Origin of the sequence: Pseudomonas fluorescens (genome assembly GCF_002022275.1) — a bacterium.
GTDB lineage: Bacteria > Pseudomonadota > Gammaproteobacteria > Pseudomonadales > Pseudomonadaceae > Aquipseudomonas > Aquipseudomonas fluorescens_AJ.
This window is the reverse complement of record NZ_MSDF01000025.1, coordinates 10775-123607: the sequence shown is the minus strand read 5'-3', so window position 1 is coordinate 123607 and position 112833 is coordinate 10775. Positions and strand designations below refer to the sequence as shown.

The 112833-nt window shown below is 60.0% G+C and carries 104 protein-coding genes and 1 pseudogene (1 of these 105 running past the window's edge); 49 read left to right on the top strand and 56 right to left on the bottom strand.

What is annotated here, in order from left to right; genetic code table 11:
- Positions 1–631: the 3' portion of a YciK family oxidoreductase gene (locus BFW87_RS19940; RefSeq protein ID WP_078741442.1), read on the top strand. It extends 110 nt beyond the left edge of the window; only the last 631 of its 741 coding nucleotides appear in the window; its start codon lies beyond the left edge, outside the window; its stop codon occupies positions 629–631.
- A 67-nt stretch (positions 632–698) separates the two neighbouring features.
- On the opposite strand, the gene BFW87_RS19935 is transcribed toward BFW87_RS19940, so the two are convergent.
- The 6 genes from BFW87_RS19935 to BFW87_RS19910 are packed head-to-tail and all read right to left on the bottom strand — an operon-like array spanning position 699 to position 6862.
- On the bottom strand, positions 699–2213 hold the full coding sequence (locus tag BFW87_RS19935) for an ABC transporter substrate-binding protein (protein WP_078741441.1): 1515 nt from the start codon (positions 2211–2213) through the stop codon (positions 699–701).
- Positions 2214–2248: 35 nt separating this feature from the next.
- Complete coding sequence (locus tag BFW87_RS19930; RefSeq protein ID WP_078741440.1) at positions 2249–3220, bottom strand: ABC transporter ATP-binding protein; 972 nt, start codon at positions 3218–3220, stop codon at positions 2249–2251.
- Complete coding sequence (locus BFW87_RS19925; protein ID WP_078741439.1) at positions 3217–4173, bottom strand: ABC transporter ATP-binding protein; 957 nt, start codon at positions 4171–4173, stop codon at positions 3217–3219. The genes BFW87_RS19930 and BFW87_RS19925 overlap by 4 nt, the downstream gene beginning before the upstream one ends.
- A complete protein-coding gene (locus tag BFW87_RS19920) occupies positions 4170–5027 on the bottom strand; it encodes an ABC transporter permease (RefSeq protein WP_078741438.1) in 858 nt (285 codons plus the stop codon). The genes BFW87_RS19925 and BFW87_RS19920 overlap by 4 nt, the downstream gene beginning before the upstream one ends.
- Positions 5024–5971: an ABC transporter permease gene (locus BFW87_RS19915; RefSeq protein WP_078741437.1), complete on the bottom strand. Its 948-nt coding sequence runs from the start codon at positions 5969–5971 to the stop codon at positions 5024–5026. The genes BFW87_RS19920 and BFW87_RS19915 overlap by 4 nt, the downstream gene beginning before the upstream one ends.
- A gap of 3 nt (positions 5972–5974) precedes the next feature.
- On the bottom strand, positions 5975–6862 hold the full coding sequence (locus BFW87_RS19910; protein WP_078741436.1) for a proline iminopeptidase-family hydrolase: 888 nt from the start codon (positions 6860–6862) through the stop codon (positions 5975–5977).
- A gap of 183 nt (positions 6863–7045) precedes the next feature.
- Between BFW87_RS19910 and BFW87_RS19905 the strand changes: the two genes are divergently transcribed.
- Positions 7046–7810, top strand: a complete 765-nt coding sequence (locus tag BFW87_RS19905) for a LuxR family transcriptional regulator (RefSeq protein WP_078741435.1) — start codon at positions 7046–7048, stop codon at positions 7808–7810.
- 92 nt (positions 7811–7902) lie between these two features.
- Positions 7903–8835: a proline iminopeptidase-family hydrolase gene (locus BFW87_RS19900; protein WP_078741434.1), complete on the top strand. Its 933-nt coding sequence runs from the start codon at positions 7903–7905 to the stop codon at positions 8833–8835.
- 88 nt (positions 8836–8923) lie between these two features.
- On the opposite strand, the gene BFW87_RS19895 is transcribed toward BFW87_RS19900, so the two are convergent.
- Positions 8924–10426 (bottom strand): nucleobase:cation symporter-2 family protein, encoded by a 1503-nt coding sequence (locus BFW87_RS19895; protein ID WP_078741433.1) that lies wholly within the window; start codon positions 10424–10426, stop codon positions 8924–8926.
- 173 nt (positions 10427–10599) lie between these two features.
- On the opposite strand from BFW87_RS19895, the gene BFW87_RS19890 reads away from it, so the two are divergent.
- Together BFW87_RS19890 and BFW87_RS19885 are read left to right on the top strand one after the other, a co-directional pair.
- The gene (locus tag BFW87_RS19890) at positions 10600–11547 is read left to right on the top strand and encodes a LysR family transcriptional regulator (protein WP_078741432.1); all 948 of its coding nucleotides are present in this window, start codon (positions 10600–10602) and stop codon (positions 11545–11547) included.
- A gap of 142 nt (positions 11548–11689) precedes the next feature.
- A complete protein-coding gene (locus BFW87_RS19885) occupies positions 11690–12523 on the top strand; it encodes a nucleoside-binding protein (RefSeq protein ID WP_078741431.1) in 834 nt (277 codons plus the stop codon).
- A gap of 111 nt (positions 12524–12634) precedes the next feature.
- On the opposite strand, the gene punC is transcribed toward BFW87_RS19885, so the two are convergent.
- On the bottom strand, positions 12635–13825 hold the full coding sequence (gene punC / locus BFW87_RS19880) for a purine nucleoside transporter PunC (protein ID WP_078741430.1): 1191 nt from the start codon (positions 13823–13825) through the stop codon (positions 12635–12637).
- A 122-nt stretch (positions 13826–13947) separates the two neighbouring features.
- Between punC and punR the strand changes: the two genes are divergently transcribed.
- The gene (punR, locus tag BFW87_RS19875; protein ID WP_078741429.1) at positions 13948–14862 is read left to right on the top strand and encodes a DNA-binding transcriptional activator PunR; all 915 of its coding nucleotides are present in this window, start codon (positions 13948–13950) and stop codon (positions 14860–14862) included.
- A 120-nt stretch (positions 14863–14982) separates the two neighbouring features.
- On the opposite strand, the gene BFW87_RS19870 is transcribed toward punR, so the two are convergent.
- Complete coding sequence (locus BFW87_RS19870) at positions 14983–16152, bottom strand: aspartate aminotransferase family protein (RefSeq protein WP_078741428.1); 1170 nt, start codon at positions 16150–16152, stop codon at positions 14983–14985.
- Positions 16153–16255: 103 nt separating this feature from the next.
- On the opposite strand from BFW87_RS19870, the gene BFW87_RS19865 reads away from it, so the two are divergent.
- Positions 16256–17161: a LysR family transcriptional regulator gene (locus BFW87_RS19865; protein ID WP_078741427.1), complete on the top strand. Its 906-nt coding sequence runs from the start codon at positions 16256–16258 to the stop codon at positions 17159–17161.
- On the opposite strand, the gene BFW87_RS19860 is transcribed toward BFW87_RS19865, so the two are convergent.
- Positions 17158–17781: an HAD family hydrolase gene (locus BFW87_RS19860; RefSeq protein WP_078741426.1), complete on the bottom strand. Its 624-nt coding sequence runs from the start codon at positions 17779–17781 to the stop codon at positions 17158–17160. The two genes, BFW87_RS19865 and BFW87_RS19860, sit on opposite strands and share 4 nt — an antisense overlap.
- A gap of 225 nt (positions 17782–18006) precedes the next feature.
- Positions 18007–19200 carry an enoyl-ACP reductase FabV gene (fabV, locus tag BFW87_RS19855; protein ID WP_078741425.1) on the bottom strand — a complete coding sequence of 398 codons (1194 nt, stop codon included), beginning with the start codon at positions 19198–19200 and terminating at the stop codon, positions 18007–18009.
- 275 nt (positions 19201–19475) lie between these two features.
- On the opposite strand from fabV, the gene BFW87_RS19850 reads away from it, so the two are divergent.
- Positions 19476–20300: an aspartyl/asparaginyl beta-hydroxylase domain-containing protein gene (locus BFW87_RS19850; RefSeq protein ID WP_078741424.1), complete on the top strand. Its 825-nt coding sequence runs from the start codon at positions 19476–19478 to the stop codon at positions 20298–20300.
- 150 nt (positions 20301–20450) lie between these two features.
- The gene (gene ppnN / locus BFW87_RS19845) at positions 20451–21824 is read left to right on the top strand and encodes a nucleotide 5'-monophosphate nucleosidase PpnN (RefSeq protein ID WP_078741423.1); all 1374 of its coding nucleotides are present in this window, start codon (positions 20451–20453) and stop codon (positions 21822–21824) included.
- Here the strand turns inward: ppnN and BFW87_RS19840 are convergent, their stop codons facing one another.
- Positions 21825–22217 carry a RidA family protein gene (locus BFW87_RS19840; RefSeq protein WP_078741422.1) on the bottom strand — a complete coding sequence of 131 codons (393 nt, stop codon included), beginning with the start codon at positions 22215–22217 and terminating at the stop codon, positions 21825–21827.
- A gap of 378 nt (positions 22218–22595) precedes the next feature.
- On the opposite strand from BFW87_RS19840, the gene BFW87_RS19835 reads away from it, so the two are divergent.
- Positions 22596–22970 carry a hypothetical protein gene (locus BFW87_RS19835; protein WP_176159787.1) on the top strand — a complete coding sequence of 125 codons (375 nt, stop codon included), beginning with the start codon at positions 22596–22598 and terminating at the stop codon, positions 22968–22970.
- 3 nt (positions 22971–22973) lie between these two features.
- Here BFW87_RS19835 and BFW87_RS19830 read toward each other — a convergent pair whose 3' ends face one another.
- Together BFW87_RS19830 and BFW87_RS19825 are read right to left on the bottom strand one after the other, a co-directional pair.
- The gene (locus BFW87_RS19830) at positions 22974–23303 is read right to left on the bottom strand and encodes a YXWGXW repeat-containing protein (protein WP_031319816.1); all 330 of its coding nucleotides are present in this window, start codon (positions 23301–23303) and stop codon (positions 22974–22976) included.
- 132 nt (positions 23304–23435) lie between these two features.
- Positions 23436–24335, bottom strand: coding sequence for a DMT family transporter (locus BFW87_RS19825; RefSeq protein ID WP_078741421.1), 900 nt, complete (start codon positions 24333–24335; stop codon positions 23436–23438).
- Between the two features lie 98 nt (positions 24336–24433).
- Between BFW87_RS19825 and BFW87_RS19820 the strand changes: the two genes are divergently transcribed.
- Positions 24434–25282 carry a LysR family transcriptional regulator gene (locus BFW87_RS19820; protein ID WP_078741420.1) on the top strand — a complete coding sequence of 283 codons (849 nt, stop codon included), beginning with the start codon at positions 24434–24436 and terminating at the stop codon, positions 25280–25282.
- On the opposite strand, the gene BFW87_RS19815 is transcribed toward BFW87_RS19820, so the two are convergent.
- A complete protein-coding gene (locus tag BFW87_RS19815; RefSeq protein WP_078741419.1) occupies positions 25260–26183 on the bottom strand; it encodes a LysR family transcriptional regulator in 924 nt (307 codons plus the stop codon). The two genes, BFW87_RS19820 and BFW87_RS19815, sit on opposite strands and share 23 nt — an antisense overlap.
- Before the next feature lie 99 nt (positions 26184–26282).
- Between BFW87_RS19815 and BFW87_RS19810 the strand changes: the two genes are divergently transcribed.
- Positions 26283–26954 carry an NADPH-dependent F420 reductase gene (locus BFW87_RS19810; RefSeq protein ID WP_078741418.1) on the top strand — a complete coding sequence of 224 codons (672 nt, stop codon included), beginning with the start codon at positions 26283–26285 and terminating at the stop codon, positions 26952–26954.
- 67 nt (positions 26955–27021) lie between these two features.
- Here the strand turns inward: BFW87_RS19810 and mqo are convergent, their stop codons facing one another.
- Entirely contained in the window at positions 27022–28668 is a 1647-nt protein-coding gene (mqo, locus tag BFW87_RS19805) for a malate dehydrogenase (quinone) (RefSeq protein WP_078741417.1), read from the bottom strand.
- Positions 28669–29091: 423 nt separating this feature from the next.
- Here mqo and BFW87_RS19800 point away from each other — a divergent pair, with 423 nt between their 5' ends.
- Together BFW87_RS19800 and BFW87_RS19795 are read left to right on the top strand one after the other, a co-directional pair.
- Entirely contained in the window at positions 29092–30279 is a 1188-nt protein-coding gene (locus BFW87_RS19800) for an MFS transporter (RefSeq protein WP_078741416.1), read from the top strand.
- A 67-nt stretch (positions 30280–30346) separates the two neighbouring features.
- Positions 30347–30985 (top strand): LysE family translocator, encoded by a 639-nt coding sequence (locus BFW87_RS19795; RefSeq protein WP_078741415.1) that lies wholly within the window; start codon positions 30347–30349, stop codon positions 30983–30985.
- Positions 30986–31062: 77 nt separating this feature from the next.
- On the opposite strand, the gene BFW87_RS19790 is transcribed toward BFW87_RS19795, so the two are convergent.
- Positions 31063–31284 carry a hypothetical protein gene (locus BFW87_RS19790; RefSeq protein WP_078741414.1) on the bottom strand — a complete coding sequence of 74 codons (222 nt, stop codon included), beginning with the start codon at positions 31282–31284 and terminating at the stop codon, positions 31063–31065.
- Positions 31285–31430: 146 nt separating this feature from the next.
- Entirely contained in the window at positions 31431–31802 is a 372-nt protein-coding gene (locus tag BFW87_RS19785; RefSeq protein ID WP_078741413.1) for a DUF6124 family protein, read from the bottom strand.
- A gap of 316 nt (positions 31803–32118) precedes the next feature.
- Between BFW87_RS19785 and BFW87_RS19780 the strand changes: the two genes are divergently transcribed.
- The gene (locus tag BFW87_RS19780; RefSeq protein ID WP_078741412.1) at positions 32119–34011 is read left to right on the top strand and encodes a P-loop NTPase fold protein; all 1893 of its coding nucleotides are present in this window, start codon (positions 32119–32121) and stop codon (positions 34009–34011) included.
- A gap of 163 nt (positions 34012–34174) precedes the next feature.
- Here the strand turns inward: BFW87_RS19780 and BFW87_RS19775 are convergent, their stop codons facing one another.
- Both BFW87_RS19775 and BFW87_RS19770 read right to left on the bottom strand, forming a co-directional pair.
- The gene (locus BFW87_RS19775; RefSeq protein WP_078741411.1) at positions 34175–34840 is read right to left on the bottom strand and encodes a hypothetical protein; all 666 of its coding nucleotides are present in this window, start codon (positions 34838–34840) and stop codon (positions 34175–34177) included.
- A gap of 149 nt (positions 34841–34989) precedes the next feature.
- On the bottom strand, positions 34990–35844 hold the full coding sequence (locus tag BFW87_RS19770; protein ID WP_078741410.1) for a LysR family transcriptional regulator: 855 nt from the start codon (positions 35842–35844) through the stop codon (positions 34990–34992).
- Between the two features lie 96 nt (positions 35845–35940).
- On the opposite strand from BFW87_RS19770, the gene BFW87_RS19765 reads away from it, so the two are divergent.
- The 4 genes from BFW87_RS19765 to dusA all read left to right on the top strand — a co-directional run bounded on the left by BFW87_RS19765 (position 35941) and on the right by dusA (position 38742).
- The gene (locus BFW87_RS19765) at positions 35941–36534 is read left to right on the top strand and encodes a LysE family translocator (protein WP_078741409.1); all 594 of its coding nucleotides are present in this window, start codon (positions 35941–35943) and stop codon (positions 36532–36534) included.
- Between the two features lie 95 nt (positions 36535–36629).
- Positions 36630–37184 (top strand): M91 family zinc metallopeptidase, encoded by a 555-nt coding sequence (locus BFW87_RS19760; protein WP_078741408.1) that lies wholly within the window; start codon positions 36630–36632, stop codon positions 37182–37184.
- A gap of 152 nt (positions 37185–37336) precedes the next feature.
- A complete protein-coding gene (locus BFW87_RS19755; protein ID WP_078741581.1) occupies positions 37337–37579 on the top strand; it encodes a CopG family ribbon-helix-helix protein in 243 nt (80 codons plus the stop codon).
- A 176-nt stretch (positions 37580–37755) separates the two neighbouring features.
- Entirely contained in the window at positions 37756–38742 is a 987-nt protein-coding gene (gene dusA, locus BFW87_RS19750; RefSeq protein WP_078741407.1) for a tRNA dihydrouridine(20/20a) synthase DusA, read from the top strand.
- Between the two features lie 6 nt (positions 38743–38748).
- On the opposite strand, the gene BFW87_RS19745 is transcribed toward dusA, so the two are convergent.
- Positions 38749–39633, bottom strand: coding sequence for a LysR family transcriptional regulator (locus BFW87_RS19745; RefSeq protein ID WP_078741406.1), 885 nt, complete (start codon positions 39631–39633; stop codon positions 38749–38751).
- Between the two features lie 120 nt (positions 39634–39753).
- On the opposite strand from BFW87_RS19745, the gene BFW87_RS19740 reads away from it, so the two are divergent.
- From BFW87_RS19740 to tal, 3 genes are all read left to right on the top strand, one after another.
- Positions 39754–41139: a M20 family metallopeptidase gene (locus BFW87_RS19740; RefSeq protein ID WP_078741405.1), complete on the top strand. Its 1386-nt coding sequence runs from the start codon at positions 39754–39756 to the stop codon at positions 41137–41139.
- Between the two features lie 65 nt (positions 41140–41204).
- Positions 41205–42494, top strand: a complete 1290-nt coding sequence (locus BFW87_RS19735; protein WP_078741404.1) for an MFS transporter — start codon at positions 41205–41207, stop codon at positions 42492–42494.
- 256 nt (positions 42495–42750) lie between these two features.
- The gene (gene tal / locus BFW87_RS19730; protein WP_078741403.1) at positions 42751–43677 is read left to right on the top strand and encodes a transaldolase; all 927 of its coding nucleotides are present in this window, start codon (positions 42751–42753) and stop codon (positions 43675–43677) included.
- A 200-nt stretch (positions 43678–43877) separates the two neighbouring features.
- Here tal and rssC read toward each other — a convergent pair whose 3' ends face one another.
- Both rssC and rssB read right to left on the bottom strand, forming a co-directional pair.
- Positions 43878–44360, bottom strand: coding sequence for an anti-sigma factor antagonist RssC (rssC, locus tag BFW87_RS19725; protein ID WP_003172602.1), 483 nt, complete (start codon positions 44358–44360; stop codon positions 43878–43880).
- Positions 44360–45541, bottom strand: a complete 1182-nt coding sequence (gene rssB, locus BFW87_RS19720) for a two-component system response regulator RssB (protein ID WP_078741402.1) — start codon at positions 45539–45541, stop codon at positions 44360–44362. The genes rssC and rssB overlap by 1 nt, the downstream gene beginning before the upstream one ends.
- Positions 45542–45817: 276 nt before the next feature.
- Between rssB and BFW87_RS19710 the strand changes: the two genes are divergently transcribed.
- Positions 45818–46114, top strand: a complete 297-nt coding sequence (locus BFW87_RS19710) for a PilZ domain-containing protein (protein ID WP_078741401.1) — start codon at positions 45818–45820, stop codon at positions 46112–46114.
- 63 nt (positions 46115–46177) lie between these two features.
- On the opposite strand, the gene BFW87_RS19705 is transcribed toward BFW87_RS19710, so the two are convergent.
- On the bottom strand, positions 46178–46867 hold the full coding sequence (locus tag BFW87_RS19705) for an MlaA family lipoprotein (RefSeq protein WP_078741400.1): 690 nt from the start codon (positions 46865–46867) through the stop codon (positions 46178–46180).
- Between the two features lie 196 nt (positions 46868–47063).
- Here BFW87_RS19705 and BFW87_RS19700 point away from each other — a divergent pair, with 196 nt between their 5' ends.
- A complete protein-coding gene (locus BFW87_RS19700) occupies positions 47064–47672 on the top strand; it encodes a phosphatase (RefSeq protein ID WP_078741399.1) in 609 nt (202 codons plus the stop codon).
- A 110-nt stretch (positions 47673–47782) separates the two neighbouring features.
- Positions 47783–48049, top strand: a complete 267-nt coding sequence (locus tag BFW87_RS19695; RefSeq protein ID WP_078741398.1) for a DUF4404 family protein — start codon at positions 47783–47785, stop codon at positions 48047–48049.
- Between the two features lie 136 nt (positions 48050–48185).
- Here the strand turns inward: BFW87_RS19695 and queF are convergent, their stop codons facing one another.
- Both queF and copI read right to left on the bottom strand, forming a co-directional pair.
- Entirely contained in the window at positions 48186–49016 is an 831-nt protein-coding gene (gene queF / locus BFW87_RS19690; RefSeq protein ID WP_078741397.1) for an NADPH-dependent 7-cyano-7-deazaguanine reductase QueF, read from the bottom strand.
- 66 nt (positions 49017–49082) lie between these two features.
- A complete protein-coding gene (gene copI, locus BFW87_RS19685) occupies positions 49083–49595 on the bottom strand; it encodes a copper-resistant cuproprotein CopI (protein WP_078741396.1) in 513 nt (170 codons plus the stop codon).
- A 155-nt stretch (positions 49596–49750) separates the two neighbouring features.
- Between copI and BFW87_RS19680 the strand changes: the two genes are divergently transcribed.
- Both BFW87_RS19680 and BFW87_RS19675 read left to right on the top strand, forming a co-directional pair.
- A complete protein-coding gene (locus BFW87_RS19680; protein WP_078741395.1) occupies positions 49751–50431 on the top strand; it encodes a heavy metal response regulator transcription factor in 681 nt (226 codons plus the stop codon).
- A complete protein-coding gene (locus tag BFW87_RS19675) occupies positions 50428–51774 on the top strand; it encodes a heavy metal sensor histidine kinase (protein WP_078741394.1) in 1347 nt (448 codons plus the stop codon). The genes BFW87_RS19680 and BFW87_RS19675 overlap by 4 nt, the downstream gene beginning before the upstream one ends.
- Positions 51775–51879: 105 nt before the next feature.
- On the opposite strand, the gene BFW87_RS19670 is transcribed toward BFW87_RS19675, so the two are convergent.
- The 3 genes from BFW87_RS19670 to BFW87_RS19660 all read right to left on the bottom strand — a co-directional run bounded on the left by BFW87_RS19670 (position 51880) and on the right by BFW87_RS19660 (position 55127).
- Complete coding sequence (locus BFW87_RS19670; RefSeq protein WP_078741393.1) at positions 51880–53124, bottom strand: lipoprotein-releasing ABC transporter permease subunit; 1245 nt, start codon at positions 53122–53124, stop codon at positions 51880–51882.
- A gap of 61 nt (positions 53125–53185) precedes the next feature.
- Positions 53186–53869, bottom strand: a complete 684-nt coding sequence (gene lolD / locus BFW87_RS19665; RefSeq protein ID WP_017477213.1) for a lipoprotein-releasing ABC transporter ATP-binding protein LolD — start codon at positions 53867–53869, stop codon at positions 53186–53188.
- Positions 53870–53876: 7 nt separating this feature from the next.
- Positions 53877–55127: a lipoprotein-releasing ABC transporter permease subunit gene (locus BFW87_RS19660; protein ID WP_078741392.1), complete on the bottom strand. Its 1251-nt coding sequence runs from the start codon at positions 55125–55127 to the stop codon at positions 53877–53879.
- A gap of 94 nt (positions 55128–55221) precedes the next feature.
- On the opposite strand from BFW87_RS19660, the gene BFW87_RS19655 reads away from it, so the two are divergent.
- Both BFW87_RS19655 and BFW87_RS19650 read left to right on the top strand, forming a co-directional pair.
- Entirely contained in the window at positions 55222–55806 is a 585-nt protein-coding gene (locus tag BFW87_RS19655; protein WP_078741391.1) for a PilZ domain-containing protein, read from the top strand.
- A 43-nt stretch (positions 55807–55849) separates the two neighbouring features.
- On the top strand, positions 55850–56572 hold the full coding sequence (locus BFW87_RS19650; RefSeq protein ID WP_078741390.1) for a glycerophosphodiester phosphodiesterase: 723 nt from the start codon (positions 55850–55852) through the stop codon (positions 56570–56572).
- A 42-nt stretch (positions 56573–56614) separates the two neighbouring features.
- Here BFW87_RS19650 and sthA read toward each other — a convergent pair whose 3' ends face one another.
- On the bottom strand, positions 56615–58009 hold the full coding sequence (gene sthA / locus BFW87_RS19645) for a Si-specific NAD(P)(+) transhydrogenase (RefSeq protein ID WP_003189670.1): 1395 nt from the start codon (positions 58007–58009) through the stop codon (positions 56615–56617).
- Positions 58010–58244: 235 nt separating this feature from the next.
- Here sthA and BFW87_RS19640 point away from each other — a divergent pair, with 235 nt between their 5' ends.
- Complete coding sequence (locus BFW87_RS19640) at positions 58245–58787, top strand: chalcone isomerase family protein (RefSeq protein WP_078741389.1); 543 nt, start codon at positions 58245–58247, stop codon at positions 58785–58787.
- Between the two features lie 258 nt (positions 58788–59045).
- Positions 59046–60344, top strand: coding sequence for an MFS transporter (locus BFW87_RS19635; protein WP_078741388.1), 1299 nt, complete (start codon positions 59046–59048; stop codon positions 60342–60344).
- Positions 60345–60519: 175 nt separating this feature from the next.
- Here BFW87_RS19635 and BFW87_RS19630 read toward each other — a convergent pair whose 3' ends face one another.
- Positions 60520–61983 (bottom strand): glyceraldehyde-3-phosphate dehydrogenase, encoded by a 1464-nt coding sequence (locus BFW87_RS19630; RefSeq protein ID WP_078741387.1) that lies wholly within the window; start codon positions 61981–61983, stop codon positions 60520–60522.
- A gap of 340 nt (positions 61984–62323) precedes the next feature.
- Here BFW87_RS19630 and mfd point away from each other — a divergent pair, with 340 nt between their 5' ends.
- Genes mfd through BFW87_RS19615 form a run of 3 tightly spaced genes read left to right on the top strand, consistent with a single transcriptional unit; the run spans position 62324 to position 69054 of the window.
- Entirely contained in the window at positions 62324–65773 is a 3450-nt protein-coding gene (gene mfd / locus BFW87_RS19625) for a transcription-repair coupling factor (RefSeq protein WP_078741386.1), read from the top strand.
- A gap of 11 nt (positions 65774–65784) precedes the next feature.
- Complete coding sequence (locus BFW87_RS19620) at positions 65785–66354, top strand: CsiV family protein (protein WP_078741385.1); 570 nt, start codon at positions 65785–65787, stop codon at positions 66352–66354.
- 9 nt (positions 66355–66363) lie between these two features.
- Positions 66364–69054, top strand: a complete 2691-nt coding sequence (locus BFW87_RS19615) for a DEAD/DEAH box helicase (protein ID WP_078741384.1) — start codon at positions 66364–66366, stop codon at positions 69052–69054.
- A gap of 112 nt (positions 69055–69166) precedes the next feature.
- On the opposite strand, the gene nagZ is transcribed toward BFW87_RS19615, so the two are convergent.
- Together nagZ and BFW87_RS19605 are read right to left on the bottom strand one after the other, a co-directional pair.
- Positions 69167–70177 carry a beta-N-acetylhexosaminidase gene (gene nagZ, locus BFW87_RS19610; protein ID WP_078741383.1) on the bottom strand — a complete coding sequence of 337 codons (1011 nt, stop codon included), beginning with the start codon at positions 70175–70177 and terminating at the stop codon, positions 69167–69169.
- Between the two features lie 134 nt (positions 70178–70311).
- Positions 70312–71019, bottom strand: a complete 708-nt coding sequence (locus BFW87_RS19605) for a TetR/AcrR family transcriptional regulator (RefSeq protein ID WP_078741382.1) — start codon at positions 71017–71019, stop codon at positions 70312–70314.
- 263 nt (positions 71020–71282) lie between these two features.
- Between BFW87_RS19605 and lexA the strand changes: the two genes are divergently transcribed.
- Positions 71283–71891, top strand: coding sequence for a transcriptional repressor LexA (lexA, locus tag BFW87_RS19600; protein WP_003172575.1), 609 nt, complete (start codon positions 71283–71285; stop codon positions 71889–71891).
- Between the two features lie 10 nt (positions 71892–71901).
- Positions 71902–72375: an SOS-induced cell division inhibitor SulA gene (gene sulA / locus BFW87_RS19595; protein WP_078741381.1), complete on the top strand. Its 474-nt coding sequence runs from the start codon at positions 71902–71904 to the stop codon at positions 72373–72375.
- Positions 72376–72586: 211 nt separating this feature from the next.
- Here sulA and BFW87_RS19590 read toward each other — a convergent pair whose 3' ends face one another.
- The 7 genes from BFW87_RS19590 to BFW87_RS19560 form a co-directional block, all read right to left on the bottom strand.
- Positions 72587–72820 (bottom strand): hypothetical protein, encoded by a 234-nt coding sequence (locus tag BFW87_RS19590; RefSeq protein ID WP_017254451.1) that lies wholly within the window; start codon positions 72818–72820, stop codon positions 72587–72589.
- A gap of 240 nt (positions 72821–73060) precedes the next feature.
- The gene (locus BFW87_RS19585; protein WP_078741380.1) at positions 73061–73582 is read right to left on the bottom strand and encodes a DUF6586 family protein; all 522 of its coding nucleotides are present in this window, start codon (positions 73580–73582) and stop codon (positions 73061–73063) included.
- Between the two features lie 126 nt (positions 73583–73708).
- The gene (topA, locus tag BFW87_RS19580; RefSeq protein ID WP_078741379.1) at positions 73709–76330 is read right to left on the bottom strand and encodes a type I DNA topoisomerase; all 2622 of its coding nucleotides are present in this window, start codon (positions 76328–76330) and stop codon (positions 73709–73711) included.
- A 114-nt stretch (positions 76331–76444) separates the two neighbouring features.
- Positions 76445–76681 carry a DUF1653 domain-containing protein gene (locus BFW87_RS19575; protein ID WP_017137419.1) on the bottom strand — a complete coding sequence of 79 codons (237 nt, stop codon included), beginning with the start codon at positions 76679–76681 and terminating at the stop codon, positions 76445–76447.
- A gap of 97 nt (positions 76682–76778) precedes the next feature.
- On the bottom strand, positions 76779–77954 hold the full coding sequence (gene fadA / locus BFW87_RS19570) for an acetyl-CoA C-acyltransferase FadA (protein WP_024074080.1): 1176 nt from the start codon (positions 77952–77954) through the stop codon (positions 76779–76781).
- Between the two features lie 29 nt (positions 77955–77983).
- A complete protein-coding gene (fadB, locus tag BFW87_RS19565) occupies positions 77984–80131 on the bottom strand; it encodes a fatty acid oxidation complex subunit alpha FadB (RefSeq protein ID WP_078741378.1) in 2148 nt (715 codons plus the stop codon).
- A gap of 495 nt (positions 80132–80626) precedes the next feature.
- Positions 80627–81064: a hypothetical protein gene (locus BFW87_RS19560; protein ID WP_078741377.1), complete on the bottom strand. Its 438-nt coding sequence runs from the start codon at positions 81062–81064 to the stop codon at positions 80627–80629.
- Between the two features lie 105 nt (positions 81065–81169).
- Here BFW87_RS19560 and BFW87_RS19555 point away from each other — a divergent pair, with 105 nt between their 5' ends.
- Positions 81170–81616: a universal stress protein gene (locus tag BFW87_RS19555; RefSeq protein WP_078741376.1), complete on the top strand. Its 447-nt coding sequence runs from the start codon at positions 81170–81172 to the stop codon at positions 81614–81616.
- Between the two features lie 183 nt (positions 81617–81799).
- Here the strand turns inward: BFW87_RS19555 and BFW87_RS19550 are convergent, their stop codons facing one another.
- Positions 81800–83719 carry an ATP-binding cassette domain-containing protein gene (locus tag BFW87_RS19550; RefSeq protein WP_078741375.1) on the bottom strand — a complete coding sequence of 640 codons (1920 nt, stop codon included), beginning with the start codon at positions 83717–83719 and terminating at the stop codon, positions 81800–81802.
- Positions 83720–83932: 213 nt separating this feature from the next.
- Here BFW87_RS19550 and BFW87_RS19545 point away from each other — a divergent pair, with 213 nt between their 5' ends.
- Positions 83933–85861 carry a transglycosylase SLT domain-containing protein gene (locus BFW87_RS19545; RefSeq protein WP_078741374.1) on the top strand — a complete coding sequence of 643 codons (1929 nt, stop codon included), beginning with the start codon at positions 83933–83935 and terminating at the stop codon, positions 85859–85861.
- A gap of 63 nt (positions 85862–85924) precedes the next feature.
- Here BFW87_RS19545 and BFW87_RS19540 read toward each other — a convergent pair.
- Together BFW87_RS19540 and BFW87_RS19535 are read right to left on the bottom strand one after the other, a co-directional pair.
- Positions 85925–86692 (bottom strand): annotated as a pseudogene (locus BFW87_RS19540) (Fic family protein); the annotation flags it as partial.
- A gap of 63 nt (positions 86693–86755) precedes the next feature.
- Positions 86756–88522, bottom strand: coding sequence for an ABC transporter transmembrane domain-containing protein (locus tag BFW87_RS19535; protein WP_078741372.1), 1767 nt, complete (start codon positions 88520–88522; stop codon positions 86756–86758).
- Positions 88523–88777: 255 nt separating this feature from the next.
- Between BFW87_RS19535 and BFW87_RS32020 the strand changes: the two genes are divergently transcribed.
- Entirely contained in the window at positions 88778–88951 is a 174-nt protein-coding gene (locus tag BFW87_RS32020) for a PA1571 family protein (protein WP_176159785.1), read from the top strand.
- A gap of 52 nt (positions 88952–89003) precedes the next feature.
- Here BFW87_RS32020 and pdxB read toward each other — a convergent pair whose 3' ends face one another.
- Entirely contained in the window at positions 89004–90146 is a 1143-nt protein-coding gene (gene pdxB, locus BFW87_RS19530; protein ID WP_078741371.1) for a 4-phosphoerythronate dehydrogenase PdxB, read from the bottom strand.
- A gap of 254 nt (positions 90147–90400) precedes the next feature.
- On the opposite strand from pdxB, the gene BFW87_RS19525 reads away from it, so the two are divergent.
- Entirely contained in the window at positions 90401–91783 is a 1383-nt protein-coding gene (locus BFW87_RS19525) for an MATE family efflux transporter (protein WP_078741370.1), read from the top strand.
- On the opposite strand, the gene tusA is transcribed toward BFW87_RS19525, so the two are convergent.
- Positions 91780–92025: a sulfurtransferase TusA gene (tusA, locus tag BFW87_RS19520; RefSeq protein WP_078741369.1), complete on the bottom strand. Its 246-nt coding sequence runs from the start codon at positions 92023–92025 to the stop codon at positions 91780–91782. The genes BFW87_RS19525 and tusA overlap by 4 nt on opposite strands.
- A 126-nt stretch (positions 92026–92151) precedes the next feature.
- Positions 92152–93228: a 23S rRNA (cytidine(2498)-2'-O)-methyltransferase RlmM gene (rlmM, locus tag BFW87_RS19515; RefSeq protein WP_078741368.1), complete on the bottom strand. Its 1077-nt coding sequence runs from the start codon at positions 93226–93228 to the stop codon at positions 92152–92154.
- Between the two features lie 196 nt (positions 93229–93424).
- Here rlmM and acnA point away from each other — a divergent pair, with 196 nt between their 5' ends.
- Positions 93425–96166, top strand: coding sequence for an aconitate hydratase AcnA (gene acnA / locus BFW87_RS19510; protein WP_078741367.1), 2742 nt, complete (start codon positions 93425–93427; stop codon positions 96164–96166).
- Between the two features lie 126 nt (positions 96167–96292).
- On the opposite strand, the gene BFW87_RS19505 is transcribed toward acnA, so the two are convergent.
- Positions 96293–97231 carry an aspartyl/asparaginyl beta-hydroxylase domain-containing protein gene (locus BFW87_RS19505; RefSeq protein WP_078741366.1) on the bottom strand — a complete coding sequence of 313 codons (939 nt, stop codon included), beginning with the start codon at positions 97229–97231 and terminating at the stop codon, positions 96293–96295.
- Positions 97232–97568: 337 nt separating this feature from the next.
- Entirely contained in the window at positions 97569–98543 is a 975-nt protein-coding gene (gene cysK, locus BFW87_RS19500) for a cysteine synthase A (protein WP_078741365.1), read from the bottom strand.
- Between the two features lie 124 nt (positions 98544–98667).
- Here cysK and BFW87_RS19495 point away from each other — a divergent pair, with 124 nt between their 5' ends.
- From BFW87_RS19495 to BFW87_RS19485, 3 genes are all read left to right on the top strand, one after another.
- Positions 98668–99744 (top strand): DUF748 domain-containing protein, encoded by a 1077-nt coding sequence (locus BFW87_RS19495; protein WP_078741364.1) that lies wholly within the window; start codon positions 98668–98670, stop codon positions 99742–99744.
- A 235-nt stretch (positions 99745–99979) separates the two neighbouring features.
- A complete protein-coding gene (locus BFW87_RS19490; RefSeq protein ID WP_003210690.1) occupies positions 99980–100825 on the top strand; it encodes an AAA family ATPase in 846 nt (281 codons plus the stop codon).
- On the top strand, positions 100825–102003 hold the full coding sequence (locus BFW87_RS19485) for a vWA domain-containing protein (RefSeq protein WP_078741363.1): 1179 nt from the start codon (positions 100825–100827) through the stop codon (positions 102001–102003). Before BFW87_RS19490 ends, BFW87_RS19485 begins: the two co-directional genes overlap by 1 nt.
- 118 nt (positions 102004–102121) lie before the next feature.
- Here the strand turns inward: BFW87_RS19485 and BFW87_RS19480 are convergent, their stop codons facing one another.
- From BFW87_RS19480 to BFW87_RS19470, 3 genes are read right to left on the bottom strand one after another with little or no spacing between them, the layout of a single operon-like run.
- Positions 102122–103030 (bottom strand): biotin-dependent carboxyltransferase family protein, encoded by a 909-nt coding sequence (locus tag BFW87_RS19480; protein WP_078741362.1) that lies wholly within the window; start codon positions 103028–103030, stop codon positions 102122–102124.
- Positions 103027–103731, bottom strand: coding sequence for a 5-oxoprolinase subunit PxpB (gene pxpB / locus BFW87_RS19475; RefSeq protein WP_078741361.1), 705 nt, complete (start codon positions 103729–103731; stop codon positions 103027–103029). Before pxpB ends, BFW87_RS19480 begins: the two co-directional genes overlap by 4 nt.
- The gene (locus tag BFW87_RS19470; protein WP_078741360.1) at positions 103728–104468 is read right to left on the bottom strand and encodes a 5-oxoprolinase subunit PxpA; all 741 of its coding nucleotides are present in this window, start codon (positions 104466–104468) and stop codon (positions 103728–103730) included. Before BFW87_RS19470 ends, pxpB begins: the two co-directional genes overlap by 4 nt.
- A gap of 175 nt (positions 104469–104643) precedes the next feature.
- Here BFW87_RS19470 and BFW87_RS19465 point away from each other — a divergent pair, with 175 nt between their 5' ends.
- The gene (locus BFW87_RS19465; RefSeq protein WP_078741359.1) at positions 104644–105564 is read left to right on the top strand and encodes a LysR family transcriptional regulator; all 921 of its coding nucleotides are present in this window, start codon (positions 104644–104646) and stop codon (positions 105562–105564) included.
- Positions 105565–105688: 124 nt separating this feature from the next.
- On the opposite strand, the gene BFW87_RS19460 is transcribed toward BFW87_RS19465, so the two are convergent.
- From BFW87_RS19460 to BFW87_RS19450, 3 genes are read right to left on the bottom strand one after another with little or no spacing between them, the layout of a single operon-like run.
- Positions 105689–106231, bottom strand: a complete 543-nt coding sequence (locus BFW87_RS19460) for a DUF2937 family protein (RefSeq protein WP_078741358.1) — start codon at positions 106229–106231, stop codon at positions 105689–105691.
- Between the two features lie 11 nt (positions 106232–106242).
- Entirely contained in the window at positions 106243–107019 is a 777-nt protein-coding gene (locus BFW87_RS19455; protein WP_064451362.1) for a class II glutamine amidotransferase, read from the bottom strand.
- A 30-nt stretch (positions 107020–107049) separates the two neighbouring features.
- Entirely contained in the window at positions 107050–107514 is a 465-nt protein-coding gene (locus tag BFW87_RS19450) for an MFS transporter (protein WP_254865917.1), read from the bottom strand.
- A gap of 90 nt (positions 107515–107604) precedes the next feature.
- Here BFW87_RS19450 and BFW87_RS19445 point away from each other — a divergent pair, with 90 nt between their 5' ends.
- Together BFW87_RS19445 and BFW87_RS19440 are read left to right on the top strand one after the other, a co-directional pair.
- A complete protein-coding gene (locus BFW87_RS19445; protein ID WP_078741357.1) occupies positions 107605–109647 on the top strand; it encodes a S9 family peptidase in 2043 nt (680 codons plus the stop codon).
- 67 nt (positions 109648–109714) lie between these two features.
- Positions 109715–110188, top strand: a complete 474-nt coding sequence (locus tag BFW87_RS19440) for a cyclic nucleotide-binding domain-containing protein (protein ID WP_078741356.1) — start codon at positions 109715–109717, stop codon at positions 110186–110188.
- Here the strand turns inward: BFW87_RS19440 and BFW87_RS19435 are convergent.
- Positions 110185–110469, bottom strand: a complete 285-nt coding sequence (locus tag BFW87_RS19435; protein WP_078741355.1) for a hypothetical protein — start codon at positions 110467–110469, stop codon at positions 110185–110187. The two genes, BFW87_RS19440 and BFW87_RS19435, sit on opposite strands and share 4 nt — an antisense overlap.
- Before the next feature lie 78 nt (positions 110470–110547).
- Here BFW87_RS19435 and BFW87_RS19430 point away from each other — a divergent pair, with 78 nt between their 5' ends.
- Positions 110548–111234, top strand: coding sequence for a spermidine synthase (locus tag BFW87_RS19430; protein WP_078741354.1), 687 nt, complete (start codon positions 110548–110550; stop codon positions 111232–111234).
- Between the two features lie 134 nt (positions 111235–111368).
- On the opposite strand, the gene BFW87_RS19425 is transcribed toward BFW87_RS19430, so the two are convergent.
- Positions 111369–112289 carry a ParB/Srx family N-terminal domain-containing protein gene (locus tag BFW87_RS19425; RefSeq protein WP_078741353.1) on the bottom strand — a complete coding sequence of 307 codons (921 nt, stop codon included), beginning with the start codon at positions 112287–112289 and terminating at the stop codon, positions 111369–111371.
- 151 nt (positions 112290–112440) lie between these two features.
- Between BFW87_RS19425 and BFW87_RS19420 the strand changes: the two genes are divergently transcribed.
- A complete protein-coding gene (locus BFW87_RS19420) occupies positions 112441–112815 on the top strand; it encodes a YajD family HNH nuclease (protein WP_078741352.1) in 375 nt (124 codons plus the stop codon).
- The last annotated feature ends 18 nt before the right edge of the window (positions 112816–112833 follow it).

Below are 112833 nucleotides of genomic sequence, written 5' to 3'. Positions count from 1 at the left end.
CGCTACCGTGCTGTTGCTGGGCAAGACCGAAGCCAACCTGGCGCAGGTGTACGACGAGATCGAAGCCGCCGGCCAACCCCAGCCGGTGGTGATCCCGTTCAACCTGGAGACCGCCCTGCCCCATCAATACGATGAACTGGCGGCGATGATCGAAAAAGCGTTCGGCCACCTCGACGGCCTGCTGCACAACGCCTCGATCATCGGCCCGCGTACGCCGCTCGAACAGTTGTCCGGCGAGAACTTCATGCGGGTGATGCACGTGAACGTCAACGCGATGTTCATGCTCACGAGCACCCTGCTGCCACTGCTGAAGCTGTCACAGGATGCGTCGGTAGTGTTCACTTCCAGCAGCGTCGGGCGCAAAGGCCGGGCTTACTGGGGTGCGTATGGCGTGTCGAAGTTTGCGACGGAAGGCTTGATGCAAACCCTGGCCGATGAGCTGGAAGATGTGGCAGCGGTACGGTCAAACAGCATCAACCCGGGCGGCACGCGCACCAGCATGCGGGCGCAGGCGTATCCGGGAGAAAACCCGATGGAAAGGCCGTCGCCGGAAGAGATCATGCCGGTGTACCTGTACCTGATGGGGCCGGACAGTGCCGGTATCAACGGGCAGGCGTTTGACGCGCAGTAACCTCTGACACACAACAAACCCAATGTGTGAGCTCGCCACAGGTCTTATCCCACACAGGTTTACAGGTTTAGTTTTTCACCACTTCTTCCAGGGTGAACCGCCCCAGCGGGTTCTGCAGGAAGTTGCTCACATTCTTGCGTGAGATGTTGATGTACGGGCTGTAGTACAGGTCAATCCAGTTCACATCCTGTTTCGCCAGCTTCTGCAATTCCACATACATCTGCTCACGCTTCGCCGGGTCGGCCTCGATCCGGGCGGCCGCTACCAGTTCCTTGACCTTGTCGTTCTTGTAACGTGTCATGTAGTTCTGGTTGGTGTCATGGCCCAGCACAAAGGTGGTCTTCTGGTCCGGGTCGAGGATGTCGTTGGTCCAGTACATCACCGAAATATCGTACTCACCGTCCACCAGCATCTGCCAGCTTTGGGTCGGGTCGACCTTTTGCAGGTTGGCGGTCACGCCGACCTTGGCCAGTTGATCCTTGATGATCACCGCAATCTGCTCGTCGGCTTCGTTGCCGGCGTTGACTACGTAGTTGAGTTTCAAGTCCTGAGCACCAGCGTCGGCCAGCAGCTTCTTGGCGGCAGTCGGGTCGTACGGGCGTTGCAGGTTGTTGGCGTAGTGGTACAGCGAGCCCTTTGGAATGTAGGAATAGGCCACGGTGCCCTGACCGTAAGTGGCGGTCTTCACCAGCGATTGTTTGTCGATGGCCATGTCCAGCGCTTCGCGCACTTCCTTTTTTGCCAGCAGGCCGTGGGCGTGGTTGATCAGCAGGTGATCTTCGCGGGTCGACGGGTCGGAGTGGATCACCACGTTCTTGTCTTTCTTCAGCTCTTCAACCCGGGAGAACGGCACGAAAATCGCGGTGTCGAGTTCGTTGTTCTGCACCATGCGCATGCGGGTGTTGTCGTCAGTGACCGAGACCCACTCCACGCCATCCAGGCTCACTTTGCCGGCCTGCCAGAAGTTCGGGTTCTTCTTGAGGATCACGCGGTCGCCCTTGCGCCATTCCTCTACGGTAAACGCGCCGGAGGTCACCGGGTTTTCCGAATAGGCATCTTCCCCCATTTTGGTCATGGCTTTTTCCGACAGAATCGACACCGTCGGCGACGCCAATTGCGAGAGAAAGGCTACCGCCGGAGTTTTCAGGGTGACCACCAGGGTTTTCGGGTCCGACGCTTTGGCCGTGTTTATCAGGTTGAAGGGGTCGGCCCACAGCGAGGCCTTGTTGTCGCGGATACGCAACAGGCTGAATGCCGCATCGTCAGCAGTGATCGCAGAGCCATCGGAGAACTTCGCGTCACGCAGCTTGAAGGTGTAAGTCAGGCCATCCTTGGAAATGTCCCAGCTTTCGGCCAGGCCCGGCTCCATCTTGGTGCCCAGGTTATCCACGCGTACCAGGGTGTCGTAGACGTTGGCGAAAACCCAGGTGTCGCGGTTTTGTGCGCTTTTGATCGGATCAAACGTGGTGCTGTCTTCGCGGCAGCCGATGGTCAGCACACCGGCGGCTTGCGCCAACCCGGCAGTGAGGGACCAGGCGGTCAACGTAGCGGCGGCGAGCAACTTCAAGTGACGGGATTGCATGTCATAACTCCTTGTTCATGAATGGCAGGGAAGGTTCAAAGCAAAGGGTCTTCAAGCACGCAACTGTATCGATGCTCGTGCAGAAAATGGGTAGGCGGCAACACCACGGAACACATCGTCCGGGCATGCCGACAACGCGGGTGAAAGGCGCAGCCCGCAGGCAAATTCAGCGGGCTCGGAGGCTCACCGGGCAAAGGTTCTGCAGGCAAAGGCCGGTTCGGATCAATCTCGGGAATCGCCTCGATCAGCGCCGCCGTATACGGATGACGCGGCGAGGTAAACACCGCCTCCACCGGCCCTTCCTCGACGATCTTGCCCAGGTACATCACCGCCACGCGGTCACACAGGCGGCGCACGATGGCCAGGTCATGGGCGATAAACAGGATCGCCAGGTTCATGCGCTGTTGCAGTTCCAGCAGCAGGTTGATGATCTGGCCCTGAATCGACACATCCAGCGCCGCCACGCATTCATCGGCGATGATCAGCCGTGGCTCCACCGCCAGCGCCCGGGCGATGCCAACACGCTGGCATTGGCCGCCACTGAGGGAGCCGGGTTTGCGGGTGGCCAGCTCCGGGCGCAACCCCACCAGGTCGAGCAACTCGTTCACGCGCGCAGGGATCTGCGCAGGCGCGACCTTGCGCTGCACCCGCAGCACTTCGGCGAGGGTTTCGCCGATGGTATGGCGCGGGTTCAGCGCGGCGTACGGGTCCTGAAAGATCATCGCGGTTTCATGGCGCAGCCGGGCGATGTCGATGGCGCTGCCGTGGGCCATGTCGATGCCGTCGAACAGCACCTGCCCGGCGCTGATCGGGTTGAGGTGCAGAATCGCCCGGCCCAGGGTGCTTTTGCCGCTGCCGGACTCGCCCACCAATCCCAGCGTTTCGCCTGCCGCCAGGTTCAGCGAGACCCCGTTCACCGCCCTCACCCACTGTTTGTTCAGGCCAAACAACCCCGAGCCCGACGCGGCAAACTTCACCTCAAGGTCTTTGATCTGCAACAGGCTCATGAATCGACTCCCAGCGGGTAGTGACAGGCCACGCGCGCGCCTTCGGGCAGCAACTCGGTGCACAAGGCGCCGGCCTGCGGGCAGCGCGGGTTGAAGCGGCAACCGGCGGGCAACGCATCCAGCAACGGCGGCTGGCCGGGGATGGTGCGCAGCAAGGCGTGGCCACTGCTGTGGGCGGGCTGGCAATCGATCAGGCCGGCGGTGTACGGGTGTTGCGGATGAGCCAGCAGGTCGTATTTGCTGCCGTGTTCGCACAGGCGCCCGGCGTACATCACGGCGATGCTGTCACAGGTTTGTGCCACTACGCCGAGGTCATGGGTAATCATGATGATCGACAGGCCGCGTGCGTCGCGCAGGTCCAGCAACAGCCGCAAAATTTGCGCCTGCACCGTCACATCAAGGGCCGTGGTCGGCTCGTCGGCGATCAGCACCGTCGGGTTGCAACCCAAGGCCACGGCGATCATCGCGCGCTGGCGCATGCCACCGGAAAACTCGTGGGGGTAGTTGTCGACCCGCGCCTGCGGGTCGGGAATGCCCACTTGGCGCAGCACATCAATGGCGTGCAGGCGCGCGTCTTTTTTCGACACGCCTTGATGCAGACGAATGCCCTCGGCGATCTGATCACCAATGCGCATCAAGGGGTCGAGGTGGCTGCTGGGGTTCTGGAAAATCATGCCCAGTTGCCCACCCCGCACGGCGCGCATACCGGCCTCATCCAGTTGCAACAAGTCTTTACCCGCCAGGCACACCGAACCGCCCTGCACGCGCAGACTGGGCGATGGCAATAAACGCATCAGCCCGCGACAGGCCAGGGTCTTGCCCGAACCACTCTCGCCGACCAGCCCAAGAATTTCACCTTCGGCAAGGTCAAAGGACACGCGGTCAACCAGGGTGACATCACGCCCGGCGTTGTTGGCGATCACGCTGAGGTCGCGCACCTGCAGCAGGCTCATGAGCGATCCCCCAGCACTTGCGCCACGCCATCGGCGAGCAGGCTGAAGCCCATGGCCAGGGTCACGATGGCCAGCCCCGGAAACGTACAGATCCACCATGCGGTGGTGATGAACGCCTGCCCTTCGGCGACCATCGTGCCCCACTCGGCGGTCGGCGGTTGCACGCCCAAGCCCAGGTAACTCACGGCGGCGCCATTGAGCAGCACCAACACCGCGTCCGACATCGAAAACACAATCGAGCCGAACATCGCATTCGGCAACAAATGCCGAAACAGAATGCGCCCATGACCAAAGCCCAGGCTTCTGGCGGCCAGGGCAAACTCGCTTTCCTTGAGCACCAGGATTTGCGAGCGGATCAGCCGCGCATACGAGACCCAGCCCACCAGCGCCATGGCGATATAAAAACTCTTCAAGCCCGGCCCGAGGATGGCCATGATCGCCAGCATGAGCACCAGGAACGGAAAAGCCAGAATCACGTCGATCACGCGCATGCAGAAGCTGTCGAAACGCCCGCCGATGTAGCCGGAAACCGCGCCGACAAAGGTGCCGATCATGAACGGAAAGATCACGCCAATAACGGCCAGTTGCAGGTCGATTCGCGCGCCCCAGATGACCCTCGAAAGAATATCCCGGCCATAGTTATCCGTGCCGAATGGATGGGCGAAGCCTGGGACCAACAAGCTCAAATCGGTGTTCTGGGCAATCGGGTCATAGGGCGCGATCCACGGCGCAAACAGCGCGAGGGCAAACCACGTGAACAGGATCAACAAGCCCCACGCAGCGGTCAGCCGGCCGTTGCGAAAACCAAAACGCAGGCGCAAACGCCAGGGGGCAATCAGTGGGCGGCTGCTCATTGCATCTTCACCCGCGGATCGAGGGCGACCGTTGCCACGTCAGCCAGGAAGTTGACCACCACCGTCGCGCACGCCAGCACCATCGCCACGCCCTGCACCACCATGTAGTCGCGCGTGAAGATCCCGCGCACCAGCAACTGGCCGATGCCGGGAATCGCAAACAGGCTTTCGATCACCACCGTGCCGCTGATCAACCAACCGATATTCACCGCCAGCAGGTTGACCGCCGGCACCAAAGAGTTGGGCAGCACATGGCGGCGGAACACGGCGGCCTCCGACAACCCGCGCGCCCGCGCAGCGGTGACGTGGTCAGCCTGCAATTCCATCAACATGCTCGCGCGCAAATTGCGCACCAGCACCGCCGAGAGCGCCAGCGCGATCGTCAGGCACGGCAGCACCATGTGATGGGCCTTGTCGATAACGGTGCGCCCGTAACCGGACACCGGAAACAAGCCCCACTGCACACTCAGCAACAAAATCAGCATCAAACCCAGCCAGAACGCCGGCATGCCCAAGCCGACCGTGGTGAACACGCGGATCAGGTTATCCGCCCACCCGCCTTTATTGCGCGCCGCCACTGTCGCCAGCGGCACCGCGATCAACAGCGCCAGCACCACACTGCCAAGCACCAGCACCAGGGTTGGCTCGATACGCGTGACGATCAGCTTCAACGCGTCGACCTTATAGAGCAGCGACTGGCCGAGATCGCCCTTGAGCAGGTTCTTCAGAAAGTAGAAATATTGCAGCCACAGCGGTTGGTCGAGGCCGTACTGGGCGCGGATTTTCAGCAAGGCGTCCGGCGTGCTGCGTGAGCCCAGCAGCGCACGCGCCGGGTCGCCGGGAATCGAGCGCACCAGCACAAAGGTGATCAGGCTGATGCCAAACAGCACCGGCAGCAATTGCAGCGGCCGGGACAGCACAAAACGATAACGCGCCAGGTTCATCCGTCAGCCCCGGTGACGCGCGAGGAAGTCCAGCAACACCGGGAAGTACGCTTGGGGCTCCTCATAAAACGGCATATGGCTACTGTTGGGAAACACATGCAATTCGGCATGTTTGGCCGCCAGTTTCATCCGGTGGGCGCAGGCCGGGGTGAGTTCGTCGTGCTGGCCAGTGGTGATCAGCATCGGCATGCTGAACTCGGCCATCTCCTTGATGCGGTTCCAGTCCTTGAGGTTGCCGATGTAGAGGAATTCGTTGGGGCCCTGCATGGTCTCGTAAGGGCCCATGTTCCAGTCATCGAGAGAACGTTTGACCGGCGCCGGCCACTCGTCCAGACGGCAGACATGGCGGTAGTTGAGCAAGGTGATCGCGGCCTGGTACTGCGGGTGATCCAGCGTGCCCATGGCTTCATGGCGCTGCATCATCGCCACGGTTTCGCTGCCCAGTGCGCCGCGCAGGCGCTCGAGCTCTTGAGACAGGTGCGGAATGTCGCCGACGGTGTTTTCCAGGATCAGGCTTTTCAGCGCGTCGGGGTAATGGATGGCGTATTCAATGCCGAGCCAGCCGCCCCAGGAATGCCCCAGCAAATGCACGCGGCCCAAGCCCAAGGTCTGGCGCACGGTTTCGACTTCTTCGACATAACGGCCGATTTCCCACAGGGAAACGTCGGTGGGTCTGGCTGATGCGCCGGTGCCAAGCTGGTCGAATGCAACCACTCGCAGGTTATGGTCTTTGAGCCAGCCATGGGCGTCGCGCAAGTAGTCACAGGGCAGGCCCGGGCCGCCGTTGAGACACAAGAGCACCTCATCGCCTTCGCCAAAGCTGTAGACCACGAGGTTATGGCCGTCGACTCTCACGTTGTATTGCTGGTCGGGGGCAATTTCACGCCACATGCATACATTCCTTGTGTTGTATCGGCCTGGCAGGTAGCGGCCGTTTATCAGGCCAACACTACCGAGGATGCCGCGCGTCCATAACCTGGTATTTCTTATAGGTTTGGCCTGGCAGTCCTTCGCCGGGGCGTGGCATTCTACTTGCAGCATGTCGAGATTCAAATGAATTCGGGAGCGGAACGGATGCTGGCCAAGCTAGCTGCCTTCAATAATCGACTCATGCCGGGCAGGAGCCTGGATGAGCAGATGGACAACACGTTTATCCTCGCCCAGCAGTTGGGCTTCGATGCGCTGGTGTATGACTACACCCCGGTGCCGATCGACCATGACGGCGCCCTCATTACCCCCTCAGTCCTGGAATTGCGTAACACGCCTGCCGACTGGCATGCCTTGTGGTGCAGCGAAGGTTTCTACCAGATCGACCCGGTACAACATCTGGCGCTGAGCACGGTGTCGCCCTTCGTGTGGTCTTACGAGGCGAAGGCCGAGACCGCGCTGCAAAAGATCATCGACCCTTGCCACGCGCCGGTTTCCTCTTATCTGCATGAACGCCAGCTGACCTGCGGCGTCAGCGTGCCGATTCACCTGCCTCGGGGTGGCTTCGCTTCACTAACCGGGTTGCGCACCGGCAAGACGCACGCGGTGCTGAAGGACGCGCAACAAACGCTGGCCGATTTCAGCCTGATTACCCACGCATTGCAGGAAGCGGCCTACCCGTTATTCAGCAAAGAGCTGCGCACTTACCCTCATATTCATCTGACCAAACGTGAGCGCGAATGCCTGAAATGGGCCGCCGACGGCCTGACCGCCGCCGAAATCGCCACGCAATTGAGCCGTTCGCTGGCGGTCGTCACCCTGCATTTGGCCTCGGCGATGCACAAACTCGGCGCCAAGAACCGTGTACAGGCGGTGGTGCGTGCCACTCATTACCGCCTGTTGGAAGACTGACCGCTCGGCAAAACCTAGCTGTTTTGCTAGTTACTTAAATTTCCCGCGCCGATTATCGTGTCCCTGATCCTTTTTTCAGAGCAGGGCAGGAAATGGAATTCATCGAAACAATCCGCGAAGGCTACGCGGCCTTTGGCGCTTATCAGACCTGGTACCGCGTGACCGGCGACCTGACCACCGGTCGTACACCCTTGGTGATCATCCACGGCGGCCCTGGCTGCACCCATGACTACGTCGACGCCTTCAAGGACGTTGCCGCCAGCGGGCATGCGGTGATTCATTACGATCAACTGGGCAACGGCCGCTCCACGCATCTGCCGGATAAAGACCCGTCCTTCTGGACCGTCAGCCTGTTCCTCGAAGAGCTGAACAACCTGCTGGACCACCTGCAAATCAGCGATAACTACGCGATCCTCGGGCAATCCTGGGGCGGCATGCTCGGCAGCGAGCACGCGATTTTGCAACCCAAGGGCCTGCGCGCGTTTATCCCGGCCAACTCGCCCACCTGCATGCGCACTTGGGTCAGCGAAGCCAACCGCCTGCGCAAGTTGTTGCCCGAAGGCGTGCATGAAACGCTGCTCAAATATGAAGAAACCGGCGACTACCAGAACCCCGAATACCTTGCCGCCTCGCGGATCTTCTATGACCAGCACGTATGCCGGGTCAACCCCTGGCCGGAGGAAGTGGCGCGCACCTTCGCCCAAGTGGACTCGGACCCGACGGTGTACCACGCCATGAGCGGCCCGACCGAATTCCACGTGATCGGCAGCTTGAAAGACTGGAATGTGATTGGCCGCTTGTCGGCGATCAATGTGCCGACGCTGGTGATTTCCGGTCGGCATGATGAGGCCACCCCGTTGGTGGTCAAGCCGTTCCTGGATGAAATCGCGGATGTGCGCTGGGCGCTGTTTGAAGACTCCAGCCACATGCCCCACGTGGAAGAACGCCAGGCGTGCATGGGGACAGTGGTGAAGTTTTTGGATGAGGCGTGTTCAGTGCCGCGCAAAGCGTTGAAGGCGGGTTAACGCATGGTGGGTTGCCTGCGATTGCGGTGCTCAATTCACCGCCGCCATCGCAGGCAAGCCAGCTCCCACATTAGTCCTGAGCTCGGCGTTAGACCTCAGTGGTCTCAGGCTTTGGGGCTTTCCTGGGCACCTCTGCCACCAACGGAATCTCCTTGTCCTGGGCATCAAACAACTTGCCGGCACGGAAATAATCCCCATCGCGCAACGCGGCCACGTCCTGGAAGCACAAACTGCGCTCGGTCCCCGCCACAAACACCGACTGCTGGTCCGAGTTACCCGCGGTGAAGTGGTTGAACGCCAGGTTCAGCAGAATCGCCATGATCGCCGACGAACTGATACCCGAGTGGAAAATGGTCGCAAACCAGGTCGGGAAGTGGTCATAGAAGTTTGGCGCCGCAATGGGGATCATGCCAAAACCTATGGAAGTGGCGACGATAATCAGGTTCATGTTGTTGCGGTAATCCACCTTGGACAGCGTGCGAATACCACTCGCCGCCACGGTGCCGAACAGCACGATTCCCGCCCCGCCCAATACGGACGTCGGCACCGCCGCAATCACCCGGCCCATGAACGGCAGCAGGCCAAGCACCACCAGAAACACCCCGCCGGTGGCCACTACGAAGCGACTCTTCACACCCGTGACCGCCACCAGACCCACGTTCTGGGCAAAGGCGCTTTGGGTGAATGAACCGAAGATCGGCGCAAACATGCTCGACAGCATGTCGGCACGCAAGCCATTACCCAGGCGTTTTGAGTCGACTTTGGTGTCGATGATTTCGCCCACTGCCAGAATGTCCGCCGAGGTCTCCACCAGCGTCACCATCACCACGATGCACATGGAAATGATCGCTGCCAGGTGAAAGGTTGGCATGCCGAAATGGAATGGTGCAGGGAAACCGAACATCGGCCCCTGGGTAACGCTGGAGAAGTCAGCCATGCCCAGGAACACCGCGATCACGGTGCCGATTACCATCGCCAGCAGGATAGACAGGCGTGAAATGGTCGCGCTGCCAATCTTGCTCAGCAGCAACACCAGCACCAGGGTCAGCGCGGCCAGGCCGATATTCGACATGCTGCCGAAATCCGCCGCGCGGCTGTTACCGCCCATGGCCCAGCGCGCTGCCACAGGCATCAGTGTGAGGCCAATGGTCGTGATCACGATGCCGGTTACCAGCGGCGGGAAAAACTTGGTGATGCGGGAGAACACTGGCGTGATCAACAAGCCGATAAACGACGCGGCCATCACCGCCCCGAGAATCGCCGGCACGCCACCGGCGCCATCACTGCCGACAATCGCCACCATGGTGGCCACGCCGGCAAACGACACGCCCTGCACCAGCGGCAACTGGCAGCCAAAAAACGGCAGGCCGAGGGTTTGCAACAGGGTCGCCAGGCCACCGGCAAACAGCGACGCGGCGATCAGCAAGCCGATGTCCGCCGGCGACAAACCGGCCGCCTGACCAACGATCAAGGGTACCGCGACGATGCCGCCGTACATGGTAAGCACATGCTGCAGGCCGTAAGCCATGTTGGCGGCGACGCCGAGATTCTCATCTTCTGGCCGCTGCGGTGACGCCTTCGGGATAGTCATGGTGAGGGGGTTCTCTGTTTTTGTTGTGCACTCACTGTATGCAAAGGAAAGCCGGGATGTCCATAGAGTTGTATACAATCATTCTCACAATAACTACGACAGCGCGTTACAAAAAACCATTCAGCCGCCCTGCCCCGTGGCTTGAAGCCCTACGCAAAAGGACCTGAAAAAAAATGCTCAACCGCAAGCTGCGCATTCATGCCCCGGCTATCTACTACTTCGACATGGTGCGGCGCTGCCACTCGATCCGCGAAGCCGCGCGGCGCCTGAACGTGGCGTCGTCTGCGGTAAACCGGCAAATCCTCAAACTGGAAGACGAGATGGGCACCGCGCTGTTCGACCGGCTGCCCGGCGGCTTGCGGGTGACGGCCGCCGGCGAGATCCTCACCCGCCACATCACACTGTTGCTGCAGGATGTGGAACGGGTGCGCGGTGAACTGGATGGTTTGCACGGCGTGCAGACCGGCCACGTGGAAATCGCCACGGTGGAAGGCGCCGCCGTCGAACTGCTGCCCGCCGCCCTCAAGCGCATGCGCCAGCGCTATCCCAAGGTGACGATTGGCGTCACGGTGCAAGGTTCGCAGTCGATTCCCGGGGCGGTGATCCATGGGCAGGCGGATTTGGGGCTGGCGTTTGCCTTACCGCGCAGCAGCGAAATCAGCCAATTGTGTGTCGGCCATTTCCGCTTGGGCGCACTGATGTCGCCCGAGCATCCGTTGGCCGGTGAGGCCCGCGTCAGCTACTCGCAGTGTTGCGAACACGGGGTGATCCAGGCCAAGAGCGAGCTCTCGGTGCATCACCTGATCGCGCCGCTGCACAAACGCGCGGCGCCCCATAAGCCACTGTTGCAGAGCAATTCCATGGAGTTGGCACGTCAGCTGGCCCGCCAGCAATTGGGCATCGCTTTCCAGACGCGCATCGGCATTGAGGCCGACCTGGCCCGAGGCGAACTGCTGCATATCCCGTTGAGTGACCAGGGCGGAGTCTTCAGCGACCTCGGCGTGTACGCCCGCAAAGACCGCGACCTGCCCGTGGCAGTGCAAGCCCTGGCGCATTTATTGGGCGAAGAAATTGCCCTGCGTGAACGCGAAGAAATGCCCGCACCGCCGCGTATTTCCTGACTCAAAAGGCAAGCCCCGTGCTGCCGATTCGGCATCGGCCCAGGCGAGATTCTGTTCTTTGGCGGCCCTGCGGCTTGTGCTGATACTGCGCCCGGCGACCCTGCAAGGTCGCGATGAGCCAAACGCCAAAGGAATAAAAATAATGAAAAAGGCACTGCACGGCGCAACCGTATTCCTCTCACTGCTCGGCGGCGGGGAGGCCGTCGCCGTGGAATGGATGAACAACAGCGTAGGATTTCGCTACGGCCAGCACTTTACCAATCCGAATAACCCCGACGACTTCAGCAAGCGCATCTACAGCTTCACCCATGCCAGCGGTTACCGGTACGGCAGCAATTACCTGAACCTCGATGTATTCCTGTCCGACAGCAGTGACCCGCGCAAGGGCACCGACCACGGTGGCAGTGAGGTGTATGCCGTCTACCGGCACCAGTTGTACGCCTCCCGCCTGTTCGATGTGCCGCTCGGCACCGGCCTGATCAAGGATTACGCGCTGACCCTGGGCTTTGATGCCAACCGCAACAACAACTTCGCATCCGCCAAAAAGCGCGCCCTGGTGATCGGCCCGACCTTGAAGTTCAACACCGTCGGCGTACTGGACCTGAGCCTGATGTACTACAAGGAAAAGAACCACACCGGCATCCCCGGCGCGCAGGAGTCGAACCACACCTTCGACGATACCTACATGGTTAACCTGACCTGGATGCGCCCGTTTGAAATCGCCAACCATGCGGCGAAATTCCAGGGCTTTATCAATTACGTCGGCGAGAAAGGCGAGGATTACCATGGCCGCGACACCGCGCCGGAAGCCTTGATGCGTACCGCGCTGATGGTGGCGGTGCGGCCGGGCAAAAGCGTCAAGCCGAACCTGTATCTGGGGGTGGGTTATGAGTACTGGCACAACAAGTTCGGTGTGGACGGAGGCAGGGGCACCCGGACTTCCACGCCGACGGTGAACATGGAAGTCACCTTTTGACCCCTGAAGAAACCCAATTCAAAAAAGGTGGGAGCTGGCTTGCCTGCGATAGCGGCGGAGAATTCACCAATGCCATCGCAGGCAAGCCAGCTCCCACATTTGGACCGCCTTTCAACTTGAGGCGTTTGCAAGTTCCGAATTATCAGCTTTCGGCCGCGCCAGCCAATAACCCAACACCGCCAGCGGCGCGGTCGCCAGCATCACAATCACGGTGATCAGCAGCGGCTGCTCGATCATCGACGACACCAGCAAACTGGCGAGAAAGCACAAACCCAATTGCAGGGTGTTCTGCAACGCCGCCGCCTTGCCGGAATTTTCCGCAAAAGGCATCAGCGCATTCGCCACCACGATGGGGTAACTCGCACCGTTGACCAGCGCCATCAGGCAGAACGGAATCAGCAAGGTGGTCAGGGTCGGCACCGTCAAGGTGGCGACGACGTACAAGGCCACCATGCTGATGCAGTAGGCCACCAGCAACCACGGCAGCAGGGTTTTGCCCTGATAGTGCTGCAACGCGCTGCGGCAACTGTAACCACCGACCAAAAAAGCCAACGTCGGCAGCACGTAACTCAAGCCGATGTCATTCGGGCTGTAACCCATATCCCCCAGAATGAACGGCGAAGCGGTCAGCCAGGCAAAAAAGCTCGCGGAGCATGCCGCGAAGATCATGACGTTGCCGGTGAACACGCGAGACGTCAGCAGTTGGCCGTAACCGAGGCGTGCGGGTTCGCTTTCTGTCGTCAGGCGTTTCGGCACGGAGCGCAGGAACAATGTCGGCAACAGCAACAGCAGCGACACCCCCAGCAACACACCGAAGATCGCCTGCCAGCCGAAGTGATTCAACACCATCGCGCCCAACAGCGGCGCCAACGCGGGCGACAGCGACATGAGCGGCATGATGCTGGCGAACACGCGGTGCGCCTTGTCGGCCGGGTAACGGTCGATTACCAGCGCCTGCCAACTCACGGCGGCGGAACACACGCCAATCGCCTGTATAAAGCGCAACGCCAATAATTGCGGCGCAGTCTCGACCCAGAACATGCCCAGGCAGCCCAACACAAACAGGCTCAGGCCCGTGAGCAAAATCGGCTTGCGCCCCAGCCGGTCGGACAACGGGCCCCACAACAACTGCCCCACGGCGAAACCTGCGAGGAAAATACTCAAGCTGGCGCCCACCGCGCCCGCGCCAATGTGCAACTGCTCGCCCATGGCGCCGAACGCCGGCAAGTACATGTCCATGGCGAGATAACCGAGCATGCTCAGCCCCGCCAGGTACCAGGTGAAACCAAAAGAATTTTTCATTGAAGCCTTGTAGAAACTGCCATCAAACTATTTGCTGACTGCCGCCCATTATGAAGCTGACAGCACGGGTGTGAAGCGATAATAATTGGACACTCTTATCAAATTTTTTGAAGGCAACCACCATGTGGTCAGAATACTCCCTGGATGTGGTCGATGCGGTGGCACGCCACGGCAGCTTCAGCGCCGCCGCCCAGGAATTGCACCGCGTACCGTCGGCCATCAGCTACACCGTGCGTCAGATCGAGGAATGGCTAGCCGTGCCGCTGTTTGTGCGCCGGCATCGCGACGTCGAGCTGACACCGGCTGGTCGTCTATTTATAGACGAAGCCCGTGGGGTGATGAAAAAGATGCTCGGGACCCGGCGCTTATGCCAGCAGGTGGCGAATGGCTGGAGTGGCCAGCTCAAGGTCGCGGTGGACTCCATCGTCAAGCCCCAGCGCTGCCGCCAGTTGGTGCTGGATTTCTACCGACAGTTTCCCGAGGTGGAATTGTTGCTGGAGTACGAGGTGTACAACGGCGTGTGGGATGCGCTGGCTGACGAGCGCACCGACATCGTGATCGGCGCCACCAGCGCGGTGCCGGTGGCCAGCCATTTCACCTTTCGCGACATGGGCTTGCTGAACTGGATGTGTGTGGTCAGCGCGAAACATCCGCTGGCGGCGCTGGAGGGTTTGCTCAACGACGATCAACTGCGCCCGTTCGCGTCCCTGTGCATGACTGACACCTCGCGCAACCTGCCCAAGCGCGACACCTGGACGCTGGATAACCAGCGAAGGCTGGTGGTGCCCAACTGGGCCTCGGCGATCGATTGTTTGCGCGATGGTTTGTGTGTGGGCATGGCCCCGGCGCATCAGGTGTTGCCGTGGATTGAGCGTGGGGAGTTGGTGGCGCTGCAACTGAGCCGGCCGTTTCCGGCCAGCCCCTCATGTGTGGCGTGGGCGCAGAACAAGCTGTCGCCGGCCATGACGTGGTTGCTGGAGTACCTGGGGGATACGGAAACGATGAACCAGGAATGGCTGAATGGGCCTGGCCTTTGAGGGCGATGAAGATCCCCTGTGGGAGCGGGCTTGCTCGCGAAGGCGGTAGATCAGTCAATTCATCTGGTGACTGACACACCGCTTTCGCGAGCAAGCCCGCTCCCACATTTTGATCGGGTTTCAATCCAGTAAACGGGTGATGGCGCGCACGATCATTTCGACCTCCTTGCCATCCAGCGTCAGCGGCGGCAGCAGGCGGATGATCTTGCCCCGGGTCACATTGATCAGCAGCCCATGCTCCTGCGCAGCCCGCTGGGCCAGGTCGCGGTAAGGGCTGGCCAGTTCAATGCCGATCATCAGGCCCTGGCCGCGAATCGCAACGACCTGTGGGTGCTCATCCAACTCCATCCGCAACCGTGCCAGCAAGCGCGCACCTTGTTGCGCAGCGTTCTGCAGCAAACCCTGCTCCTCAATAATGTCCAGCACGGTGCAGCCTACGCGGCAGGCCAGCGGGTTGCCACCGAAGGTGCTGCCGTGGCTGCCCGGGGTGAACATTTGCGCGACGGCGGCGCGGGCCAGGCAAGCGCCGATTGGCACGCCGTTACCGAGGCCTTTGGCCAGGGTCATCACGTCCGGCACGATGCCTTCGTGCTGGAAGGCAAACCAGGTGCCGGTGCGGCCGATGCCGGTCTGGATTTCATCGAGCATCATCAGCCAGCCATGGCGCGTGCAGTGTTCGCGCAGCGCTTTCAGATAACCGGGCGGCGCCGGCAGCACGCCGCTTTCGCCTTGAATCGGCTCCAGCAACACAGCCGCAATGCGCGGGCCGAACTCTTGGGTGATGGCCTCCAGCGCGACCAGATCACCAAAGCGCACCTTGACGAAATCCCCCGGCAAACGTTGGAACCCCAAGCGCACCGAAGGCCCGTCACTGGCCGCCATGGTGCCAAGGGTGCGACCGTGAAAGGCGTTTTCCATCACCACCACCAAGGGCTCTTCGATGCCCTTTTTCCAGCCATGCAGCCGGGCGAGTTTCAGTGCGGTTTCGTTGGCTTCTGCACCGGAGTTATTGAAGAACGCACGGTCCAGGCCTGACAGCTGGGCCAAGCGCTGCGCCAGCTGTTGTTGCCAGCCGATGTTGTAAAGGTTGGAGGTGTGCAGCAGCAACCCTGCCTGCTCGCTGATGGCGGCCACCAGTTTCGGGTGGGAGTGGCCGACATTGGTCACCGCCACACCGGCCACCGCGTCGAGGTATTCGCGGCCCTGCTGGTCCCACAGGCGCGTGCCCAGGCCGCGGGTAAAACTCAGGGCCGAGGGTTGATAGGTGGACATCAGGCAGGCGGCGGTCATGGTGGCAGGCTCCAGTGCATCGTTGTGATGGGAGCAGTATCGTTAGCCACTTCAGCTGGATAAACTGCGCTTTCCTGCAATGACTTTAAATCAGGGCTTGATAATGGATCTGTTCCAGGCAATGTCGGTTTACGTGAAGGTGGTCGAGGCCGGCAGCATGACCGCCGCCGCGCAGGAATGCGGGATGTCGACCACCATGGTCGGCAACCACCTGCGCGCGCTGGAGCAACGGCTGGGCGTCAGCTTGCTCAAGCGCACCACGCGCAAACAAAGCCTTACCGAGTTTGGCGGGCAGTACTACCAGCGCTGCCTGGAAGTACTGGGGCTGGTGGCCGACTCCGAGCTGTTGGCGGAACAGATCCACAGCGAAACCCCCAAAGGCAGCCTGCGCATCACCGCGCCACCGGTGTTCGGCACCGAACGGCTGGTGCCGGCCCTCAGCGAATTTTCCCAGCGCTACCCGCAGATCGACCTGTACGTGGTGCTGAGCAATGAGCGGATGGACCTGGTGGACAGCGGCTTCGACGTGGCGATCCGTCTGGGTGAACTGGAAACCTTCAGCCTGATCGCCCGGCCCATGCAGGCCTACACCCTCACCCTCTGTGCTTCACCTGAATACCTGGCCCGGCGGGGCACACCGCAAACGCCAGATGACCTGCAGCAGCACGACTGCCTGGCATTCGCCTACCCGGCGGGCGACAACTGGCGCGACACCGACAAGCTGTGGCGCATGACCGGCGAGGAAGGCGAGGTAGAGGTGGCGGTCGCCGGCTCCCTGACCATCAACAGCTCGCAAGGCTTGCGTCAAGCGGCCGTCAACGGCATGGGCATCATCATGCTGGCCGATGCGCTGGTACAACCGGACCTGGAGAGCGGCAAGCTGGTGGCCTTGTTGACCACCTATCAACTGCCCAGCCGCCCCATGCACCTGCTGTACCGCCAGGACCGCTACCGCCTGCCCAAGCTGCGCGCCTTTGTGGATTTTGTGATGGAAAAGTGGGCGCTCTAGAAGGCCACACCCAACTCACGCAAGCGCGCGGCCGTACGCTCGGCAGACACATGGTGAATACCCTGCCAGCCAAGGGCCACGGCCGCGTCGATATTGCCGGCTACGTCATCGATGAACACCACTTGCTCCGGTTGGATATCCGGGAGATGCGCCCGCACTTGGGCGAGGCTGGCGTGATAGATCGCCGGATCCGGCTTGATCAGTTTCAGCTCGCCAGACACCACGATGTCGCGAAAATGCTGCAGGAAGGGATAGTGGGCACGGGCGTAAGGAAAGGTTTCGGCCGACCAGTTGGTGAGCCCGAACAGCGGCATATCGGCGTGATGCAACGCCTCAAGGATAGCCACGCCCTCCGGCAAGGAACCGCGCAGCATGTCGTGCCAACGATCGTAGTAGGCCTGGATCAAGCGTTCATGGTGTGGGTATTGCGCAATCAGGTGGCGAGTGCCGTCGGCCAGGCTGCGACCCGCGTCCTGCTCGGTGTTCCAGGCCTGGGTGCAGACGGTGTCGAGAAAGTGTAGCCGCTCCTGATCATCGGTAATCAGCTGGCGGTAGAGGTGCTGCGGGTTCCAGTCGAACAGGACACCGCCGAAATCAAAAACTACTGCACGAATCGTCATCAGATCCTCCGTTAGCGTGGCTTGAAAGCCGAAGGAGTCTGGCAGATTGTGAGGGAAGGTGGGAGCGCGCGGTTGTAACGCAAAACAACTGTGGGAGCCGGGCTTATGTGGGAGCCGGGCTTGCCCGCGATGGCATCGCCGCGGTGCAACTGATACACCGAGGTGACTGCATCGCAGGCAAGCCAGCTCCCACACAAGCTGGCTCCCACATTTTTTGACTGTGTTTTAAGCCTGGATCAGGCCATTGATTTTAACAGTCGGGTTCACGTCAGCGTCGTAATCCACGCCGTCGATTTCAAAGCCGAACAAGCGCAGGAACTCCGCCTTGTAGCCGGCAAAATCGCTGATCTCGTTGACGTTGTCGTCGGTCACCTGGTTCCACAATGCAGCCACGGCATCCTGGACCTTCGGTTCCAGTTCAGCCAGGTCGGCGCGCAGGCGGCCGTCGGTGTCGAGCTTCGGCGTTTGGCCATACAGGCTGTCTTTGAACAGGCCATAAACCTGCTCGATGCAACCTTCGTGGGTGCCCTGCTCTTTCATCACTTTAAACAGCAGCGACAGGTACAGCGGCATGATCGGGATCGCCGAGCTCGCCTGGGTCACTACCGCCTTGAGCACCGACACACGGGCATCGCCTTTCAGGGCAGCAAGATTGTCGCGCAGGGTCAGGACTTTCTTGTCCAGGTCCTTTTTGGCTTCGCCGATGGAGCCGTTCCAGTAGATGTCCTGGGTCAGCTTCTCGCCGAGGTAGGTGAACGCGGTGGTCTTGGCGCCTTCGGCCAATACGTCGGCATCACGCAGGGCGTCGATCCACAGCTGCCAGTCTTCGCCGCCCATCACTTTGACGGTGCCGTCGATTTCTTCCTGGGTGGCTGGCTCAAGGGTGGTGTCGACCACAACGCCTTTGTCGGTGTTGATACCGCGCAGGGTCACGGCCTTGCCGATCGGCTTGAGGGTGGAGGTGTGCACCACGCCTTGCGGGTCGGTACGGCGCGGCGCAGCCAGGCTGTAGACCACCAGGTCGATCTTGCCCAGGTCTTTCTTGATGGTTTCGATGGTCAGGCGCTTGATCTCATCGGAGAACGCGTCGCCGTTGATGCTCTTGGCGTACAGGCCTTTTTCAACGGCAAACTTCTCGAACGCCGCGCTGTTGTACCAGCCGGCGGAGCTCAGCTTGCCTTCTTCGCCTTCTTTCTCAAAAAACACGCCCAGGGTGTCGGCGCCGCAGCCAAACGCTGCACTGATGCGCGCGGCCAGGCCGTAACCGGTGGAAGCGCCGAGGACCAGCACCTTCTTGGGGCCGCCTTCGATGGCGCCGTGTTGAGTCACGTAGTCGATCTGTTGCTTGACGTTCGCTTCACAGCCAACAGGGTGAGCGGTCACACAGATAAAGCCACGAACCCGCGGTTTGATGATCATAAAATTTCTGCCTCTTCCAAGGGGTCGACGGCCAGTGGTGGCCATTCAACTTCATTCGTACCGGTCTATGACGCCTGAAAAACCGAAGCGTCACGATAGTCGCAAATCTTCTGTTTACAAAATCCAATCCACAAAATGCTCAGGAGGCCGCAGGCAAGGGTCAAGAAGTGTGTCTACCCTTCACAAATTCGCACTATTTAAAACGCCCGCCGCTGTCATAACCCACTATCATGGCAACTTTGTTTCACCATGTTTCCGTTCCGGAGCCACGTTTCATGAGTAAAAGTGCTGTTAGCAAAAAGCTGATCTCGGCCGCCTGGGTGCTCGGGGTGTTGCTGTTTATCTACTGCTTCCCGCGCACGACCCTGGTGTTTCTGCTGCTGGTGGTGGTGTGCGGTGTTTACGACTTCCTGCGCAATGGGCTGTATGACCGCGACACGATCAAGAAATACTTCATCGGCAACGGCCGCAATACCTGGATATTGGCGCCGTTCAACACCCTGTTCGACCTGTTCAGCAGCCGTAACCGCCATGTTTACACCATGCGCGACCTGCCGCCGGCCTGGCGTGAAGACCTGCAACAGGTAATCGATGACGCCATGGCGCAAAAGGACGAAATTATCAGCTACCTGGATGAGCGCATGGCCGAGAAGAAGCGCGGCATGCTGTTTTTCCAGTGGTACGGCCGCCCGATCGAAACCACCTTGGATATCCCGCAACTGCGCAAAAAGCTGCCATTCGTGAAGACCATCGGCGTGTCCGTGTTCAACGAAAACCGCTCGACGTCCTTCCACTTCGGCCCGCTGCGCATGATGTTCCGCGTGCTCTACAACATGGCGCCCGCGCCGCATCACGAGGGTGTTTACATCCAGGTGGGCAAGCACAAGCATTACTGGCACGACGACCCGCTGTTTATCTTCGATGACACGCTGATGCATGCGTCTTTCAACAAGAACGACGCAAAGCGTTACTGCCTGTTCATTGACATCGTGCGCCCGACCCCGCTGCCGCGCGTGCTCAACGCCGTAATCTCGGGTTTTGCCGGGCTGGTGTTTACCCTGCGTCGGGTTTTCTACAAAAACTGGAAGCTGATTCAGTAAGTTCTGCGGCATGATGGTGCTTGACGGTGTTTGCGCCCTGCCCGCGTGGCGGCCAAACTAACTGTCTCGTGCGACCGGATTCGGCGCTCACCATTTTCAAGCCACCGCCGCTCCTGGCGAGTGCGGTGGCTGTGCTTTCAAGGAATCAGAATGCCCCAACGTCAAGTCATCAACGCCTCCGTCAGCCCCAAGGGCAGCCTCGAAACCCTCTCCCAGCGTGAAGTCCAGCAACTGAGTGAAGCCGGTAGCGGCAGCATCTACACCCTGTTCCGCCAGTGCGCCCTGGCCATCCTCAACACCGGCGCGCACATCGACAACGCCAAGACCATCCTCGACGCCTATAAAGACTTTGAAGTGCGCATTCACCAGCAGGATCGCGGCGTGCGCCTCGAACTGCTGAATGCCCCCGCCGACGCGTTCGTCGATGGCGAAATGATCGCCAGCACCCGCGAAATGCTGTTCAGCGCCCTGCGCGACATCGTCTACACCGAGAACGAGCTGGACAGCCAGCGCATCGACCTGAGCAACTCCCAGGGCATTACCGACTACGTGTTCCACCTGCTGCGCAACGCCCGCACGCTGCGCCCGGGTGTCGAGCCAAAAATCGTGGTGTGCTGGGGCGGGCACTCGATCAATACCGAAGAATACAAATACACCAAGAAAGTCGGCCACGAACTGGGCCTGCGCAGCCTCGACGTGTGCACCGGTTGCGGCCCCGGAGTGATGAAAGGTCCGATGAAAGGCGCGACCATTTCCCACGCCAAGCAACGCATCACCGGCGGTCGCTACCTGGGCCTCACCGAGCCCGGCATTATCGCCGCCGAAGCGCCGAACCCGATCGTCAACGAACTGGTGATTTTGCCGGACATCGAAAAACGCCTGGAAGCCTTCGTGCGTGTGGGCCACGGCATCATCATCTTCCCGGGCGGCGCCGGCACGGCCGAAGAGTTCCTGTACCTGCTGGGCATCCTGATGCACCCGGACAACCGCGACGTGCCGTTCCCGGTCATCCTCACCGGGCCGAAACACGCCGCGCCGTACCTGCAACAGTTGCATGCGTTTGTAGGTGCCACGCTGGGTGAAGCCGCCCAGGCGCACTACCAGATCATCATCGACGACCCGGCTGAAGTGGCGCGCCAGATGACCGCCGGGCTCAAGGCCGTGAAGCAGTTCCGCCGCGAGCGCAACGACGCGTTCCACTTCAACTGGCTGCTGAAGATCGACGAAGGCTTCCAGCGCCCGTTCGATCCGACCCACGAAAACATGGCAGGCCTGCAACTGAGCCTCGCGCTGCCGCACCACGAACTGGCGGCCAACCTGCGTCGCGCGTTCTCGGGGATTGTGGCGGGCAACGTCAAGGACAAGGGCATTCGCCTGATCGAACAACACGGCCCGTACGAGATCCACGGCGACCCGGCGATCATGAAGCCACTGGACGAACTGTTGCAGGCGTTTGTCGCCCAGCACCGTATGAAGTTGCCAGGCGGCGCGGCGTATGTACCGTGCTATCGCGTGGTGCAATAACTAACGTTGCACCGCCACACATTTGATTTCCACGAGCAAACCGGGATGCGCCAGTTCTGACACGCCTATCGTCGTCCAGGCGCAATGCCCGCGTGGAAACAGGCGGTTTTTCACCTCACGAAAAACCGCCATGTGTTGGCTCATGTTCACGTGGTAGGTAGTCATGTCCACCACGTCATCGAAGCTGCAACCGCCCTCCTCCAGCACGTCCCGCAGGTTCTCCCAGGCGGCGATGAACTGCGCCTGCGGGTCTTCAATGACTGCCAGTTGTTGCGTGCGGCCGACCTGGCCGGCGCAGTAGAGGGTCTTGCCAACTTTGACGGCGGGCACGTAGCCGGCGCGTTCGACGATGGGTTGCATGGCGGGGGGGATGATGAGGTGGCGGTCGGTCATATGCGGTATCTCTTTGTCGTCGTTTTGAGGCGTGTCGATGGGAAGAGTCGGGCTATGGTTTTACCAACAGCCGCGACTCATTGCATCCACAAAAAACTTCAGGGAATCTTGATCTGTGAAAGACCACCACCTACCGAAAGAGAACAACCGGCCGATTAATATCGCGCACAGCAGAACCGCAGACCTGAGTGTTATGGCGCTCAAAGGCCTGATTAAAAGGCCTGAAGCCCCAGTCAGCACCCGACAGATGACGCAAGCCTGCGCCGACGCTGCATCGAAAGCAGATTAAGCGGGCTGGCACTCTATTTCCCGATTCGCGTAACCTTTAGGCCTCTCGCGTCATCTGCGTGAGCGCCGATCAACCTCCGGAAAATCAACGTGCGAACAGCCCTGACCCTTTGCCTGACATTGGCACCGACCTTGGCCCTGGCCGACGCCATCGTCTGGCCCGACCTGCCGAAAACCTGCTTCGTCAGCGGCCGCCCCGCCACCAGCCAGGATATCGACACCGGCTGCGCGGCGTTTCTGATCAATGTGCAAGGCAAACCGGCGGGAACGCCGATCAACGTGGATGTTCCGCAGTACGCGCTGCACGTCGATGAGGCCACCGGCAAGGAAACGCCGGTGATCATCATTCAGGCGGAAGGGAACGGCGCGACCCAAGTGGTGGGCTACCAGGAACTGGGCAGCGACCAGCTCGGCGCCGCGCTGCTGCGCGAGGTTCGGCTACTGGGCACCCGGAAGCCGATCTAGGTTTCAGCGAACCCAGCCACCGCCCTGCCAGTGGTAACCGTCATTGCGCTGCACCCAATGCGGGTGCACATAGCGGTAGCCTTCACGCACCGCTTCCCAATGGCCATGCACCGCCACGTAACGCCCGCCTTCCCAACGCCAGTAACCGCGCGACCACACATAGCCATAACGCGCAGCGGGTTCGACTTCGATCACCTGCACCGGCGGCGGTTGCGGCGCGACGACTTCAACATACTCACGCTGGACCGGCCCGCGTTCATGCACCACACGCTCTTGCACACACCCGGACGCCGCGACGACTACCGCCGCCATTGCCGCATAACGTAGCAACATACAAAACCCTCGGGCGTCAGCGCCCAACGAATACACCAGTAAAAAAATGCCCCCTTGTCGCAGCCTCGCTCCTGCTCGGCTCTGGGTACTTTTTAACAGGTGATGTCTGTCAGGTTGCTGAACCCACCGGCCTCAGGAGGTGCACACGACGGTCGGTCGTTTCAGGCGAACGAGGATCAGCCCTGCAACGACCACCGCAATACCGGCGTAGGTCGAGGGGTAAATCACGTCACCAAACATCCACGCCGCCCACACCAGCGTGACCGGCGGCTCCAGATAGACCAGCGCGGCGACGTGGGTTGCGGTCATGAGCCGCAGCAGCATCCACAGGCTCAAGTAGGCAACGAAGGTGGAAAACACCGTGAGCCAGACAATCGAGATCAGCATGTCCGACTCGCGGGGAATGCTCAGCGTGCCGGTGAAAAGCACGGCCGCAGTAAAGCCCAGCAAGGTCAACAGGGATTGGATAAACAGCGGCAACACCAAGCCAGCGTCCCGGGACTGTACCGAGCGCCGCTCATACAGCGTCGCCAGCGTCAGGCCCAGCGCCGCAGCCACTGGCAACAGGTACATAAACACACTGACGCCGCCCCCGCCGCTGCCATATTGCCCGGCGATGACGATCGACACCCCGGCAAAACTGACGGCCAACCCCGCCCACTGCCAGCCACCACTGCGTTCAGCCGAACTGCGCGTCGACAGCGCCGCCGTCATCAAGGGCTGCAAGGCCGCGATAATGGCGGCGATGCCCGGCGGCAACCCATTCTGAATCGCCGCGTACAGGCAACTCAGGTACAGAAACTGCGACAGAAAGCCGATGACCGCGTAATGGCGGATCTGCAGCCACGACACCGTCAACAGCCGCACATTCAAAAACAGCCCCAGGCACAGCGAAACCAGCAAGAAACGCCAAAACAGCAGGTTAAACGCGTCGCCGCCTTGCGTGCCCAGCTTGGCGCCGATGTAACCCGAGCTCCACGACAGCACAAATGCCACTTGCAGCAGCAAGAGCCCAAGTGTTGATCGCGTCATAAAACCTCCAGCCCGTGTGCATTGACTGAAAGGTTAAGGGCCACGCATGCTTGTGTATATTTGAATAACCTGCACCACTGATCCGTAAAAGTGGAATTATGACCAAACAACTGAATATCGATTTGTTACGTACCTTCCACGCCGTGGCACGTTTTCGCCGTTTCAATGAAGCAGCCGAACACGTGCACCGCAGTGCATCGACCGTGACCACGCAAATTCAGAAACTTGAAGACCAGATCGGCCAAAAACTCTTCAGCCGCAGCAATCAGGGCGTTGAGCTGACCGTCTACGGCAAGAAATTGCTGGGTGAAACCACCGAGTTCCTCAAGAGCCACGACCGCCTGCTGATCTCGCTGATGCCGCAGCGCATGCAGGGCAAAATCCGCCTGGGCATTCCCGATACTTATGCGCCCGGCTTCATTCAGGAATTCCTGCCGCAACTGATCGCCGACAACCCATTGCTTGAGCTGGAAATCGAGGCGCGCACCAGCGGCGAGTTGTTGAGTTTGTTTATGGCAAACAAACTGGATATGACCCTGACAGTGAGCGCCAAGCCGCTGGAACAGGGCGAACGCCTTGGGCCTGTTCAGCCACTGTGGGTGGCAACCGAGGGTTTCAGTTGCGCAACCAACGCGGCGCTCCCAATCACGGTGCCGGTGGCTGGCTGCCCGTATCGCGCGGCGGCGTTGCAGGTGCTGAAGGATCACGGCATCTACCATCGCGTGCTGATGGAAAGCCCCAATTCGTCCGCCGTTGAAGCCTGCATCCGCAGTGGCGTCGCCGTGGGTTTGATCGAGGAAAGCCGCTTGGGTGAAGGGCTGACGCAAGTGATTGACGGGTTCGAGCTACCGCCGTTGCCGGTGCACCATGTGTACCTGCTGTGCGATAGCAGCAATGCACTGGCCTTACACCTGCATGAGCAGGTTAAGCAGGGGTTTCACATTTGATCCTTAATGCCGGGCCGAAGCGGTCCAACACAGCCTCGACAAATCGCCGTAGCTTCGCCGTTCGCTGGCGGTTGGCGGTGTAGACCAAATGCATCGTGCGACTCGGCGCAGCATAGTCCGGCAGTACGCGCACCAATTCGCCTCGGGTCAGCGCCACGCGCAGAAAGTCTTCGGGGCCCAGAACAATGCCAAAACCGTCCAGCGCAGCCGACATCAAGGCCCTGCTTTCGTTGATCTGCAGACGGCTGGCAACCGACACTGTGTGCGCGACGGTACCGTGGTAGAACACCCATTCGCGGTCCGCCGGGCGTGACGAGAAGGCATAACCGAGGCATTCGTGATGCTCAAGGTCTGCGGGTACGCGTGGCGCGCCTCGCGCCGCCAGGTAAGCCGGTGCGGCGCAAACCACCAGGTTATAAGGCGCCAAGGGTCTGGCAGTGAGACTGGAAGTCGCCAGGGGGCCGATGCGAAATGCCACCTCATAACCCTCCTCCACCAAGTCGACGAAGCGGTCTGTCAGGTGCAGGTCGATCTCTACATCAGGGTGTTCGCGCAGAAATGCCGTGATCAGCGGCATCAGGCTGTAGGAGCCGAAAGTGACGGGCGCGGTGATCCTCAACTTGCCTCGCGGCGTGTCATTCATGACCTGCGCGAGCGAATCGGCGGCTTCGGCCTCCGTCAGGATATGTTTGCAACGCTCGTAGTACGCGCTCCCCAACTCCGTCAGGCTTTGCCTGCGCGTGGTGCGGTTGAGCAAACGGGCACCCAGACGCTGTTCAAGAGCGGTGACATGTTTGGCGACCATTTGCGGCGACAGGTTCAAACGCTCGGCGGCACGCGCGTAAGAGCCGAGCTCTGCGGCCGTCACAAAGGCATTCATGCTTAACAGACGGTCCATCATTCCCCACTCCCAGTAACAACAGCGGCGCCAAAACGATTATTTATCGTCATTCAGTTGCCAATCATCATAGCGACTCCCCCACTTCGCTGGAGAACAGACATGAAAATTGGTGTGATTGGAGCAGGCTTTATCGGACGCGCCGTGGCTGAATTGGGGCTTGCGGCCGGGCACGACGTGATGTTGAGCAATTCCCGCGGCCCACAGTCCATGAGCAGCGTGCTTAGCGGCCTGCCGGGTGTGCACGTTGGCAGCGCCGAGGAGGCGGCCAAATTTGGCGACGTGATGCTTGTGGCGATTCCCCTTGAACATTACCGCAGCGTGCCCGCGCAATGGCTGGAGGGTAAAACGGTGATGGACGCCAATAACTACTACCCCAACCGTGATGGCCACATTCCTGTGCTCGACCGCTTCGAGACCACCACCAGCCGTTTGCTCGCCGACCACTTGCCCCAGGCTCACGTAGTGAAAGTATTCAACGCGATCTTTGCGTCCGACCTGATCAAGGATGCCCGCCCGCACGGTGCAGCGAACCGGCGTGCGCTGCCGGTGGCCGCGGATGATTCTGCGGCGAAAGCACAGGTGATCACATTGCTCGATGAACTCGGTTTCGATGCCGTGGATGCCGGTGGTCTGGATGAGAGCTGGCGGTTTGAGCGCGCCAAACCGGCGTACTGCGTGCCATTGGACCAGGCCGGATTGAAGGCGGCGCTGGCGGCGGCGCAACGCACGGTTGAACTGCCGCCAGTGGTGCGCACTCGCGCGCCTGCGTAAACCCACGCCCACAAAAAAGCCCGCTGACCGTTACCGGTTCAGCGGGCTTTTTTACGTCGGGCTTGGCTTACAGCGCCAGGTCAGACGCCGGCTTGCTTGGCTCAGCCGCAGGCTTGGCAGCTTCGGCAGGCTTTGGAGCCGTCAGTTGCGGAATCGCAGGCGGTGGCGTCAGTTGCAGGACGCCAGCAGTGTAGGCCCACTCCTTGGCAACAGCTTCCGGGCTGTCGTTCAGCTTGGTGCCGTAGCTCGGTACGATCTGGTGCAGTTTGGCCTGCCACTCAGGGGTCGCGACCTTGTCTTTGAAGATCTTCTGCAGCACGGTCAGCATGATCGGAGCCGCGGTGGACGCGCCTGGCGATGCACCCAACAGGCCTGCAATGGAGTTGTCGGCGGAGCTGACCACTTCGGTACCGAGTTTCAGGACGCCGCCCAGTTCCTCGTCACGCTTGATGATCTGCACGCGCTGACCGGCTTGCCACAGGCGCCAGTCTTCTTTCTTGGCGTTCGGGAAGTACTCTTTCAGGGCGTTGTAGCGGTCGTCATCCGACAGCATCAGTTGGCCAGCAAGGTACTCGACCAGCGGGTACTCACGCACGCCAACACGGGTCATCGGCCAGATGTTGTGGGTGGTGGTGCTGGTCAGCAAGTCCAGGTACGAGCCTTCTTTGAGGAACTTGGTCGAGAAGGTCGCGAATGGGCCAAACAGGATCACGCGCTTGCCATCCAGCACGCGGGTGTCCAGGTGCGGAACCGACATCGGCGGTGCGCCCACCGAAGCTTTACCGTAGGCCTTGGCCAAGTGCTGCTCGGCGATTGCGGTGTTATCGGTGACCAGGAACGAACCACCGACCGGGAAGGCCGCGTAGTCCTTGGCTTCAGGAATACCCGATTTTTGCAGCAAGTGCAGAGCACCGCCGCCAGCGCCGATGAACACGAACTTGGCGTCGGTTTCAGTCTTGGTGCCGTCTTTCAGGTTTTTGTAGCTCACACGCCACGAACCGTCGGCGTTACGGGTGATGTCCTGCACTTCGCTCGACAATTTCAGGTCGAAATTCGGCGTGGTTTGCAGGTGAGCGACGAACTGGCGGGTGATCTCGCCGAAGTTCACGTCGGTGCCGATCGGGGTCCAGGTGGCCGCGATTTTCTGGTTCGGGTCACGCCCTTCCATCATCAGCGGAACCCACTTGGCGATTTGCGCCGGGTCTTCGGAGTACTGCATGCCGGCGAAAAGCGGGCTCGCTTGCAGGGCTTCGTAGCGTTTTTTCAGGAACTTGATGTTGTCATCGCCCCACACAAAGCTCATGTGCGGTGTGGAGTTGATGAACGAACGCGGGTTCTTCAGCACGCCCTGCTGGACCTGCCAAGACCAGAACTGACGAGAGATCTGGAACGCTTCGTTGATCTCGACCGCTTTCGGGATCTCAACGTTGCCGTTCTTGTCTTCCGGGGTGTAATTCAGCTCAGCCAGGGCCGAGTGACCGGTACCGGCGTTGTTCCAGCCGTTGGAGCTTTCTTCGGCCACGCCATCAAGGCGCTCGACCATCTCCATCGACCAGTCCGGCTGCAGCTCGTTAAGCCAAACACCCAGGGTCGCACTCATGATGCCGCCGCCGATCAGCAGCACATCGACTTTCTTTGCCTCTTCCGCGTGAACGGACGTGATCCCCATCGACAAAGCCAGCCCCAGCAGGGCAGTGTTTACTTTTTTAAACATCAGTAGCACCTATGATAAAACGCCATCCGCCCCACTGCCCGATTTCTCAGGGCCGCAGGGTGGGCACACAAGGCCGACGGATCGACCTCACTGTTTATGTCCCTTCTGCGCTGACTTCTTATCATTATTGGCTTCAGCTACCTGGGCGACAGCCATCCGCCGGGACGTATACGGATGTACGCACCGGAGAAAGACTAGACCAAGACGGCGCGCAGAATATCACGCCACACAGCGTTTATGCGCCGTTTGGCCAATTGACAGCTCTAAATCGCGGCTTTTAACGCGCCAGTGTCAAGCCGCACAGCCGCGACGTGAAGTCACAGGGCTGGAACTCTCAAGTAAAAGGCGGTTCTAGACAGCTTCGCCGCCGCTTGCGTAGCATCGGCGGCTGTCCTTCGTGCAACCCTCCACACAGAGTTACCCATGACTATCCAGCAAACACCCGGGCACGTACTGCCCGCGCGCAGCGCCGCCAAAATGGAAGCTGCCATGGCCGTGGGCGCCTTCGCGATCGGTACTGGCGAATTTGCCATCATGGGCCTGATGCCCGAGATCGCGCACAATCTGAATTTGAGTGAGCCGCAAGTCGGCCACGCCATCAGCGCCTACGCCTTGGGCGTGATGGTCGGCGCCCCGCTGCTGGCCATCCTCGGCGCCAAGCTGCTGCGCAAACACATGCTGCTGTTGCTGATGGGCCTGTATGCCCTGGGCAACTTCGCCACCGCCTTCACCCCAAGCTTCGGCTCACTCGTGGCCTTCCGCTTTATCAGCGGCCTGCCCCACGGCGCCTACTTCGGCATCGCCGCCGTCGTGGCCTCGAGCATGGTGCCCAGCGATAAACGCGCCGGTGCCGTGGCCCGCGTGATGATGGGCCTGACCCTGGCCATGCTGCTCGGCAACCCCATCGCCACCTTTCTCGGCCAGTACTTCGGCTGGCGCTCGGCGTTTGCGCTGGTCAGCGTGATCGCCCTGTGCACCATCGCCCTCGTCTGGCAATTCGTGCCGCACCGCCACGACGAACAACGCAGCGACCCGCGCAAAGAACTGCGCGCCTTCACCAAACCTCAGGTGTGGATGGCCCTGTCCATCGGCGCCATCGGTTTTGCCGGGATGTTCTGCGTATTCAGCTACCTCGCCCCGACCATGCTTGAAGTGACCAAAGTCTCGCCACAATGGATCCCCTTCGGCCTCGCCGCGTTCGGCGCGGGCGCCATCATCGGCAACATCGCCGGCGGCAAACTGTTCGACCGCCTGCAATTTCGTGCAGTCGGCTGGATTCTGGTGTGGTCGATGGCCGTACTGATTTTCTTCACCTTCGCCGCCAGCTCGCTGTGGGGCGTACTGCTCGGCATTGCCCTGGTCGGCACCATGATATCCATGGCCGCGCCGCTGCAAATCCGCCTCATGGACATCGCCCACGAAGCCCCGAGTTTGGCGGCGGCGTCCAACCACGCCGCGTTTAACCTGGCCAATGCGCTCGGCCCGTGGTTAGGTGGCATGGCGATCACCGCCGGGTTGGGCTGGACCAGCACCGGCTACATCGGCGCGGCCACCGCACTGGCGGGCCTGGGCATTTACCTGATCGCACGGCGCATGAAGGGCGGCCACTAAACGGAATAAACCCCGGCCCTGAATTGTTATGTTGATTCCAACCCCCCAACATAAAACGAAGGGCCCCATGGACATCACCCTCCCCCTGCTCAGCATCCTCGGCGCCATCGCCATCGGCGCCGCCAGCCCCGGCCCCAGCTTCGTCTTCGTCACCCGCACCGCCATCGCCCTGTCGCGCCGCGACGCACTCGCCGCAGCCATGGGCATGGGCGTCGGCGGCGTGGTGTACGGCGGCCTCGGCCTGTTCGGCTTGCAAACCCTGCTGGCCAAAGTGGAATGGCTGTACGTGATATTGAAAATACTCGGCGGCGCCTACCTGGTCTGGCTTGCCGTGCAACTCTGGCGCTCGGCGAAAAGCCCCATCATCGTACCCACCACGGCCGATGGCCGCCCACAAAGCGCGCGCAAATCATTCACCCTCGCGGCGGTGACGCAACTGAGCAACCCGAAAGCGGCGATTGTGTATGGGAGTATTTTTGCAGCGTTCTTGCCGGCGCATGCCCCGGTGTGGACCTTTGCGGTGTTGCTGCCGGCAATCTTTGCGATTGAGGCCGGTTGGTACACGGTAGTGGCGCTGGCCTTCTCGTCGGAACGGCCGCGTGCAGCGTACCTGCGCTCAAAACACTGGTTTGACCGCACGGCAGGCCTCGTAATGGGCGCGCTGGGCCTGCGGCTGATCCTGGGCTCAGCCCACGTTCAAGCGTAAATATCAGGGTTGCAGCGCCCCAACCTGTGGCGAGCGGGCTTGCCCCGCGTTGGGCTGCGCAGCAGCCCTAACCTCTATCAATCATCATGCATCAACCCCGACCCATACTCCCCAAAACTGCTCCCCAACCCACTCCCGCCACCAAAACTCATCTTGGCCGCCTTGTTCGGGCTGTGATCCCCAAACGCCTGACACCCCTGAGCAAAACAAGGGTCACTGCTGCCACCTGACGAAGACGAACAGGCACTTAACAGCACAGCACCGGCAATCATCACCACTTTGACGAGATTCGAGATCATGTTTTCAGTTCCCTATGGACTGGGGGTGCGGGGGTCCCCTCTTGAGAGTGATCGTAGGCTTCAAATGGGTTGTGGATGATGAAACTTTGCGGGGGGACAGGACGGGTTCAGGTTGCCGCCTTGGGGGAAGGCGGCGGGGTGCGGTGTTAGTCGTTTGTCGCGCAGATTGCAGGCGCGACTTGCTCCTGGGCTCGGTCGACGAGTAGAGCGCTTAAATCGATTAGCTGCTGGATGCCCAGGACGATGGCGCGCTGGGAGTCGTCGAGGTCGAAAGCCAGGGTGGCGGCCATTTGGTTGGCGGACGCGAGGTTTTCGGCGGCGTTGGCTAGCAGGGTTTCGGTGTCGGTGTTGGGGTTGACGGAGAAGAGGTGGGTGGTTGGGGGGTCGACAGGTTCGGCGGCGTCTTCGTCGGAGGGAGGCAGGTAATGATGGATTGCTCGCTGAGCGGCGGCTTGAAGCTTGGCGTCGACGGGTGCGGTGTTGTCATCAGCATTAGGATTACGTGTTTCATCGTGCATGGGCGGAGCTCCAATATTTTCGGGAGTTAAAACGCCTTAGCAATACGGACTTCCACCTCCGGCCGCTGGGTTTGCAGCGGCTTGAGGAGGTTAGCCAGGGAGAGTCTGACGGGCAAGCCTAGAAGCGTGTGGGAAAGCTCCTATCTCTAGTACTCTTGCTTATCAGCCGAAAGCTAAGGGGCACAGTCGCGCAAAGACAAACCAGAATCTCCTAGCAACCACCATTTTTCACGACACAAAATAGTGTTCAACTAGACTAAAAAATGTCAGCGAGCAATATTAAGCAGCTCAACTCAGAAACTTAGAAACCGACATCATGAAAAACAAAGTGGACTTGAACAGGCACGTCAATGATTTTCTCGAGGAATACTTCTCTCATCCAACGCCACCGCAATATGCAATAATGCTTAAAGGAGCTTGGGGCTCCGGAAAAACATGGTTCACCAAGAAGGCCATTCTAAAACTTAGAGAACACAACAGAAAAGAGCTTTATATAAGCCTTTATGGAATTAACAGCTTTACTGCCATCGAGGAAGAATTCTTTAAACAACTGCACCCCATTCTTTCCTCAAAACATATGGGGCTCGCAGGAAAACTTCTTAAAGGAGTTATCAAAGGAACAATAAAAATAGATCTGGACGAAAAACCTGCGGGAAGCGCTAACATCGCGATCCCAGATATACGCCTCCCTGACTATCTTACAAATACAACCGGCCTAATATTAATATTTGACGATCTAGAGCGATGCTCCATCCCCATCAATGATCTCCTTGGGTATATAAATCACTTTGTCGAGCACCAAGATTACAAGGTTGTAATAATCGCAAATGAAGATGAGATATTATTAGGCTTAGAGGAAGATAGCACACATTCTAAACAATACATAAAAATAAAAGAAAAGCTCATTGGTAAGACGTTTCAAATACAAGCCGACCTGGATAGCGCCATCAATGAATTCCGCAAGGATCTACCACCAAAAATAAAGTCTGTACTTGAAAAAAACCACGACACAATAAAGCAGATCTACACTCAGTCTAAATTCAACAATTTGAGACACTTAAAACAAGCATTTTGGGATTTTGCACGACTGTATAACGCCCTCGAAGCTCCAGCCCAAACTAATGAGCCCTTAATAACAAACCTACTACAATTGCATCTTGCCTTTTCCATCGAGATACGACATGGCGCAATGGAAGGTAGATCAATCCCTAACCTCCGATCCGAGTACATATCTTATGCATCAAGTCACACATCCAAGAATTCACAACCTGAACTCCCAACTTTATTAAAGCTCAAAGACAAATACACAGAAATCAACTTTCATACTTTACTCATCGAGGCAAGCTGCTGGAGCGACATGCTAGACAATAGCATCTTAGATGAAGACAAAATAAATAAAGACCTAAAAAATAGCACGTACTTAGTGTCTGAGAGCACTCCAAACTGGATTAAACTCTGGCACTTTCATCATTTATCAGATGCCGAATTTGAGACTCTTTGCATTACGGTATTCGAAGAACTAAGCAATGCCACATATATGGAACCCGACCAAGTGAAACACGTCGCAGGAATTTTTATTTCATGCAGTGAAAAAAATATTTTCGATAAGCCCATCGATGAAATTCTTGAAAAATCAAAGAACAACATAGACCTTCTTAAAAAAACCAAAAAACTTCTTACAACTAATTCATTACACACTGAACTTAAACATAACGAGTCTTCTTATGGCCTGCAGTATCACGCCCTAAACGCCCCATCCTTTTTAACTCTTAATGACTATATAAAAGAAAAAACAACCGAAGCTTTCAACGAGCAGCTACCGGGAGAAGGCGCAGAGTTACTTAAGCTAATGAAAAAAGATGCACTCAAGTTTAGCCACAGCCTCTCTTTCTCCAACGCGACAGACACCCGTTTTCTCAGCACTCCTATACTCCACTTCATAGAGCCTTCTGAGTTTTTAGACACACTCACTAGCCTAGACCGCCACTCACTACAACAAGCCTGCTATTTTCTTTCCGACCGATACCAAACAAATCATTACAATGAATCCTTAACCCAGGAACTTGCCTGGCTAAAAACACTTAAAAAGCAAATGCGCATTAAAATACTTAACAACAAAGGAAAATTAACTTCATATATACTTGAAAACATTTCAACCCAAATAGATACTGCAATTACACAATTGAGCAACTATCAAAAGCCCCATTAAATCTCCAATAAAAACCCTGATCGGGAGAGAAATAGGGGCCAGGCAGCTGATAACTGCTGCGCGCCTCTTGAGCTTTCCGTTTTACCCACCCGGGCCTGGCTGATTCGGACTCCAGCTCTCCGATATACGAAAGGGGCGAACCTATTTATCCGCCCCTCCCCCTTCAAAAAGCCTCAACCGGCTTCTTCAACGCCGCAGCAACCTTATTCGCCTCCAACTTCGGCAAGCTAAACTTGATCAATACGACCGCCTCACCCCCCTCGCCAGTCACCATAAGATCCGCCGCCCGAACATTATCCGGCAGTGCCGCAAGCTGACTGGTGACAGTCGAAAACTTCTTGTCCTTGTCGACGCCCTCAAAGAAAGTATAGGTAATTGATCCACCGTTTGTTGTTGCTGCGCCTTCAAAGTTTGACACTTTTGCTGAAAGCTCATCCCTACTGCGCGCGACAGCGGTCGCTTGAACGATATCCAACTGTGATCTGTCATCGGACAGCAGGGAAAGTTTAAATGTCTTTGCCAAAGAACCAATAGCCGTTGTATGCAAATCAGAATCGTAGGGGCTGACCAAGGTAACGGAGATCAGCTTTGCGCTCGAAAAGGCTAGGGCCGCCGTAAACTTGTGCCCGATGAAATCCACATCATCAATGCAGAAAGCCACCCCGCCGACGTCCTCAGAACAATCGTAGTAGCCGTCAGCGTTTTCGTAGTTCGCGAGAGGAGCGCCATACACGTAGTTTTTAAACAAGGTGTCCGCCGCTACCGCACTCAGAGAACTCATCAGCATTCCCACGCTTGCAAGAACGCCCGCTATCCATTTTTTGCTCATCCACTCACTTCCCTATGCTGTCGTAAATTGGCTAGTGGCTGAATGCTACCAATCTCACCCAATTCTGTCTTCTTCAATCCCGGCGAATACCAAGCCCAGACGACTCCTTGACTGCTGCGCCCCAAGCGCATCCTGGAAAAGGGATAAAGTCACGCCTGATCCAGATACTCACGAATCCCCCGCACCAGTTCCCCAACCGCCCCACTCACCGTCCCTTTCGCCCTCACCAACGAAATCACAAACGGCGGCAGCTCCGGCAATTGCGCCTGCGCAGGCAATACCTCCAACCCCAACGGTACCGCCGACTTCAACCACGCCGACACGGCCAGGTCACTGCCCACCATCGCTCGTGTGGTCTCAAGGTTGCCGTTATCAAAGACCATCTTCCACTGTCGGTCCTGCCCGTCCAAAGCCGCAATCACAGGCTCGCGAAATGCACAGGTCTCGGCGACGAGGGAGACCGCCAACGGTTCATTCAGGTAAGCCGTGCCTCCACTGGCGCCCACCCATACCAGGCGATCAATCACCAGGCATTCGCCGCTGGCGCTGGCGGCGGCTTCTTCAATGATTGCCAGGTCCAACGTGCCTTTGTCGACTTCCGCTCTCAGCTCTACCGATGAGGCGCATTTGAGTGTCAGCTCCACTTGCGCATTCGCTTCGATAAACGCTTTGAGGATTGGCGCAATCCAATCGCCGGCGAGATCGTAAGGCACGCCGAGGCGCACTCGCCCTTGAAGGGTGCTGCCTTTTACCTCCGCCAAAATCTGCTGGTTGAGGGCGAGCATTTGCTGGGCCTTGGTAAACAGGCGCTCGCCGAGTGGCGCGAGGCGCAGCGTGCGACGATCGCGGATGAACAATGCTGCGCCCAGTACTTCTTCCAGTCGGCGGATCTGCTGGCTGACCGCGCCCTGGCTCACGTGCAGGTGCTGCGCAGCCACTGTCATGCTGCGTTTTTCGGCGACTACGATGAAACTGCGCAGGAGTACCAAGTCGAGCGTCTGCATAGCATTAGCTTTCCTAATTTAAAGCATCATAAACATTAGCTTTAATGCTACGTGGCATCGAGCTATTAAGTCGAGAACCTCTTAAGGAATCTCGTGATGCCTGGCTCAATACTCCCCCTTCTACTCTTCGTGATGGTCGCCACCTTCAGCCCCGGCGGCGCAACCACATTGGCCACGGCCTCCGGCGCGAACTTCGGTTGGGTGCGCTCACTTCCACTGTTGGCGGGCATCTCGTTCGGTCTGGCACTGATGGCTGTAGCCGCAGCTGGCGGGCTCGGCAGCCTGATCCTGGCCGCTCCAGCGCTGCAATTGGCGATGAAACTGATGGGGTCGCTTTATCTGCTGTGGCTCGCCTGGCAGATCGCCAAGCGAGGAAAACCGGGCAGCGCTACGGTCAGCGAACAACCTGCGAGCTTTCTGACGGGCATCTGGATGCTCTTGCAAAACCCCAAAGGCTGGGCAATGACGCTCAGTGCTGCCGCGTCTTTTGCTTCGCTGACACAGGGCCCGGCGTCGCTGGCGCTGCTGCTGAGCCTGGTGTTTGGCGTGTCGTGCATGTGTTCGCTGGCGCTGTGGTGCGGCGCCGGGCTGGCGCTGTCGCGGCAGCTGAAAAGCGAACGGCAATGGCGGGTGCTGAACAGGCTGTTGGGGGCGCTGCTGGTGGCGTCTATTGTGCCGATCTGGATCTAGAGCCCCCTCACTGCCGCCGCATCGCCTAATGGAATAAAGGGTCGCACGCACGTGTTATTCCAGTAGACATTTCATGCTTATAAGGAACAGCGGTGATGATCCAAAACTACAGCTCTTTCCCGAACATCACCCTGGAATCAGCCAGCCTGGAGTTTATGAACCATCTGATTTCAGCGCTGCAAACGATCGAGTCGAGAAACACGGGCCGCGACCTGCTCAAGGAAATCAACGAACTCTGCGGCCCCAGCACCGGTAAACACATCAAGGTCGTTGCTATCGCCAGCGACTATTCAGAGACCGCAAACACCTGCGCCTCCGTGGGCAATGCAACCGATGCGTTGAAGAAGTGGATTTTCAAGGGGCCCGGTACGAGTGTCGAAGTGACTTGGAACCCTTACTCCAGCCTTGCGCTGAACGCCCAAGGGATTCCGACGGGGATGAGTTATCAGGACGACTCAACGAGTTTCATTGGCCTGGCCCACGAGTTGGTGCATGCCTATCGCATTCTGCGCGGTACTTACCTGGGCGGCAGCAACATTAAGGAAGAAACCCGCGCGACGGGGATTGGTGATTCGGCGAGTAAGAAATTCAGTGAGAACAGCATTCGTGCGGAACATAGTTTGCCGCGGCGTAATGCTTATTCGAGGTGAATGGATATCGGGGCAGACCCAATGTGTTGGATTACAGGCTAAAGAGGCACAACGAGAGAATTACTTCCGGGTACACCTCTAGACAACCTGCTGATTCAAGCCAGCGCGCCACGGTGTAAGGTGCCCCATCACCGCCCATGATCGAGGCCACCATGACTGTAATATCCCTGAACCTGCCTGAAGACCTGTCCAACCCTCTCGCCGACTTGGCCAAAACAAAAGGCCAAACCACGACCTACCTGGCGACGGACGTTCTTCGTGACTATACCGAGCATGAAGGATTGCTGACCGCTCAAATCGAGCTGGCTGTGAAGGATGCCGACCAAGGCAAACTCGCCACCGAGGGCGAAGTGGCCGCGATACGTGCTAGGTGCTGGAGCCCGAATGCTGGCTGAGGGAGTTCTAAAATGCCTTGTCTGATCCTCTATTGACGCTAGCTAATCGTCTGCAAATTCTCGGCGAATTCCATACACGGCTACGTCCCCGCTCAAAGTGGGGAGCGCCTCTCCCACACCCAACACCCATCCCTGATAAACTGCGCCCCATTCGCCTCGCCAATTCAGATTCCTCCATGCCCCTACAAGCCGCTCCACTCTCCCGCCGCTTCTCCGTCGCCCCCATGATGGATTGGACTGACCGCCACTGCCGCTACTTCCTGCGTCTGCTCTCCAAACACGCCCTGCTCTACACAGAAATGGTCACCACCGGCGCGATCCTCCACGGCGACCACGAGCGTTTCCTGCGTCACAACGAAGCCGAGCACCCGCTGGCGTTGCAACTGGGCGGCAGCGTCCCCGCCGACCTGGCCGCGTGCGCGCGCATGGCTGAGGCGGCCGGTTATGACGAAGTGAACCTGAACGTCGGCTGCCCGAGCGACCGGGTGCAGAACAATATGATCGGCGCGATTTTGATGGCGCACCCGGCCTTGGTGGCGGATTGCGTGAAGGCGATGCGGGATGCAGTGTCGATTCCGGTAACGGTGAAGCATCGCATCGGGATCAATGGGCGGGACAGTTATGCCGAGCTGTGTGATTTTGTCGGGACGGTGAGGGATGCAGGCTGCACCAGTTTTATGGTGCATGCGCGGATTGCGATTCTGGAGGGGTTGTCGCCGAAGGAGAATCGGGACATTCCGCCGTTGCGTTATGACGTGGCGGCGCAGTTGAAGCAGGACTTCCCTGAGCTTGAGTTCATTCTCAACGGCGGGATCAAGACGCTGGAGCAGTGCCAGGAACATTTGCAGACGTTTGACGGGGTGATGCTGGGCCGGGAGGCTTATCACAACCCGTATTTGCTGGCTGAGGTGGATCAGCAGTTGTTTGGCAGTGAGGCGCCGGTGATCAGCCGGGCCGAGGCGTTGGCGCAGTTGCGGCCTTATATTGCTGAGCATTTGGCCGATGGCGGGACGATGCATCACATCACGCGGCATGTGCTGGGGCTGGGTACTGGTTTCCCGGGGGCGCGCAAGTTTCGGCAGTTGTTGTCGGTGGATATTCACAAGGCCAGTGATCCTCTAGCCTTGCTGGATCAGGCCGGAGCGTTGCTGGAAGGTCGGTAACTCCGCTCAGTTGACGGCCTTGAGACAGGCAATCAAGGTCTCGATAAACCGCTGCAATGAGGGTGGCAGTGTGCGTTTGGGCATGGTCAGGACTTGAATGGAGCGGTCGGCAAACCGGGGGTTGGTCAGCGGCACCGAGACCAGGTCATCGCTGCCATTGACCCGTTGGCTGATGGCACCGCCCAGCGCGACGGTGTCGGTGTGGCGGACAAATTCGTGGATGGCTCCGGAGTAGTTGCAGGTCATTACGTGGTTGAAGGCCAGCCCTTCCATTTCGCAAACCAAATCGAATAGCTGCCGCTGGGTCGTGCCTTTGGGGGTGAGCGCCAAGGGGAACGGCGCGAGCGCGCGCAGGGGCAGTTGCTTGTGCGTCGACAGCGGATGGCCGGCGCGCATGATCGCGCGTATCGCCGAGCGGCCTGAATAGAGGATTTCGACACCTTCGGTGGGTTCTGTGCTGAACGTCAGCCCGACGTCGGCGTCACCGCGTTTGACTTTCTCCGCGCATTCGAACGGTGACATCACCTCCAGCACGTACTGGAAATCCGGGTGTTGCGTGTAATGCTGGATCAACACGGTCGGCAGAAAATACCGCGACAGCCCCTCTGTCGAGACCAGGCGAATGATGCGCGCACCGGGATAGTCACCGCCGCGCAGTTCCGACAGCAGGGACTGTTCTTCCAGCGAGGCGCGCCTGGCGTGGTGGGCCAGCGCGTTGCCCGCCGCTGTCGGCTCCATGCCCCGTGGTCGACGCTCGAACAGGGGGATGCCGATACTTTCCTCGAGCAGGGCGATCTGGCGACTGACCGCGCTGGGGGCGATGTGCAGGCGCTCACCGGCGGCGGCCAGTGAACCTGAATCAAACACGGCCAGAAAGTAACGATAGTCCATGGGTTTTGCGCTCATAAAGGCTTCTATTAATTAGAAGCCAGTCTTCAAAAAACAGCAATATACAGTGCGATGGGCGACTTCTATATTGGCCTGAATCTTTCAGCCTTTATTGGAACGGTTATGTCCAAGCAAGACGCGCTCGCCACTGCTCGCCACGCCTTCACCGACGGCCATTTCGAGGCCGACTTGCGTCGCCGCGTCGCCATTCGCAGTGAAAGCCAGGCCCCCGGCCAGGCGCCGGAATTGACGCGTTACCTGCAGGAGGAAATACGGCCGGTCCTGGAGCGGATGGGCTTTGAATGCCAGGCCCTTGAGAATCCGAAGGGCGCGGGGCCACTGCTGTTCGCTTCGCGCCATGAAAGCGCGGACCTGCCGACGGTGCTGACCTATGGGCATGGCGACGTGGTGCTCGGTTACGCCGAGCAGTGGCGCGAAGGGCTGAACCCGTGGGTGCTGACGGTGGAAGGCGACCGTTGGTATGGGCGCGGCACCGCCGATAATAAAGGCCAGCACAGCATTAACCTGACGGCGCTGGAGGCGGTAATCAAGGCGCGCGAAGGGCGCTTGGGGTTTAACGTCAAGGTGCTGTTTGAGACCGGCGAAGAATGTGGCTCGCCCGGATTGCGTGAGGCGTGCACGGAGCATCGGCAGTTGCTGCAAGCCGATGTGTTTATCGCATCGGACGGCCCGCGCCTGAGTGACAGCCGCCCGACGATTTTTCTCGGTTCTCGCGGCTCAGCACTGTTTTCCCTTGAGGTGCAGGCGCGCGACAAGGGTTTGCACTCTGGCAACTGGGGCGGCGTGATGTCCAACCCGGCCGTGGTACTGGCCAACGCGCTGGCCAGCCTGGTGGACCAAAACGGCCGTATTTTGTGCCGGGGGCTGGTGCCCTCTTCCATCCCCGACGCGGTGCGCGAAGCCATCCACGACCTGGGCATCCATCAACACTCCCTCGGCCGCGCCCTGGATGTGGATTGGGGTGAGCCGGGCCTCACCTTGGGCGAACGGCTGTTTGCCTGGAATACCCTGGAAATCCTCGCGTTCACGGCGGGCAACCCGGCCAAGCCGGTGAATGCCATTCCACCGTCGGCGATTGCGCATTGCCAATTGCGCTTTGTGGTCGGCACAGATTGGAAGAATCTCGAGGCCCTGCTGCGCCAGCATCTGGATGCTGCGGGCTTCCACGGCGTCAACATCGTGATGGATCGTTGCACGCCCAGCACTCGGCTGGACCCGGACAACCCATGGGTACGCTTCGCGAAAAAAGTCATCAGCGACACCACACCGAGGCAGCTCGCCGTATTGCCTAACCTTGCCGGTACGCTGCCCAACGATATTTTCGCGGATGTGTTGGGGCTGCCGACGTTGTGGATCCCGCATTCCTACCCCGGCTGCTCGCAACATGCGCCCGATGAACATCTGCTGGGTTCGGTGGTGCTGGAAGGCCTGGAAATCATGACCGCGCTGTTCTGGGAACTGGGCGATAGAGCGCAAACCCGCGCCTGAAAAACAGGGCCTTGATCCACTTTTTATCTGCCGCTCACACACTACAAAAACCAGGAGCGTCGAACATGACAGCGTTGTCGTCCACCCCCGCCACACCTGTAACTGAACGGGCCAAGCCCCTATGGAAACCGGTCGGCGCCGCCTTGATCGGCAATACCCTTGAGTGGTTTGACCTGTCGGTGTACGCCTATTTTGCGTTGACCATCAGCAAGGTATTTTTCCCGGCTGCAGACCCGGCAGTGTCGCTGTTTCTGGCCTTCGCGACGTTTGGCATTTCGTTTCTGATCCGCCCACTGGGCGCAGCGGTGCTGGGTTCCTATGCCGACCGGCAGGGCCGCAAGAAAGCCTTGAGCCTGTCCATAATGCTGATGCTGATCGGCACGGCGATGATCGCGGTGATGCCCAGCTATGCCGCTGTCGGGATCATCGCGCCCCTCGGCATTCTGCTTGCACGCCTGCTGCAGGGCTTCTCCGCCGGCGGTGAGTTCGGCAGCTCAACCGCGTTCATGATGGAACACGCCCCGCAAAAGACCCGAAACTTTGTTGCGAGCCTGCAATTTGCGAGTCAAGGCTTTGGCGTGGTGATCGCCTCGTTGTTCGGCTATTTCCTGACGACCTACCTGGATGATCATCAGATGCTCGAGTGGGGTTGGCGGGTGCCGTTTTTCTTTGGTTTGATTCTGGGCCCAGTGGGGCTTTATATCCGCCGAACGGTGGATGAGTCGCCTGATTTCAAGGAGAGCGAGCCAGGTTCGCAGCCGTTAAGGGAGGTGCTTGTTTCCCAGAAAACATTGCTGCTGGTGGCCATGGGCGTGCTGATCGTGTCGACGGCCTCCAATTTCATGATGAAGTACATGCCGTCCTACGCCTCAACCACGTTGAACATTCCACAGTCGTCGGGCTTTTTGGCGACGCTGACCGGCGGGCTGATCCTGACGTTGGTGACGCCTGTTGTGGGTTTTATCGCCGGGTACGTCAGCCGTATCAAGATCATGCTCTGGGCCTCGTGCATCTACATCCTGAGTATCTTTCCGGCCTTCGTCTGGCTGAACAAAGTGCCGAGTGCAACGTCGTTGTTGCTCGTTGTCTCGATGATGGCGCTGATCAAGGCCGTTTACTTCGCACCGCTGGCCTCACTGATGGCGGATGTGTTCCCGATCCGGACCCGCGTGACGGGCATGTCGTTGAGTTACAACTTGTCGGTGACGATCTTTGGTGGTTTTGCGCCGGTGATTGCCACGGGGCTGATTGCGTTGACGGGGTCGCAGCTGGCGCCCAGTTTTTATCTGATTCTGGCCGCGGCGCTTAGCATCAGTGCCTTGTGGGTGGCCAAGCGCAAGCTGAAGTTGTCGTAACTCAGTCCCTGTGATTGCAGCGGTGATGCTGCTGGCGCTATCGCAAGCAAGCCAGCTCCCACAGGGGATGGCGTTGGCTGGGTGGCAGTTGGGTTGAACCTGCTGGCCGAATTGGCCTCCTATTGAGCAGGTAGGCCGGTGTTTCAAACGGCTGTTTTCAGGATGTTGCCCTCGCAAACGATCGAACGCATTTGCGCCCTTGAGCGCCTGTCGGCGCTCGGGTAATGTCATCAGACCCACAGGACAGAGCACGCCCATGACTTCCAAGCTGGAACAACTCAAGCAATTCACCACCGTCGTAGCCGATACCGGCGATTTTTCCACCCTCGCCAAGCTCAAGCCACAAGACGCCACCACCAACCCTTCCCTGCTGCTCAAGGCCGCTTCGATCCCAGGATACGCCAAGCTGCTGGACGAGGCCGTGAAGGACTGCAACGGTGACGTAGGCCTGGCCAGCGACCGTTTTGCGGTGGCGGTAGGTCAAGAAATCCTCAAAGTAGTACCGGGCCGCATTTCCACTGAGGTGGATGCCCGCCTGTCGTTCGACGAAGCCGCCATTCTCAAGCGTGCGCACCGTCTGATCGACCTGTACGACAAAGCCGGCGTTGGCCGCGACCGCGTACTGATCAAGATCGCCTCCACCTGGGAAGGCATCCGCGCGGCGGAGAAGCTGGAAAAAGAAGGCATCCAGACCAACCTGACCCTGCTGTTCTCGTTTGCCCAGGCCGTGGCCTGTGCTGAAGCGGGCGTGTTCCTGATTTCGCCGTTCGTGGGCCGCATCTACGACTGGTACAAGAAGGCCAACGGCAACGACTACACCGGTTCCGATGACCCGGGTGTGCAGTCGGTGACGCGCATCTACAACTACTACAAGGCCAATGGCTACAAGACCGTGGTGATGGGTGCGAGCTTCCGTAACCTGAGCCAGATCGAAGAGCTGGCCGGGTGTGATCGCCTGACCATCAGCCCGGACCTGCTGGAGAAGCTGGCGGCGGATGAAGGCAAGCTGGAGCGCAAACTGGCTCCAGGCCACGCCGGTGAAGCGCGGGTGCATTTGACGGAAGCGCAGTTCCGTTGGGAGTCCAACGAGGACGCGATGGCGACTGAGAAGCTGGCGGAGGGGATTCGTCAGTTTGCTCGGGACCAGGAGAAGCTGGAGGCGCTGTTGACTGCCAAGTTGTAAGGCAGGCGGTAGCAAAAAGGGCGGCACCCTTGCGGGTGCCGCCCTTTTTTGTGGTCGCTGATCTCAAGCCGGTCACCGTTGAAAGTGTGGGAGCTGGCTTGCCTGCGATAGCGGTGGGTCAATATTGAATAGGTGGCTGGCATACCGCTATCGCAGGCAAGCCAGCTCCCACATTTGACTGTGTTCCAACAGTTAATGAATCAGTGGCGCTCGAGAGCATTCACAAGGTCGTGAAACGCTTCACGATTGGACTCATTCAGCCCCATCAGGATCTTGTGCGCCTCCAGCACCTTGACCCGTACCACTTCTTCGGACTGGTCCTGGGAAGGCAGATCGGTCAGGCATTCCGGGCAGGGGATCGGGCGGTCAACGATGTTAAACACCTGGTCAAAACCCATGGATTGCAACAGACGGGTGATGTCTTCGTGGGTGGTGACAACCGTCGGCAACAGGCCGACCTTCTGCCGAGACAGAATGGACAACTTGGCCAACAGCCCAAGGGTGGTGCTATCGATGCTGCGGGTTTCGGTCAGATCGATCACGATCGCCGAGAAGTTCAGCGCTGTGAAGATCCGCTCAATCGTCGCATCCAGCGCTGAACACAAGGTCAGGCGCACTTCACCGACAAACTTCAGGACGAAGGTCCCGTCTTGCTCGGCGAATTGGATTCTTCCGGTACTCATCAAAGATTCCTGCTCAACACCAATAGGGCGATATCATCCGGCATCTCCCCTAGCGTGGCCAATCCAAAAACCTGCCGCAGGCCATCCAGGCTGCCGCCCGCTGACTTGACCTTTTGGGGCAAGGCAGCTTCTTTCTCTTTGAGTGTAGGCTCTGTCAGAAGGTCCAGGATACCGTCGGACATCAGCGTAAGGCTGAACGTCGGCGGCAATTCCAGGATGTGGTCTTCGTAGGTGGCCTCATTGAACAAGCCCACCGGCAAACCACGCCCTTCCAGATAGCGCACACTGTCTGGAGTGTATAAAACCGGCATCGGCAGATGACCGCCGATGCTGTAGGTCAAAAGACCGGTTTCTTCATCAATCACGCCGCCGACCATCGTTACGTGCTTGCCCAGTTTGCAGCTGATCAAGCCCCGGTTGATGTGGCCCAGCACCTCGGAGGGGGTGAACTCCGGCAAGGTGCCATTACGCTTGGATTCAAACAACAGCCGTGTGGTCATGAATTTCAACAACACGGTGACAAAAGCAGATGAAGCGCCGTGGCCGGAGACGTCGGCCAGGTAGAACGCTACGCGGCGCTCGTCGACGCGGAAATAATCGACAAAATCACCCGACAGGTACAACGACGGGATGATCTGGTGCGCGAACTTGAACTCGTCGACCGTCCACGGGTTGACCGGCAGCATGTTCATCTGCACCTGGCGACCGGCGTTCTGGTCTTCCTGGAGCAGGTTGAGGCTGGCTTCGAGGTCGCGGTTGGCGGTTTCGAGCTTTTCGCGGTAACGCTGGTTTTCAACCAGCAGGCGTGCACGGTCCAGCGCGCGGCGCACGGAGTGCTCCAGCACGGCCAGGTCTTCCAGGGGCTTGATCAGGTAGTCGGCGGCGCCCAGGCGCAGGGCCTCGACGGCATCGTTCATCACACCGGCACCGGACACGACAATCACCGGCGTCTGCGGGGCGAGCTCGGTCACCTGGCGAATCAGCTCAAGGCCGCCCATCTGGGGCATGCGCAAGTCGCAGATCACAAGGTCGGGCTTGTCGCGCTCGAATACCTGGAGACCCTGTTGGCCATTGCTGGCCTGCAGGACGCTGAAGCCACTGTCTTCCAAATAGGCCGCGAGGCTCGCGCGCACTACTTCGTCGTCATCGATTATCAGCAGCGTGGCACTGGTTTTTTGCATGTGGGCAAACGGCGCCAGAATTAGGTTGGCGTAGGCGGCTCGGCAATGGCCGGGCTCACGTACTGGATTCGCTTTCTAGCCTCTCTGTCCTACAAAGCGCGGGCTTTTGGCCTACGCACAACGGTAAAGCAGAGGTGCCCTTCTAAGGCGCAGACGGTACTCCCATCCGTCAGGGGTTTCAAGCTCATGCCGATGGTCGCCGGGCGTCTTTACACCGCAAATCACCGGGAGTTATAAGAACAGACACAACCACAACACAAAGTGAGGATGGAACCGATGAGCGAACATGAGCGCGACTACGCCGAAAAACGCGATTTCATCCGCATGCGCGTGGATGCCGATGTGTCGCTGATCCACGCCGGGCAAGAGATTGCGGGGGTTTGCGTGGACCTTTCCAGCTCCGGCATGCAGGTTGAAGCACCGCGCCAGTTTCAGGTGGGCGACGCACTGACGGTGCGCATCGACTCCGAACACGCCGCCCTCGCCGGCCTCGAGGCAGACACCGAGGTGGTGTGGGCCAGGAACGAAGGCGAGCGTCAGCACCTGGGCCTCAAGATCTTGAAAATGCACTAAAAAATCGCACGCATAAAAAAGGCGACCCTGAGGTCGCCTTTTTTCATTTCAAAACGTCACGGCTTAAAAGTCGTCTACAACCTTGCCGTCTTTGACCTTGAACTCACGGTTCTGCAGGTAAGCGTTACGGATAAAGGTGTATTTGTCGCCAGTGATCAGCTTCTCGCTGTCGAGCAGGCTGGCACGGGTGTCGACGATGTTCAGGCCGAAGGTGCTGTTGCGCCAGCCGATATCGTTCATGTAACGGTACGGTTGGGTGTAGCTGTCGACGTATTTGGACGGCGCATCACGCAGGGTGCTTGGGCCGAGCAACGGCAGCATCACGTAAGGACCGCTGCCGACGCCCCAGTAACCGAGGGTTTGGCCGAAGTCTTCGTCATTGCGCTTGAGGCCCATTTTGGTGCCGACATCAATAAAGCCCAGCACGCCGAAGGTGGTGTTCACCAGCAGGCGCGCGGTGTCGACGCCAGCCGCGTGCGGCTTGAGCTGCAACACGTCGTTGGCAAAGTTGCCGACGTCGCCGATGTTGCGGAAGAAGTTGTGTACGCCGTCCTGCACGAATTGCGGGGTGACGAACTGATAGCCTTGGGCCAATGGCTTGAGGGCGTAGGTATCAACGGTGTCGTTGAAGGTGAAGATCGGGCGGTTGACGCTTTCCCATGGATCATCTTCAGACGCGGCCTGGGCGGCGAACGGCGCCAGCAGGACGGTGGCACACACAGATAGCTGAGCGAAGTAGTGGCTCCAGCGCATAGCTTTGGCTCCTAGAATGGTCTGTCATGGGCGCTATGCCCTGAATAAGAACGTGAGTATATGACGGAAGTGTCAAATTAGGCAGCCAGTAGGAAACGTCAGATGCAAAATGCACAAAATTCCTACAATTACCTGTAGGTGTCATGCGCCTGTCATCCTGGCGATATAGCGTCAGAGCTATTTCAGGGATGTCGAGATGCCTAACGCCGAAATTGCCGTCGCCAGCGCCCCCGCTTTGACTGCTGTGCTGTTTGGCCTGAGTGGCTGCCTGGTGGATTTCGGTTCCCGGGCGCGCACCGACTCACCTTCCCCCGACGCCCAAGCCACCCCCGGCGCGCTGAAAATTTTACGCAGCCTCAAGGACCAGGGCGTGCCCTGCGCCTGGCTGGATGAACTCCCCGTTTCCGTCACCACCCCGCTGGCCGCCGTCCTGCCGGACTGGCTAAAGGCCGCCTCACCCTCCTCCATCCGCTGGCCGGCGCCCCATGCCTGCTGGCAGGCCTTGATGGAATTGAACATCGAACGCCTGGAAGGCTGCGTATTGGTCAGCGGCGAGCCGCGCCTGCTGCAAGCCGGCCTGAATGCCGGGATGTGGACCATCGGCCTCGCCTCTTGCGGCTCGCTGTGCGGCCTGGCGCCTGAGGCGTGGCAGGCGCTGACCGAGCAGCAACGCGAACATAAGCGCGGCAAAGCCACGGTGGCGCTGTATGGGTTGGGTGTGCACTCGGTGATCGACCACCTCGGCGAGCTGGGCACGTGCCTGGCGGATATCAGCCTGCGCCAGCTTAAAGGCGAGAAGCCCTGATAGAGATCATGCACTGAGCGCGCCGGTGGATTAATCTACAGGTCAGCTCGTAGACCTTTCGCGGCGTGCCGTGGTCTATGCCAGTGCCTATCGATAAAAGGAAACACGTCATGCCTGATCGCAAAAAACTGGAAGAACAGGTCGAGATTCTGCGCGGGCAGTTGCAACAGGAACCGCCGCTTTCGGAAGAAAAACGTGAAGCGCTGGAAGCCTTGATTGCCAAGTTTGAACTGCAACTTGAACTTGAGCCGGCCACTCAAACACCCAGCATCTCCGACGATGTGAATAAGGCAGCCATTGAGTTCGACGATGAGCACCCGGTCATTTCCGGGACATTGCGCAATATCATGATCACCTTGGGCAATATCGGGATCTGATCCAAATCCCAAGCAAACACAAAACCCAAATGTGGGAGCGGGCTTGCTCGCGAATGCAGTGTGTCAGTCGATAGATTCTTAACTGACACACCGCATTCGCGAGCAAGCCCGCTCCCACATTTAATTTGGGTGATGGCTACTGACGGGCCAGGCGCACGTTGTGGAACGCCACATCTTCAGTACTGCGATACGGGTTGATATCCAGCCCACCGCGGCGCACATACCGCGCATACACGGTCAATTTCTCCGGCTTGAGCAACCGCTGCAGGTCGAGAAAAATCCGCTCCACACACTGTTCATGAAAATCCGAATGCTGGCGAAAGCTCACGATATATTCCAGCAAGCTCGCGTGATCCAGCGCATGCCCACGGTACTCCACCACCACACTGCCCCAATCCGGCTGGCTGGTGACCGGGCAATTGGATTTGAGCAGGTGGCTGTGCACGCTATCCTCCACCACACGCGAATCATCGCAACGCAGCAGTTCCGGGCGCGGGTGCTCGTAGTTGCTGACGCTGATATCCAGGTCATCAATGCACGTACCCGGCAACGCCATCACGCCGTCCGCCTCGATCTCCGCCAGGCTGCGGATACGCACGGTGACAGGCCTGCCGGCGGCAGCACTGAGGTCGGTGCGCAGGGTCGCTTCCAGGCTTGCCGTATCGGCAAACGCGGTCTGGTTCAGCGAGTTGAGGTACAACTTGAAGGACTTGGACTCGATGATGTTCGGCGAGTCGGCCGGAATGCTGAATTCACCGATGGCCACCACCGGCTTGCCCGACGGCAGCAGCCAGGACAGTTCGAAACAGTTCCAGAAATCCACGCCCTTGTAAGGCAGGGTCTCGGCGCTCAGGCCCAGCTCGGCCCACTTGGCGGCGCGCGGAATCGGGAACAGCAACGATGGGGTGTAAGTGGAGATGTATTCACTGGACTTGCCCAGCGGCGAATGTTCGGCTGCGGGATGCATGGCGGAAACCTGGCTAAATAAACCGCGCCAGTCTACCAGCCTTTGCCCCCGCCCTTAAGAATCGCCTCACTCAACGGTCAGCTTACCGACCATCCCCGCCTGATAATGCCCGGGAATGTTGCAGGCAAACTCCAGGCCTGTGGCCTTGGTAAACGTCCAGGTCAACTCGGCGGTTTTACCGGGCTCGACCAATACGCTGTTGGGGTCATCGTGTTTCATCGCGCCATGGCCCATGGCGGCATGGTCCATCGGGCCCATGCCGGTGGCAGTGAGCATGCCGCTGGCCTGCATCTGTAACATTTCCTTCTGGTGTTCGGCATGCATCGCCGCGTCACCCAGGTTGAATTCGTGGAGCAACTGGCCCTTGTTCACCAGCACAAAGCGCACGGTCTCACCGGCTTTGACGTCCAGGGACTTGGGCGAAAAGGAAATGTCCTGCAACGTCACTTCCACGGTGCGCGTGGCTTTGTTCGCCGGCGCCGGCTGGCCGAACGCATAGGTGTGGGCCGCATCAGCCACCGCATCGAAACTCAACGCCAGCAGGCACGCCGCCAGCAACAGGGGGTTACGCAAAGCCATTTCTATTCTCCAAAGTGTGTAACACGCTTGGGAAGCACTCTAAGATCGAGCCGCTGCCAGCCAGCTGACTGCTAGATTACAACTTTGTCAGCTTGCGCCCTGGCGCAGATACCCACGGTATAAAGCCCCTCGTCACCTGTTGCCAAGAGCTGCCCATGAAATTGCTGATTGTCGAAGACCAACCGAAAACCGGCCACTACCTGCGCCAGGGCCTGGCCGAGGCTGGCTTTACCACTGAACTGGTGGCGGACGGCAGCACGGGGCAGCATCTGGCGCTGACCGGCGATTACGATCTGTTGATCCTCGACGTGATGTTGCCCGGCCGTGATGGCTGGCAAATCCTCCAGGCGGTACGCGGCGCAGGCCTGGACATCCCGGTGCTCTTCCTCACCGCCCGTGACGCCGTGGAAGACCGTGTGCACGGCCTGGAACTCGGCGCCGACGATTATCTGGTCAAGCCCTTCGCCTTCTCCGAACTGCTGGCCCGAGTGCGCAGCCTGTTGCGCCGTGGCAGCAGCGCGCCGCAGGAAACTGCGCTGCAATTGGCCGACCTGCGCCTGGACCTGATCCGCCGCCGCGTCGAACGCGACGGCCAGCGCATCGACCTCACCGCCAAGGAGTTCTCCCTGCTGGAACTGCTGCTGCGCCGCCAGGGCGAGGTGCTGCCCAAGTCGCTGATTGCCTCCCAGGTGTGGGACATGAATTTCGACAGCGACACCAACATCATCGAAGTGGCAATCCGCCGCTTGCGCCTGAAAGTCGACGACAACTATCCCAACAAGCTGATCCACACCGTGCGCGGCATGGGTTACGTGTTGGAGGAGCGTTTCAATTGATCAAGCGCCTGTCCCTGGCCAGCCGCCTGGCACTGCTGTTTGCCGCCTGCACCGCCGTGGTTTCGTTGATTGCCGGGGTGTTGTTCAACCACGCCAGCGAGGCGCATTTTGTCGAACTGGACCAACAGTTGCTCGACGGCAAGCTGGTGGCGCTGCGCAGCACCTTGCAGGGCGTGGACACTCCGCAGCTGTTCGCCCAGCGTGAAGCGCAATTGCGCACCGAGCTCAATCGCCAGCCCGACCTGGCCCTGCGCATCACGGCGGGCGGCCAGCGATGGTATGACGCTGCGCCTGGCGTCACGCTGCCCGAGGCGCCCGGCCTGCACAGCCTGCAAAACGCCGGCACCGAATACCGCGTGTATAACGTGCTGCTACAGCCCGACCAACCCAGCTCGCCGCAACTGAGCCTGATGCTCGACATCACCCATCACCAACACTTTCTGCAACGCATGCAACACCTGATCTGGCTCACGGTAGGTTTGTCAGCCCTGGCCACCGCGCTGCTCGGCGCCTGGGCTGCACGCAGCGGGCTGCGGCCGTTGCGGCGTATGGGTGAAGTGGCCGCCGGTGTGTCGGCGCATTCCCTGACCCAGCGCCTGCCCCAACAGCAAATGCCGGTGGAGCTGGCTGAACTGGCCCAGACCTTCAACGCCATGCTCGGCCGTCTGGACGATGCGTTCCAGCGCCTCTCGGCGTTCTCCGCCGACATCGCCCATGAACTGCGCACGCCGCTGTCGAACCTGCTGACCCAGACCCAGGTCATCCTCACCCAACCGCGCCCGCTGGAGGATTACCGCGAGGCGCTGCACAGCAACCTCGAAGAACTGCAATGGATGGCGCAACTGGTGAATGACATGTTGTACCTGGCCAAGGCCGACCACGGTTTGCTGACGCCCAAGCGCGAAGCGTTGGCGCTGGAGGATGAAGTGGATGCGTTGCTGGAGTTTTTTGCGCTGCTGGCGGAGGACGCGCAGGTCGGTCTTGTTCGCGAGGGTACGGCCCACACGACGGGCGATCGCGGCATGTTGCGTCGGGCGCTGTCGAACCTGCTGGATAACGCGCTGCGCTTTACGCCAGCGGGCGGCGAGGTGCGGGTGCGGCTTGAGAATGGGGTGAGGCTTTGCGTAGAAAACACCGGGGAAGGCATTCCGCCAGAGTTGTTACCGAGGTTGTTTGACCGTTTTTACCGGGCAGACCCGGCGCGCCATGAAGGCAGCAGCGAGCACGCGGGGCTGGGGTTGGCGATTACCCAGTCGATTGTGCGGGCGCATGGGGGGAGGATTTATTGTGAGTCGCAGGTGGGGTGGACGCGGTTTGTGATTGAGTTGCCCAAGGTAGATTGATGCAAGCTGTACCGGCCCTATCGCAGGCAAGCCAGCTCCCACATTTTGAATGTATTCACAGTCCAAATGTGGGAGCTGGCTTGCCTGCGATAGCGGTCTTAAATGCTACGAATACCTGAGGGCATGCGCCGGCTCAATCTTCGCCGCCCGATACGCCGGGTACAGCGTCGCCAAAAAGCTCAACACAAACCCCGCCGTGCAAATCAGCAGCACATCGCCGCCTTGCAGTTCCGAAGGCAAGTTGCTGACAAAATACACGTCCGAACTGAAGATATGCTGCCCGGTCACGCGCTCCAGCCAGCCCACCAGTTCACTCACGTTCAGCGCTGCAATCACGCCGAGCACGCCGCCGATCAGGGTGCCGACGATACCGATCACCGTGCCCTGCACCATGAAGATCGCCATGATCTGCCGGGGCGTGGCGCCGATGGTGCGCAGAATCGCGATGTCTGCGCCCTTGTCGTTCACCACCATGATCAAGGTCGCGATGATGTTGAACGCGGCCACAGCGACGATCATCAGCAGCAGCAGGCCGATCATGGTTTTTTCCATTTTCATCGCGCTGAACAGGCTGCCCTGGGTGTGGGTCCAGTCGTCAGGCTTGTAGGCTGCGCCGAGGCTGGCGGCGATGTCCGCTGACACCTTCGGCGCTGCGTACAGGTCTTTCACCGCCAGGCGCACACTTTGCACCTGGTTCGGCTGCCAATGCTGGATTTCAGCCGCATCAGCCATGTGGATCAAGGCCATGGAGCCATCCAGCTCTGCGCCAACCTTGAAGATGCCGACCACGTTCAAGCGCTGCATGCGCGGGGTGATGCCACCCGGCGCACTGCTGACTTCCGGCACGATCAGGGTGAGTTTGTCGCCCACGTTCAGCCGAAAGCGCCGCGCAGTAATGTCGCCGACCACCACGCCGAACTCGCCCGGTTTCAGGTCATCGAGTTTGCCGCGCACGATGTGCTGGGCCACGATCGAGACCTTGCCTTCCTGGGCGGGGTCGACGCCGCTGATCTCGATCGGCTGCATCGCGCCTTTGTAAGAGAACATGCCGTCCATCTGGGTGAACGGGACGGCGGCGGTGACTTCCGGGTTCTTCATCGCGGCGTCGGCCACGGGCTGCCAGTTGTCGATCGGGTTTACGCCAACGATGGTCGCGTGGGGCACCATGCCGAGGATGCGCGAGCTCATTTCGCGCTGAAAGCCGTTCATCACTGACAGCACCACGATCATTGCCAATACGCCCAGGGCGAGGCCGATCATCGAGGTCATCGAGATAAACGAAACAAAACGGTTGCGGCGCTTGGCGCGGGTATAGCGCGTGCCGATGAAAATCGATAACGGTCTGAACATTCGCGGGCACCGTTGGAAAAAATGAAAAAGCCCGGTACCACAGTACCGGGCTTGAAACGGGTCAGATGGCGACCAGATGACCTTCCTGCAGGTGCAACACGCGGTCCATCTGGCGGGCCATGCTCATGTCATGGGTCACCACCAGGAACGCGGTGCGCATCTGGGTGCTCAGTTCCAGCATCAAGTCCTTGATGCCCTGGGCGGTGTGGGAGTCGAGGTTGCCGGTCGGCTCGTCGAGCATCACCAGACCCGGGTTGTTGACCAGGGCGCGGGCGATTGCCACACGCTGGCGCTCGCCGCCGGACAGTTCAGCCGGTTTGTGTTCCAGGCGGTGACCGAGGCCGACGCGCTCCAGCAGGGCCTTGGCGCGCTGACGGGCTTCCGGAATCGCGGTCTTGCCGATCAACAGCGGCATGCACACGTTTTCCAGCGCGGTGAATTCCGGCAGCAGGTGGTGGAACTGGTACACAAAACCGAGCGAACGGTTGCGCAGTTGGCCACGGGCCTTTTCACCGAGGGCCGACAGTTCTTCGCCGGCCAGCCAGACGCTGCCCTGGGACGGCGTATCAAGGCCGCCCAACAGGTTCAGCAAGGTACTTTTGCCGGAACCGGAACTGCCGACGATCGCCACGCGCTCGCCCGGGTGCAGTTCCAGCTGCAGGTTTGAGAGCACCACCACCGATTCCGGGCCTTCCTCGTAGGATTTGCCCAGGTTGCGGCAGCTCAGGATTGCTTTTTCACTCATGCCCGATTCACTCATAACGTAAGGCCTGTGCTGGCTGGGTACGTGCCGCGCGCCAGGCTGGATACAGGGTGGCAAGGAAACTCAGGACCAACGCGGCGCCGCCTACCATCAACACGTCCTGGGCCTGAACCTGGGACGGCAAGTAGTCGATGAAGTAAACGTCGGCGTTGAGAAACTTGTGACCGATGACTTTTTCCAGCGCGGCGATGGCGGCGCTGACGTTCAGCGCCGCCAGGATGCCGACGGCGGTGCCGATCAAGGTGCCGACCACGCCGATCACGGTGCCCTGCACCATGAAGATCGCCATGATCTGCCCCGGCGTGGCGCCCAGGGTGCGCAGGATGGCAATGTCACCCTTCTTGTCGTTCACCACCATCACCAGCGTGGAGATGATGTTGAACGCCGCCACGGCAACGATCAGCAGCAACAGCAGGCCGATCATGGCTTTTTCCATGCGGATGGCCTGGTAGAGGTTGCCGTGGGTGCGAGTCCAGTCGCGGGCGTAGTACTGGGATTCGCCGAGGTGCTGGGCGATTTCCCACGAGGTACGCGGCGCGTCGAACAGGTCGTTGAATTTGAGGCGCAGGCCCTGCACCTGATCCGGCTTCCAGCGGTGCAGGCGCGCAAGATCAGTGAGGTTGGTCAGGCCGAGGAAGCCGTCGATTTCGCCGGCGCCCACATGGAAGGTGCCGACCACGGTAAAGCGCTTCATGCGCGGAAACATGCCGGCCGGGGTCACGGTGACTTCCGGCGCAACGAAGGTCAGCTTGTCGCCGATGTTCACACCGAGCTTGGCCGCGGCCTTGTCGCCGATGACGATGCCGAAGCTGCCGGGCGCCAAATCGTCGAGTTTGCCCTGCAACATGAACTTGTCGATGATCGACACGTTGTGTTCCTGGGCCGGGTCGATGCCATTGAGCAGGATTTTCTGCACCTTGCCGTCATTGGTCAGCAGCCCCTGCATCTGGGTAAACGGCGCGACGGCCACCACCTTGGGGTTCTGCTTGACCTTGTCGGCCAGGCTTGGCCAATCGCTGATAGGCGAATCGCCCTCGATGGTCGCGTGGGGCACCATGCCCAGCACACGGGTGCGCATCTCATGATCGAAGCCGTTCATCACCGACAACACCACGATCATCACGACCACGCCCAAGGCGAGCCCGATCATCGAGGTCAAGGAAATGAACGACACAAAATGATTGCGGCGCTTTGCACGGGTATAACGCGTGCCGATAAATACGAAGAGAGGTCTGAACATGTCGGGGCTTGTTCGGAGGAAAAGAAGACGTCCCGGTGGCGGGGTCTGGTAAGCAGCTTTACACTCTGACCATTACCGTTACCTGGGGTTCGCCATGTCGACATTAGATGAAGAAGAACGCCGCGAATACTACCGTATCGACGACATGATCGCACTCCAAATCAGCAGGCTTTCCGCGCCCGACGCGGCGAGCAAGGAAGTATTGCTGGATGATTCCCCGCTGTTCAATCTGCTCAGCGAATTGCACCTCAGCGAATTCGAAGCCCAGCACCTGTTGCGCCAGATCAGCGAGAAAGACCGCAGCCTGGCCGCCTTCCTCAAAGTCCAGAATAAACGCTTGGACTTGCTCAGCCAGGTCATGGCGCGCGGGCTGTTGAGCGAGGTCGGCGAACCACAGCCGGTGATCATTTCCGAAGGCGGCATCGACTTCCAGCACCCTGCCCCGCTGGCACCCGACACGCACCTGGCGGTCAAGCTGGTGCTGATGCCCCAGGCACTTGGCCTGCTGCTGCGCGCGCGGGTCACTCACTGCGATCCCAAAGACGACGGCTTTGACGTCGGCACCGAGTTCGAATCGATGACCGACGCCCAACGCCAACTGCTGGCCCGCTACATCCTGCAAAAACAAGCCCAGGAACGGCGCCTGGCACGCGAACAAAGCGACGCCCAAGACACCTGAATTCGTATTATCCCGCCAGATCACCTGGCGCAAAGGAGCAACTGTGACCCTGATTTACGGCCACCGCGGTGCCAAAGGCGAAGCACCGGAAAACACCCTGACCAGCTTTCAGGAGTGCCTCAAGCACGGTGTACGCCGTTGCGAACTGGATTTGCACCTGTCCATGGACGGCGAGCTGATGGTCATCCACGACCCGACCCTCAAGCGCACCGCCGACCGGCGCGGCAAGGTCGTCGAGTATTCGGCGGCGGACCTGGTGAAGATGGACGCACGCAAAGGCGGCCCGGGCTGGGTCAAGCCGTGCCCGATTCCGCGCCTGGAAGAGCTGTTTGAGCAGTGCGATTTCGATCACTGGCAGCTGGAAGTCAAAAGCGCTTCGCGCACCCGTGCGGCAACCACCGTGCTGGCGATTCGCGAGATGGCCGTGCGCCATGGCCTGATGGACAAGGTCACCGTGACTTCAAGTTCGCGGGAAGTATTGAAAGCGGCGATTGAACTCACCCCCGACCTATCGCGCGGGCTGGTGGCCGAATACGCCTGGCTCGACCCGCTGAAGGTCGCGCAAAACTACGGCTGTGAGTACCTGGCGTTGAACTGGACGCTGTGCACCCCCGAGCGTCTGGAAAAAGCCCAGCGCCAGGGTTTGCACGTGTCCGTGTGGACGGTCAACGAACCTGCGCTGATGCGCAGGCTCGCCGACTTCGGCGTAGATAGCCTGATTACAGACTTTCCCGGTTTGGCCACTGCCACCCTCGAGAATTACTGAAATCGGTCTCCCCGGCCGGCTCAGGCCACCGGCCGGAGCCGCTCAAAAAAGCCGGTTGAGGCCGTCGTAGGCCGCTACCCGATAGGCTTCAGCCATGGTCGGGTAGTTGAACGTGGTGTTCACAAAATACTTGAGCGTATTTTGCTCGCCCGGCTGGTTCATGATCGCCTGGCCGATGTGCACGATCTCCGAGGCCTGGTAGCCGAAGCAATGCACGCCGAGAACTTCCAGTGTCTCGCGGTGGAACAGGATCTTCAGCATGCCTTGCGGCTCACCGGCGATCTGCGCACGCGCCATGCTCTTGAAGAACGCCTTGCCGACTTCGTAAGGCACCTTGGCCTTGGTCAGTTCGTGTTCGTTCTTGCCGATCGAGCTGATCTCGGGAATCGTGTAGATCCCGGTTGGCACGTCGTTCACATACCGCCAGCTGCCATTGTCGACGATGCTGCCCGCCGCCGAGCGGCCCTGGTCGTGCGCGGCACTCGCCAGACTCGGCCAGCCGATCACGTCGCCGGCGCCGTAGATGTTCGGCACGCAGGTGCGGTAGTTCTCATCCACCTCGATCTGGCCACGGCTGTTGACCTTGACCCCGATGTTTTCCATGCCCAGCTTGTCGGTGTTGCCGGTACGCCCGTTGCACCACAGCAAGGCGTCGGCCTTGATCTTCTTGCCGGACTTGAGGTGCAGGATCACCCCGTTGTCCAGGCCTTCGACCCGCTCATACTCTTCGTTGTGGCGCACGGTGATGTTGTTGTTGCTGAAGTGGTAGCTCAACGCCTGGGAAATTTCCGAGTCGAGGAAGCTCAGCAACTGGTCGCGGTTGTCCACCAGCTCGACCAGTACACCCAGGCCGCTGAAGATCGAGGCGTATTCACAGCCGATCACGCCGGCGCCGTAGATGATCAGTTTGCGCGGGGTGTGGCCCAGGCTCAGGATGGTGTCGCTATCGTAGATACGCGGGTGGTGGAAATCGATATCGGCCGGGCGATACGGGCGCGAACCGGTGGCGATGATGATGTGCTTGGCCACCAGCTTCTCGACTACGCCGTTGGCGCAGACCACTTCGACGGTTTGCTCGTCGGCAAAGCTGCCGGTGCCGAAGAACAGGTCGACGCGGTTACGGGCGTAGTAGCCGGTACGCGACGCGACTTGTTTGGAGATGACTTTCTCGGCGCTTTTCAACACGTCCGGGAACGAGAACCAGCGCGGCTCACCAATGGCCCGGAACATCGGGTTGGTGTTGAACTGCATGATCTGGCGCACCGAGTGACGCAAAGCCTTGGACGGGATGGTACCCAGGTGGGTGCAGTTACCGCCGACCTGGCGACGGCTATCGACCATCGCCACCTTGCGCCCCGCTTTGGCAGCGTTCATCGCCGCACCTTCTCCAGCCGGGCCGGAACCCAGTACTACCACGTCGTAGTTGTAGACAGCCATGCGTACTCCTCAGAACAGGCCAGGCGTACGGTTGGACGCCTGGCTAAATCATGCCGCGGCCAGCGGGCATGAAGGAAATTTTTGGCTCAAGTGTGTGAGCCGGGGCACAGTCTATATAAGGCTCAAGCCCGCGCACATTAACCCTTGGTCGCGTCGTAGGCCAGTCTTGCCTTTACTACAGGAACAGGAAACTGGCATTACACTGCTGACACGCACCTTTGCAGGAAGAGCCATTATGCGGCATGTCGTTTTCTGTTTATTGCTGATTTTTTCGCTAGTGGTGCACGCCAGTGAAGCCGATCGCCTGCGGCAGGCGGCGTTCCCCGCAGAACTTCATCAACTGTCGCTGAAAAACCAGACGGTGCTGGTCTACCTCTGGGCGGATGTGTACGCGGCAGGGCTGTACGCGCCGGCAGACATCCCGGCGAAACAAGCCTGGGATCAGCAAAAAGACCTGCGCCTGGCGCTGTATTACTTTCGCGACATCGACCGCAGCGATGTGATCAAAGCGGCGACCACTGCCCTCGAACGCCAACAAACAGCCGCCACCCTCGCCCGCTTGAAGCCTGAACTGGATCAACTGCACGCCCGTTTTCGCGACATCCGCAGCGGCGACCGGTACGCCCTGGATTTTCGCCCCGGGCGCGGACTGAATCTGGAGATCAATGACCAGGTGGTGTTCAGCAGTCGCAATGATGAGCTGGCGCGGGCTTACCTGGGCATCTGGCTGGCGCCGAAGGGTCTGTCGGACAGCCTGCGCAACACCCTCCTGAATTAAACCCTTATCCCCTGTGGGAGCGGGCTTGCTCGCGAAGGCGGTGTGTCAGTCAGGTTATCAATAACTGACACACCGCCTTCGCGAGCAAGCTCGCTCCCACATTTAGATTTTCATCGCTCTCAGACCTTGCCGCATTTAGTCAGCTAGCTATCGATTTCTATTGCCGGTAGTGGTTAATACACATATGGTTACAAAACGGCAGCAGGGATGAACAAAGACCAGGGATCACCAATAAAATAGCCAAGATGAGTGCATGACATGCCCACTTCAACCGGCAAAGGCAAAGCGATCTTTCGCGTTGTCAGCGGTAACTTCCTCGAAATGTTCGACTTCATGGTCTACGGCTTCTACGCCACGGCCATTGCCAAAACCTTCTTCCCCACCGACAGCGCCTTCGCCTCCCTGATGCTCTCTCTCGCCACCTTCGGCGCGGGCTTTCTGATGCGGCCACTGGGCGCGATCTTCCTCGGCGCCTACATCGACCGCCACGGCCGTAAAAAAGGTTTGGTCATCACCCTGGCCATGATGGCCGCCGGTACCGTCCTGATTGCCTGCGTGCCCGGTTACGCCACCCTGGGTGTCGCGGCGCCGTTGTTGGTGCTGTTTGGCCGTCTGCTGCAAGGTTTTTCGGCGGGCGTCGAACTGGGCGGTGTGTCGGTGTACCTGGCGGAAATCGCTACACCGGGCCGCAAGGGCTTCTTCGTCAGCTGGCAGTCCGCAAGCCAGCAGGCGGCGGTGGTGTTCGCCGGTTTGCTCGGCGTGGGCTTGAACCACTGGCTCAGCCCCGAAGAAATGGGTGACTGGGGCTGGCGCGTGCCGTTCCTGATCGGCTGCCTTATCGTGCCGGTGATCTTCGTGATTCGCCGCTCGCTGGAAGAAACGCCTGAATTCCAGGCGCGCAAACACCGCCCTACCCTGCAGGAAATTGTCCGCTCGATCGGTCAAAACTTCGGCATCGTGATCGCCGGCATGGCGCTGGTGGTGATGACCACCGTGTCGTTCTACCTGATCACCGCCTACACCCCGACCTTTGGCAAGGCGGAACTGCACTTGTCCGACTTCGACGCATTGCTGGTGACGGTGTGCGTGGGCATTTCCAATTTCATCTGGCTGCCGGTGATGGGTGCGGTGTCCGACAGGATCGGGCGCAAACCCCTGCTGCTGGCGGCGACGATTCTGGCGATTCTGACGGCGTATCCGGCGCTGTCGTGGCTGGTGGCGAACCCGAGTTTCAGTCACTTGCTGATTGTGTTGTTGTGGTTGTCGTTCCTGTATGGCTCGTACAACGGGGCGATGGTGGTGGCGCTGACCGAGATCATGCCGATTGAGGTGAGGACCACCGGGTTTTCGCTGGCCTACAGCCTCGCGACGGCGACCTTTGGTGGGTTTACGCCGGCGGCGTGTACTTATCTGATTCATGTGCTGGATAACAAGGCGGCGCCGGGGATTTGGCTGAGTGGTGCGGCGGTGTTGGGGCTGATTGCGACTCTGGTGCTGTTCAAGGGTAATCGACATGAGCTGAGGACGGCGCAGGCCTCTGTGGTAGGCGGTGCCTGAAAGACCGCTTTCGCGAGCAAGCCCGCTCCCACATTTTGACCGCGTTTATTCAGGAAGAACGCGGTCAAAATGTGGGAGCGGGCTTGCTCGCGAAGAGGCCCTCACATTCACTACAAAACTCACAGCCACAAAAAAGCCCCGAACCAGTCGGGGCTTTTTCATTCAGCACTATTGCTTAGCGCGGAAACGACGGCGGGTTAACCCCGGCCATGTCTTCCATCACGCGAACCACCTGGCAGCTGTAGCCGAACTCGTTGTCGTACCACACGTACAGGACAACGCGGTTGTCCTGGGTAATGGTCGCTTCAGCGTCCACCACACCGGCGTGGCGCGAGCCTACGAAGTCGGTGGAGACCACTTCCTGCGAGTTAACGAAGTCGATTTGCTTGTGCAGATCGGAGTGCAGCGCCATGTAGCGCAGGTACTCGTTCATTTCTTCACGGGTGGCGGCTTTCTCAAGGTTCAGGTTGAGAATGGCCATCGACACGTTTGGCGTCGGCACGCGGATCGCGTTACCGGTCAGCTTGCCGGCCAGTTCAGGCAGGGCCTTGGCAGCAGCGGTGGCAGCACCGGTCTCGGTGATGACCATGTTCAACGCGGCGCTACGGCCACGGCGATCGCCCTTGTGGAAGTTGTCGATCAGGTTCTGGTCGTTGGTGTACGAATGAACCGTTTCAACGTGACCGTTAACGATGCCGAACTTGTCGTTCACCGCTTTCAGCACCGGCACGATGGCGTTGGTGGTGCAGGAAGCGGCGGACACGATCTTGTCGTCTGCGGTGATTTCACCGTGGTTGATGCCGTGTACGATGTTCTTCAGCTTGCCCTTGCCAGGTGCGGTCAGGACAACACGGTCGATACCCGGGCACGCCAGGTGTTGGCCCAAGCCTTCGGCGTCGCGCCACACACCGGTGTTATCCACCAGCAGTGCGTCTTTGATGCCGTACTGGGTGTAGTCCACTTCAGCCGGGTTCTTCGCGTAGATCACCTGGATCAGGTTACCGTTGGCGGTGATGGTGTTGTTTTCTTCGTCGATGACGATGGTGCCGTTGAACGGACCGTGTACCGAGTCGCGACGCAACAGGCTCGCGCGTTTGGTCAGGTCGTTCTCGGCGCCTTTGCGCACAACGATGGCACGCAGGCGCAGGCCGTCGCCGCCGCCGGTTTTTTCAATCAGGATGCGCGCCAGCAGGCGGCCGATACGACCGAAGCCGTAGAGCACCACGTCAGTGCCTTTGCGGGCAGCGGCGTTTTGCTGGCCAACCACATCGGCCATTTCTTCACGCACGAACTGCTCGGCGCTGCGGCCGGCACCTTCTTTACGGAATTTGTAGGCCAGCTTGCCCAGGTCTACCGAAGCCGCGCCGAGCTTGAGCTCGCTCATGGCTTTAAGCAGTGGGAATGTTTCGTGGACGGAGAGTTCGCTGTCGTCGGCGGAACGGTGACGCGCAAAGCGGTGGGCTTTGAGAATCGCGATGACAGACTGGTTGATCAGGCTGCGGCCATAGATCGAGCTCACCACATTGTTATTGCGGTACAGCTGACCGATAAGCGGAATCATCGCTTCAGCGAGCGCTTCACGGTCGATCCATTCACCAAGACACTGGTCGGGCTTCTGAGTCACGGGAACCTTCCACATGTAGGGGCAGAAAAAAGGGGCTACATTATGCCGCCCGACCGCCCTCGGAGCAATGCGCCCCAGGCAACAAAAAGCGCTTGCGGAAAATTGACACCGCGCTGGAGCCCAGTAAATACGCGGGTTCCAGAAGGCCACCTTGCGAGCGACAAGGTCAACTTGTCCGTAACTCTCCGAAAACCTCGTGCTTTTTGACACTACATATTGAGTCAAAACGCGCCATTGTTTGTCTTAGCCACTACATTTCCGGCAAACCGTAATAGGCTCAGTCAGCAACTGACAGACGGCGCCCGGGACCGTTACAATTACCGACTTTGTCGCAACGCTTGGAGCTCAACCTTCCGTGCCCGTCCTGCGTCTACCGCTTCTCCCTGCTGCGGCAGGCAAACAGCACTGGGGCAACCTGCCCGGTGCCGCCCTGAGCCTGGCCATTGCCGAGGCTGCCAGCGCAGCCAAGCGCTTTACCCTGCTGCTTACCGCCGACAGCCAAAGTGCCGAGCGGCTGGAGCAGGAGCTGAGCTTCTTCGCCCCGGATTTGCCGGTGCTGCATTTTCCCGACTGGGAAACCCTGCCCTACGACCTGTTCTCGCCGCACCAGGACATCATCTCCCAGCGTATCGCCAGCCTGTACCGCCTGCCGGAACTGGCCCACGGCGTGCTGGTGGTGCCGATCACCACGGCCCTGCATCGCCTGGCGCCGACCAAATTCCTGCTGGGCAGCAGCCTGGTGCTGGATGTCGGCCAGAAGCTGGATGTGGAGCAGATGCGCACCCGCCTGGAAGCCAGCGGCTACCGCTGCGTCGACACGGTGTACGAGCACGGCGAGTTCGCGGTACGTGGCGCCTTGATTGACCTGTTTCCAATGGGCAGCAAACTGCCGTTTCGCATCGACCTGTTCGATGACGAAATCGAGACCCTGCGCACCTTCGATCCGGAAAACCAGCGCTCCATCGACAAGGTCGAGTCGGTCAAGCTGCTGCCGGCGCGGGAATTCCCGCTGCAAAAAGACGCGGTCACGCGCTTCAAGGCGCGCTTTCGTGAACGCTTCGATGTGGATTTCCGTCGCTGCCCGATCTTTCAGGATTTGAGCAGCGGGATTACACCGGCAGGTATCGAGTACTACCTGCCACTGTTCTTCGATGAAACCTCGACGCTCTTCGATTACCTGCCGCAGGACACCCAAGTGTTCTCGCTGCCCGGCATCGAGCAGGCGGCGGAAAACTTCTGGAACGACGTGCGCAACCGCTATGAAGAGCGCCGCGTCGATCCCGCCCGGCCTTTATTGCCGCCCGCCGAGTTGTTCCTGCCGGTGGAAGACTGCTTTGCGCGCTTGAAAAACTGGCCGCGCGTGGTTGCCAGCCAACAGGATGTGGAAAGCGGCGCCGGCCGCGAGCGCTTCCCCGCGCAAACGCTGCCCGATCTGGCGATTCAGGCCAAGGCCACGCAACCTTTGGAAGCACTGTCGAATTTCCTCGGTGATTTCCCCGGTCGCGTGCTGTTCACTGCTGAATCCGCCGGCCGCCGCGAAGTGCTGCTGGAGTTGCTCGAACGCCTGAAGCTGCGCCCGAAAACCGTCGACAGCTGGCCGGACTTTGTAAAAAGCAAAGACCGCCTGGCGATCACCATCGCGCCGCTGGACGAAGGCTTGCTGCTGGACGACCCGGCCCTGGCGCTGATCGCCGAAAGCCCATTGTTCGGCCAACGCGTGATGCAGCGCCGCCGCCGTGAAAAACGCGCCGACGCCAATAACGATGCAGTGATCAAAAACCTCACCGAGCTGCGCGAAGGCGCGCCGGTGGTGCATATCGACCACGGCGTGGGCCGCTACCTGGGCTTGCAGACCCTGGAAATCGACAACCAGGCCGCCGAATTCCTCACCATGGAATACGCCGAGGGCGCCAAGCTCTACGTGCCGGTCGCCAGCCTGCACTTGATCGCACGCTACACCGGCAGCGACGACGCCTTGGCGCCGTTGCACCGCCTGGGTTCCGAGACCTGGCAGAAAGCCAAGCGCAAAGCCGCCGAACAGGTGCGCGACGTGGCCGCCGAATTGCTCGACATCTATGCCCGCCGCGCCGCCCGCGAAGGCTATGCATTCGCAGACCCGAAAGCCGACTACGCGACTTTCAGCGCCGGTTTCGCCTTTGAAGAAACCCCGGACCAGCAAACCACCATCGAAGCCGTGCGCGCCGACATGCTTGCGCCCAAGCCCATGGACCGCCTGGTCTGCGGCGACGTGGGCTTCGGCAAGACCGAAGTGGCCATGCGCGCCGCCTTTATTGCGGTGCACGGCGGCAAGCAAGTGGCGATCCTGGTGCCCACCACCCTGCTCGCCCAGCAGCACTACAACAGCTTCCGCGACCGCTTTGCCGACTGGCCGGTGAGCGTGGAGGTGATGAGCCGCTTCAAGTCCGCCAAGGAAGTGAATGCGGCGGTCGCCGACCTGGCAGAAGGCAAGATCGATATCGTCATCGGCACGCACAAGCTGCTGTCGGAAGACGTGAAGATCAAAAACCTCGGCCTTGTGATCATCGACGAAGAACACCGTTTCGGTGTGCGTCAGAAAGAACAGCTGAAAAACCTGCGCAGTGAAGTCGACATCCTGACCCTCACCGCCACGCCGATCCCGCGCACGCTGAACATGGCGGTGTCGGGCATGCGCGACCTGTCGATCATCGCGACGCCACCGGCGCGTCGCCTGTCGGTGCGCACCTTCGTGATGGAGCAGAACAAAAGCACGGTCAAGGAAGCGCTGCTGCGCGAACTGCTGCGCGGCGGGCAGGTGTACTACCTGCACAACGACGTGAAGACCATCGAGAAATGCGCCGCCGACCTCGCCGAGCTGGTGCCGGAAGCGCGCATCGCCATTGGCCACGGGCAGATGCGCGAACGCGAACTCGAACAGGTGATGAGCGACTTCTACCACAAGCGCTTCAACGTGCTGATCGCCTCGACCATCATCGAGACCGGCATCGACGTGCCGAGCGCCAACACCATCATCATCGAGCGTGCCGACAAGTTCGGCCTGGCCCAGTTGCACCAGTTGCGCGGCCGGGTCGGGCGCAGTCACCACCAGGCGTATGCGTATTTGCTGACGCCGCCACGCCAACAGATTACGTCCGACGCCGAGAAGCGCCTGGAAGCCATCGCCAACACCCAGGACCTCGGCGCCGGTTTTGTGCTGGCCACCAACGACCTCGAAATCCGTGGCGCAGGCGAGTTGCTGGGCGACGGCCAGAGCGGGCAGATTCAGGCCGTGGGTTTCACCCTTTATATGGAGATGCTCGAACGCGCGGTGAAAGCCATCCGCAAAGGCGAGCAGCCGAACCTTGATCAACCGCTGGGCGGCGGCCCGGAGATCAACTTGCGCTTACCGGCGTTGATCCCTGAAGACTACCTGCCCGACGTGCATGCGCGGCTGATCCTGTACAAGCGCATTGCCTCGGCCACCGACGAAGAAGGCCTCAAGGACCTGCAGGTGGAGATGATCGACCGTTTCGGTCTGTTGCCGGAACCGACCAAGAACCTGGTGCGCCTGACCCTGCTCAAGTTGCAGGCCGAGCAGCTCGGTATCAAGAAAGTCGACGCCGGGCCGCAGGGCGGGCGCATCGAATTCGAAGCGCAAACGCCGGTGGACCCGTTGGTGCTGATCAAACTGATTCAGGGCCAGCCCAACCGCTACAAGTTCGAAGGGGCTACGCTGTTCAAATTCATGGTGCCGATGGAACGTGCCGAAGAACGCTTTAATACATTAGAGGCGCTGTTTGAGCGCCTCATCCCGAAATCCGCTTGAAGGACGCCCCCATGCGCCTGTTCCGCATTCTGAGCCTGTTGTTGGTGGTCGTTGCCCCTTCGGCGTTTGCCGACAGCCCGTACCTGGTGGAAATGATCCTGGTGCGCCAGAACGCCGAACCGGTGATTAACAGCCGCGCGGCGCCGGAAAACTGGGACGCGGGCGCTTCACGCCTGCCCGGCGACACATTGAGCCCGCCTCGTCTGGGCAACATTGTCGACAAACTCCGTGCCGACAACAGTTACACCGTGTTGCTGCACCGGGCCTGGGACCAGAACCTGGGCGAGCAGCCGGTGAAGCTGGCCATCAGCGATGGCCAGGAGCAGTTTGGCCAGTTTCCCATCGAAGGCACCCTGAACCTGCAACTGGGGCGCTTTACCGATATCGATGCGGACTTCTGGATTAACCAGTTCGACGCCAACGGTAGCGTCATTGCCAGCGAACACCTGAGCCAGCAAGACGTGCGCACCAAGAACAATCAACTCAACTACCTGGACGGCGGCCACTTGGCGCTGCTGATCAAGATCACCTCGCTGACCGCCAAGCCCCCCAGCGCACCACCGCCCGACATTCAGGACTGATCCAGCACCATGCCCCTGACGTCGCAGTTGACCAAACCCCTGGCCCCTTCGTGGGCCAATCGCTTTAAAGAGCAAAGCCTTGAGCGCGGGCGGCGTTACGCCCTGGAAAACCGCGTGCGCATCGTCGAGTCCGGCGACAGCACCATCGTGGCCAGCTGCGAAGGCTCGGGCGGCAACGTTTACCGCCAGACCATCTCGCTGCGCGAATCGGCCAAGGGCACGCTGATTCTGGTGGACAGCCGCTGTACCTGCCCGGTGCACACCAACTGCAAACACATCGCGGCGGTGCTGCTCAAGGTTCAGGAAACCCTGGCCTATCCGGCCGCCGCCCAGGATGCCGAATTGCTGGAAAAGCTCCAGGCCGTGCTGGATAACCGCGTAGTGCTGCCGCAAGTGGTGATGGAAGACGTGCTGCCCATTCCGCGCCTGTGGCTGGCCAGTGTGGAATTCAGCGCGTTTGAGCCACGCAATGGCAAGATGCAGCGCTATATCCAGCACCGCGCGGCGCTGTCGTTCAACTACCTGGGCAACTATGTCAGCGGGCAGAAAAACGCTGACATCATTGTGCGCCAGGACACCCAGAGCCTGCGCATCAAGCGGCATCCCGAGCTGGAGCAGCCCTATCGCGAGCAGCTGCGCCTGCTCGGTTTCAAGATCGCCACGCGCCAGAGTAAAGCGCTGCCGGAAAGTGCCGGCGAGCTGTTCGAGTTGGTCAATGACAGCGCCTGGCTGAACTTCACGCTCAACGCGTCCCCCACGTTGCGGGCCGAGGGTTGGGAGCTGCAAATCGAAGAAGATTTCGGTTTTGACCTGAGCGCCGTGGATGACTGGTACGCCACCGTCGATGAAGGCCCGGAGCGTGATTGGTTTGACCTGGAACTGGGGATCATCGTCAACGGCGAGCGCCTGAGTTTGCTGCCGATCCTGTTGAACCTGATGCGCTCCCACACCGAAATCCTCAACCCGGAAAAACTCGCCCGACGCCGTGACGACGAGCTGATTCTGGTGAACATTCCCGGCCTGCCCAACGGCCACGGCCCGCTGCAAGTGGCGCTGCCCTACGGCCGGTTGAAACCCGTTCTGGCCACCCTCGGCGAGTTTTACCTGCAGGAAACCGGCACCACCACGCTGCGCCTGGCCAAAGCCGATGCGATTCGCCTGAACCCGCTGGAAGACCTGCCGCTGCAATGGGAAGGCGGCGAGAAGATCCGCAACTTCGCCCAGCGCCTGCGGGACATCAAGGATTTCGCCTGTGTGGCGCCGGAAGGTTTGAACGCGACCTTGCGGCCGTATCAGCTGGAAGGTTTGAGCTGGATGCAGTCGCTGCGCCAGCTGGACGTCGGCGGGATTCTTGCGGATGACATGGGTTTGGGTAAAACCCTGCAAACCCTGGCGCATATTCTCACCGAGAAAATTGCCGGGCGCCTGGATCGACCCTGCATGGTCGTGATGCCCACCAGCCTGATCCCCAACTGGCTCGACGAAGCGGCGCACTTCACCCCGCAACTCAAGGTGCTGGCGCTATACGGCGCAACGCGCAAGAAACATTTCGCGAACCTGCAGGACTACGACCTGCTGCTGACCACCTATGCCCTGTTGCCCAAGGACATTGAACAGCTGGCCGCCCTGCCCTTGCATGTGCTGATTCTCGACGAGGCCCAGTACATCAAGAACCCCAACAGCAAGGCCGCCCAGGCCGCGCGCGAGTTGAATGCACGACAACGCCTGTGCCTGAGCGGCACGCCGCTGGAAAACCACCTAGGCGAATTGTGGTCGCTGTTTCACTTCCTGCTGCCCGGTTGGCTGGGCGACGTGAAAAGCTTTAACCGCGATTACCGCGTGCCCATCGAAAAGCGCGCGAGCGATGTGCGATTGCAGCACCTTAACGGTCGGATCAAACCTTTCCTGCTGCGTCGCACCAAGGAACAGGTGGCGACCGAGTTGCCACCCAAGACCGAAATCATCCACTGGGTCGACCTCAATGAGGCCCAGCGTGACGTGTACGAGACCATGCGCCTGGCCATGGACAAGAAGGTGCGCGACGAAATCACCCGCAAGGGCGTGGCGCGCAGCCAGATCATCATTCTTGAGGCGCTGTTGAAGCTGCGCCAGGTGTGCTGCGACTTGCGCCTGGTCAACGACGCCACCCTGCCCGCGCGCGGCAGCAGCTCAGGCAAGCTCGATAGCTTGATGGAGATGCTCGAAGAATTGTTTGCTGAAGGGCGGCGGATTCTGTTGTTCTCTCAGTTCACGTCGATGCTGAGTTTGATCGAAGCCGAACTGAAAAAACGCGGTGTGGCCTATGCGTTACTGACCGGCCAGACGCGTGATCGGCGCACCCCGGTGAAGGACTTCCAGAGCGGCAAGTTGCAGATTTTTCTGATCAGCCTGAAGGCAGGTGGTGTGGGATTGAACCTGACCGAAGCCGACACGGTGATCCACTACGATCCGTGGTGGAACCCGGCAACAGAAAACCAGGCCACCGACCGTGCGTATCGTATCGGCCAAGAGAAGCCGGTGTTCGTGTACAAGATGATTGCGCGCGGCACCGTAGAGGAGAAAATTCAGCACCTGCAGAAGGAGAAGTCCGACCTGGCGGCGGGAGTGCTGGATGGGCGTACCACCGGGGATTGGCAGTTGGGTAACGACGATATTGAGGCGTTGTTTGCGCCGTTGCCCAATAAGCAAGAGAAGCGCTGACTGTTAGACCGCTATCGCGGGCAAGCCCGCTCCCACATATCCACCGCATTTCAAAATATGTACTCGGTCGAATGTGGGAGCGGGCTTGCCTGCGATGGCAGCAACACGGTTTTCAGTCGATCAACTGAGCATCCCGCAACGCGGTAAGCGCCGCCAGCCAACGCGGGTCCTGCTTGTAGTCCGTCGAAGCAATTGCCTGCCCGCGCATCCGCGCAATCCGCGCCGATGGCGTGACTTTCATCCGCTGCGCTGCTGTGAGTGCTAGCTCAGCTGCAGCGCGATCGTTACACACCAGGCCCATGTCGCAACCCGCCGTCAGCGCCGCTTCAATCCGGCTGGCTGCATCACCGACCACGTGCGCACCGGCCATGGACAGGTCATCGCTGAAGATAACGCCATCAAACTGCAACTCACCGCGTAAAATGTCCTGCAACCAACGGTGTGAGAAACCTGCAGGCTGTGAGTCAACCTGCGGGTAGATGACGTGCGCAGGCATCACCGCCGCCAACTGCTTACTCAAACGTGCGAAAGGCACCAAGTCATTCGCGCGAATCTGTTCCAGGCTGCGTTCGTCATTGGGAATCGCGACGTGGGAATCCGCCTCGGCCCAACCATGACCAGGGAAGTGCTTACCGGTGGCGGCCATGCCGGCGCTGTTCATACCGCGAATGAAGGCGCCGGCCAATACGGCGGCGCGCTCAGGGTCGCCTTCGAAGGAGCGCGTGCCGACTACGGCGCTGCGCTGGTAGTCCAGGTCCAGCACCGGGGCGAAACTCAGGTCGAGGCCGACGGCCAGCACTTCAGTGGCCATGATCCAGCCGCACTGTTCGGCCAGGTATTCGGCGTTGGGGTTGTCCGCCAGCGCGCGCATGGCTGGCAGGCGCACAAACCCCTGGCGCAGGCGCTGCACGCGACCGCCTTCCTGGTCGACCGCCAGCAGCAGGTCTGGGCGCACGGCACGAATCGCCGCGCTCAATTCCCGCACTTGTCGTGGATGCTCGATATTGCGCGCAAAAATGATCAGCCCGCCCACTTCAGGTTGACGCAACAGGTGGCGATCTTCAGCCGTCAGCCAGGTACCGGCAACGTCGACCATCAAAGAACCTTGCAGGGCAGCAGTCATAAACCTTCCTTAAATAACGCACACAACCCGCGGCCCTCAGCCTGCGCGATGGGCGCAGTGAGTGCAGCGGGTTGCGAGTAAATAGCTGAAATCGGCATGGCGGCTAGCTTAGCGGCCACGCACGCGGGGGGCAATCATGCCTTGGCGGTGGCTGGCGTCGACTTGCTGCGTGGGCGCAATTGAGCGGCGGCCATGGCTTGGTCGGTCACACCGGTTTCGGCACGCATGCCAGCGGCCAGGAACGGCACCATCAGACGCATGACCTGCTCGATGGACGTATTGACGCCGAAATCGGTCTCGGCAATCGCACGCAACGCCTTGATCCCGGACATGCTGAATGCGGCGGCACCGAGCATGAAGTGCACACGCCAGAACAATTCAATCGGCGGAATACGCGGAGCGGCCTCGTTGACCAGCAACATGTAGCGACGGAAAACCTTGCCGTACATGTCTTCCAGGTAACGCCGCAGGTGACCCTGGCTCTGGCTGAACGCCAGGCCCAACAGGCGCATGAAGATCGACAGGTCGTTACCGCTGCGCGGTTGCACCACCAGTGCTTGCTCGACAAGGATTTCCAGCAACTCTTCCAGGCTTGGCTTGTTCTCAGGCTTGGTCTGGCGGCGCTCCAGCTCGCGGTCGAGGCTGGCGCAGAACGGTCCCAGGAAGCGTGAGAATACCGCCTGGATCAGGGCCTTTTTCGAGCCGAAATGGTAGTTCACCGCCGCGAGGTTGACCCCAGCCTTGCTGGTAATCAGGCGCAATGAAGTTTCAGCAAATCCTTTTTCCGCGAACAATTGCTCGGCAGCATCGAGAATGCGTTCAACGGTTTCCGACTGGGCCATGGCTACTCCGCCTGACAAACACTTGTTTGAAACATACGTTTCAGAGTATGTCTTGTCAAGCCTGCGGGTCCGTTTTCCGGCCGGGCAGTCATCTATTTCATCGCTATTTAATCACATCCGTACCTGTCTGTAGGCAGCGCTGTCTCTGCCTTGTAGGACGGGTGACGAATGACCGTCCAGCGGAGTGCCCGAAAAGGATGATTGCCAAGTGCAGTTCACTGTATATAATCCCAGTCACTGTATAAAAAGACAGAGCGATCAACATGCTAAAACTGACGCCACGCCAAGCTGAGATTCTGGCTTTTATCAAGCGCTGCCTCGATGACAACGGCTACCCGCCGACGCGAGCGGAAATTGCGCTGGAACTGGGGTTCAAGTCCCCGAACGCCGCTGAAGAACACCTTAAAGCCCTCGCCCGCAAAGGCGCGATCGAGATGACCCCGGGTGCCTCGCGCGGTATTCGTATCCCTGGCTTCGAGGCCAAGGCCGACGAATCGACACTGCCCATCATTGGCCGCGTGGCTGCCGGTGCGCCGATCCTGGCACAGCAGCATGTCGAGGAGTCTTGCAACATCAACCCGACTTTCTTCCATCCGCGTGCCGACTACTTGTTGCGCGTACACGGCATGAGCATGAAGGACGTGGGCATTTTCGACGGTGATCTGCTGGCCGTTCATACCACCCGTGAAGCCCGTAATGGCCAGATCGTTGTCGCCCGTATCGGCGATGAAGTCACCGTCAAACGCTTCAAGCGCGAAGGCAGCAAGGTCTGGCTGCTGGCCGAGAACCCTGAGTTCGCGCCGATTGAAGTGAACCTGAAAGATCAGGACCTGGTGATCGAAGGCTTGAGCGTCGGCGTTATTCGCCGCTAAAGGAGGCACCATGCAGTTCATGCACACCCCGCAACAGGCACAATTGTCGCTGTTTGAGGCCTTTATGGCCCAACCCCTTGCGCCCATCCTCAAGGAAACGGTCGAAGCGCCCTGGAGCGCCGAACCTGAGGCGTTCAGTGAATTGTCGTTGCGCGGTGCTGCCGGGAACTGCCTGAGCCTGCTGGCGCCGATCCTGCGCGAACTCAGTGAAGAACAGGACGCGCGCTGGCTGACGCTGATCGCCCCGCCCGCCAGCCTTACCCAGGCCTGGCTGCGGGACGCTGGCCTCAACCGTGAGCGCATCCTGCTGCTGCAACCGCGCGGCACGCAAAGCGCTCAACAATTGACCTGTGAGGCCTTGCGCCTGGGCCGTAGCCATACGGTCGTGAGTTGGTTGAACCCGTTGAATGCGACCGCCAAGCAACAGTTGATCAGCGCTGCGCGTATGGGCGATGCGCAGAGCTTGAATATTCGATTGGGTTAAACGATGCGCCGCAGATCAGCCCTGCCGAGCGGCTTGTTGTGAACAGCGGGCTTGCTGTGGCGAGCGGGCTTGCCCCGAGTTGGGCTGCGAAGCGGCCCCAAAAACCAGACACCGTGGAATGCCTGATATACCGTATCAATCCATTTAGGGCCGCTTCGCAGCCCAGCGCGAGCAAGCTCGCTCGCCACAGAAACACGATTACCACAAGGTACTAGTGAAGTACCCGCGGCCCATCTTCCTTCTCTGGCTCACCTTCCGCCAGACGACCCGCCATCTGCACGCCCACACTCAACATGGCTTTTGCCACTTCAACGTGTTGGCCCTGCAGGAACGCTTTGGCGTCTTCGGAAAAATCCAGGATAACCAGAGAACCCTCGTCCTCAGCCCGGCGCAGCTCGATTCGGCCGTCAGGCAGTTCAACAATTTCCAGAAAGGACGTTGGCATAAAAGTCTGTTCTCCACGAAAGGCCGGGATTATATCAGTCATCTACCCGGCTTCGCTGAGGATCTGAGCAGGTTTCTTTACGGCTTGATGAATGGTGCCCTCGACAAAGCCGCTCTAAATGTGGGAGCTGGCTTGCCTGCGATAGCGGTGGGTCAGTTTGCAGCTTATTTGCTGATACTCCGCTATCGCAGGCAAGCCAGCTCCCACAGTTGCTCTATGCCGAAGCCCAACTCATCCGTCTCAGCACTCGTTCAACCCTTCACGAAACCGCAACGCCAGCTTTTTCAGTTCCTGGCGCCAGCTTTCCAATTCTTCCCGGCTTAACGGCTTGGGCTCATCTTCCTCAATCGCCACCGCCACGATCAACGGCTGGGTCACATCACCCTTCGGCACATGGGGAATGCGCGGCGGCTGAAACATGTCGGCATGTGCCTTGAGCAAACGCGCCACCCAGCTGTCAGGGCTCTGGGCCATTTCAATCAATTCGGCCAGCTCGGGAATGGCCATGCTCTCCAGCACTTCGCGGGTCATGATCATTTCCGCACGCGGAGAACCGGCCTGAGGCAAGCGGTAGAACCCGGCGATTTCATGGCACAGGCCCAGCAAGGCGCCGTACAGGTGGAACAACGCTGCTTCACGCCCCGCCTGGACCAGCGCAATGGCGTTCATCTCTTTCCCTTCCTCGGCGCGGCCAAGGGCTTCCAGGGACAAACCCGCGAAGTAAATTTTCTGATTGGTACGGGTATAGAGTTCGTTGGCCATAACGGCAGTCTCCACAACGAAAAAGCGTGATGCTGGCTGAACAGTGTCACGGATCAGCCAAACGCACTGCAAGTGCAAAAAAAGGCCGCCTGTTAAGGCGGCCTTCGTATTTGGCAGATTAGCCGATCAAGCGCCCTGGCGCTTGTCCTCGACCTTCCACTTGCCGCCGTCGTAGAACGCTTTCCAGCCGGTAGGCTTGCCGTCCACTTCGGTCTGCACGTACTGCTCCTTGGTCTTGCGGCTGTAGCGGATCACGGCCGGGCGACCGTCCGGATCTTTCTTCGGCGCTTCGCACAGGAAGTGGTACTTCGGATCGATTTCGTCCTTGTGCGGCACGATCTCCAGCACCAGCGGTGCCCGGGTCTCGCGGTTTTTCGGGAACTGGCTGGCCGCCAGGAACAAGCCCGAAGCGCCGTCCCGCAGGATGTAGGTGTCGTTGACCTTCTCGCATTTGAGCTCGGGCATCTTCACCGGGTCCATCTTCGGCGGCGCCGCATCACCGCTTTTCAGCAGTTTGCGGGTGTTCTTGCACGTCGGGTTGGTGCAACCGAAGAACTTGCCGAAACGGCCGGTCTTGAGCTGCATCTCGCTGCCGCACTTGTCGCATTCCAGGCTCGGGCCTTCATAGCCCTTGATGCGGTAAGTGCCTTCTTCGATCTCGTAGCCGTTGCAATCCGGGTTGTTACCGCAGATGTGCAGCTTGTGTTTCTCGTCCAGCAGGTAAGCATCCATCGCCGTGCTGCAGATCGGGCAGCGGTGCTTGCCACGCAAGACCAGCGATTCGGATTCACCCTCGTCGTCAGCCGCAATTTCATCACCCGGCACCAGGTTGACGGTGGCTTTGCAGCGCTCTTTCGGCGGCAGGCTGTAGCCCGAGCAACCGAGGAACACGCCAGTGGACGCCGTACGAATCTGCATCGGACGGCCACAGGTCAGGCATGGGATGTCGGTCATTACCGGCTGGTTGGCACGCATGCCGCTGTCCGGGCTCTCGGCTACTTCGAGCTTCTTCTTGAAGTCGCCGTAGAACTCGTCGAGCACGTTTTTCCAGTCGCGCTCGCCCTGGGCCACGTCATCGAGGTTCTCTTCCATGCCGGCGGTGAAGCCGTAGTCCATCAGGTTGGAGAAGCTCTCGGACAGGCGCTCGGTGACGATGTCGCCCATCTTTTCCGAGTAGAAACGACGGTTGTGCAGCGCGACGTAGCCACGGTCCTGGATGGTCGAGATGATCGCTGCGTAGGTCGAAGGACGACCGATACCGCGTTTTTCCATCTCTTTTACCAGGCTGGCTTCCGAGTAACGGGCCGGCGGCTTGGTGAAGTGCTGGGACGGGTCGAGCTTGATCAGCTTCAGCGTGTCGCCCTGAGCCATGTCCGGCAGTACATCGTCATCGCCAGGCTTGGCAATTTGCGGCATCACACGGGTGTAGCCGTCGAACTTCAGGATACGGCCCTTGGCACGCAGCTCGAAGTCGCCAGCGCCCACGCTCACGGTAGTGGACAGGTATTGCGCCGGCAGCATCTGGCACGCCAGGAACTGGCGCCAGATCAGCTCGTAGAGGCGCTCAGCGTCACGCTCCATGCCGCTCAGCTTGGCGGGCGTGGTGTTGGCGTCGGAAGGACGAATCGCTTCGTGAGCCTCCTGGGCGCCTTCCTTGCTGCTGTAGACGTTAGGCTTCTCCGGCAGGTAGTTCTTGCCGAATTCGCCTTCTATATAAGTACGCGCCATCGCCACCGCGTCTTGCGACAGGTTGGTGGAGTCGGTACGCATGTACGTGATGTAGCCGGCTTCATAAAGACGCTGGGCCATCATCATGGTTTTCTTCACACCGAAGCCCAGGCGGTTGCTCGCGGCCTGCTGCAGGGTGGAGGTGATGAACGGTGCCGACGGCTTGCTGCTGGTCGGTTTGTCTTCCCGCTTGACGATGCTGTAGCTGGAAGCCTTGAGCTTCTCCAGCGCGGCCATGGCCTGGGCTTCGTTCAGCGGTTTGAAGGCCTCGCCTTTCTCGCGGGCCACTTCAAAGCGCACGTTGGCGCCCTTGGCGGTGCCGAGGTCAGCGTGAACTTCCCAGTATTCTTCGGGGTTGAACGCACGAATCTCGCGCTCACGCTCCACCACCAGTTTTACCGCAACCGATTGCACACGGCCGGCAGACAGGCCACGGGCGATCTTCGCCCACAGCAGTGGCGAGACCATGTAACCGACGACGCGGTCTAGGAAACGACGGGCCTGCTGGGCGTTGACGCGGTCGATGTCCAGTTCGCCCGGCTTGGAGAAGGCTTCCTGAATGGCTTTCTTGGTGATTTCGTTGAACACCACACGCTTGTAGCGGCTGTCATCGCCGCCAATGGCTTCCCGCAGGTGCCAGGCAATGGCTTCCCCTTCGCGGTCCAAGTCCGTTGCGAGATAGATGGTGTCGGCATCTTTGGCGAGCCGGCGCAGCTCTTCGATGACCTTTTCCTTGCCTGGAAGGATTTCATACTTGGCCTTCCAGCCATGATCCGGGTCCACACCCATACGCGAGACCAGCTGCTTGCGCGCTTTCTCTTTAGGGGTGAGTACCGGACCTTCGCCCGCAGCCGCCTTGCCGCGCTTGGCGGCTGGCTCCTTGCTGGCGCTAGCCGAACCGCTGGTGGGCAGGTCTCGGATATGGCCGATACTCGACTTCACCACGTACTCGTTGCCCAAGTACTTGTTGATGGTCTTGGCCTTAGCCGGGGATTCCACAATGACCAGCGATTTGCCCATGGATCGGAAAATTCCTGAATTCGAGAAGAGAAAGGCAGTTGGCGCCTGTCGCGGCAACGCTATATATAGTGGCAACAAGGTGAGGTCAAGCGCAGCATTCTGCGCGGCCTGCCGTTATTGCCCTGAAAAAAGACTGGGTTCGACCTGGACCAAAGCAAAGCGCGGGACCTGCTCGCCGTCAACTTCGACGGTTTCCAGGAACATGCTCAATGGGCGCACCCAAAAGCCGTAATCGCCATACAGTGCTTGGTAAAACACCACTTCTTCTTCGGTCTCGGAGTGCCGTGCCACGTTAAAAACACGGTACTGCGGACCTTTATAATGCTGATAGAGCCCTGGTTCGACTTTCATGCTCTGGCCCTCTTACAAAATGTCTTGAAAAAAAATATTAAAAATTCCAAAAAACAAAAACCGGGGCACTGGGCCCCGGCTTCCGTCAACGGAACGCTTAGACGCGTTCGAAGACGGTGGAAATGCCTTGGCCGAGACCAATGCACATGGTTGCAACCCCAAGGTTGCCGCCATTTTGCTTCATCACGTTCAGCAAAGTGCCGGAAATACGTGCACCGGAGCAACCGAATGGGTGGCCCAGGGCAATCGCACCGCCGTGCAGGTTAACCTTCTCGTTCATCTTGTCGAGTACTTTCAAATCTTTCAGCACGGGCAGGGCCTGTGCTGCGAAAGCTTCGTTAAGCTCGAAGAAGTCGATGTCGGAGATGGTCAGGCCCGCGCGCTTCAAGGCTTTTTGTGTGGCCGGTACTGGACCATAGCCCATGATTGCCGGGTCCACACCCGCCACGGCCATCGAACGGATCACGGCCAGCGGCTGAATACCCAGGTCCTGGGCACGCTGCGCCGACATCACGATCATGCACGAAGCACCGTCAGTGATTTGCGACGAAGTACCGGCTGTCACGGTGCCGCCCTTTGGATTGAAGGCAGGTTTCAAGGCCGCAAGGCTTTCCAGGGTGGTGTCCGGACGAATGGTCTCGTCGTAGTCGAACAGTTTCAGGAAACCGTTCTCGTCGTAACCGTTCATCGGGATGATTTCATCCTTGAACTTGCCTTCCACGGTGGCCTTGTGGGCCAACTGGTGGGAGCGCAGGCCGAACGCGTCCTGGGCTTCACGGGTAATGCCGTGCATTTTGCCGAGCATTTCCGCAGTCAGGCCCATCATGCCCGAGGCTTTCGCCGCGTACAGCGACATGTGCGGGTTAGGGTCAACGCCGTGCATCATGCTGACGTGGCCCATGTGCTCAACGCCACCGACCACGAACACATCACCGTTGCCGGTCATGATCGCCTGGGCGGCAGTGTGCAGCGCGCTCATCGACGAACCGCACAGGCGGCTCACGGTCTGGCCAGCCGCGGTGTGCGGGATCTGGGTCATCAGCGACGCCATGCGCGCGATGTTCCAGCCCTGCTCCAGGGTCTGATTGACGCAGCCCCAGATCACGTCTTCGACTTCGTTCGGGTCGACCTTGACGTTGCGTTCCAGCAGTTTGCTGATCAGGTGCGCCGACATGTCTTCGGCGCGAGTGTTGCGGTGCATGCCGCCCTTGGAGCGGCCCATTGGTGTGCGACCGAAGTCGACAATCACCACGTCTCTTGGATTCAAGCTCATAAATATTCTCGCTCTGGTCGTCTGGGCGCTTAACCGAAGAAACGCTGGCCGTTTTTGGCCATCTCGCGCAGTTTTTCAGTCGGGTGGTACAGCGGGCCCAAATCAGCGTATTTGTCAGCCAGGGCAACGAACTCAGCCACACCGACGGAATCGATGTAACGCAGCGCACCGCCACGGAATGGAGGGAAACCAATACCGTACACCAGGCCCATGTCGGCTTCGGCAGCGGTTTCAACGATGCCGTCTTCCAGGCAACGCACGGTTTCCAGGCACAGGGCGATCATCATCCAGTTGATGATGTCTTCGTCGGACACCTCACGCTGCTCGTAGATGACCGGAGCCAGCACTTCGTGAACCGACGGGTCGGCCACTTTCTTCTGCTTGCCCTTCTTGTCGGCCTCGTAGGCGTAGAAGCCTTTGCCATTCTTCTGGCCCAGGCGCTTGGCCTCGTACAGCGCGTCGATCGCCGAGCGGCGGTCGTCTTTCATACGGTCCGGGAAGCCTTCAGCCATCACGTCGCGACCGTGGTGGCCGGTGTCGATGCCGACCACGTCCATCAGGTACGCCGGGCCCATTGGCCAGCCGAATTTTTCCATGACTTTGTCGATGCGCACAAAGTCCACACCGGCACTGACCAGCTTGGCGAAACCGCCGAAGTAGGGGAACAGCACGCGGTTGACCAGGAAGCCCGGGCAGTCATTGACCACGATCGGGTTCTTGCCCATTTTCTTGGCGTAGGCAACGGTGGTGGCAACCGCCAGCTCGCTGGACTTCTCGCCACGGATCACTTCCACCAGCGGCATCATGTGCACCGGGTTGAAGAAGTGCATGCCGACGAAGTTTTCCGGACGCTTGAGGGCCTTGGCCAGCAAGCTGATGGAAATAGTCGAGGTGTTCGAGGCCAGGATAGTGTCGTCTTTAACCTGAGCTTCCACTTCAGCCAATACAGCCTGCTTGACCTTCGGGTTCTCGACAACGGCTTCGACCACCAGGTCGACGTGGCCGAAATCGCCGTAGGACAGCGTAGGACGAATGCCGTTAAGCACTTCAGCCATCTTCGCAGGGGTCATGCGGCCTTTATCAACGCGGCCGACCAGCAGCTTGGCGGCTTCTGCCAGGCCTTGCTCGATGCCGTGCTCGTTGATGTCTTTCATCAGGATCGGCGTGCCTTTGGACGCCGACTGATAGGCGATACCGCCGCCCATGATACCGGCGCCAAGTACGGCAGCCTGTTTCACGTCTTTGGCGATTTCGTCGTAGGCCTTGGCCTTTTTCTTCAGCTCCTGATCGTTCAGGAACAGGCCGATCAGGCTTTGCGCAGCCGAGGTTTTCGCCAGTTTGACGAAACCAGCCGCTTCCACTTCCAGGGCTTTGTCGCGACCGAAGTTCGCGGCTTTCTGGATGGTCTTGATCGCTTCAACCGGCGCCGGGTAGTTCGGGCCGGCCTGGCCTGCCACGAAACCTTTGGCGGTTTCGAACGACATCATTTGTTCGATGGCGTTGAGCTTGAGTTTTTCCAGCTTCGGCTGACGCTTGGCCTTGTAGTCAAATTCGCCGCTGATGGCGCCCTTGATCAGGTTCAGTGCGGCTTCGGCGAGTTTCTCCGGGGCAACCACGGCATCGACGGCGCCGACTTTCAGCGCGTCTTCAGCACGGTTTTCCTTGCCGGCGGCGATCCACTCGATGGCGTTGTCGGCACCGATCAGGCGCGGCAGACGTACGGTGCCGCCGAAACCCGGGTAGATGCCCAGTTTGACTTCAGGCAGGCCGATTTTGGCGGTGGCCGACATCACACGGAAGTCTGCCGCCAGGCACATTTCGAGGCCGCCGCCCAGCGCGATGCCATTGATCGCGGCAACGGTTGGCACGTTGAGGTCTTCGAAATCGCTGAAAATCTTGTTGGCTTCGAGGTTGCCGGCCACAAGCTCTGCATCGGGCAGCTTGAAGTTGTCGACGAATTCGGTGATGTCAGCGCCGACGATGAACACGTCCTTGCCGCTGGAGACGATCACGCCCTTGACCGAAGCATCTGCTTTGATGGTGTCTACGGCCTGACGCAATTCATTCAGGGTTAGACGGTTGAACTTGTTGACGGACTCACCCTTGAGGTCGAATTTCAATTCGACGATGCCACTTTCAAGAGCTTTAACCGTGATGGCTTTACCTTCGTAAATCATCAACTGATCTCCACGATATGGAAGCTGAACAGTACACACTGGACGCTGGCCTCTGGTCTGACATTGATTATTTCGTCAATGCTCATGCCAATCCGCCAGGCACACCCGCCAATGCGATAGTCGGGGTTATGTATGAGCCGTCTGACAGACAAACGCTCAATTCATACGCCCGTTTGATTTGGGTACGCCACCTTCATCCAATTCCGGGCAATTGTCAATCGCTCGAAAGGCCAGGAAAAACGCGACTTTCCAGTCATTTCAGAACCTCAACCATAGGCCTGCGCCCCGTCAATATTCAAATATTCACGAAATCAATAACAGAAAAGTTATGGGAAAAGACTGTACAGAACCGGATATACCGCTAGGCTAGCGACAACCGTAACGCGCCTGGATGAACATCCGACGCGAGTACCACAGATTTACCGGCCTGCCTGGCCAACTCCAGCCCGATGATGAATGTCGGGCTTTTTAATGCCTGGCTTTTGAGCCGAGACCTCAGGCCAGGGCCTTGAGCAGCTTATCAATGGCCTGCAACACACTCGCCTCGCCCTTCTCGCCCCAATACAAGGCGATCATTTGCTTGTCGGCCTCGACCTTGTAGACGTTGTCCGGCAGCGTCGCAAAATGCGGCAACAACTTCTCATCCACACACACTTCGCGCCATTGGTTGACCCACACCCCAGGCTCCAGCTGCCAGTAACTCCAGAGGGCCGGCGTGCTGCCGCGCCGTGGCCGACAGTACTGCGCACACGGGCTCGGCGGCTCGTGCTTGAGCCAGTGCGGCCACTCCTGAGGCGACAACTGCATGGCCAGGCCAATGCGGCGCGCCTCCATGCGCAGGGCCATGCGCCCGCTCTGATGGCGCGACGGGCGCAGCCATGCCAAGGGGCTCAAAACCACCACAAGGATTGACACCACTATCCAGACCGTCATATGTGTACTCCCGAATTTCCAGATGAGCGGATTTGATCTGACGCAACCCCATCCGCTTGAAAGCAGCCATACTGAATTTATTGCAGTCCCCTGGAGGAACGCCTCATGCCCTACCAACATATTCTGGTCGCTGTCGATCTGACCGAAGAGTGCGATCCAGTGATCAAGCGCGCGCAGGAATCTGCATTGGCCAATGGCGCCATCCTCTCGCTGGTGCACATCGTCGAACCCATGGCCATGGCCTTTGGCGGTGACGTGCCAATGGACCTTTCCCAGTTGCAGCAACAACAATTCGACCAGGCCAAGGAGCGCCTTGACCGTTTGATTCTCAAATACCCGCACCTGAAAAAGGAAGACTGCCACCTGACCTACGGCCAACCGCGCCAGGAAATCCACCATCTGGCCAAGGAAAAGGCTTGCGACCTGATCGTGGTCGGCAGCCATGGTCGTCACGGTTTGGCGTTGTTGCTGGGCTCTACCGCCAATGATGTGTTGCACGGCGCGCCGTGCGATGTGCTGGCGGTGAAGCTGGTCAAGGACACCAGCAAGTAAGACCAATGAAAATCCAATGTGGGAGCTGGCTTGCCTGCGATAGCGGTGTATCAGTCGCCAGACGTATCAACTGGCAGACTGCAATCGCAGGCAAGCCAGCTCCCACATTTTGATCCGTATTTCATATAAAAAACCCGGTGTTCATCCAACTGAACACCGGGTTTTTTAATGCACTGGAATCACTCAGGCATCCAGCTCGGCCCAACGCTCAACCAGCGCTTCCAGCTCCTGGTTCAACGTTTCCAGGGAAGCGATGACCTTAGCGGTTTCCGCCGCCGGACGCAGGTAGAAACCCGCGTCAGCCATGTCTGCCTCTACTGCAGCGATCTGCTGCTCCTTGGCGTCGATATCACCCGGCAACGCTTCCAGCTCACGCTGCAGCTTGTAGCTGAGCTTCTTCTTGTTGGCAGCCGGTACGGCTTCCTGAACCGGCGCAGCTGCGACCGGAGTCACCACCGCCGAGGTCAGATCGGCCTTGCCGGACTTGCTTTCGGTCACGCCCAGCAGGCGCGGCGAGCCGCCCTGACGCAGCCAGTCCTGATAACCCCCCACGTATTCACGCACCTTGCCTTCGCCTTCGAAGACCAGGGTGCTGGTGACCACGTTGTCGAGGAATTCCCGGTCGTGGCTGACCATCAGCACGGTGCCGTTGAAGGTCAGCAACACTTCCTCGAGCAGTTCCAGGGTTTCAACGTCGAGGTCGTTGGTCGGTTCGTCGAGTACCAGCAGGTTGGCCGGTTTGCTGAACAGCTTGGCCAACAGCAGACGCGCACGCTCACCACCGGACAAGGCTTTCACCGGGGTACGCGCACGTTGCGGGCTGAACAGGAAGTCGCCCAGGTAGCTCAGCACGTGGCGGCTCTGGCCGTCGATATCGATAAAGTCGCGACCTTCGGCGACGTTGTCGATCACGGTCTTTTCCAGGTCCAGCTGATGGCGCAACTGGTCAAAGTAGGCCACGTCGATCTTGGTGCCTTCTTCGACCTTGCCGCTGGTCGGCTGCAGGCCGCTGAGCATCAGCTTGAGCAAGGTGGTCTTGCCGGTGCCGTTGGCGCCCAGCAGGCCGATACGGTCGCCGCGCTGCAGGACCATGGAGAAGTCCTTGATCAGGAACGGACCGTCCGGGTGATGGAAGCTGACGTTTTCCAGCACCATCACTTGCTTGCCGGATTTCTCGGCGGTATCAAGCTGGATATTCGCCTTGCCGGTGCGCTCGCGACGCTCGCCACGCTCAACGCGCAGAGCTTTCAGCGCGCGTACACGGCCTTCGTTACGGGTGCGGCGCGCCTTGATGCCCTGGCGGATCCAGACTTCTTCCTGGGCCAGCTTTTTGTCGAACAGGGCGTTAGCGGTTTCTTCAGCGGCCAGCGAGGCCTCTTTGTGCACCAGGAAGCTGGCGTAGTCGCCGTTCCAGTCGATCAGGCCGCCACGGTCCAGCTCGAGGATGCGCGTGGCCAGGCTCTGCAGGAAGGCCCGGTCGTGCGTGATAAACAACACGGCGCCCTGGAAATCCTTGATGGCTTCTTCAAGCCAGGCGATTGCGCCGATGTCCAGGTGGTTGGTCGGTTCGTCGAGCAGCAGCAGGTCCGGCTCGGACACCAGGGCCTGGGCCAGCAGCACGCGACGACGCCAGCCGCCGGACAATTCGGCGAGGGTCTTGTCCGGCGGCAGTTGCAGACGGCTCAAGGTGCTGTCGACCAATTGCTGCAAGCGCCAGCCATCACGGGCTTCGAGGTCTTGCTGAACATGCATCAGCTTGTTCAGATCGTCTTCGGTGACGCAGTTCTGCGCCAGATGATGGTATTCGGCGAGCAACGCGCCAACGCCGTCCAGGCCTTCGGCAACCACGTCGAACACTGTCCGTCCGTCGGCCACCGGCAATTCTTGCGGCAATTCGCCGATCTTGAGGCCCGGGGCACGCCAGACAGAGCCGTCATCGGGCTTCTGGTCGCCTTTTACCAGCTTCATCATGCTGGACTTGCCGGTGCCGTTGCGGCCGATGATGCACACCCGCTCACCACGGGCGATCTGCCAGGACACCTTGTCCAACAACGGCATAGCGCCGAAAGCAAGGGACACATCGCTGAATTTGAGCAGGGTCATACGCTTCTCCAAAAACTGGGCGCGCATTCTACCTGACTTGAGGGTGGGATGCGGCTGGCATTTTCTCTATCGACACGTTCAGAAGGACATTTCCCGCGAACCTGAACGAACCGTCCAGCAAAGCTTTCGCCTGCCTCCGGCAAAAGGCTAAGCTAGGGGCAATCAGTGTCGGCAGTGCCGGTGCTAGTCGTGATTTCTCTGCACGGACGTCTCATGCGCAGTCGCCTTTTCAACTTTTTATCTTGTCTGCTTCTTTCTGCCACCGCCGTTCAATCCGCCCAGGCCGTGGACCTCACCACCCAACGTCAATATTACGATGAAGCCAAACGCGCCCTGGCCAAGGGCGACAGTGGTCCGTACATGCAATACAGCGCCGCCCTGGCCGACTACCCGCTCACGCCGTACCTGGCCTACGACGAACTGACCGCGCGCCTGAAAACCGCGAGCAATGAGGAAATCGAACAGTTCCTCGCCAAAAACGGCGACCTGCCCCAGGCCAACTGGATGAAGTTGCGCTGGCTACGCTGGCTGGCCGACCGTGGCGACTGGCAGACCTTTGAAAAGTACTACGACGCCAAGCTCAATTTCGTCGAGCTGGACTGCCTGCATGGCCAGTACCAGCTCACGCACAATCTGAAAGCCGAAGGCTACAAGACCACCGAAAAACTCTGGTTCACCGGCAAATCCCAACCGGCCGCCTGTGACGCCACGTTCGGCCAGTGGGCCGCCGACGGCCAACTGACCGAGCAGAAGATCTGGGACCGCGCCAAGCTCGCCGCCGAAGCGCGCAACTACGCGCTGGCCAACAGCCTGGTGAAAACCCTGCCGACCCTCGGCGCCCAGGGCCGCGTGATGGTGGACGTGGCACAAAACCCCAACCTGCTCGGTGACCCGTCGCGTTTCCTGCCGGCCAATGAGGCGATGTCTGATGCCGTAGGCCTTGGCTTGCGTCGCCTGGCACGCCAGGACCCGGACAAGGCCATGGCTCTGCTCGACGGCTACGCCAGCAGCATGCACTTCTCCCGTGACGAAAAAGTGTCGATCGCCCGCGAAATCGGCCTGACCCTGGCGCGCCGCTATGACCCGCGCGCGCTGGACGTGATGACTCAGTACGACCCGGAGCTGCGTGACAACACCGTCTCCGAATGGCGCCTGCGCTTGCTGCTGCGCCTGGCGCGCTGGGAAGATGCCTACCAGTTGACTCGCAAACTCCCACAGGACCTGGCGACCACCAACCGCTGGCGCTACTGGCAGGCACGCAGCCTGGAACTGGCTGAGCCAAAAAACCCGCAGGCCATGGTGCTGTACAAAAACGTGGCCAAGGAGCGTGATTTCTACGGTTTCCTCGCCGCCGACCGCTCCAAATCCCCGTATCAACTGACCAACAAACCGCTGGTGATGAGCCAGGCGTTGATGAACAAGGTACGCAACACCCCGGGCGTGCGTCGCGCCCTGGAGTTCTATGCGCGTGGTCAAGTGGTTGATGGCCGCCGCGAGTGGTACCACGTCAGCCGCCACTTCAACCGCGACGAGATGGTCGCCCAAGCCAAACTGGCCTACGACATGAAGTGGTATTTCCCGGCGATCCGCACCATCAGCCAGGCGCAGTACTGGGATGACCTCGACATCCGCTTCCCGATGGCTCACCGCGACACATTGGTGCGCGAAGCCAAGGTACGCGGCCTGCATTCCAGCTGGGTATTCGCCATCACCCGTCAGGAAAGCGCCTTCATGGACGACGCCCGCTCCGGCGTCGGCGCCAGTGGCCTGATGCAACTGATGCCCGGCACCGCCAAGGAAACCGCGCGCAAGTTCAGCATCCCGCTGGCCTCACCGGCCCAGGTGCTGGACCCGGACAAAAACATCCAGCTCGGCGCCGCCTACCTGAGCCAGGTGCACAGCCAGTTCAACGGTAACCGCGTGCTCGCCTCCGCCGCCTACAACGCCGGCCCCGGCCGCGTGCGTCAGTGGCTGCGCGGTGCTGACCACCTGAGTTTCGATGTGTGGGTGGAAAGCATCCCGTTCGACGAAACCCGCCAGTACGTACAGAACGTGCTGTCTTATTCGGTGATCTACGGGCAAAAACTCAACTCACCGCAGCCGCTGGTGGATTGGCATGAGCGGTATTTTGATGATCAGTAAAGGCTGACCCGGAAATAAAAATGCCCGCATTGAGAGATGCGGGCATTTTTATGGCGCTGCCGGACGCTCGCTGTGTACAGCTTCGGCCAACGCCAAGCTCAAGGCCTGCAACATGAACTCGACGAAAGGCGTCGCTTCTGCCTGCTGGTCGGCCGCCGAAAGCGCGCCATAGTAGGCATCCTGCTGCTCCCGTATTACCGCCTCCACCGGAAGATACGCCAGTACCGGGCGCCACTGGCTGAGGATCAAGGTTTGCCACAGTCGCCCCATCCGCCCGTTACCGTCTGCGAACGGGTGGATAAATTCGAACTCGTAATGGAACACGCAACTGGCGATCAATGGATGCCAATCAGAAACCGACAGCCATTGCAGTAGATCATCCATCAGATGCGTCACGCGGCTCGCAGGCGGGGCCATATGCACCAGCTGCTCACCGCGATAAATACCCACACCGCCCTGACGAAATCGGCCAGCGTCGTCGATCAGCCCAAACATCAGCAATTCGTGGGCTTGCAGGAGATCAGCACGATCACTCGCGGACCACTGCGGCATGGCTTCGTATGCAGCGAATGCATTACGTACTTCCTGGATCTCTCGAGGCAATCCCAACACTCGCTTGCCCTCAAGAACCGCAGTCACCTGCTCGACACTGAGGGTGTTGTTTTCGATGGCCAGCGAGGCCTGAATCGTACGAATTCGATTGCCGCGTCGCAGCTGAGGCGTCTGACGATGATCTTCACCGACTGAAAGTTGGCCGATCTGCTCGCTGATGTCAGCTACCAGCGCCAACATCTTTGTAGTCAGGGTCAACGGAGGTTGATAACGGCTCATGTCCTCATCCGGTTCAATAACGAAAGACCACATGATGCCTTAAGGTCATGGCGCAGCGCAGCTTCAATCAATGTCCAGCCCATCACTGAACTGCAACGCCGCCAACCGCGCATACAGCGGGTTGCTCGCGATCAACTGCTGATGCGTGCCCACCGCCACCAGCTTGCCCTGGTCCATCACGGCTATCCGGTCGGCGTTCTTCACCGTGGCCAGCCGGTGGGCGATGACCAGCGTGGTGCGCCCCTGCATCAACTGCGGCAAGGCCTGCTGAATCAAATGTTCACTCTGGGCATCCAGCGCACTGGTGGCTTCGTCGAGCAGCAGGATCGGTGCGTCCACCAACAATGCGCGGGCGATGGCCAGGCGTTGGCGTTGGCCGCCGGAAAGGCCCATGCCGCCATCCCCGAGGTGGGTCTGGTAGCCGTCAGGCATTTGCAGGATGAAATCATGGGCGTGGGCTATGCGCGCGGCAGCTTCGACCTGTTCGCGGGTGGCCGACGGGTTGCCGTAGCGGATATTTTCTTCGACGCTGCCGTAAAACAGCGCCGGGCTCTGTGACACCAGGGCGAAATGCCGGCGCAGGTCCATCGGGTCGAGTTCGGTCAGCGGATGGCCTTCGAGCAGAATGCGGCCTTGCTGAGGGTCGTAGAAGCGCAACAGCAGGTCGAAAATCGTTGACTTGCCAGCCCCCGACGGCCCCACCAGCGCCAGGGTTTCGCCGGGGTTGATGGTCAGATTCAAGCCGTCAATGGCGTAACTGTCAGGCCGCGAGGGGTAGGAAAAGCGCAGGTCCTGCAGCTCCATGCGACCACTGACGCGGTCCGGCAACTGCACGATGCCTTCGGTCGGCGCCTGGATTTCGTTGCTCGACTGCAACAGCTCGCCAATGCGCTCGGCGGCACCGGCGGCGCGCTGCAGCTCGCCGAGTACTTCGCTCAAGGTGCCCACGGCGCTGCCGACGATCAGGCTGTAGAACACGAACGCTGCCAGCTCACCGCCGGAAATCCGCCCGCTGATCACGTCCATGCCGCCGACCCAGAGCATCACGCCCACCGCGCCCAACACCAGCATGATCACCAGCGTAATCAGCCAGGCACGTTGCACGATGCGTTTGCGCGCCGTGGTGAACGCGTCCTCAACGGTGACCGCGAAGCGCTGTTCGTCCTGCACCTGGTGGTTGTAGGCCTGCACGGTTTTGATCTGGCCGAGAGTCTCGGACACGTAACTGCCGACGTCAGCAATGCGGTCCTGGCTCAGCCGCGACAGGCTGCGCACGCGGCGACCGAAGATCAGGATCGGCGCCAGTACCAGCGGCAGCGCCACCACCACGATGCTGGTCAGCTTGGGGTTGGTGACAAACAGCAACACGATGCCGCCGATCACCATCAAGGCGTTTCGCAGAAACAGTGAGAGCGACGAGCCGATCACTGATTGCAGCAAGGTGGTGTCGGTGGTCAGCCGTGACTGGATTTCCGAGCTGCGGTTGTTCTCGTAGAAGCCCGGGTGCAGGTAGATCAGGTGGTTGAAGACCTGTCGGCGAATGTCCGCCACCACGCGCTCGCCGATCCATGACACCAGATAAAACCGCGCAAAGGTGCCCACGGCCAGGCCCAGCACCAGCACCATGAACAGCCCGATCGATTGGTTGAGCAAATGCGGCGACTGGGTCATGAAGCCCTGGTCCACCAGCAATCGAATCCCCTGCCCCATGGACAAGGTAATACCTGCGGTGACAATCAACGCCAACAGCGCTCCCAGCGCCTGCCAGCGATAGGGCGCAATAAAGCGACTGGCCAGGCGAATCGCGCGACGTTGACGGGCAGAGAACATGAAAGGCACCACCTGATGAGGGGAGATAAGTATCTACACACCCACATGGGGGGAACTTGAGCAAATAACAATGAGTCAGGTTAATTATGCCCGCCGATGCAGGCACCTAGAGGCTATCGGTCTAACGTCTGGCTGGAAATTTGTATCGGTTTCTGGTGCACTGGGCGTTCGAACCCGTGACTTTGTAAGGAGTTGTAATAGCTTGGTCACGCGGGGGAATTACAGTAGGTACACAACCTGATGAGGAGACAGGCCATGACCTTGCAAAATAGCAGCGAAGCCAAGATTGAAGTGATTCGCCAGCCGCAGCAGTTGCCTTGCTCGTATATCGATGCCAAGGGCCGCGAAGTGCAGATTACCGAAGAGATGATCCAGCAAGCGTGCAGCGACCTGGAACAGCGACTGGTCAAGCCTGCGCAGCAAGGCTGAAGTGCCCACGCTCTTTTAAACCCGGCCTGATGGCCGGGTTTTTTATGCGCCGTTAAATCGTCTGGGCACCCAAGGCGCTCACGATATTTGCCAATACAGCCGACTCACCGTTGATGCGCACCTTCAGGCCATCAATTTCACGGCGCTCCGGGTAATGCTTGCGTAGCAGGTCGAACGCCTTGCGCTGCTCTTCCACTGTTCCCACAAGGCTACGGCGGAAATCCGCGTCATCGCGGCGCGGGTCGTACACGCTGCGGCACAAGATCGCCAGGGCCCAGGCGGGATCGGTCGATGCATTCAAGTGCACTTCGGCTAGCCAAGGCGGCGGCAGCAGGTCACTCAGTTGAATGCCCGGCTCCTGGCCCAGGTGAGCGCAGAACGCTTGATAAATCTGCGCCGTGCCGCGCTGCTTGCCGTCCAGGCTGTACCCGGCGATGTGCGGGGTGGCCAGCACACACAGGTCGGCCAGGTCGACGTCCACCTGCGGCTCGCCTTCCCATACGTCCAGCACCGCTTGCAGGTCTTCGCGCTCCAGCAGCACTTCGCGCAGCGCGGCATTGTCGACCACCGGACCCCGGCTGGCGTTGATCAGCCAGGTGCCGGGTTTGAGGCTGTTGAGGCGCTGGCGATCAAACAGGTGCCAGGTAGAGCCATTGCCGGACTTGGTCAGCGGTGTGTGCAGGCTGATCACGTCGCACCTTTCGATGATCTGATCCAGGCTCACGTAGTCGCCGTCTTCGGTGATCTGACGCGGCGGGTCGCACACCAGCACGTTCCAGCCCAGGCCCTTGAGCACCTTGACCAGCCGCCCGCCGACTTCGCCAGCGCCAACCACACCATAAGTACGCGTATAGAGGTCGGCGCCTTCAATCTCCGCCAGGGTCTGCAAACTGCCCAGCACATAATCCACCACGCCACGCGCATTGCAGCCCGGCGCGCTGGACCACTGAATGCCCGCCTGCTTGAAGTACTCGAGGTCCAGGTGATCGGTGCCGATGGTGCAGGTGCCGACAAAGCGCACCTGGGTGCCGTCCAGCAAGGCGCGGTTGACGTTGGTCACCGAGCGCACCAGCAATACATCGGCCTGCTCGACCGTGGCGCGGTCGATGGAACGGCCGGGCACCCGGCGAATCTCGCCAAACCCTTCGAAGAATGCATCAAGCAGCGGGATATTTTCGTCGGCAACAATCAACATGGCAGGCTCCTTTCGCGGATTCGCAGTGTACAGGTGTGGGAGCTGGCTTGCCTGCGATGCAGACACCTCGGTCTATCAGCTATACCGAGCTGATCCTATCGCAGGCAAGCCAGCTCCCACAAAAGCCTGTCCCACAGGGGGTCAGCGTCTGCGAGAGAGGCGCTTACAAATCCCTAACACAGGTTTTTTCCTGACCACTGCGTCAACGCGTAGACTTCGCCGTCCTTTGCAACGCTTTTACTGGACACTCGCACGTGAACATCGCCACCACCGCCCTCTCCCGCCCCGCCCGCGTCAGCCGCGAGGTGCGCAGCCTGTTGAGCCTGGCCCTGCCGATCATGATCGGCCAGTTGGCGACTACCGCCATGGGCTTTGTCGACGCGGTGATGGCCGGGCGCGTGAGCCCGCGGGACCTGGCGGCGGTGGCCCTGGGCAACTCGATCTGGATTCCGGTGTACCTGCTGATGACCGGCACCCTGCTGGCCACCACGCCGAAAGTCGCCCAGCGCTTCGGTGCCGGTCAACACACCGAGATCGGCCCGCTGGTGCGCCAGTCCTTGTGGCTGGCGCTGATGGTCGGCATTACGGCGCTGTTGATGCTGATCAGTGCCGAACCGATCCTGCACGTGATGAACGTCGACCCTGAGCTGATCAAACCCTGCATGGCCTACCTGCACGGCATCGCGTCCGGCATGCCGGCCATCGCCCTGTACTACGTGCTGCGCTGTTTCAGCGATGGCCTGGGCCGCACGCGCCCGAGCATGGTCATGGGGTTATGCGGGCTGGCGCTGAATATTCCGCTGAACTACGTGTTCATCTATGGCCACTTCGGCGTGCCGGCCATGGGCGGCGTGGGCTGTGGCTGGGCTACGGCGATCGTGATGTGGGTGATGATGCTCGGTTTGGCCGCGTGGACTCGTTGGGCACCGGCCTATCAAAGCAGCGAGCTGTTCAAGCGTTTCGACTGGCCGCAATGGGCGGTGATCAAGCGCGTGCTGAACATCGGCTTGCCGATTGGCATCGCGGTGTTCGCCGAGTCGAGCATCTTTGCAGTGATCGCCTTGTTGATCGGCAGCCTGGGTGCCAACGTTGTCGCCGGGCACCAGATCGCGCTGAATTTCAGCTCGCTGGTGTTCATGATCCCCTACTCCCTGAGCATGGCCGTCACCGTGCGTGTCGGCCAGGCATTCGGCCGGGGCGAGCCACGTGAGGCGCGCTTTGCCGCCGGGGTCGGCATGGGCACGGCGCTGGCTTACGCGTGCCTGTCCTGCAGCCTGATGCTGCTGTTTCGCGAACAGATTGCGACGATCTATACGCCCGACGCGCAAGTGATTCACGTCGCCTCGATGCTGATCGTGTTTGCGGCGCTGTTCCAGTTCTCCGACGCGATCCAGGTCACCGCCGCCGGGGCGCTGCGCGGTTATCAGGACACACGGGTGACCATGGTGCTGACGCTGTTTGCCTACTGGGGCGTGGGATTGCCGGTGGGTTACGCCTTGGGGCTGACCGAGTGGCTGGGCGCCGCCAGCGGGCCGAGCGGGCTGTGGCAAGGGCTGATCGTGGGCTTGAGCTGCGCCGCCGCCATGCTGGTGATCCGCCTGGCACGCAGTGCGCGCCGGCGGATTCGCCTGGCTTAAGCGGACTTCTTGCGAATCCAGTACAGGTACGTACCGGCCTGCTCCTGCTGATCCACCAGTTCGTGGTCGAGAAACACACAGAACTTGGGGATATCGCGGCGGGTCGAGGGGTCGGTCGCGATCACCTTGAGCAAGCCGCCGGGCGGCAGGTCACGGATGTGCTGGTGCAGCATCATCACCGGTTCCGGGCAGTTGAGGCCGGTGGCGTCGAGGGTGGCGTCGACGGGTAGATCAATACTCATTAGTCACTCCTGAAACAGTCCCGCTCTTCTGTGGGAGCGGGCTTGCCCGCGATGACGGGGGCACATTCAACATAGATTTCGACTGTTATACCGCTATCGCGGGCAAGCCCGCTCCCACATTTGATATCAGTGTCTTTTGGTTTTCTTTACATCTACCAGACGGCGCAAATGGCATGTCACTTCCTCACGGTCGTGATACAGCTGCTTGCAGCCGATCTCCACCCGAATGCCCCGCGCCTTGAAGCCTTCCTCGATCCGTTCCAGCAAGCGCTTCACCTCGGCGTAACGCTGCTTCATCGGCAACTTCAGGTTCACCACCGCCTCGCGGCAATGCCCTTCGCCGATCCAGGTTTCGAGCAGTGCCGCATTGCGCGCGGGTTTCTCGACGATGTCACACACCATCCAGTCCACCGGCTGCTTGGGCACGAAGGTGAAACCGTCGGCCATCAAATGCTGCACCAAGCCGGTGTCCATGAGGCTTTCGGCCATGGGGCCGTTGTCGATGGCGGTCACCAGCATGCCACGGTTGACCAGTTGCCAGGTCCAGCCGCCGGGGGCTGCGCCGAGGTCGACGCCGGTCATGTCGCCGTGCAGGCGCTCGTCCCACTGGTCGCGGGGGATGAAGTGGTGCCAGGCCTCCTCCAGCTTCAATGTCGAGCGGCTTGGCGCGTCGCGCGGGAACTTGAGGCGCGGAATGCCCATGGGCCACATCGCCGAGTTGTTCGACTCGGCCAGGCCCATGAACACTTCACGGCCACTTTTGAAGGTGAGCAGCAGGCGCGGCTTGCTCGGGTCATCCACCAGCTTGCCAGCGTTGAGCAGCGCCTTGCGCAGGTGCACTTCGAACTTTTTGCAGAAATTCGACAGTTCCTTGCCGTCATTGGTGTCAACCATCTCCAGCCACAGGCTGCCGCACACCGGGAATTCGCGCAGGTGGGCGAGAATCACGCTGATGCGATCGGTTTCCGGCAGGTCGATAAACACCCCGCGCGCCCACTGCCTCGGGAAGATCAGCTCGGCAAAGCGCTGGCCGTGCATCAGGCGCTGGGCGCCGTCTTCTTCAGTGCAGACAAATTCGGCGCAGGCGCTGCCGGTCTTGGCTTTGGCGTAGCCGGACACGTTCAGGCGCGCGGCGTGTTCCGCGATCTCGGAACAGACTTCGCCTTCAAACCCCGGGCGGCAGTGCATAAAAAGGGTGTTCATCAACTCTCCAAGTGAATCAACCGGCCTTGCGCTGTCGCAATGCCTGTCATGAAAACCCGCGCATGATAACGGAGTTCGGAACCTTGGACTTAACGATAGAGTCCAGTTATTAGCCTGCTAATGAAAACAGGGCTAAGTTGAAAGCTCTGTTCGTCCCGTCAGGTCCGTAGCCGTGCGGACCATAAGGAGTCATGTAATGTCATCCGTTGATAGCCTGAGAACCCTTAAAACACTGGAAATTGACAGCAAGACCTACCACTACTTCAGCCTGCCCGAAGCCGCCAAGAGCCTGGGTGACCTGGGCAAATTGCCGATGTCGCTCAAGGTGTTGCTGGAAAACCTGCTGCGCTGGGAAGACAACAAAACCGTCACCGGCGCCGACCTCAAGGCCATTGCCGCCTGGCTCAAAGAGCGCCAGTCCGACCGCGAAATCCAGTACCGCCCCGCCCGCGTATTGATGCAAGACTTTACCGGCGTACCCGCCGTGGTCGACCTGGCCGCCATGCGCGCCGCCGTGGCCAAGGCCGGTGGCGACCCGCAGCGCATCAACCCGCTGTCGCCGGTGGACCTGGTGATCGACCACTCGGTAATGGTCGACAAGTTCGGCAATGCCGACGCCTTCGAGCAAAACGTCGACATCGAAATGCAGCGCAACGGCGAACGTTACGCCTTCCTGCGTTGGGGCCAGAGCGCCTTCGACAATTTCAGCGTGGTGCCGCCCGGCACTGGCATCTGCCACCAGGTCAACCTCGAATACCTCGGCCGCACCGTGTGGACCAAGGACGAAGATGGCCGCACCTACGCCTTTCCCGACACGCTCGTCGGCACTGACTCCCACACCACCATGATCAACGGCCTTGGCGTACTCGGCTGGGGTGTGGGCGGGATTGAAGCGGAAGCGGCGATGCTCGGCCAGCCCGTGTCGATGCTGATCCCGGAAGTGATCGGCTTCAAGCTCACCGGCAAGCTCAAGGAAGGCATCACGGCCACCGACTTGGTGCTGACCGTGACCCAGATGCTGCGCAAGAAAGGTGTGGTGGGCAAATTCGTCGAGTTCTATGGCGACGGCCTGGCCGACCTGCCATTGGCTGACCGTGCGACTATCGCCAACATGGCCCCGGAATATGGCGCCACGTGCGGCTTTTTCCCGGTGGACGACGTGACGCTGGACTATCTGCGCCTGTCTGGCCGCCCAGCCGAGACCGTCAAACTGGTCGAGGCTTACACCAAGGCTCAAGGCCTGTGGCGCAACGCCGGCCAGGAGCCGGTGTTCACCGACACTCTGGCGTTGGACATGGGCAGCGTTGAGGCCAGCCTCGCCGGGCCGAAACGCCCGCAGGACCGCGTTTCTCTGCCAAACGTCGGCCAGGCGTTCAGCGACTTCCTCGACCTGCAATTCAAGCCGACCAATAAAGAAGAAGGCCGCCTGGAAAGTGAAGGCGGTGGCGGTGTCGCCGTGGGCAATGCCGATTTGGTGGGCGAAACCGACTACGAGTACGACGGCCACACCTATCGCCTGAAAAACGGCGCCGTGGTGATTGCCGCGATTACGTCCTGCACCAACACCTCTAACCCCAGCGTGATGATGGCCGCCGGGCTGGTGGCGAAAAAAGCCGTGGAGAAAGGCCTGACCCGCAAGCCGTGGGTGAAAACCTCGCTGGCGCCAGGCTCCAAAGTGGTCACCGACTATTACAAGGCGGCAGGCCTGACCGAATATCTGGACAAGCTCGGCTTTGACCTTGTCGGCTATGGCTGCACCACCTGCATCGGCAACTCTGGGCCGTTGCCCGAGCCGATTGAAAAAGCCATCCAGAAAGCCGACCTCGCCGTCGCCTCGGTGCTGTCCGGCAACCGCAACTTCGAAGGCCGCGTGCACCCGTTGGTGAAAACCAACTGGCTCGCTTCGCCGCCGCTGGTCGTGGCTTATGCCCTGGCCGGTACGGTGCGTATTGATATCAGCAGTGAGCCGCTGGGTAATGATCAGGACGGCAAGCCGGTGTACCTGAAGGACATCTGGCCGAGCAGCAAAGAAATCGCCGACGCCGTGGCTCAGGTCAGCACCGGCATGTTCCACAAGGAATACGCCGAGGTGTTTGCCGGTGACGAGCAGTGGCAGGCCATTGAAGTGCCGCAAGCGGCCACTTACGTGTGGCAGAAGGACTCCACCTACATCCAGCACCCGCCGTTCTTCGATGATATTGGCGGGCCACTGCCGGTGATCAAAGACGTCAAGGCCGCCAATGTGCTGGCGCTGCTGGGGGATTCGGTGACCACCGACCATATCTCCCCCGCCGGCAATATCAAGGCCGACAGCCCCGCCGGGCGATACCTGCGCGAGCAGGGCGTGGAACCGCGTGACTTCAACTCCTACGGCTCACGCCGGGGCAACCATGAAGTGATGATGCGCGGCACCTTTGCCAACATCCGGATCCGCAATGAAATGCTCGGCGGTGAAGAAGGCGGCAATACGATTTACATTCCTACCGGGGAAAAAATGCCGATTTACGACGCGGCGATGAAATACCAGGCGTCGGGTACGCCGCTGGTGGTCATTGCCGGGCAGGAATACGGCACCGGCTCCAGCCGCGACTGGGCCGCCAAAGGCACCAACCTGCTGGGCGTCAAAGCCGTGATCGCCGAGAGCTTCGAGCGGATTCACCGTTCCAACCTGGTGGGCATGGGCGTGTTGCCGTTGCAGTTCAAGCTGGATCAGAACCGCAAGGCGCTCAAGCTGACCGGCAAGGAGAAGATCGACATCCTCGGGCTGACCGATGCCGAGATCGAGCCGCGGATGAACCTGACGCTGGTGATTACTCGGGAGGACGGCAGCAGTGAGAAGGTTGAAGTGCTGTGCCGGATTGATACGTTGAACGAGGTGGAATACTTCAAGGCGGGTGGGATTCTGCACTATGTGCTGCGCCAGTTGATCGCCAGCTGAAGCACACCGCAGGTCAAATGTGGGAGCTGGCTTGCCTGCGATAGCGGTAGGCCAGCCAACATGTTCTTGGCTGCCCCTCCGCTATCGCAGGCAAGCCAGCTCCCACAGTTTTAAGCGCATTTCAAATTAGCCGAACAGCCACTTCCAGAGCAGGACTAGAACCACAACCGCCAACACCGGCCGCGCAATGCGGTACGCCTTCGGGTGCTTGCGCTTCCACTGCTTGACCTTGCCACTGAACTTGTCGCTGAAGGTCTTGCTCCACGCATACGCCTGGTTGATCCCGCCAACCCGCTCGTCGTCCAGATTCTGCGGCGCCGTCGCGCGGCCCAGTTGTTTGCTGACCCAACGGTTAACGCCGGTCATCAAGCGGCTGCTCAGCGGACGTTCGATGTCACAGAACAGAATCACACGGGTGTGTTCGGTTTCGTTCTTCACCCAGTGCACGTAGGTTTCGTCGAACATCACGTCTTCACCGTCACGCCAGGCGTACACCTGGCCATCGACGAAGATGCGGCAGTCGTCGGAGTTCGGCGTGGACAGCCCCAGGTGGTAACGCAGCGAACCGGCGAACGGGTCGCGGTGCGGGTTGAGGTGGCTGCCGCCCGGCAACAGCGCGAACATCGCGCCTTTCACGTTGGGAATGCTGCTGACCAGCGCCACGGTTTTCGGGCACAACGCCTCGGCCGATGGCAGGGGTTTGTCGTACCACTTGAGGTAGAAGCGCTTCCAGCCCTTCTTGAAGAACGAACCGAAACCGGCGTCGTTGTTCTTTTCGGCGGCGCGGATGTAACCCTCGTCGAACAGGTGCATGGCCTCTTCGCGGATCACTTCCCAGTTGTCCTTGAGCACGTCCAGTTCGGGGAACTTGCTGCGGTCCAGATAAGGCTTGGACGGCACCGCCGAAAACAGGTACATCAGGGCGTTATACGGGGCGAACAGCGCCGAATGGTTGACGAACTGGCGCAACACCGGCAAACGCGCCTTGCCGCGCAAATGCACATACAGAATGCTGCCGATAAACAGCAGCAGCACCGACAGTTTGGCGGCCAAAGAAAAGGTCATGCAGCAACTCCTGGAAATAATCGCCTGGCCAACAGCAGACGTAGCAGCCGGCCATGATAAACACTTGGGCCATTATGCAGAAGGCCCGAGCTGACCGGCTGACTCAAATCAACGTGTGGCGAGCGGCGCTTGTGTGGCTGGCGGGCTTGTTGTGGCGAGCGGGCTTGCCCGCGTTGGGTTGCGAAGCAGCCCCAAAACCTGACGACGCGGTTCACCCGTCATACCGCGTTGGCTGAATTGGGAGCGCTTCGCACTCCAACGCGGGCAAGCCCGCTCGCCACAACAAGCCCGCTCGCCACAGAAGCCCGCTCGCCACAACTGCCTGCTCCCCTGCTCGTCAGGCCTGGTTTTCTTGCTCGGTAAACAAATCGCTGAACAGCATGCTCGACAAGTAGCGCTCACCGGAGTCCGGCAGGATCACCACGATGGTCTTGCCTTGCATTTCCGGCTTCTCGGCCAGGCGCACGGCCACGGCCATCGCGGCGCCGCAGGAGATGCCGCACAGAATCCCCTCTTCCTGCATCAATCGCAGGGCCATCGCCTTGGATTCGTCGTCGGTCACCAGTTCAACGCGGTCAACGATCGACAAATCGAGGTTTTTCGGCACAAAACCGGCGCCGATGCCCTGGATCTTGTGCGGGCTTGGCTTGATTTCTTCACCGGCCAGCGCCTGGGTGATCACCGGCGATACGATTGGCTCTACGGCCACCGACAGAATCGGTTTGCCCGCAATGTGTTTGATATAGCGCGACACGCCGGTGATGGTGCCGCCAGTGCCCACGCCCGCTACCAGCACGTCGACCGCGCCGTCGGTGTCGTTCCAGATTTCCGGGCCGGTGGTTTTCTCGTGGATCGCCGGGTTGGCCGGGTTTTCGAACTGGGCCGGCATAAAGTAGGTGGCCGGGTCGCTGGCGACGATTTCACCGGCTTTCTCGATTGCCCCCTTCATGCCTTTGGCAGGCTCGGTCAGCACCAACTCGGCGCCCAGGGCCTTGAGCACTTTACGCCGCTCAATGCTCATGGACGCCGGCATGGTCAGCAGCAGCTTGTAGCCCCGCGCAGCAGCGACAAACGCCAGGCCAATCCCGGTGTTGCCCGATGTCGGCTCGACAATGGTCATGCCCGGCTTGAGTTTGCCGGTGCTTTCAGCGTCCCAGATCATGTTTGCGCCGATGCGGCACTTCACCGAGTAACCCGGGTTACGCCCTTCGATCTTGGCGAGGATGGTCACGCCACGCGGGGCGATGCGGTTGATCTGAACCAGGGGCGTGTTACCGATGGAGTGCGCGTTGTCTGCAAAGATGCGGCTCATGAGGGGTCCTTAAAGCATTTTCAGGAAGGCCCCAAGGGTATGCCTCAGGCCTTTGGGCGTCCAGTCAGAGGAACGTTGCGCCCACGCGTGCGGTCCATCGCCTATACCGTTGGAGAGCATTGACATGAAACGTCGCTACAGTGGGCTGCTAGGGATCGTCGCCGTGCTGGTGGTATTGCTGATCGCCCTGGACCTCGCCCTGCCCTATCTGGTGCGCAATTACCTGAACGACAAACTCGCCGACATGGGCGACTACCGTGGCCAGGTCACGGACGTGGACGTGGCCCTCTGGCGCGGCGCGTACCGCATCAACGGCCTGAAAATCGTCAAGGTCGACGGCAAGGTGCCCGTACCGTTCGTCAACGCGCCGCTGATTGAGTTTGCCGTCAGCTGGCATTCCCTCTGGTACGACCATGCCGTGGTTGCCGAAGGCCACTTCGTACGACCTGAAATCAACTTTGTCGACGGCGGTGCCAACAAACAAGCATCCCAGACCGGTAAAGGCACTGACTGGCAGCAACAGTTGAAGAAACTCTTGCCCATCACGCTCAACGAAGTGCGCATCGAAGACGGCAAGATCGCGTTTCACAACTTCAGCTCCCAGCCCCCGGTAAATATAAAGGCTACCGAGATCAACGCCAGCTTGTACAACCTGACCAACGTCGTGGACCTCAAGGGCAAACGCGATGCGCGGCTGGAGGGCAAAGCCCTGCTGCAAGGCCAGGCACCTCTGGAGGCCACCGCGACCTTTGACCCTTTAAATGACTTTGAAGATTTCGAATTCCGCTTTCGCGCCAGAGACCTGGAGCTTAAACGCATGAATGACTTCGCCTCGGCCTACGGCAAGTTCGACTTCAAGGCAGGTACGGGCGACGTGGTGATCGAAGCGCAGGCAGAAAAAGGCCAACTCACCGGCTACATAAAGCCGCTGTTGCGCAATGTGGAAGTGTTCGACTGGCAGCAGGACGTCGAGAACAAAGACAAGAATATCTTTCGCTCAATCTGGGAAGCCGTGGTCGGCGCCAGCGAAACCGTGCTGAAAAACCAGAACAAAAACCAGTTTGCCACCCGGGTGGAACTGAGTGGCAGCGTGCACCAGCAAAATATCAGCGCGTTCTCGGCGTTTTTGGCGATTTTGCGTAATGGTTTCATCCAGGCCTTCAACGCCCGCTACGAGCAGCCCAAGCCTAGCGCCGACTAACGTGTGCAGGGCTCGTGTGGGAGCTGGCTTGCCTGCGATAGCATCGCCGCGGTGACACTGATAGACCGAGGTGCTTGCATCGCAGGCAAGCCAGCTCCCACATAAAGCATAAGCATGACCCCACAGTTGGTCTGCGATGTGACTGCCCATTCAGAGACTGAATAACCCGTCTGCGTTCACAGTCGCCGAGGCCTCGCGGTATAGTCCGGGCATTGATGAATGCGAGGAAACACCGATGAAGTTCGAAGGCACCCAGGCCTATGTGGCTACCGATGACCTGAAACTGGCCGTCAATGCCGCCATCACCCTGGAGCGGCCGTTGCTGGTCAAGGGCGAACCGGGCACCGGCAAGACCATGCTCGCCGAGCAACTGGCCGAATCCTTCGGCGCCAAGTTGATCACCTGGCACATCAAATCCACTACCAAGGCGCATCAGGGCCTCTATGAGTACGACGCGGTCAGCCGCCTGCGCGACTCGCAGCTGGGCGTGGACAAAGTGCACGACGTGCGCAATTACCTGAAGAAGGGCAAGCTCTGGGAAGCCTTTGAGTCCGAGGAGCGGGTGATTCTGCTGATCGACGAAATCGACAAGGCCGACATCGAGTTCCCCAACGACCTGCTGCAAGAACTCGACAAGATGGAGTTCTACGTCTACGAAATCGACGAGACCATCAAGGCGAAAAAGCGCCCGATCATCATCATTACCTCCAACAACGAGAAAGAGCTGCCGGACGCGTTCCTGCGCCGCTGCTTCTTCCACTACATCGCCTTCCCCGACCGCACCACCCTGCAAAAGATCGTCGATGTGCATTACCCCGATATCAAGAAGGACCTGGTCAGCGAAGCGCTGGACGTATTCTTCGACGTGCGCAAAGTGCCGGGCCTGAAGAAAAAGCCCTCCACGTCCGAACTGGTCGACTGGCTCAAGTTGCTGATGGCCGACAACATTGGCGAAGCCGTTCTGCGCGAACGCGACCCGACTAAAGCCATCCCGCCCCTGGCCGGTGCCTTGGTGAAGAACGAGCAAGACGTACAGCTGCTGGAACGTCTGGCATTCATGAGCCGTCGCGGTAATCGATAATGTTGCTCAACCTGTTCAATGAAATGCGTGCAGCCAAGGTGCCGGTGTCGGTGCGCGAACTGCTCGACCTGATCAACGCGCTGAAACAGCGCGTAACCTTCGCCGACATGGACGAGTTTTATTACTTGGCCCGGGCGATCCTGGTGAAGGACGAGCGGCATTTCGACAAATTCGACCGAGCCTTTGGCGCCTACTTCAACGGCCTGGAAAAACTCGACGATCACCTGCAGGCGCTGATCCCCGAAGACTGGCTGCGCAAGGAGTTCGAACGTTCGTTGAGCGATGAAGAGCGCGCGCAAATCCAGTCCCTGGGTGGTTTGGACAAACTGATCGAGGAATTCAAAAAACGCCTCGAAGAACAGAAAGAACGCCACGCCGGCGGCAACAAGTGGATCGGCACCGGCGGCACCAGCCCGTTTGGTTCCAGCGGCTACAACCCGGAAGGCATTCGGGTCGGCGACGCGGGTAAACGCCAAGGCAAGGCGGTGAAGGTCTGGGACCAGCGCGAGTACAAGAACCTGGATGATCAGGTGGAACTGGGCACGCGCAACATCAAGATCGCTCTGCGCCGTCTGCGCAAATTCGCGCGCCAGGGTGCGGCTGAAGAGCTGGACATCGACGGCACCATCGACCACACCGCCCGCGATGCCGGTTTGCTGAACATCCAGATGCGTCCGGAACGGCGCAACACCATCAAGCTGTTGCTGCTGTTCGATATCGGCGGCTCGATGGATGCCCACGTAAAAATCTGCGAAGAACTGTTTTCAGCGTGCAAGACCGAGTTCAAGCACCTGGAGTATTTCTACTTCCATAACTTCGTGTACGAATCGGTGTGGAAGAACAACCAGCGCCGCACCTCGGAACGCACCTCGACCCAGGACCTGCTGCACAAGTACGGCGCGGATTACAAAGTGATCTTTATCGGCGATGCGTCGATGGCGCCGTATGAAATCACCCAGGCGGGCGGCAGTGTTGAGCACTGGAATGAAGAAGCCGGGTATGTGTGGATGCAGCGCTTCATGGCCAAGTACAAGAAGCTGATCTGGATTAACCCGTACCCGAAGGACACTTGGGGGTATACGGCCTCGACGGGGATTGTGCGGGAGCTAATTGAAGATCAGATGTATCCGCTGACGCTTCGGGGCCTGGAAGAAGGCATGCGCTTTCTCTCCAAATAAACGCAGATCCAAATGTGGGAGCGGGCTTGCTCGCGAATGCGGAGTACCAGTCGACATATTAGGTGACTGATCCACCGTATTCGCGAGCAAGCCCGCTCCCACATTTTGGATTGTGGCGTTAGTTAAACCGCTGTAGGTATTCGAGGTGCTGCCGATGCGCAGTCTCCTGCACCACCGGCGCCAACCTCACCTTTTCCCCCGGCAAACACTGCGCCAGTCGCGCCAGCGCCAACGGCGTCAGTGCGCCCAACCGCGGATACCCACCAATCGTCTGCCGATCATTGAGCAACACAATCGGCTGCCCGTCCGGTGGCACCTGAATCGCCCCCAACGGAATGCCCTCGGAAATCAGCGACGGCCCCTGGTACTGCAACGGCGTGCCCAAAAGGCGCATGCCCATACGGTCGGCGCGACTGTCCAAGGCCCACTCAGTGTTGAAGGCATCAAACAGGCTTTGCCCGCTGAACTGGCCGATCTGCGCGCCGACGATCACGTCCAATGGCGCCTTGGCCGGCAAATCCGGCGCGCCGAGCACCTTCATCGCACCACCGGTGCCGGAATACGCCAGGCACCCGCCTTCGACCAATGCCTTGCCAAAACCATCCAGCCCGCCCAGTTCCTCGCGCACCACAGTGGCGCAACTGCCCAGCACGTGCGGCGCATCAAACCCGCCCGGCGCCGACAGATAGGCCCGCGCGCCACTGAACGGTTGGGTAAAGCGCAAGCGCTGGCCCTTTTGCAGAATGAAACTGCGCCCCGGTCTGATGGCACGTTCGTCGATGTAAGCCCCCAGATCCGCGCCGGCCAACGCCAGCAGGCAATAGTCCTCAGCCCTCACGGTAAACCCGCCCAAGGTGATTTCCACCACCGGCGCATCCAGCGCATTGCCCAGCAGCCAGTTGGCCCAGGACATCGACACCCAATCCAGCGCGCCGCCCTGGGTCACGCCCAAATGGCGTACGCCAAAGCGCCCGGCGTCCTGCAACAGACACAGCGGCGTGCTGGCCTCGATGATCAAGCGGCTCATGCCTGCGCCTCCAACGGCGTGTCATCGCCACCCAGGTTGATAAAGTCGGCGTGGCTGACGGACTCAAAACGTACCGTGTCGCCGGGTTGCATCAGGCTGTAACCGTCGCGCTCGCGATCGAAGAGTTTGGCCGGGGTGCGCCCGATCAGGTTCCAGCCGCCCGGCGATACCACCGGGTAGGCGGCGGTCTGCCGTTCGGCGATGCCGACGCTGCCGGCCGCCACGCGTTTGCGCGGGGTATTGAGGCGGGGGGTGGCGAGGATTTCATCGACCAGGCCCATAAAGGCGAAGCCCGGGGCAAAGCCGAGGGCGAACACCTGGTATTCATGGGCGCTGTGACGGCGGATCACTTCATCTATCGACAGCCCGCTGCGCTGGCTGAGCAACGCCAGCTCAGGGCCGACGCTCAGGTCGTACCACACCGGCAGCACATGGCACTGGCCGCTGCCCTGCGCCTGGGGTTGCAGGTCAGTCAGCGCCTGGTCGATCAGCTCGCGCGCCTGGGCCGGGCTTACTGCCGTGAGGTCGTAATGCACCATCAACGTGGTGTAGGACGGCACCAGATCCACCAGCGCCGCGCCGAAGCCTTCACGCAAACGCTGGGTGGCGGCAAGCATCCACGGCATGTTGGCTTCAGCGATCACGTCGAACAGACGCACCATCAGGCAGTCGATGGCCACCACCTCAATCCGTGGTTTCATGCTGGCTTCAGTGCCTCGCGGATGCGCTGAACAGCGGCGATCGAGCTGGCGTTGTCGCCGTGGACGCACAGGGTGTTGGCTTGCAGCAACAAGGCACTGCCATCACTGGCGGTCAACGGCTCACCACGGGAAATGGTCAGGGCCTGCTGCACGATGGTGTCGGCGTCGTGATGCACGGCGCCCGGCAGTTGGCGCGAAACCAGGTGGCCTTTGGCGTCGTAAGCGCGGTCGGCGAAGGCTTCGAACCACAGGGTCACGCCGTATTCATCGCCCAGGGCCTGCGCGGCGCTGTTGTCGCGGGTGGCCAGCAGCATCAACGGCAGATCGCCATAAGCGGCCACGGCCTGCATCACCGCGCGCAATTGCGCCGGGTTGGCCATCATGTCGTTGTACATCGCGCCGTGGGGTTTGACGTAGCTGACCCGCGCGCCTTGCGCACGGCAGATGCCGTCGAGGGCACCGATCTGGTAGTGCAACAGGTCCTGGATTTCCTGAGGGGTGTAGGCCATGGAGCGGCGGCCGAAACCTTGCAGGTCCTGATACGCCGGGTGCGCACCGACTTGCACGCCATGCTTCAGCGCCAGGGTGACGGTCTTGCGCATGATGCTCGGGTCGCCGGCATGGAAGCCGCAGGCTACGTTGGCGCAATCAATGAACGGCATGACCTCGGCGTCCAGACCCAGGGTCCAGTTGCCAAAGCTTTCGCCGATGTCGCAGTTCAAAAGCAGACGGCTCACGGTAGTTGCTCCTGTAGGCTTTGTATTTTTTGTAGTGTGGGATTTTTTACGCAGAACTCGCAACTTGTCCTGACACCCTAACGACGCTTATCGTGGAATAACCCGATTTTTGGCGTTTGCCCGGTGCGGCGTCCAACTAATAAAAACCGATCCAAGCATAAGAAAAGTTGATCCCATGAATTTGAAGTTTCTCGAAACCTTCGTCTGGGTGGCCAAGCTCAAGAGCTTTCGCCTGACTGCCGAAAAGCTCTTCACCACCCAGGCGTCGATTTCCAGCCGCATCGCCGTGCTCGAAAGCGAACTGGGGGTGAAGCTGTTTCTGCGCGATTCACGCGGCGTGAGCCTGACCCCGGAAGGCTTGAAGGTGCTCGATTACGCCGAGCAAATGATGGTGACCATGCAGGGTTTGAAGCAGTCGCTGGAAACCACCAGCAGCAAGGTTGGGCGCATCCGGATCGGCGCCATGGACACGGTGATCCACACCTGGCTCAGCCCGTTGGTGGCCGAATTGATGGACCATTTCCCGCTGGTAGAAATCGAGTTGGTCGCCGATACCGCGCTGAACCTCAGCGATCAGCTGCAAAAAGGCTTCCTCGACCTGATTCTGCAAACCGACCTGCTGCGCCTTGAAACCGTGCGCAGCCAAGAGCTGGCCAGCCACCCGATGGCCTGGATCGTCGCCAGCCATTCGATCTACAACCGCGACTACGCCTCCCTCGCCGAACTGGCCCAGGAGCGCATTATTACCTACTCGAAAAACTCCCATCCGCATCAGGATGTGTTGAGCCTGATGCAGGCCAACGGCGTGGCCGCACCACGAATGAACTGTGTGAATTCGGTGTCGGCGATTACCCGGTTGCTGCGCGATGGCTTCGGGATTGGCGCGTTGCCGCCGGTGCTGGTGAGAGAGGAACTGGCGCGTGGGGAGCTGGTGATGCTGCCGATGGCGCAGAAGCTGCCGAATTTGCAGGTGGTGGTGTCGTGGCGCGTGGGGGTGGAGTTGGTGGAGGAGATTGTGGGGTTGTGTCAGAAGGTGGTGGCGCGGTATGCCGAAGAAGTCGGCCCAGAGCGAATGCTACTGACGAAACCCGATTAAACCTGTGGGAGCTGGCTTGCCTGCGATTGCGGTGTATCAGCTACAGATGTTCAAGCTGACCCTCCGCAATCGCAGCGATGCGGCGACCCGACAAGCCAGCTCCCACATTGGACCGAGTCGGTCTTTAGAGGCCCTTGAGGTCGCGCTCTTCGATGGGCCGGCTCTGGCGCAGGCGCTTGCCGCCCAACACTACCCAATCGATCAAGCGGAACAGGCACTCAAGCCCAAACGACAACAGCATCGCCCCGCCCAGCCCCCAGCCCATCGCTTCGGGCGTCAGCAGAATCTGGTAGCTGTAGCCATTCCAGGTTTCCAGGCGAATATCCGGGTCGGCCGCCACCGCCACTTGCAGCACACGGATGTACCACGGGCCCTGCATGGCCTGGTATTGCTTGTCCAAGGCCACCTGGCGATCGAGCAACGTGCCCAGGCTGTTGGCATCACTGCGAAACACCGGGTCATCACTTGCGCGGTAGTGCGCCACCAGCGCCTGCAAGTCGCCGTTGAAGAACTGCTGCGCCGTGGCGTCAAAGCCGCGCAGGCCAGTCTGGGCCTCGATCAGGTGGGCCTCGACGCGTTTGGCGTAGTCGCTGATAAACCCCGGCACTTGCACGCCGACCAACAGGCCAATGGCAAACAGCACCAACCGCAGATAACTGAGCAACATGGTCGATATCCTTACTCGGTGATGCCCTGGCTGACGCATTCACCGCGTCGCCACAGGCTCCATTGGCCCGGTTCGTAGCGGGTCCAGTTTTCATTGTCGGTCAAGGGTTCGGTGGCAATCACCGTCACCACGTCATTGGGGGTGGTTTCGGCTTGAAAATCCACGATCACGTCGACATCTTTCAGGCGTGCCGGGCCAAACGGCGCACGCCGGGTAATTTGTGCAAGCTTGGTCGAGCAGTAGCAGAACAGCCAGTCGCCGTCGCTGAGTAGGCAGTTGAACACGCCTTTGCTGCGGTATTCGGCGCAGGCGGCGATCAAATCCGGCAACACTTGCTCGATGTCCACCGGCTCCGGGAAGGCTTCGCGCACGCGGTTGAGCAGGTCGCAGAACGCCGCTTCGCTGTCGGTGTCGCCGACCGGGCGGTAGAAGGTGGCGCGGGGGTTGAAGTCGGCCAACTGGCCGTTGTGGGCGAAACACCAGTTGCGCCCCCACAGTTCGCGCACGAACGGGTGGGTATTGGCCAGGCTGACCTTGCCCACGTTGGCCTGGCGGATATGGCCAATCACCACTTCACTTTTGATGGGGTAACGTTGCACCAGCAACGCGACTTCCGACTCGCTGCTGGCCGCCGGGTCCTGAAACAGGCGCAGGCCACGACCTTCATAAAACGCGATGCCCCAACCGTCGCGGTGGGGGCCGGTACGCCCGCCCCGCTGCATCAGCCCGGTAAAGCTGAACACGATATCGGTGGGGACGTTGGCACTCATGCCCAATAATTCACACATGCCAGGGCTCTCGCTGCAGGGCGGACAACGTTAAAGGCGCGGTTCAACCCGCCGACCACTCACCGGCGTCGGGCGGCGGAAAGGCTCGTCGTCCTCCACCGGTTCCGCGGCCAGTGCCGCATCGGCGGCGGCCTTGCGCTCACGGCGGGCGTTGGCGGCACGTTCGATCGGCCAGCGGATCAACACGAACACGATGTAGACGGCAAACGCGATCATCGAGTACATGAATAAATCGGAGATGGCGCGCCAGGCGTTGTTGCCCACATGCAGCACCAGGTCCAGCGCCGTAATGGCCACGGCCGGCGCAAACTGGGTCTTGACCGGGTCGACGATGGTCGGGCTGAACAGCAGCACCGCCATCAACAACTGCAGCGGCTCGCGCAACCAGCGCCAGATCCAGCGGGTCATGCGCCACCACACCAACAGGCAGCCCAAAGCGGCGAAGGTGTAAAGGCCCCAAGCGATCAGATAGTCGTTCTCGGTCATGGTGTCCATGGCAAGGCTGGCAAAGAGGCGGCTATGATAACGGCTTTTGCGTGTCGCGGCTGCAATGCCTGCGGCAAACCGCCAGACAGAGAGGGATCCATGCCTACATCGACCGCCCCGATTGCCCACAAGGCCCCAGGCCAGGATCCGTACGCTTGGCTGCAAGAGCGTGACAGCGCCGACGTGCTGGATTACCTCAAGGCCGAAAACGCCTGGCAGGAAGCACAGCTCGCCGACCAGCAGGCACTGCGCGAGACCCTGTTTGAGGAGATCAAGGGTCGTATCCTCGAAACCGACCTGTCCCTGCCCTCCCCGTGGGGCCCGTACCTGTATTACACGCGCACCACCGCCGGTGACGAATACGCCCGTCACTACCGCTGCCGCCGTCCGGCAGACGACAGCAATGCGGTGGACGACAGCAGCGAAGAGCTCCTGCTGGACCCGAACGTGCTGGCCAATGGCGGTTTTTTCTCCCTCGGCGCGTTCAGCATCAGCCCCGACCACCAGCGCCTGGCCTACAGCCTCGACACCAACGGTGAAGAGATTTACACCCTGTACGTGAAGGAATTGGCCACCGGCAAGGTCAGCGAACTGGAATTCCAGGACTGCGACGGCAGCATGACCTGGGCCAATGACAGCCTTACGCTGTTCTTCGGCGAGCTGGACGATACCCATCGCCCGCACAAACTCTATCGCTACCGCCTCGACGGCACGGCGGCGCAGGAAGTGTTCCACGAGCCTGACGGCCGATTCTTCCTGCATTGCTACCGTTCCAGCTCCGAGCGCCAATTGCTGCTGGCACTGGGCAGCAAGACCACCAGCGAAATCTGGGCGCTGGACGCCGACCAGCCACAGCTGGACTTCACCTGCCTGGCACCACGGGTCGAGGACCATGAATACGACGTGGACCATGGTGCGCTCGACGGCGAGTGGACCTGGTTTATCCGCAGCAACCGCGATGGCATCAACTACGCGCTGTTCACCGCCGCCGACACCGGCAGCGTGCCGACCGAGGATCAATGGCAGAACCTGATTCCCCACAGCGATGAGGTGATGCTCGACGGCGTCAGCTTGAACGCCGAGGCAATGACCTTGAGCCTGCGCATTGGTGGCCTGCCGGTGATAGAAGTGCACCCGCAAGGCGTGCCGGCCTACCGCGTGGAATTGCCTGACGCCGCCTACAGCCTCTACGTACAGAACAGCTTGGAATTTCCAAGCGACAAGATCCGCCTGCGCTACGAAGCCCTGAACCGCCCGGCCCAGGTGCGTCAGCTTGAATTGGCGACGGGCGCGCAAGTCGTTCTAAAGGAAACCCCGGTACTTGGCGAGTTCAACGCCGATGACTACGTCAGCCAACGCCTGTGGGCCACCTCCGCTGATGGCACTCAGGTGCCGATCAGCCTGGTGGTCAAGCGCGATCAACTCGGCAAGCCGACGCCGCTGTACCTCTACGGCTACGGCGCCTACGGTTCGAGCCTTGACCCGTGGTTCTCCCACGCGCGCCTGAGCCTGCTCGAGCGCGGCGTGGCGTTCGCCATTGCGCACGTGCGCGGCGGTGGCGAGCTGGGCGAAGCCTGGTACCGCAACGGCAAGCAGGAACACAAACAGAACACCTTCAGCGACTTTATTGCCTGCGCCGAACACCTGATCGCCGAAGGCCTGACGACCTCCAAACAACTGGCGATCAGCGGCGGCAGTGCCGGCGGCCTGTTGATCGGTGCCGTGCTGAACCAGCGCCCGGCGCTGTTCCAGGCGGCCATCGCCGAAGTGCCGTTTGTGGATGTGCTCAACACCATGCTCGATCCGGAATTGCCGCTGACCGTCACCGAGTACGACGAGTGGGGCAACCCTGAAGAGCCTGAGGTGTATGAACGCATCAAGGCCTACGCACCTTACGAAAACGTCAGCGCCCAGGCCTACCCCGCCCTGCTGGTGATCGCCGGTTACAACGACAGCCGCGTACAGTATTGGGAAGCGGCCAAGTGGGTGGCCAAATTGCGCGACACCAAAACCGACGACAACCTGCTGCTGCTCAAAACCGAATTGGGCGCCGGCCATGGCGGGATGAGCGGTCGTTATCAGGGATTACGTGACGTAGCGCTCGAATATGGATTTGTTTTCAAGGCGCTCGGCCTGATTTAGGAACTTAGCGTGGCGGTTCTGTCTGAACACAGGACCGCCCCACTTGATTGATGGACCAAGATTGCACATGGCACTCCCGACCCTGATGAATACCGAAATCCGCGACATGCTCATGGATTGCGGCCTGTTCGACCCCCTGCTGCCGGAAGATTTTCACATCGCCGCCGGCTACTTCAATATCAGCAGCATTGCCCGCGATGAGGTGATTTTCCTCGAGGGCGATGCCGGCACCTTTATGTGCATCATCCACAGCGGCCAGGTGGCGGTGCAGAAAACCAACCACGACGGCCAGCGCCTGACCATCGCCACCCTGCGCAGCGGCCGGGCGTTTGGCGAAATGGCGGTGCTCGATGGCGAGCGGCGGTCGGCAAGCTGCGTGGCCGCCACGGATCTCGTGCTGTTGAACCTGGGCAAGGACGCGCTGGAAAAAATGCTCAACGAAGCCCCGCGGGTGGCAGCCAAGATCATCCGCGCGATCGCGATTGCCTTGTCGAAGCGCCTGCGCATGGCTGACGGGCAATTACTCTCGCAGCAGTTTTAACCGCCCGGTGTTTTCGGTTTGCTGTCGTTTTGCAGCAAGCCAGGCACCGTCTGGTCTTTCGGCGGTGTCGGCAACACGATCGGCACCAGCGCCGGCGAACCGTTAGCCGTGGCTTTTGGCGCGACGGGCGGGGTGACTTGCGGGTACAACGTCGGCGTCGGCGTGCCCGGCGCACCGGGAGTTGGCGCGGGTGCGACCGGCACGGTTTGCACCTCTTGAGCCTGCGCCGTACCCAATGCGAGCGCGCCGAGCACAATGACCGTTAGAATGCTGCACTTCATCGATGGCTCCATGGCCTGACCGGAATGTCGTAAGGCTACTCCCAACCGCGCAAGAATGCCCTTCCCAATGAGATTTCCATGAAACGTTTCGTTCTGCTGGACACCACCCCGATCCCCGACAACGGCGGTGCCCTGTGCCTGTTCGAATACGGTGAGGATTTTGTCATCAAGATCCAGGGCGGCGACGGCGGCCAGTTGATGAACACGCGCATGCACGGTTCCGAAGACGCGCTGGCCGAGGTTCCCTGCCGCAAGGTCGCCGGGCGAGCGGGTTCGCGGGTGTTGATCGGCGGTCTGGGCATGGGCTTTACCCTGGCCTCGGCGCTCAAGCATTTGGGCAAGACCGCCGAAGTGGTTGTCGCCGAACTGGTACCCGGCGTTGTGGAATGGAACCGTGGGCCGCTGGGGGAAAAATCCGGCCGCCCGTTGCTCGACCCGCGCACGGTGATCCGCATGGAAGATGTGGCCAAGGTGCTGCAAGCTGAGCCTCAGGGCTTTGACGCGATCATGCTGGATGTCGACAACGGCCCCGAAGGCCTCACGCAAAAAGCCAACAGCTGGCTGTATTCCGCCGGTGGCCTCGCCGCCTGCGCCAAGGCGCTGCGCCCCAAAGGCGTGCTGGCCGTGTGGTCGGCCAGCGCCGACAAGCTGTTCAGCGACAAACTGCGCAAAGCCGGTTTCAAGGCCGAAGAAGTGCAGGTGTTTGCCCACGGCAACAAAGGCACCCGGCACACCATCTGGATTGCCGAGAAGCTCAAGGTCTGATCACAACTCTACACATTCAGGTGATCCCCTGTGGGAGCGGGCTTGCCCGCGATAGCGGTAGATCAGCCAGCATCTTTGTAGCTGACTCACCGCTATCGCAGGCAAGCCAGCTCCCACAGTTTTAGTCCCGCGTTTCAGGGTTGGGATTTACGGTAATCGATCACATACGGCACTTTTTTGTCGAAAGTCTTCTCCAACTCGCCCTGGTCCAGCTGGGTCATGCCTCCCAGTTGATGGGCCGTGAAACCACTGTCACCGACCTTTGTATCCGGCGCCAGGCTGACCATGCGTTTGGCAACCGCCTCAATGGCATCCTTGTAACCGCCCTTCTTGTTCAAGTTGAACGCATTCAGATCGATCTGGCTGCGCAACCAGTTACCCCAATAAAACTCCAGAAACTCCGGCGCAATCTCGCCGTCATCCGGCTTGCCGTAGGCGGCCTTGCGCGTGAAATACACCAGGCTGCGGAAGGTGTCGTCCTGCAGGTTCTTGAAGCCCAGGTGCGCCGGCAGTTGCTCGGGCGACAGGGGCTGACCTTTGTTGTCCTTGAGCCAGACTTTGCGCGCCGCCTCCATACGCTGCCAAAAGGTGGCCATGTTCGGGCTGTTGCTGAAATCGTCGGTGACCTTGACCCACATCTTCAGTTGGGAACCACCACCGGGCACTTCCCACAAGGTAGTGAAACTGTGGTGACCGTCGGTCAGGTACAACTGGCCGCCAGGGCCGACCACCACGGTTTTCATGTCATCGGGATGGGTGCCCACCGGGTCCTGGCAACTGAAGCTGGCGGGTTGGTGCAGGTCGGCCTTTTTCGGCACCTTGTCGGCAGCGCCCTGGCCGTTGGTTTCGCAGTATTCGTCGAAGACCTTGGCAGGTTTGTCGGCGAACAGCCCGAGGCTGTAATAAATCTGGTCAAACCCCACCACCGCCTGGGTCGGGTGCAGTTGTTCGAGGGACACCTCGATCACCTGGCCCGGTTTGGGGGTGGAAAACGCCTGGGCCTGAGCCGCCAGAAAGCTCAGTAAAAGTGCAACTGTCCATGTGTGCAAACGCATAGGTTTCAGATCCTTGTGAATGGAATGTGCCGATACTACAAACGAATGGCGAAGCCAGGCTGTACCGCAGCTGAAAAAGCCAGCGGTCATTTACCGCGCGAGCGGCTAGAATCAACCCTATCCGTGAACCACCAAACAACCAGGAGCCATGATGAGCTCGACCAACCCGCCCTCCCACACCGCCAAGCTGGACCGCATCCTCGCCGACGCCCAGCGCGACCGGGAAATGGGCTACCGCGACAAAGCCCTGAAAATGTACCCCCACGTGTGCGGCCGCTGCACCCGTGAATTCGCCGGCAAACGCCTGAGCGAACTGACCGTACACCACCGTAACCACAACCATGACGACAACCCTCAGGATGGCTCCAACTGGGAGCTGCTGTGCCTGTATTGCCACGATAACGAGCACTCGCGGTATACGGATCAGCAATACTTCAGCGAAGGCTCCACCAGCAGCCCGACGATTGCCAAGGCCACGCACAACCCGTTTGCGGCGTTGGCGGGGTTGATGAAGAAAGACGACTGATAGATTTTCTTTGCCTGC

Bases quoted from the DNA above. Each gene is read 5' to 3' on its own strand.
- BFW87_RS19935 (WP_078741441.1), bottom strand. From the start codon at position 2,213: ATGCAATCCCGTCACTTGAAGTTGCTCGCCGCCGCTACGTTGACCGCC.
- BFW87_RS19930 (WP_078741440.1), bottom strand. From the start codon at position 3,220: ATGAGCCTGTTGCAGATCAAAGACCTTGAGGTGAAGTTTGCCGCGTCG.
- BFW87_RS19925 (WP_078741439.1), bottom strand. From the start codon at position 4,173: ATGAGCCTGCTGCAGGTGCGCGACCTCAGCGTGATCGCCAACAACGCC.
- BFW87_RS19920 (WP_078741438.1), bottom strand. From the start codon at position 5,027: ATGAGCAGCCGCCCACTGATTGCCCCCTGGCGTTTGCGCCTGCGTTTT.
- BFW87_RS19915 (WP_078741437.1), bottom strand. From the start codon at position 5,971: ATGAACCTGGCGCGTTATCGTTTTGTGCTGTCCCGGCCGCTGCAATTG.
- BFW87_RS19910 (WP_078741436.1), bottom strand. From the start codon at position 6,862: ATGTGGCGTGAAATTGCCCCCGACCAGCAATACAACGTGAGAGTCGAC.
- BFW87_RS19905 (WP_078741435.1), top strand. From the start codon at position 7,046: ATGCTGGCCAAGCTAGCTGCCTTCAATAATCGACTCATGCCGGGCAGG.
- BFW87_RS19900 (WP_078741434.1), top strand. From the start codon at position 7,903: ATGGAATTCATCGAAACAATCCGCGAAGGCTACGCGGCCTTTGGCGCT.
- BFW87_RS19895 (WP_078741433.1), bottom strand. From the start codon at position 10,426: ATGACTATCCCGAAGGCGTCACCGCAGCGGCCAGAAGATGAGAATCTC.
- BFW87_RS19890 (WP_078741432.1), top strand. From the start codon at position 10,600: ATGCTCAACCGCAAGCTGCGCATTCATGCCCCGGCTATCTACTACTTC.
- BFW87_RS19885 (WP_078741431.1), top strand. From the start codon at position 11,690: ATGAAAAAGGCACTGCACGGCGCAACCGTATTCCTCTCACTGCTCGGC.
- punC (WP_078741430.1), bottom strand. From the start codon at position 13,825: ATGAAAAATTCTTTTGGTTTCACCTGGTACCTGGCGGGGCTGAGCATG.
- punR (WP_078741429.1), top strand. From the start codon at position 13,948: ATGTGGTCAGAATACTCCCTGGATGTGGTCGATGCGGTGGCACGCCAC.
- BFW87_RS19870 (WP_078741428.1), bottom strand. From the start codon at position 16,152: ATGACCGCCGCCTGCCTGATGTCCACCTATCAACCCTCGGCCCTGAGT.
- BFW87_RS19865 (WP_078741427.1), top strand. From the start codon at position 16,256: ATGGATCTGTTCCAGGCAATGTCGGTTTACGTGAAGGTGGTCGAGGCC.
- BFW87_RS19860 (WP_078741426.1), bottom strand. From the start codon at position 17,781: ATGACGATTCGTGCAGTAGTTTTTGATTTCGGCGGTGTCCTGTTCGAC.
- fabV (WP_078741425.1), bottom strand. From the start codon at position 19,200: ATGATCATCAAACCGCGGGTTCGTGGCTTTATCTGTGTGACCGCTCAC.
- BFW87_RS19850 (WP_078741424.1), top strand. From the start codon at position 19,476: ATGAGTAAAAGTGCTGTTAGCAAAAAGCTGATCTCGGCCGCCTGGGTG.
- ppnN (WP_078741423.1), top strand. From the start codon at position 20,451: ATGCCCCAACGTCAAGTCATCAACGCCTCCGTCAGCCCCAAGGGCAGC.
- BFW87_RS19840 (WP_078741422.1), bottom strand. From the start codon at position 22,217: ATGACCGACCGCCACCTCATCATCCCCCCCGCCATGCAACCCATCGTC.
- BFW87_RS19830 (WP_031319816.1), bottom strand. From the start codon at position 23,303: ATGTTGCTACGTTATGCGGCAATGGCGGCGGTAGTCGTCGCGGCGTCC.
- BFW87_RS19825 (WP_078741421.1), bottom strand. From the start codon at position 24,335: ATGACGCGATCAACACTTGGGCTCTTGCTGCTGCAAGTGGCATTTGTG.
- BFW87_RS19820 (WP_078741420.1), top strand. From the start codon at position 24,434: ATGACCAAACAACTGAATATCGATTTGTTACGTACCTTCCACGCCGTG.
- BFW87_RS19815 (WP_078741419.1), bottom strand. From the start codon at position 26,183: ATGATGGACCGTCTGTTAAGCATGAATGCCTTTGTGACGGCCGCAGAG.
- BFW87_RS19810 (WP_078741418.1), top strand. From the start codon at position 26,283: ATGAAAATTGGTGTGATTGGAGCAGGCTTTATCGGACGCGCCGTGGCT.
- mqo (WP_078741417.1), bottom strand. From the start codon at position 28,668: ATGTTTAAAAAAGTAAACACTGCCCTGCTGGGGCTGGCTTTGTCGATG.
- BFW87_RS19800 (WP_078741416.1), top strand. From the start codon at position 29,092: ATGACTATCCAGCAAACACCCGGGCACGTACTGCCCGCGCGCAGCGCC.
- BFW87_RS19795 (WP_078741415.1), top strand. From the start codon at position 30,347: ATGGACATCACCCTCCCCCTGCTCAGCATCCTCGGCGCCATCGCCATC.
- BFW87_RS19790 (WP_078741414.1), bottom strand. From the start codon at position 31,284: ATGATCTCGAATCTCGTCAAAGTGGTGATGATTGCCGGTGCTGTGCTG.
- BFW87_RS19785 (WP_078741413.1), bottom strand. From the start codon at position 31,802: ATGCACGATGAAACACGTAATCCTAATGCTGATGACAACACCGCACCC.
- BFW87_RS19780 (WP_078741412.1), top strand. From the start codon at position 32,119: ATGAAAAACAAAGTGGACTTGAACAGGCACGTCAATGATTTTCTCGAG.
- BFW87_RS19775 (WP_078741411.1), bottom strand. From the start codon at position 34,840: ATGAGCAAAAAATGGATAGCGGGCGTTCTTGCAAGCGTGGGAATGCTG.
- BFW87_RS19770 (WP_078741410.1), bottom strand. From the start codon at position 35,844: ATGCAGACGCTCGACTTGGTACTCCTGCGCAGTTTCATCGTAGTCGCC.
- BFW87_RS19765 (WP_078741409.1), top strand. From the start codon at position 35,941: ATGCCTGGCTCAATACTCCCCCTTCTACTCTTCGTGATGGTCGCCACC.
- BFW87_RS19760 (WP_078741408.1), top strand. From the start codon at position 36,630: ATGATCCAAAACTACAGCTCTTTCCCGAACATCACCCTGGAATCAGCC.
- BFW87_RS19755 (WP_078741581.1), top strand. From the start codon at position 37,337: ATGACTGTAATATCCCTGAACCTGCCTGAAGACCTGTCCAACCCTCTC.
- dusA (WP_078741407.1), top strand. From the start codon at position 37,756: ATGCCCCTACAAGCCGCTCCACTCTCCCGCCGCTTCTCCGTCGCCCCC.
- BFW87_RS19745 (WP_078741406.1), bottom strand. From the start codon at position 39,633: ATGGACTATCGTTACTTTCTGGCCGTGTTTGATTCAGGTTCACTGGCC.
- BFW87_RS19740 (WP_078741405.1), top strand. From the start codon at position 39,754: ATGTCCAAGCAAGACGCGCTCGCCACTGCTCGCCACGCCTTCACCGAC.
- BFW87_RS19735 (WP_078741404.1), top strand. From the start codon at position 41,205: ATGACAGCGTTGTCGTCCACCCCCGCCACACCTGTAACTGAACGGGCC.
- tal (WP_078741403.1), top strand. From the start codon at position 42,751: ATGACTTCCAAGCTGGAACAACTCAAGCAATTCACCACCGTCGTAGCC.
- rssC (WP_003172602.1), bottom strand. From the start codon at position 44,360: ATGAGTACCGGAAGAATCCAATTCGCCGAGCAAGACGGGACCTTCGTC.
- rssB (WP_078741402.1), bottom strand. From the start codon at position 45,541: ATGCAAAAAACCAGTGCCACGCTGCTGATAATCGATGACGACGAAGTA.
- BFW87_RS19710 (WP_078741401.1), top strand. From the start codon at position 45,818: ATGAGCGAACATGAGCGCGACTACGCCGAAAAACGCGATTTCATCCGC.
- BFW87_RS19705 (WP_078741400.1), bottom strand. From the start codon at position 46,867: ATGCGCTGGAGCCACTACTTCGCTCAGCTATCTGTGTGTGCCACCGTC.
- BFW87_RS19700 (WP_078741399.1), top strand. From the start codon at position 47,064: ATGCCTAACGCCGAAATTGCCGTCGCCAGCGCCCCCGCTTTGACTGCT.
- BFW87_RS19695 (WP_078741398.1), top strand. From the start codon at position 47,783: ATGCCTGATCGCAAAAAACTGGAAGAACAGGTCGAGATTCTGCGCGGG.
- queF (WP_078741397.1), bottom strand. From the start codon at position 49,016: ATGCATCCCGCAGCCGAACATTCGCCGCTGGGCAAGTCCAGTGAATAC.
- copI (WP_078741396.1), bottom strand. From the start codon at position 49,595: ATGGCTTTGCGTAACCCCCTGTTGCTGGCGGCGTGCCTGCTGGCGTTG.
- BFW87_RS19680 (WP_078741395.1), top strand. From the start codon at position 49,751: ATGAAATTGCTGATTGTCGAAGACCAACCGAAAACCGGCCACTACCTG.
- BFW87_RS19670 (WP_078741393.1), bottom strand. From the start codon at position 53,124: ATGTTCAGACCGTTATCGATTTTCATCGGCACGCGCTATACCCGCGCC.
- lolD (WP_017477213.1), bottom strand. From the start codon at position 53,869: ATGAGTGAAAAAGCAATCCTGAGCTGCCGCAACCTGGGCAAATCCTAC.
- BFW87_RS19660 (WP_078741392.1), bottom strand. From the start codon at position 55,127: ATGTTCAGACCTCTCTTCGTATTTATCGGCACGCGTTATACCCGTGCA.
- BFW87_RS19655 (WP_078741391.1), top strand. From the start codon at position 55,222: ATGTCGACATTAGATGAAGAAGAACGCCGCGAATACTACCGTATCGAC.
- sthA (WP_003189670.1), bottom strand. From the start codon at position 58,009: ATGGCTGTCTACAACTACGACGTGGTAGTACTGGGTTCCGGCCCGGCT.
- BFW87_RS19640 (WP_078741389.1), top strand. From the start codon at position 58,245: ATGCGGCATGTCGTTTTCTGTTTATTGCTGATTTTTTCGCTAGTGGTG.
- BFW87_RS19635 (WP_078741388.1), top strand. From the start codon at position 59,046: ATGCCCACTTCAACCGGCAAAGGCAAAGCGATCTTTCGCGTTGTCAGC.
- BFW87_RS19630 (WP_078741387.1), bottom strand. From the start codon at position 61,983: ATGTGGAAGGTTCCCGTGACTCAGAAGCCCGACCAGTGTCTTGGTGAA.
- BFW87_RS19620 (WP_078741385.1), top strand. From the start codon at position 65,785: ATGCGCCTGTTCCGCATTCTGAGCCTGTTGTTGGTGGTCGTTGCCCCT.
- BFW87_RS19615 (WP_078741384.1), top strand. From the start codon at position 66,364: ATGCCCCTGACGTCGCAGTTGACCAAACCCCTGGCCCCTTCGTGGGCC.
- nagZ (WP_078741383.1), bottom strand. From the start codon at position 70,177: ATGACTGCTGCCCTGCAAGGTTCTTTGATGGTCGACGTTGCCGGTACC.
- BFW87_RS19605 (WP_078741382.1), bottom strand. From the start codon at position 71,019: ATGGCCCAGTCGGAAACCGTTGAACGCATTCTCGATGCTGCCGAGCAA.
- lexA (WP_003172575.1), top strand. From the start codon at position 71,283: ATGCTAAAACTGACGCCACGCCAAGCTGAGATTCTGGCTTTTATCAAG.
- sulA (WP_078741381.1), top strand. From the start codon at position 71,902: ATGCAGTTCATGCACACCCCGCAACAGGCACAATTGTCGCTGTTTGAG.
- BFW87_RS19590 (WP_017254451.1), bottom strand. From the start codon at position 72,820: ATGCCAACGTCCTTTCTGGAAATTGTTGAACTGCCTGACGGCCGAATC.
- BFW87_RS19585 (WP_078741380.1), bottom strand. From the start codon at position 73,582: ATGGCCAACGAACTCTATACCCGTACCAATCAGAAAATTTACTTCGCG.
- topA (WP_078741379.1), bottom strand. From the start codon at position 76,330: ATGGGCAAATCGCTGGTCATTGTGGAATCCCCGGCTAAGGCCAAGACC.
- BFW87_RS19575 (WP_017137419.1), bottom strand. From the start codon at position 76,681: ATGAAAGTCGAACCAGGGCTCTATCAGCATTATAAAGGTCCGCAGTAC.
- fadA (WP_024074080.1), bottom strand. From the start codon at position 77,954: ATGAGCTTGAATCCAAGAGACGTGGTGATTGTCGACTTCGGTCGCACA.
- fadB (WP_078741378.1), bottom strand. From the start codon at position 80,131: ATGATTTACGAAGGTAAAGCCATCACGGTTAAAGCTCTTGAAAGTGGC.
- BFW87_RS19560 (WP_078741377.1), bottom strand. From the start codon at position 81,064: ATGACGGTCTGGATAGTGGTGTCAATCCTTGTGGTGGTTTTGAGCCCC.
- BFW87_RS19555 (WP_078741376.1), top strand. From the start codon at position 81,170: ATGCCCTACCAACATATTCTGGTCGCTGTCGATCTGACCGAAGAGTGC.
- BFW87_RS19550 (WP_078741375.1), bottom strand. From the start codon at position 83,719: ATGACCCTGCTCAAATTCAGCGATGTGTCCCTTGCTTTCGGCGCTATG.
- BFW87_RS19545 (WP_078741374.1), top strand. From the start codon at position 83,933: ATGCGCAGTCGCCTTTTCAACTTTTTATCTTGTCTGCTTCTTTCTGCC.
- BFW87_RS19535 (WP_078741372.1), bottom strand. From the start codon at position 88,522: ATGTTCTCTGCCCGTCAACGTCGCGCGATTCGCCTGGCCAGTCGCTTT.
- BFW87_RS32020 (WP_176159785.1), top strand. From the start codon at position 88,778: ATGACCTTGCAAAATAGCAGCGAAGCCAAGATTGAAGTGATTCGCCAG.
- pdxB (WP_078741371.1), bottom strand. From the start codon at position 90,146: ATGTTGATTGTTGCCGACGAAAATATCCCGCTGCTTGATGCATTCTTC.
- tusA (WP_078741369.1), bottom strand. From the start codon at position 92,025: ATGAGTATTGATCTACCCGTCGACGCCACCCTCGACGCCACCGGCCTC.
- rlmM (WP_078741368.1), bottom strand. From the start codon at position 93,228: ATGAACACCCTTTTTATGCACTGCCGCCCGGGGTTTGAAGGCGAAGTC.
- acnA (WP_078741367.1), top strand. From the start codon at position 93,425: ATGTCATCCGTTGATAGCCTGAGAACCCTTAAAACACTGGAAATTGAC.
- BFW87_RS19505 (WP_078741366.1), bottom strand. From the start codon at position 97,231: ATGACCTTTTCTTTGGCCGCCAAACTGTCGGTGCTGCTGCTGTTTATC.
- cysK (WP_078741365.1), bottom strand. From the start codon at position 98,543: ATGAGCCGCATCTTTGCAGACAACGCGCACTCCATCGGTAACACGCCC.
- BFW87_RS19495 (WP_078741364.1), top strand. From the start codon at position 98,668: ATGAAACGTCGCTACAGTGGGCTGCTAGGGATCGTCGCCGTGCTGGTG.
- BFW87_RS19490 (WP_003210690.1), top strand. From the start codon at position 99,980: ATGAAGTTCGAAGGCACCCAGGCCTATGTGGCTACCGATGACCTGAAA.
- BFW87_RS19485 (WP_078741363.1), top strand. From the start codon at position 100,825: ATGTTGCTCAACCTGTTCAATGAAATGCGTGCAGCCAAGGTGCCGGTG.
- BFW87_RS19480 (WP_078741362.1), bottom strand. From the start codon at position 103,030: ATGAGCCGCTTGATCATCGAGGCCAGCACGCCGCTGTGTCTGTTGCAG.
- pxpB (WP_078741361.1), bottom strand. From the start codon at position 103,731: ATGAAACCACGGATTGAGGTGGTGGCCATCGACTGCCTGATGGTGCGT.
- BFW87_RS19465 (WP_078741359.1), top strand. From the start codon at position 104,644: ATGAATTTGAAGTTTCTCGAAACCTTCGTCTGGGTGGCCAAGCTCAAG.
- BFW87_RS19460 (WP_078741358.1), bottom strand. From the start codon at position 106,231: ATGTTGCTCAGTTATCTGCGGTTGGTGCTGTTTGCCATTGGCCTGTTG.
- BFW87_RS19455 (WP_064451362.1), bottom strand. From the start codon at position 107,019: ATGTGTGAATTATTGGGCATGAGTGCCAACGTCCCCACCGATATCGTG.
- BFW87_RS19450 (WP_254865917.1), bottom strand. From the start codon at position 107,514: ATGGACACCATGACCGAGAACGACTATCTGATCGCTTGGGGCCTTTAC.
- BFW87_RS19445 (WP_078741357.1), top strand. From the start codon at position 107,605: ATGCCTACATCGACCGCCCCGATTGCCCACAAGGCCCCAGGCCAGGAT.
- BFW87_RS19440 (WP_078741356.1), top strand. From the start codon at position 109,715: ATGGCACTCCCGACCCTGATGAATACCGAAATCCGCGACATGCTCATG.
- BFW87_RS19435 (WP_078741355.1), bottom strand. From the start codon at position 110,469: ATGAAGTGCAGCATTCTAACGGTCATTGTGCTCGGCGCGCTCGCATTG.
- BFW87_RS19430 (WP_078741354.1), top strand. From the start codon at position 110,548: ATGAAACGTTTCGTTCTGCTGGACACCACCCCGATCCCCGACAACGGC.
- BFW87_RS19425 (WP_078741353.1), bottom strand. From the start codon at position 112,289: ATGCGTTTGCACACATGGACAGTTGCACTTTTACTGAGCTTTCTGGCG.
- BFW87_RS19420 (WP_078741352.1), top strand. From the start codon at position 112,441: ATGAGCTCGACCAACCCGCCCTCCCACACCGCCAAGCTGGACCGCATC.